Below are 109,199 nucleotides of genomic sequence, written 5' to 3'. Positions count from 1 at the left end.
GTCGCGAAACCGGCCTTGTAGACGCCGTTGTTGACCGTGTCGTAGACGAGCGCGTTCAGGTCATCGATCTCGCCGCGCAGTGCCTGCGGATAAAAATCCGTCGTCGAGCCGGTCAGGCCGTCGAAGGCGCTGTTGAACATGCGGATGATCTCGGAACTCTCGTTGGAGACGATGGTGTTCTCAAGCTTGTCCCAGAGGACGGGCACGGTGACGCGGCCGGAATAGCTGGGATCGGCCTTCAGGTAGACCTGGTAGAGATAGTCCGAGCCGAACAGGTCGTCGCCGGTGGCGCCGTCACGTTTCCGGAACTCCCAGCCGTTCTCCAGCATCAGGTAATCGACGACCGAGACCGAGACCAGGTCCTCGAGCTTCTTCAGCTTGCGGAAGATCAGGGTGCGGTGCGCCCAGGGACAGGCATAGGAAACATAGAGATGGTAGCGCCCGGCTTCGGCCTTGAAGCCTTGCCTGCCGGAGGGACCGGCGGAACCGTCCGCAGTCACCCAGTTGCGGAACTGCGATTCTGCCCGCTTGAAATGGCCCTTGTTTTCCTTGGTATCGTACCAGACGTCCTGCCATCTTCCTTCGACGAGCCTGCCCATGGTTATCTCCTTGGATTTTCCTTGTGGTGATAGATACGGCACCGGCTGCCGAATACGAGGCAGGATTTTATGAACGGTGTGTTTTTGCGTTGGACGCGGGAAATTTTTCCTGCTAATTCGCTTTCCGGATTTTAAGGATACTTTCCTCCATGACCGAAGTGCGGACATTGCGACGACGCTGATCATCGACCACGACGCTTGAACAGGCGTCATCGAGATCCCTTGTCCTGTCCGCTCTCAATCTACGGCTTCGGTCCTTCATGTCTCAGCACAACGCCCTCTATAAGCACGAACTCGTTTATCTCACGGAAGATGCATCCCATGATGAGGTCATCGAACTCATCAACATGGAAGCCTTCGGCCCCGGGCGCCATACCCGCGCCGCCGCCCGCATCCGCGAGCAGGGGCCGCATGACCGGACACTTTCCTTCGTCTGTGCCGATGACGGCGAAACGATCGCTTCGGTCAGGATGACGCCGGTCCATGCGGGTTCGGTCAAGGGCCATCTGCTCGGGCCGCTTGCGGTGCGGCCGTCGCACAAGAACCAGGGCATCGGCCGGGAATTGGTACGGATCGCCATCGACGCGGCGAGGCGCCAGGGTTCGGAAGCGGTGATCTTGGTCGGGGATCCACCTTATTACGGTCCGCTCGGGTTCGAGAAAGTTGCCTACGGCGCGCTGGAATTTCCGGGACCTGTCGATCCCGGCCGGGTTCTGGTCGTGCCGATCGCAGCCGACGTGCATGCGCGGCTCAAGGGCGTCATCGGCTGGCGCGGATAGGCCATTTCCTTTAAGCAGATGACGGATCGGTCGGCGAAAGCCGGCCGCACGATTCGTCGAAGCGAGGGACCGGGCGCATGACAGCAATCACCATGGACGAGGCGCTCGATCGCGCCGGAGCGGGGACCTATCAGCGACGGCTGATGGGGGTTTTCGGCCTCGTCTGGACGGCCGATGCGATGCAGGTGCTGGCGGTCGGTTTCACCGCCGCCTCTATCGCGGCAAGTTTCGGGCTGACCGTGCCGCAGGCGCTGCAGACCGGCACGGCCTTCTTCTTCGGCATGCTGCTTGGCGCGCTCGGTTTCGGCAGGCTTGCCGACCGGATCGGCCGCCGCCGGGTGCTGATCGTCACGGTTGGCTGCGATGCGCTGTTCGGCACGCTCTCCATCTTTGCCCCGGATTTTACCATTCTGCTTGTCCTGCGCTTCCTGACCGGCGCTGCCGTCGGCGGCACGCTGCCTGTCGATTATGCGATGATGGCGGAGTTCCTGCCTGCCAGAAACCGCGGCCGCTGGCTGGTCCTGCTCGAAGGCTTCTGGGCAGTCGGGACGCTGATCGTGGCGCTCGCCGCCTGGGCCGCAAGCCTTGCCGGCGTCGCTGATGCCTGGCGCTACATCTTTGCGGTTACCGCCATTCCGGCGATTGCCGGCATCGGCCTGCGTTTCCTGGTGCCGGAATCGCCGCTCTACCTGATGCGCTCGGGCCGCAATGACGAGGCGAGGGCGATCGTCGACCGGATGCTCGTCGTCAACGGTCGTCCGCAGCTCGGGGCTGACACCAGCCTAGTCCCGCCGCCGCCGGTCAAGGCAACCGGCATCTTCTCGGGCGAGTTGCGCCAGCGCAGCATCATGATCCTGGCGATCTGGTTCCTGGTCTCGGTCTCCTATTACGGCGTCTTTACCTGGATGCCGGCAAGGCTCGCCGGCGAGGGCTTCGGTTTCGTGCGCGGTTACGGCTTTCTGGTACTGGTCGCGCTTGCCCAGCTTCCAGGCTATGCGCTTGCCGCCTATGGCGTGGAAAAATGGGGCCGCAAGCCAACGCTGATCGGCTTCTGCCTGCTCTCGGCGCTCGGCTGCCTGATGTTTGTCGTCGCGCCGAGTGCCCTCCTGGTCGGGGCCGCGCTGCTGATCATGAGCTTTGCGCTGCTCGGCACCTGGGGTGCGCTCTATGCCTATACGCCGGAACTTTATCCGACCGCGTCGCGGGCGACCGGCATGGGGGCAGCCGGCGCCATGGCGCGTCTCGGCGGCCTGCTGGCGCCGTCGCTGGTCGGTTACGTCGTGGTTCAGGGGCTCGGCCTGACGATCGGCATCTTTGCCGGCCTGCTGGTGATCGCGGCGATTGCAGCTACGATGATCAATGCGGAAACGCGGCGGGTCTCTCTCGCCTGAGATCGGAAAGCTCAGAACCGTTTTTGCAGCCAGGTCACCGAATGGCCTCCTTCGAGGCCCTTCAGCGTGCCGATCTCTGTGTAACCTTGCTTCAGATAAAGCTTGAGTGCTGCCGGGTTCATCGTGTCGATATAGGCGCCGATCGCGCCGCGGGCGCGGGCTTCGGCTTCCGCCATGTCGAGCATGCGGGCGGCAAGGCCGCGGCCGCGTAGTTCGTCCGGGATGTAGAGCATCGAAACATAGAGCCAGCCGCGGCCGGTATAGCCGGTCAGCCCGCCGATGAGGTTGCCGTCGTCGTCATGCAGTGGCACCGCCAGCTCGCGGCGGTTGGTGGGGCCGAACGTCGCTGCATTGTGGGTCATCAGCCGTTCGAGGATGAAATCCTCCTCGTCGGCGGTCATGCCTTCGATGATTTTCAGGTCGATATCCATGCGACTATTCCCGTCTCCATTTTCGGAGCGCAGGGATAACCTACAGAGCTTTCCTGAGGAAGGTGCGGGTGCGGCCCTTCGGAAATTCCGGCAGTTCCCCGAAGATTTCGTAGCCCTGGCGCATATAGGCCTTGCGGGCGGCCGGGCTGAACGTGTCGATCCAGGCGCCGTGACAGCCGCGGGCGCGGGCTTCCTGTTCGGCTTGGCTCAGCAGCTTGCCGGCCATGCCTTCACCCCGCAATGTTTCCGGGATGAACAGCCATTGGGTGAAGAGCCAGCCCCAGGCCGTGTAGCCGGAAAGCCCGCCGATGGCGTTTCCATCGATATCGCGGATCAGGATGGCGAGGGCTTGACGTTCCGACGGGCCGACATCGGCTTCGTTGAAGGCGGTCAGTCCCTCGCTGATCGCAGCGAGTTCCTCCGGCCGGGGCGAGGCAGTCATATCAAACCGCGTCATACCTCAGCGACCCTCGCGCCACCACATCGCCGCGACCGCGAAGAGCAGGGCGGAGAGGCCGGCAAAGCCGGCAAACAGCGGCAGCGTGTTGATGCCGCGCAGCACCGTCTCGTCGGTCAGGCGGATGACCATGCGGTTGGGATCGTTGACGCGCACTTCGCCGCGCACCGGCAATATGTCCGGCAGCGAGATGCCGTCGCCCGAGGCGACGCGGGTAACGAGCCCGCGGGTCTTGTCGGCATAGGGTTTCAACGTGGCCTCGGTCGAGATCATCGCCTTGAATTCCGGCGCATCCACCGTGCCGACATGCACCAGCGTCGAGAACTGGCCGTTGGTGACTTCGAACAGGCCGGTTTCCTCCATGCGGCGCTCCAGCCGATACTCGCCGGGACCGGCTGAAGTCATCGGCATGGTCTCGGTGCGGCCGGACGGATATTTGATCGTCGCGGGGCCTGGATCGTCGCCGATCGTCTGGCGCGTGGCTTCGAGCGTACGGCCGACAGCGCGCGCGGTCAGCGCCTCTTCCTCGAGTTCCGGTTCCTTCATCAGCCAGTGGGCGATGCGGCGATAGAGCGAGACGTGCGGGCCGCCGCCTTCGAAACCGCGGGCCCAGAGCCAGCCCTGGTCGGAGAGCAGCATGGCGACGCGGCCTTCGCCCTGCCGGTTGAGGACGAGCAGCGGGCGGTCGCCATCGCCTTCCATGACGGTCTGACCCTGCGGTGTGTCGACGTCGATGGTGCGGAACCAGCGGCCCCAGGTCGGCGGATTGGCATTGGAGCCGTCGAGCCCGCGGGTCACGGGGTGCTTTTCGCCCTCCGGTGACAGATGCGGATAAAAGGCGGCGCTGTGGACTTCGCCGGTCGGCGCGGCCGGCAGGACCTGTTCGAGCGGCGTCGAGGCGATCGAATCCTCGCCGGCATGTTCGGGGCCGGCAGCGATCAGCAGCGCGCCGCCATTGTTCACGTACTGGGCGATGTAATCGTAATAGAGGATCGGCAGCACGCCGCGGTGCTTGTAGCGGTCGAAGATGATCAGGTCGAAATCCTTGATCTTCTCGACGAAAAGCTCGCGGGTCGGGAAGGCGATCAGCGACAGTTCGTTGATCGGCGTGCCGTCCTGTTTTTCCGGCGGGCGCAGGATGGTGAAGTGCACGAGGTCGACCGACGCATCGGACTTCAACAGGTTGCGCCAGGCGCGCTCGCCGGCATGCGGTTCGCCGGAGACGAGCAGGACGCGCAGGTTCTGGCGGATGCCGTCGATGACATGGACGGCGCGGTTGTTGGCGGTTGTCACCTCGCCCGGAAGTTCGGCAACCGAAAACTCCATGACGTTGTTGCCGCCGCGCGGGACGGTGAAGGAGAAGGGCGTCTCCTGGCCGGGCGTAGCGCGCAGCGTCGCGGTCTGCTGGCCGTTCATGCGCACGGTCACCTGCGCCGGTCCGCCGCCGGTGCGGCCGTCGTCGAAGACCCGCAGCGTCAGTTCCTGTTCCTCGCCGACGATGCCGAAACGCGGCGCGCGGACCACTTCGACGCGGCGGTCGAATTCGTCCGGCTTGCCGGTGATCAGGCCGTGGACGGGGGCGTTGAAGCCGAGGTCCTGGTTGATGCCGGGCAGGTCGTGGATCTGGCCGTCGGTCAGGAAAACCGCACCGCCGATCCGGGCGGGCGGTACGTCGGAAATGGCGGAACGAAGGGCAGTGAACAGCTTTGTCGACGGCGTGTCGGATTCGCCGTCGTCATCGACCTCGACAATGCGCGTCTCGATGCGCGGGTAGCGGGAGAACCGGTCCTTGAGGCTCGCGAGTGCCTCGTCGGTCTGCTGTTTGCGCTGGGCGGTATCCTGGCTCTGCGAGCGGTCGACGATGATCGGCACCACGGTCGAAAGCTGGTCGCGGTCCTCCTGCAGCAGCGTCGGGTTGGCGAGCGCCAGGAGCAGGGCGGCGAGCGCCAGCGTGCGCAGGGTGGCGCCGCGGATGCCGCGCCAGAAGGCAAGGCCAGCGAGGATCAGCGCGAAGACGCCGAGGGCGGCGAGGATCGGCCAGGGAAAGAACGGGGCGAATTCGATGGTCATGAGGATTTCCCTTCATCGGGGAGGGAAACTAGGTTTGGCCGGACAGGGCGGCGGACTCCCAATGATCTCCCCCCTTGAGGGGGAGATGTCACGAAAGTGACAGAGGGGGGTATGCGGGCGTCACGGCGAGGGAAGAGGGTAGAGGTTGAGTTCCTGGATACCCCCCTCTGCCCTGCCGGGCATCTCCCCCTCAAGGGGGGAGATCGGCCAGAGGCACCGCTTTGCCACATAACACGGACATGCGTGTCGACTGCCGGAAAACAGGAACGAAGAACGGTAGCGGATGAGGGACGGGTGGTCATCTGTTTCCCTCCCTCACTGCCCAAGCCGCTCAAGCAGAGCCGGGACGTGCACCTGGTCGGCTTTGTAGTTGCCGGTCAGCATGTACATCATGATGTTGACGCCGGAGCGATAGGCGTATTCGCGCTGCATCTCGTCCGGGGGGACGGTGGGAAGAACGGGCCCGCCCTGACTGTCGACTGCCCAGGCGCCGGCAAAATCGTTGCCGGTGATCAGCAGCGGCGTCACGCCGTCGCCGCTGGAGGAGAGCTGCGCGCCGGTGTTCTTGGCTTCCTGCCGCGCCTCGACCCAAAGCGGGCTGCCGGTGTAGCGGCCGGGGAAATTGGTGAGCAGGTAGAACGAACGGGTCAGCACGTGGTCGGCCGGCGTCGGCTCCAGCGGCGGGATGTCGATATTGGCAAGGATCGCCTGCAGCCGTTCGCCGTTCGGCGTGGTGCCGCCGCCGTCGAGCGATGAATACTGGTCGCGCGTGTCGAAGAGCACCGTGCCGCCGTTGCGCATATAGGCGTCGATCCGGGAGATCGCCGCTTGGCTGGGCATCGGTGCCGTGGCGGAGATCGGCCAGTAGATGATCGGGTAGAAGGCGAGTTCGTCCTTGGTGATATCGAGACCGACCGGGGCGCCGGGTTCCAGCGTCGTGCGGTAGGTGAGGAACTGGCTGAGACCTTCGAGACCCTGCTCGGAAATGCTGTCGACGTCCCTCTCGCCGGTCACGACATAGGCGAGGTGGGTCGTATCCAGCCGTTCGAGGATCTGCTCGTCACCGGGCTTGGCTCCGGCGCCGGGCGGCATCTCCTGCGCTTGCGACGGGCTCGGGACGAAGGCGAAGAGGCCGAAGGCGAGGGCGGCGATGACCGCCGCAGCATTGCCGGCGGCGCGGCGACGGGTAGGCACGCGGGAGAAGGCGCCGTTCATGAAGAGCACCACAAGGCTGTCCAGGATCAGCATCGCCAGGGCGGCTGCAAAAAGGGCGGGACGCAGCGATACGGCTTCGCCGCCGGCGAGGCCTTCGCGCACCAGCGGCCGGCCGGCCGTGGTCGGATCGAAGCGGGCAATGACGGTCTTCGGCGCCAGCAGGTTGACGGCGGTGAAGCCGTCCTCGGTGCCGTAAAGGCCGGGCGGGTGGTCGAAGCTTGCGACCGGCACCTGGTTGGCGGCAATCGCGATCGGTCGGGCCGTTCCGGTTTCCGTGGTGAGGACGCCGTCGGCGGTGAGCAACCGGTAGGGAGCCAGCGTCGCCGCGGTCCCCTCTGCTCCCGAGCCGGACGACGCGGCGCCGCCGGCGCGGGCGAGTTGCACCAGGCGGCGGAGCATTTCGACGAAATTGCCCGACAGGGGCAGATTGGACCAGGTCGCTTCGGCGCTCGTGTGGAAGAGTACGATGCGGCCGGCCTCGACTTCCTTTTCGGTGACGAGCGGCGTTCCGTCGGCAAGGCTCGCCCAGGTGCGTTCGGCAAGATCCGGCGTCGGTTCGGCGAGAACCTGGCGGGTGACCGTGATGTCGGCGGCGCGCGGCAAGCCGGCGAAGGGGCCGAAGCCCGGGAAGTCGGCAAGCGACTGCGGCTCCGACCAGGACATGGCACCGCCCAGCGCGCGTTCGCCCTGGCGCAGGATCACCGGCACCAGCGGATCATCGGCGGGGGCGGCGGCAAGGCGCGGCCCAGCAAAGCGGATCAACGTGCCCCCTTGAGCGATCCATCGCTGCAGCGGCGCATAGGATTCGGAGGGCAGGCGGCCGACATCGGCGAGGATGATGGCGGACGGATTGCCCTGCAGGATCTGCGGGATGGCGACCGAAAGATCGGCGGTGTTCGGCTGGATGACGTCCGCATAGGGCAGGAGCGCGCGGCTGATGTAATAGAGCGGCTGCAGGAGCGGCTGGAAATCACTGCCGCTTTCGCCGGCGAGAAGCGCGATGCGGCGGCGCTTGAAGCCATCGTCGAGCAGGTGTGCCGCGCCGGCCGTGGCAAGCCCGTCGATGTTGAGCCGGGCGAAATCGTTGCGCAGTTCGAACGGCGAGGCGATCTCGGCGGTGGCGGTCGCTGCACCCGCATCGAAGCGCAGCGTGCCGGAGGCGAGCGCGCGCCCTTGGGCGTCCAGCGCGTTGACGTTCATCTGCTGCGCCGATGCGGTCGAAAGGCGCGTCGCGGTCACGGACATGGCGGCGGCATTGTTGACCGCATCGGTCAGCGCCACGGCGCTGTGGCCGTCGCCTTCGATCAGGCGCATTTCGGCGGGCGAGAGGGCTGCGAGCGTCGACATGGCTTCGTTGTCGCCGGCCGCCGCCATGCCGTCCGAAAGGATGGCGAGCGTGCCGGGACGGGCGCCGTTCATGGCTTCTCTCACCGCCTGGGCGGCGCGGGCGCGATCCGGAACCAGCGGCTTGGGGCTTGCGGCCGTCAGCTTGTCGCGGGCAGCGGCTGCCGTGCCGGGCACGGCCTCATGGCCGGCATCGGCTGTGAAGGTGATCGACACCGGCACGTCGGCGCTTTCGGCGTCATCGATCAGGAGGTTGGCGGTTTGGACGCGGCGCTCCCAGTCGGCCGCGGTCGCCCAGCCATTGTCGACGACGACAACCAGCGGGCCGCCGGCATTCAGGGAGTTGGCGCGCGGGTTCATGACCGGATCGGCGATCGCCAGGATCACGGCGGCGGCCAGCAGCATCCGCAGCAGCGTCAGCCACCAGGGGCTCTTCGAGGGCGTTTCCTCACGCTTCAGGACCGTTGCCAGGATCCGGAGCGGCGGGAAGACTTCCGCCTTCGGGCGCGGCGGGGTGAGCCGCAGCAGCCACCAGATGACCGGCAGCGCAATCAGGCCGAAGAGAATGGCGGGATTTGCGAAAATGAGCGCGCTCATGACCTGCCTCCGCCCGGCTTTTGCGCCGGCAAGCCGGACAGATAACCATGGACGGCGACCAGCGCCTCGGAGGCGAGATGATCGGTCCGGTGGAAGACAAAACTCCAGCCGAGGCGGCGCAGCGATTCACCCAGCGCATCGCGGCGGGCGAAATAAGCGCGCTGGTAATCCTCGCGGATCATCTCGGCGCGGCCGGACACGAGCTTTTCGCCGGTTTCGGGATCGGTGAATTCGGTGCGGCCGGTATAGGGGAAAGTCTCCTCTGCCGGATCGGCGATCTCGACCACGTGGCCGCGCAGGCCGCGGCGTCCGAGCGGGGCGATGCGTTCCATCACCCGGTCGGCGTCATCGAGGAAATCGCCGATCAGCACGATGTCGCTGTGGCCGCGGATCATCGCGGTATCCGGCAGGCCGGTGGTCAACGGTGCGTGCATGATCGAGGCGGCGAGCCGTTCGGCGGCGTTGCGGGCCGAAACCGGCTCCATGATGCCGGGGCAGCCGATCCGCTCGCCGGACCGGGCAAGGATTTCGGCCAGCGCCAGCATCAGCACCAGCGCCCGGCTTTCCTTCGAGGCAATGGCGAGCGTCGACTTGTACATCATCGACGGCGACATGTCGGCCCAGAGCCAGACGGTGTGGGCGGCTTCCCATTCGCGTTCGCGGACATAGGTGTGGTCGTCGCGGGCCGAGCGCCGCCAGTCGATGCGAGACAGGCTTTCGCCTTCGGCATATGGCCGGAACTGCCAGAAATTCTCGCCGATACCGCGCTTGCGGCGGCCATGCCAGCCGGCGATCACCGTGTTGGCGATGCGCTTTGCTTCCACCATGCAGTCCGGCACAAGCGTCGCGCGGGCCTGGGCTCGGGAGAGGAGTTCGCTACTCGGTGTCTGCTCTACGATCTGGCCAATGGTGGATGCCACGCAGGTTCCTTTCTAGCCGGCGGACTTAGCCGCGGGCCTGCTTCACCAGACCGGCGATGACGTCGCGTACCGACATGCCTTCGGCGCGGGCTGCAAAGGTCAGCGCCATGCGGTGTTCGAGCACCGGTTCGGCAAGCGCATAGACGTCGTCGAGCGATGGAGCCAGACGGCCTTCGTAGAGGGCACGCGCACGGGCCGTCAGCATCAGCGACTGGCCGGCGCGCGGGCCGGGACCCCAGGCGACGTGCTTGTCCGTATGGGCATTGCCGTGGCCGGGGCGGGCGGAGCGCACCAGCGACAGGATCGCATCGACCACCTTGTCGCTGACCGGCATCTGGCGGATCAGCACCTGGATTTCCTGAAGGCGGGCGGAGTCGATGACGCCGCGCGCCTTGGATTCCGAAAGGCCGGTGGTTTCGAGCAGGATCTGCCGCTCGGCGGCGAGTTCCGGATAAAGCACGTCGACCTGCAGCAGGAAGCGGTCGAGCTGCGCTTCCGGCAGCGGATAGGTGCCTTCCTGCTCCAGCGGGTTCTGGGTCGCGAGCACATGGAAGGGGGCGGGCAGATCGTAACGCTGGCCGGCGACCGTGATATGGTATTCCTGCATGGACTGCAGCAGTGCCGACTGGGTGCGCGGCGAGGCGCGGTTGATTTCGTCGGCCATCAGCAGCTGGGCGAAGACCGGGCCCTTGATGAAGCGGAAGGAGCGGCGGCCGGCATCGTCCGTATCCATCACTTCCGAGCCGAGAATGTCGGAGGGCATCAGGTCGGGGGTGAACTGGATGCGGTTGGCACCGAGACCGAGCACGGTGCCGAGCGTGGTGACGAGCTTGGTCTTGGCAAGGCCGGGGACGCCGACGAGCAGCGCATGGCCACCGGACAGGACGGCCAGCAGCGTGTTCTCGACCACCTTTTCCTGACCGAAGATCACCTTGGCGACTTCGGTGCGGATGGCGGCGATGTCGGAAAGTGCCATTTCGGCCGCGGCGATGATGGCTTTCTCATCGAGGACGGTATCGGTGGAATTCATCAGGCCCATGTCGTTCTCCATCATCCAAAACTGGCTGGCATCCAGAACCGGCAGGTACTCAGAAACCGACTGGCTTTCCAAGGCCGGGCTCTTCATATCCCGGCATCGAATCGCTGCATCGCAGCATCCGGCTTATCCGATCAAACTTATTCCCCGAAATATGGCTGACAAGCACGTATTGAATGACTATCTCGTGAGGAACAATTGCTTTGGTGAATGCTTAAGGTCGAACCGGGACTGAAAGATGGCAGCGCAAACGATAAATTCGGCACCCGATGCCGCAGGGCTTGCGGCCCTGATTTCGCGCGCTTCCGAGCAAACCGGCGACGGAAAGCGCGGCCTGCCCCCTGTCGACAAGTGGAATCCACCCTTCTGCGGCGATATCGACATGGAAATCCGTGCCGACGGCACCTGGTTCTACATGGGCACCCCGATCGGCCGCGCACCGCTGGTGCGGCTGTTTTCAACGGTGCTGCGCAGGGACGAGGACGGCAGGACCTACCTCGTAACACCTGTGGAAAAAGTCGGCATCCGGGTCGTGGACGCACCCTTCCTCGCCGTCGAGATGCAGGTGACGCAGCGTGAAGGCCGGCAGGTGCTCACGTTCAGGACAAATGTCGGTGATGTGGTCGAGGCAAGCGCGGAACATCCCTTGCGCTTCGAAATCTCGGGCGAAAATCGGGAGCTGAAACCCTATCTCCTGGTGCGCGGCCGGCTGGAGGCGCTCGTTTCCCGCGCGGTCATGTACGATCTCGTGGAACTGGGCGAGGCGATCGTGATAGACGGGGTGCCGATGTTCTCCGTCCGCTCCGGAACGGAGGTCTTTCCCGTGATGCCCAAGGCCGAATTGGACGCCTTATCGCAATGAGTGACTTTCCCATCTTTTCGGCCGGCGATTTCCGTCGCCGGGCGCTGAACCAGAACGGCGGGCCGATCGATCACGCCTGGCGCGATCACGGCGACCATCTGCTCAATCCGACGCTGGTGGATTTCGCCGCGGGGCTGAAGCTGAAGGACGCGGCGGTGCTGGTTCCTGTGGTCGATGATTGCGATGGGGCCAAGGTGATCCTGACGCAGCGGACATCGACGATGCGCAAGCATTCCGGGCAGATCGCCTTTCCGGGCGGCGGGATCGATCCGCAGGATCGGTCCCCGGAACAGGCGGCGCTGCGCGAGGCGGAAGAAGAGATCGGCCTCGACCGTTCCTTCGTCGAAACGCTGTCGCGCCTGCCGACCTATTACGCGGCGACCGGTTTCCGCATCACGCCGGTGCTCTCCGTGGTCAGGCGCGGCTTCGAGATCACACCCAATCCGGCCGAGGTGGACGACGTTTTCGAGGTGCCGTTGTCCTTCCTGATGAACGAGGCGAACCACCAGCGCGGCAGCCGCGAATGGGACGGCAAGGAGCGGCATTTCTACGTGATGCCCTACGAGGAACGAAACATCTGGGGCATTACCGCGGGCATTCTGCGTACGCTCTATGAAAGGCTTTATGCATGACCAGTGTAGCCGACGAGGCCTGGTTCCAGGACCCGGCGCTGCAGCGCATCCTGACCCTGCTCAATGCCGACGGCGGCGAGGCGCGGGTGGCGGGCGGCGCGGTGCGCAATGCGCTGATGGGGCTTCCCGTCGCCGATGTTGACGTCGCCACCACACTTCGTCCGGAAAAGGTCGTCGAGCGGGCGGTCGCCGGCGGGATCAAGGCCGTGCCGACCGGATTCGAGCACGGTACGGTGACGCTGGTCATCGGAGGCCACGGCTTCGAAGTCACCACGTTGCGTCGTGATATCGAGACCGACGGGCGGCGGGCCAAGGTCGCTTTCGGCACCGACTGGCAGACGGATGCGGAACGACGGGACCTGACGATCAACGCACTTTATGCGGACGCTCAAGGCGTTGTGATCGACCTTGTGAACGGATTGCCGGATATCGACACGCGCACCATCCGCTTCATTGGCGATGCGGCCGAGCGGATCGCCGAGGACTACCTGCGCATCCTGCGCTTCTTCCGCTTTTTTGCGCATTACGGTTCCGGCCGGCCGGATGCGGATGGCCTGAGGGCCTGCGCCCGCGCCAAGGACAAGCTCTCGACGCTGTCGGCCGAGCGGGTCTGGGCGGAAACCAAGAAACTCCTGTCCGCCGCCGATCCTTCCCGTGCGCTGCTGTGGATGCGGCAGGCCGGCGTGCTCACCGAAATCCTGCCCGAGACGGAAAAGTGGGGTATCGACGGCATTCACGGCCTCGTGTCGGCCGAGAAGTCGCTCGGCTGGACGCCCGATCCGATATTGCGGCTGGCGGCGATCGTGCCGCCGGATGTCGAGCGGCTGGATGCACTGGCGAAGCGGCTGAAGATGTCGAATGCGGAGGCTGCCAAGCTTGCAGCCTGGGCGAATGCGCCGGTGCCGCCGGACGAAGTGACGGATGTCGGGTTCGCCCGGCTGCTCTACCGGCAAGGCGCGGAGGGGCTGGTCATGCGGCTAAAACTCGCACTTGCCTCTGCGCGAACCGCGGCCGAAGGCGATCCGGCGGCGATGCGCAAGTCCGCGCGGCTGTCGGTATTGCTGAAGAGGGCGGAGAACTACGAGAAGCCGGTCTTTCCGCTCAGTGGTGCCGATATCGTCGCAGCCGGCGTGCCGGCCGGAAAACGTGTCGGCGAAATCCTGAAGGAATTGGAAGATTTCTGGGTCGAGCGCAATTTCGCTCCCGACCGGGCGGCGCTGACCGCCCGGCTGGAGGATATGATCCGCAGATCACTCTGACATCAGGCGTATCGCCGCTCTGACATCGGGTGTTTCGAAATCAGATACAGCCACTCCGATGCGGATGACCGACTTCGGTCGCGCCGGGCGTCAGGCCGCCGCCGCTCCGTTTTCGTCGCGAATGCGTGCCTTGATGTTCTCGACCATGTTTTCGCGGATGATCTCTTCGCCATGGACAGTGCGAAGATGTTCCACGGCGCGGCGAACCACTTCGGCGTCTTCATCGGCCCGGGTATGCCATTGGCAACCGGGGACGAGCGTACCGCATTCGAACAGTCGCATGATACTTCCTCCTATTGTCGTCGGACTGGAGGCGGGCGGACAGCTCCTCATATCCGCCGGCCCCAATCCCGATAACTCGAAAGCGACGACGCTGTTCCCGATGCCTATTCGGAAAACGCCCAGGCGTGGAAAACGGAAGCCTCTTCCTTACCCTTTTCCCGCGCCGTCTCGGTGTTGGCGGCCGACATGGCAACCGACTTGCCGGCAAGCTGGCGCCTTACCTGGTCCACATAAAAGGAATGGGGGAGTTCTCCGCCAGTTCTCGCGCGCATCTCCGTCGCGAGGCGGTCGATCATTTCAGCGGTATCAAGGGAACGGAAGTCCTTGTCCTTAGACGCTTCCGGCATGGGCATGCTATTCGGTGCCATCATGGCGATCCTCCTCCGGTACAACCAAAGGGACGCTACCACCATCGCGCTGATTCCGATATCGCATTTGTTAAGGATGAGATATTAGGGCCGGTTTATACCCGATATCGTTAACTTTGTGGTTCTCGATCTAAGGCCACCTTACAACCGGAGGCAGTGACGAGAGGATGGACTCGACATTGCCGCCGGTCTTCAACCCGAAAATAGTGCCACGGTCGTAGAGCAGGTTGAACTCGACATAGCGGCCGCGACGGATCAGCTGTTCGTCGCGATCATGTTCCGTCCAGGGCTTGTTGAAGTTGGCCCGGACGATCCGCGGATAGACGAGGTTGAAGGCGCGCCCGACATCCTGCACAAACGCGAAATCCGCATCCCAGCCGCCTTTTTCCGCGACCGGATGCAGCCAGTCGAAGAAAATGCCGCCGACGCCGCGCGGTTCGTTGCGGTGCTTCAGGAAAAAATACTCGTCGCACCAGGCCTTGTAACGATCATAGTCGGCGACCGCCTCGTGGCGCTTGCAGGTGATCTCCATGACCCGGTGGAAGAGGGCGCTGTCGGGATCCGTCTGGGTGCGGCGCCGGTCGAGAACCGGGGTGAGATCGGCGCCGCCGCCGAACCACTGGCTCGACGTCACCACCATGCGGGTATTCATGTGGACGGTCGGCACATTGGGATTGATCGGATGTGCGATCAGCGAAATGCCCGACGCCCAGAAGCGTGGGTCTTCCTCGGCACCCGGCATCTGGCTGCGGAAATCGGCGGAAAACTCGCCGTGGACGGTCGATGTGTGGACGCCGACCTTCTCGAAGACGCGGCCTTCCATCATCGACATTCGTCCGCCGCCGCCCGCTCCGCCATCGCGCAGCCAGTCCTTGGGTTTGAAGCGGCCGGGCTCCTGATCCGAGAGGGGGCCGGTCAGCTCGGCCTCGAGGCCTTCCAGCGACGCGCAGATCGTGTCGCGCAGGCTCTCGAACCAGGCTTTCGCAGCCACCTTCTTGTCTTCGATGTCCTCGGGCAGCCCGTTGGGCAGTACCGGCCGTTCCATATCTCTATTCCTCTCGCCATCCCCTTGGCGCGACTCGCATTTTTCCGATCGGGAATTAGCATTTCTGGCTTTCGCGAACCATTCCATCGATTGTCGCGGGTGGAAAATGAGACTCGCAAAGCGTGTCGCCCGGCACTATCTTTACCGCATAAACAGGTGCTGATCAGAGGCTTTCATGGCAAAGTTCACACCCCCGCCGCTCGACGGGCTGAAGCGCAGGATCGACCGCCACCGGCAGGAAAAAGCCGGCGAGCGCCAGGGCATGTTCGTGCGGCAGACATTTCAGCTCTCACGTGAAGAAGCGCGCGAGAAGGCGCGCGAGTGGTTTCACGAATTTCCGAAGGCCGCCTATTGGACCGAAGTGGAAAGCTGGCGCCAGCTCGAAGGCGACCAGATCGAATTCACGATGCGACGGCTGCCGACTGCGGATTGATCCGATCCATTATTGCGGATCTTCGTAGGTGTAGAGCGCGCACATTTCGGCGCTGCTCTTCGGTGGATTTCGCCCCGTAAACACGGCGATCGCCGACATTCCCTTGCCGGACGCCCAGTTGGCGACATAGGTCACGTCGCCCGATCCGCAGAGCTGGTTGCCGTTTTCAAGTTCCGGATCGGCCGGTTTCGCGACGCGATAGACCGATGCTGGCACCCGCCTGCCATCCACCCGGAAATTATCGGCAACGAGGTCGGAGAATTCGAGGGATTCTTCGTTCTCGAAGGTGATGCTGAAATCGTCCAGCCAGACGTCGCCGGTGACGCTCATCGCCGTCTTGCTGACCGCAGTATAATGCTCGGCCTCCTGGGCGCGGACGGACAAAGCCATCAGGGCAAGAGCGGCAACAGTCATTGGGTAACAAAGCAGAGTGCGGAAATTGCGCATCGAGGTCCTTGAGGGCTTGGCGTTTGTGGCTTTCGGATGAACGAAGCGCCATTGCGGAAACATATGCGATCTCCGAGGTTCGGCCCATGGGCCTCGATCGGTTTGGCAGCTGTTTTTCAAAAGATGCTAAACGGAGACGGAGGCTGCTGGTACCGAAGACTCAAGCGGCATTCTCAGCCTTGGCGAGAACCGGCGTGAGTTCGAGGCCGAGGGCTTTCATCACCTTCAGGATCGTCGCGAATTCCGGATTTCCTTCGCCGCTTAGGGCCTTGTAAAGAGCGGCACGGCTCATGCCGACATCGCGGGCAAGCTTGCTCATGTTCTGGGCTCTTGCGACGATCCCTAGGCATTTGGCGATGAAGGCGGGGTCGCCGTCTTCGAATGCGGCGACCATGAATTCCTCGATATCCCCATCACTGTTCAAATGTTCGGCGATATCGAACCGGCGCACTTCCAAAGCCATTGGCTATTCCTTCCATTCCTTGGCAAGGCGTTTCGCTTCGGCAATGTCCTTGACCTGGCTGCTTTTGTCGCCACCGCAAAGTAGCAGGACAACGATGTCACCTCCTCGGCTGAAGTAGATGCGATATCCGGGACCATAATGGATCCGCATCTCGCTGATGCCTTCGCCGACGGATTTGATGTCACCAAGATTGCCTTCTTCAGCGCGGGCGATTCGACCGAAGATTCTGATTGCGGCACGCCTGTCTCGGAGGTCGTCTAGCCAGTCATCAAAGACTTTGGTCGAGTAAATCGTGAACATCCGAACTGTACTCTATGGAGTGCATTTTCGCAATCAATTTAGACTAAACCTATCCGTGCAATCAATCGAGATTCTCTTCTTCCGCTTCCAGCAAGATCGGTCCCGCACCCTTTTCGCCGAGCATGTCGAGCGGGTTCCTGAGCGGGCAATCCTCCATCGACAGGCAGCCGCAGCCGATGCAGCCGGTCAGGTGGTCGCGGAGCGCCGTGAGGCTGGCGATCCGCGCATCGAGCTGGCGTTTCCAGGTTTCCGAAAGGCGCTGCCAGTCCTTTGCCGTCAGGGGCCGGTCGTGGGGCAGGACAGAAAGCGCCTCGGCGATGTCGGCAAGCGGTATGCCGGTCTTTTGGGCCACCTTGATGACCGCGACCCGGCGCAGCACGACGCGCGGATAACGGCGCTGGTTGCCGCGGTTGCGGCGGCTCTGGATCAGGCCCTTGGTCTCGTAGAAATGCAGGGTGGACACCGCCACGCCGCTGCGGGTCGCGACTTCCCCGACCGTCAGTTCAAGCTCCAGCCGCCCGCCCGGATTTTTCTTCATCATCGCTGTTGACCTCAATATAACTTGAGGTTTTATAGCAGAGGCTTCGTGAAAGAAAACCGGAGCCCGGTTCAATGAAGACGAAAATCGTTCTGCCGCAGCGCCTCGCCGGCGATCATTGCTGCCGACATGGCGACGTTGATGGACCGCTGGCCTTCGACCATGGGGATGAGGATGCGGGCGTCGGCCGCCTCATGCACATGATCAGGCACGCCGGCGCTTTCGCGGCCGAAGAGCAGGATGTCGTCCGGCTGGAATTCGAAGCGGGTATAGGGCAGGGCGGCCTTGGTGGAGGCAAGCACGACGCGCCGGCCGTTCGCCTTGCGCCATTCGTCGAAGCGCTGCCAGTTGACGTGGCGGGCAAGCGTGACGCCCGCCAGATAGTCCATGCCGGAGCGCTTCAGGTTGCGGTCGGAAATGTCGAAGCCAGCCGGCTCGATGATATCGACCGACAGGCCGAGGCAGGCGGCGAGCCGGAGGATCGTGCCGGTATTGCCGGGAATATCCGGCTGGTAAAGGGCGATGCGGAGCCCGCGGGAGATGTCACTCATGCACCGTCCTTACGGGAAACCGAGGCTGCGGCTCAAGCCCTTTCGATGCGCGGCATGGCTGTGACGATCGGGCAACAGAAAAGCTCAGGGTGGCGAGATACGGCGATTTGCCCTTTTCAATTGATGCCCGAGAGGCTACAAGAAACGCGCAACTCAACGCCCACTCAAGGAGGCCCACATGGATATGACCGTGCTCTCGCGCCTCCGCTGCCGGATTTCTCTGTCTCTGGCCTAGGCGTTTCGCGGTTTCTCGCAAACTCTTTCTTTCCTCACTCGTTACGCGGCCGACATCCGGCCTCGCTATCCAGGTTTACGTCGTCCGGTTCCGGCCGCCTTGCGTGCTGAACCGGTGCGGCATCCGACTTACGGAGCTTTTTTCATGTTCTCGTGGTTCGAACGGCGCGTTGATCCCTATCCGGACGAAGCGCCCTCACTACCGCCCGCCGGCCTTGCGGCCTTCCTGTGGCACTATACCAAGCCGGTCTGGCCGTGGGTCGTCATCATGTCGACCTGTACGATGCTGATTGCTGTCGGCGAAGTGGCGCTGTTCCAGTTCCTCGGCGATATCGTCGACTGGCTGACCAATGCCGATCGGGCGACCTTCCTTGAAAGCGAAGGGCCGAAACTATTCTTCATGGCCTTCGTGGTGCTGATCGCATTGCCGGCGATCGCGACCCTCAATTCGCTGATCATGCATCAGATCCTGATGGGCAATTTCCCGATGATCGCCCGCTGGCAGATGCACCGGTTCCTGCTCAGGCACTCGATGACGTTCTTCGCCAACGAGTTTGCCGGCCGCGTCTCGACCAAGGTGATGCAGACCTCGCTCGCCATCCGCGAAACGGTGATGAAGGTGCTCGACGTGTTCGTCTACGTCTTCACCTATTTCGTCTCGATGATCGCCATCGTCGCGGCGGCCGACCTGCGCCTTGCGGTGCCGCTCGTCCTCTGGATCGTCTTCTACTCGATCACGGTCGCCTATTACGTGCCGCGTCTGAGGAAGATTTCGGCGGAACAGGCGGATGCGCGCTCGATGATGACCGGTCGCGTCGTGGACAGCTATACGAACATCGCGACCGTCAAGCTCTTCTCGCATGCGGGAAGGGAAGAGGCCTATGCGCAAGACGCGATGGACGTATTCCTGAAAACCGTACATGCGCAGATGCGCAAGGTGACGGGTTTCCAGGCGCTGGTCTATTTCTACAACTGTGCCGCCCTCTTTACCGTCGGCACGTTGTCGATCTGGTTCTGGCTGGACAGCGCCATCTCGATCGGGGCGATCGCGATCGCCATCGGCCTTGCGATGCGCATCAACGGCATGTCGCAATGGGTGATGTGGGAAGTGTCGGCGCTCTTCGAAAACATCGGCACCGTCTATGACGGCATGTCGATGATGACCAAGGCGCATGACGTGGTGGACCAGAAGGGCGCTTCGACGCTCACCGCGAAAAAGGGCCACATCCGCTACGACAACGTCCACTTCCACTACGGCAAGGGCAAGGGCGTCATCGAAGGCATGACGCTCGATATCCCGGCCGGACAGAAGGTCGGTCTGGTCGGCCGCTCCGGTGCCGGCAAGACGACGCTGATGAACCTGCTGTTGCGCTTCTACGATCTGGAGGACGGCGGCATCACCATCGATGGCCAGGACATATCGACGGTGACACAGGACAGCTTGCGTTCGCTGATCGGCGTGGTCACCCAGGATACCTCGCTGCTGCACCGCTCGATCCGCGACAACATCGCCTACGGCAAGCCGGACGCGACCGACGCGGACATTATCGAGGCGGCGAAGCGGGCAAACGCCTGGGAGTTCATCGACGGACTTGCCGACATGCAGGGACGCAAGGGTCTCGATGCGCATGTGGGCGAACGAGGCGTGAAGCTTTCCGGCGGGCAACGGCAGCGCATCGCGATCGCCCGCGTCTTCCTGAAGGACGCGCCGATCCTGGTGCTCGACGAGGCGACTTCGGCACTCGACTCGGAAGTCGAAGCGGCGATCCAGGAGAACCTGTTCGCGCTGATGGAGGGCAAGACGGTGATCGCGATTGCCCACCGGCTGTCGACGCTGACCGAAATGGACCGGCTGATCGTGCTCGATCGCGGCCGGATCATCGAGGCCGGCACGCACCGCGAGCTGGTCGCGACCGGCGGCATCTATGCCGACCTCTGGAACCGCCAGTCCGGCGGCTTCATCGGCCATGAGGACGTGATCGAGGAAGAGGCGGCGGAGTAAGCTCCGCCGCCATCCCTTTCTCTGGCTCTAAGGTCGGTATTCCAGGGCATGCTTCCGCAGAATTCAAATTCGGTTTTCGCGGGTGTGCCAGATACGGAGAAGAAAAATCATCTCGCCCTGTATCTCGTATCGAAACTCGTAGTCACCAATCAAAAGTCGTCGGATTTCACGCGGCGCGAACTCATCCAGCCTTTCACCAAGCCGCGGATGCTGGATGAGTTTCCTGGGTGCTGCAGCCAGGTTTTGAGCCGTGCGGGCCGCCGCGGGTGCGTTCACCACAACCAGAAAATCATGAAGGCGGTTGAGATCGGACACCGCTTTTGACGACCACTTCAGGTCCATTACAGGGGACGGGGCAGGGGCTTGTCAGTGCCTAAGCTGGCAGCCCACTTTTCGATCTCCTCCTGATCGACCACGTTTCCCTGATCGACGTCCGCCATTGCCTCCAGCGTCAGCCGCCGCCGCTCCTCTTCCAGCTCGATCCAGTCGGCGAGTGCCTGCTTGACGATCCAGCCCCTTGAACGTTCCAGGCGGGTCGCCAGTTCGTCCACTTTCTCAGCCAGCTGAACCGGCACATGTGCAGTCAGAACACGGGTTTCCATTGGGAACTCCTTTGGGGCAATCATAATGATTGATATTGATTATGTCCAATGGGCGCGAAGGTCCGCCCAGCAGGGCTTCCACATTAAGAAAATGTAAGCCGCGGCCCGGCCGCTTTTGCTTTGCCGGGCTTGAGAATCCGCCTATATCCGGTCCATGTTGAAAACGGTCTTCCGCACCTTCGAGAGCTTTATCAAGCCGTTTGCGAGGCGGGACGACCTGAAGCCACCCGTCGGCCTTGTCGGCTTCATCTGGTTCTATGTCCGCCAGGCAAAGCTTCCCTTCTTCGCCATGCTGGTGCTCGGCGGGCTTGCCGCCGGCGTCGAGGCGGCGATGTTCTGGTATGTCGGCCGGCTGGTTGATATCCTCGACACGACCCAACCTTTCGAGGGATGGTCGGGGTTGCTTGCCGACCACGGGACCGAACTGGTGGTCATGGCGCTGGTGGTCGGCATCGGCCGCTTCCTGATCGGGCTGATGACGGCGCTGGTCGACCAGCAGATCATCACGCCCGGTTTCTACAACCTGGTGCGCTGGCAGTCGTATATCCACGTATCGCGCCAGTCGCTCTCCTTCTTCCAGAACGACTTCTCCGGCCGCATCGTCACGAAAGTCTGGTCGGCCGGCCAGGCGACCGGCGACGTTCTGACCTCCTTCATGGAAAGCGTCTGGTTCGTCGGCATCTATTCCGTCTCGACCATCGCGCTGGTTGCCGGGCTCGACTGGCGGCTGGCCGTGGTCGTCGTCGCATGGCTTTCGATATTCGCGGTGCTCGCCAGATATTACGTGCCGCGCATTCGCGAACACTCCAAGGCCTCGGCCGAGGCCGGGTCGATGATCAGCGGCCGCATGGTCGACGCCTATTCGAACATCCAGACGCTTCGGCTGTTCGGCCGCGACGAGGCGAACGACCGCTACATGCTGTCGGGTTTCGAGAGCTTTCAAGACAAGATCATCGCGTTCACGCGGCTGTTGACCAGCGTGCGCGCCTCCATGGCCTTCCTCTCCGGCACGATGATCGTCACCATGGCGGCGATGAGCGTGCATCTGTGGCTCTCCGGCTTGATCTCATCGGGTGCGGTCGCCTTCACGATGGCGCTGATGCTGCGGCTGAACTTCCTGCTCGGCCGGCTGATGACGCAGCTCAACGGGATCATGCGCAATATCGGCACCATCCAGAATTCGGCCGAGCTGATCTCGCAGCCGATCGGACTGGTGGATGCGCCTGATGCAACGCAGCTGGTGGTAAAACGCCCGGAAATCCGCTTCGAGAACGTCAGTTTTCACTACGGCAAGGCGAAGGGCGTCATCGATAGTCTGTCGCTCACCATCCGGCCGGGCGAGAAGCTCGGCATCGTCGGGCGTTCCGGCGCCGGCAAGTCGACCCTCGTCAACCTGCTCCTGCGGTTCTACGATCTCGAAGGTGGCCGCATCCTGATCGACGGGCAGGATATCGCCAGGGCGACACAGGAATCGCTGCGCGCCCAGATCGGCATGGTGACGCAGGATACCTCGCTGCTGCACCGTTCGATCCGCGACAATATCCTGTTCGGCCGGCCGGATGCGACGGAGGCGCAGCTCGTTGAGGCGGCGCGCAAGGCTGAAGCCGACACGTTCATCGCGGCTCTCGAAGACCAGCGCGGCCGCAAGGGTTTCGACGCGCATGTGGGCGAGCGCGGCGTCAAGCTTTCCGGCGGCCAGCGCCAGCGCGTGGCGATCGCCCGCGTGATGATCAAGGATGCGCCGATCCTGGTGCTCGACGAGGCCACCTCGGCACTCGACTCGGAGGTGGAAGCGGCGATCCAGTCGAACCTGAAGCGGCTGATGCAGGGCAAGACCGTGCTTGCCATCGCCCACCGGCTCTCGACGATCGCAGCCCTCGATCGCCTCATCGTCATGGACAAGGGCCGGATCATCGAGGACGGCACGCACAACGAACTGATTGCGCGGGGAGGGCTCTATTCGGAGCTCTGGGCAAGGCAGTCCGGCGGTTTCCTTGCCGCGGACGCAGCCCAATAGCGCTGCGGCTCACTGTCCGGTAACGGCGATCTCGGCGATCAGCCCGAAGTGGTTGGAGCCGTGCGGTTGGGGAATGCGGGTCAGCGACTTTATCTTGAGCGGCGCCCGCGCATAGACATGGTCGATCGGCACGCCGAACGCACCCGCCCGGATCGGCCAGGTGGCGGGCTCGAAGCCGGCAGTCGCCAGGTCGGCATTGCGGAGGAACCGGCGCATGTTCGGCGCCAGGCTCGAGGCGTTGAAATCGCCCGAGAGCAGCAGAGGACCGCTCGTCTCGCTGATTGCGAGAGCAGCGCGGGTCAGTTCCACGGAGTGGAAATTGTCGAAATACGGCTTGGTCGTATGCATGCCGACGAAATGGATCGTTTGGCCGCGGACGGTCACCTTGGCGAGGATGAAGCGATCCGGAAAGATCTCGCTGAGCGATTGTACCGTCGGCGCTTCGATCGGCACCTTCGATAACATGAGCTGGTCGCAATCCTCGATCAGCAGGCCGCAGCCCACCCGGTAGGGATAGGTTTTCGCCAGCTCGCCCATATAGACCCTGAGCGGGGCGGCTTCCATGATGTTGACCAGGTCGGCGCCGGACGACCGGATCGTTTCGACGATGTCTTCGGCATTGGCGAAATTGTCGTTGAGGATGTTGAAGGACATCAGCTTGATGGTCGGTGCATTCCCCTCTGCCGGTGTCATCGGCGCGGCGAAGTCGCGGCTCATCAGTACCGCGTGGCCGACAAAGAGGAGCGTGGCGGCGAACAGCAGCCAGACCAGGAAGTGGCGCTTGACGAGAAGGGCTACGACCATGGCCGCGACGCAGCCGAGTGCCGCGTGCAGCTGCAGGCTGTAAAGCGTTCCCAAAAGCCAGTGGGGGTGTATGTAACGCGTCCCGATCGCCATCAGCACAAGCGACACGATGACGCAGATGGCAACCGATAGTGTTTGTCTCATTCGGGTCTATCCGGGACGGCCGCCTTCTGTCGTGGGCTTGGCCTAACATGAGGCCCGATTTGTTGCAATGCGGTGCCCGGCAGGGGAGTTAACGGGAAGTGCTCCATCCTCGCTGTTTCGCTAGAAAAACGCCTGATTTTTCCAGGCCCAACAGGCCAGTGCAGGCCTTGTTTCTCGGGCCTGTGCTCTGCCTGTCACGCTGGTCCGGAACCCTCCGGGTTTTCCGGCGACAAACTGGCCGGCACCCCTTGCCAAGGCTGGACATATTTTGCGATCAAGCATAGAACGCGCCGGATTGCTGGGGAATCTATGGTCGAATTGTGTTCAACTGAGATTCGCCCGGACGGGGGCAGAGCGGTTTCCGCGAATTGCGTGAGAAGGATGATTGAGCCGTGAGCGAGCACGACACCCATAGCGAAACACTGGGCGAGCCCACTCGCCGTGATTTCCTTTATCTGACCACCGGCATGGCCGGCGCTGTCGGCGCTGTATCGGTTGCGTGGCCTTTCATCGATCAGATGCGCCCGGACGCCTCGACGCTGGCGCTCGCGTCCATCGAAGTGAATGTCGGCGCTCTCCAGCCGGGCATGTCGCTGACCGTCAAGTGGCGCGGCAAGCCTGTCTTCATTCGCAACCGCACGCCGAAGGAAGTGGAAGAGGCGAATGCCGTGGCGCTTGCGGATCTCAAGGATCCCGTCGCCCGCAACGCCAATCTGCCGGCCGACGCGCAGGCAAGCGATATCGATCGTTCCGCCGGCCAGGGCAAGGAGAACTGGATCGTGATGATCGGTTCCTGCACCCATCTCGGCTGCGTTCCGCTCGGCCAGTCCGGCGATTTCGGCGGATGGTTCTGTCCGTGCCACGGCTCTCACTACGATACGGCCGGCCGTATCCGTAAGGGCCCGGCGCCGCAGAACCTCGCCATTCCGAATTTTGCATTTGCGTCCGACACAGTGATCAGGATCGGGTGAGGGGATAATATCTATGAGCGGTCATTCCACATACCAGCCATCGACCGGCATCGAAAAGTGGATCGATTCGCGGCTTCCGCTGCCGCGCATGATCCATGACAGCTTCATTTCCTACCCCGTTCCCCGCAATCTGAACTATGCCTACACGTTCGGCGCCATGCTGTCGGTCATGCTGATCGTGCAGATCATCACCGGCGTGGTGCTCGCCATGCATTACACCGCTTCGACCGGCATCGCCTTCGACTCGGTCGAAAAGATCATGCGCGACGTGAACCATGGCTGGCTGCTGCGCTACATGCATGCCAACGGCGCCTCGTTCTTCTTCGTCGCCGTCTACCTGCATATCGCTCGTGGCCTCTATTACGGCTCCTACAAGGCGCCCCGCGAAATCCTCTGGATCCTCGGCGTGGTGATCTACCTGCTGATGATGGCGACCGGCTTCATGGGCTACGTTCTGCCCTGGGGTCAGATGTCCTTCTGGGGCGCGACCGTCATCACCGGCTTCTTCTCGGCCTTCCCGCTGGTCGGCGAATGGATTCAGCAGTTCCTGCTCGGCGGCTTTGCCGTCGACCAGCCGACGCTGAACCGCTTCTTCTCGCTGCACTACCTGCTGCCCTTCATGATCGCCGGGGTCGTCGTCCTGCACATCTGGGCCCTGCACGTCACCGGCCAGACCAACCCGACCGGCGTCGAGGTGAAGACCAAGACTGACACCGTCGCCTTCACGCCCTATGCGACGATGAAGGATGCGCTCGGCGTCTCCGTCTTCCTGATCGTCTATGCCTGGTTCATCTTCTACATGCCGAACTACCTCGGCCACCCGGACAACTACATCCCGGCCGACGCCTTGAAGACCCCCGCTCACATCGTTCCGGAATGGTACTACCTGCCGTTCTACGCCATGCTGCGCGCGATCACCTTCAACGTCCTCTTCATCGACTCCAAGCTTGGCGGCGTTCTGGTGATGTTCGGTTCGATCCTCATCCTGTTCTTCCTGCCCTGGCTCGATACCTCAAAGGTTCGCTCTGCAGTCTACCGTCCCTGGTACAAGCTGTTCTTCTGGCTGTTCGTCGCCAATGCGATCATGCTCGGCTGGCTCGGTTCCCAGCCTGCGGAAGGCATCTTCACAGCACTGTCGCAGATCGGCACGCTGTACTACTTCGGCTTCTTCCTGGTGATCATGCCGCTTCTCGGCCTGTTCGAAACGCCGAGGCGCATTCCGAACTCCATCACGGAAGCGGTTCTTGAGAAAAAGAACGGCAAATCCGCCGAAGCCCGCGCCTGACGCCTGCGACCGAGAGGGATTAGAACTATGAACAAGCTTGTTACAAGCCTCGTCTCGCTGGCCTTCCTGGCGGGAATGGGCGTTGCCTCGGCCGTTGCGCAGGAAAATCACGCTGCGGCCCCGGCCGCGGAACATGCGGAAACGCCGCATTTTCCGATCCATCATCCCAAGGAAACCGACTGGAGCTTCGCGGGTCCGTTCGGCCATTACGACAAGGGCCAGCTCCAGCGTGGCCTGAAGGTCTATACGGAAGTCTGTTCCGCCTGCCACTCGATGCGTCTGGTCTCCTTCCGCACCTTGGAAGACCTCGGTTATTCGGAAGCCCAGGTGAAGGCTTTTGCCGCCAACTACAAGGTTCAGGACGGCCCGAACGACGAAGGCGAGATGTTCGAACGCACAGCCGTTCCGTCCGACCAGTTCCCATCGCCCTTCCCGAACACCCAGGCTGCCGCTGCCGCCAACAACGGCGCAGCACCACCGGACATGTCGCTGATCGCCAAGGCCCGCGGCGTGACCCGCGGTTTCCCGCAGTTCGTCATCGACATATTCACCCAGTACCAGGAAGGCGGACCGGATTACATCCATTCGCTGCTGACCGGCTACGAGCAGCCGCCGGCCGGCGTCGAGGTTGCTCCGGGTACCCATTACAATCCGTATTTCGCCGGCGCTGCCGCGCTTGCCATGGCTCCGCCGCTCAGCGCCGACCAGGTGACCTATGACGACGGCACGCCGCAGACGGTCGATCAATATGCCAAGGATATCTCGGCCTTCCTGATGTGGGCAGCCGAGCCTCATCTCGAGGATCGCAAGCGCACCGGTTTCATGGTGATGATCTTCCTGATGATCTTCACTGGCCTGATCTACCTCACCAAGAAGTCCGTCTATGCCAGCAAGGAACACTGAGGTTTTACCTCGTGATTGCGAAAAGGCGGCCTGCGGGTCGCCTTTTTTGTTGGGAGGGGAGCCATCAGTTGCTAGGCTCGGTCTCCCTTCCTGCCGCCAAATATGTGGATCACATGTCTTCCAAAAACGCTCTCTCCGCCGCCATCCGTTCCATCCCGGATTATCCGAAGCCGGGCATCATCTTCCGTGACATCACCACGCTGCTCGGCGACGCCGTTGCCTTCGGGCAGGCGGTGGATGAACTGGTGGCGCCCTATGCGGGCCTGGGCATCGACAAGATTGCCGGCATCGAGGCACGCGGCTTCATCCTCGGCGGCGCGCTGGCGCACCAGCTGAGGGCCGGTTTCGTGCCGATCCGCAAGAAGGGCAAGCTGCCGCACCAGACCGTGCGGATGGCCTACAGCCTCGAATACGGCACCGACGAGATGGAAATCCATGTGGATGCGGTGAAGGCCGGCGAGAAGGTGATCCTCACCGACGACCTGATTGCGACAGGCGGCACTGCGGAAGGTGCTGTAAAGCTGCTGCGTCAGCTTGGCGCCGAGATCGTCTCGGCCTGCTTCGTCATCGACCTGCCGGATCTCGGCGGCCGCCGGAAGCTCGAAGCGCTCGGCGTGGAAGTCAGAACGCTGGTCGAATTTTCAGGTCACTGAAGTCCCAGCCACGAAGGCGGGCCCGGGCGAGGGGCTTGCACGGGAAGCTTCAAGCGAATTCCAGCACGGTGCCTTCGTAGCGCATCACCACCTCGCCATGCTGGTTCACGCCGTCACAGACGGTCATGTTGATCCAGGTGCCGGGACGCGAGGCGAGCGAACGGCTCTCTGTCAGCGCGACGGAATAGGTGACGCTGTCGCCGGCATAGACCGGTTTCAGCCATTGCAGCTTCCTGAAGCCGGCCGAAGGCCCGAGCTTCGGGGCAGTGATGCCCTCGCTTTCGAGCCGCGCCACCTCGGTTTTCCAGTAGGCGATATAGGTCTTCATCCAGCCGGCGCAGGTGTGCCAGCCGGAGGCGCAGAGAGCGCCGAAAACGTAGTTCTTCGCCGCTTCGGCATCCACATGGAAGGGCTGTGGGTCGAATTTCTTCGCGTAGCGGACGATGTCCTCGGCGGTGAAGAGAAGCGTGCCGGTGATGACTTTCTGGCCGGGTGGAGAAAGCTCGATCAGCCTCATGCAGCGTCCTCCCGCGCGTCACGCAGCCGCATCATGATCGGGTTCTCGCCGCGCATGACGATCTCCCCGCGCTGGTTCTCCACTTCGTGAAGGAACTTGACGATGCCGATGCCGGGGCGTGAGCGAAGCGAGCGGGATTCGAGCACGGTCGAGCGGCCGGACAACGTGTCGCCGGCCAGAACCGGCCTTTTCCATTCCATGAACTCGATGCCCGGCGATCCCTCCGACGAGGAACTGGACAGCCAGCCGTCGAACATCATGCGCATGAACATGCTCGCCGTATGCCAGCCCGACGCCGACAGGCCGCCAAGGATGCTCGCCCTGCCTGCCGCCTCGTCGAGATGCATGGGCTGCGGATCGAACTCCGCGGCGAATTCGACCATCTCGTCCGCCGTCACCAGCTTGGATGCGAGCGGGAAAACCCGCCCCACCGAAAAGTCCTCGAAATAATACGCGGCTTCCGTCATGTGGCCCTCCCGCCCACGGTCTCAGGTGTTGAAGCGGAAGTGGATCACGTCGCCGTCCTGGACGACATATTCCTTGCCTTCGTCGCGGCCCTTGCCGGCTTCCTTGGCGCCGACTTCGCCCTTGAAGGCGATGTAGTCGTCAAAGGCGATGGTGAAGGCGCGGATGAAACCGCGCTCGAAGTCTGTATGGATGACGCCTGCGGCTGCCGGTGCCTTGGTGCCGCGCACGATCGTCCAGGCGCGGGTTTCCTTGGGGCCGACCGTGAAATAGGTGATCAGGTCGAGCAGGTGGTAACCGGCGCGGATCAGCCGGTCGAGGCCGGCTTCCTCAAGCCCGAGGGCCGACAGGAATTCCTTGGACTCTTCCTCCGGAAGCTGGGCAACTTCGGATTCGATCGCAGCCGAGATGATCACGCATTCGGCGCCCTGTTCCTTGGCCATCGCGGCCACGGCCTGCGTGTGCTCGTTGCCGGTCGAGGCATCGGCCTCCGCGACGTTGCAGACATAGAGGACCGGGTGTGAAGTCAGAAGGTTGAGGCTCTTCAGGATCTCGATCTCTTCGGGCGCCAGCGTCTTCAAAAGCAGGCGTGCCGGCTTGCCGTCGTTCAGGAGCTTGATAACCGCGTCCATGACCGGCAGCTGCGCCACGGAATCCTTGTCCTTACTGGCGGCGCGCTTGCGGGTCTGCTCGACGCGGCGCTCAAGGCTCTCGAGATCGGCGAGCATCAGCTCGGTCTCGATCGTGTCGGCATCGCCGACCGGATTGATGCGCCCCTCGACATGGGTGATGTCGTCGTCCTCGAAGCACCGCAGCACATGCACCACCGCATCCACTTCGCGGATATTGGCGAGGAACTTGTTGCCGAGGCCTTCACCCTTGGATGCGCCACGCACGAGGCCGGCGATATCGACGAAGGAAATGCGGGTCGGGATGATCTCCTTGGAGCCGGCGACCGCGGCCAGCTTCTGCATGCGCGGATCGGGAACCGCCACTTCGCCGGTGTTCGGCTCGATCGTGCAGAAAGGATAGTTGGCTGCCTGGGCGGCAGCCGTCTTGGTGAGCGCATTGAAGAGAGTAGACTTGCCGACATTCGGCAGGCCCACGATACCGCATTTAAAACCCATGGGTCCGGACCCTGTATTGGAAGAAATTTCGTTGCTGTGGCTATGGGGGAATGAAATCGCCGGGTCAAGGGCCGGTCGCTTTTCGAGCGGCTCTGCGGATGATATCAATGTGAAGCACACCCTTCGCTCCGGGAGATAGCCTTGCCTGTGACGCTGACCGTTTCGCCCGAAGGGCAGATAGATTTACCTCCAGAGATACTCTCAGAGCTTGAGGTAGCCGAAAGGGACGACCTGGAGGCCGTATTGATGCCGGATAGGGAGGTCTGGCTAGTATCGCTATCGGGCCGGATTGCGGTCGTGAAGGCTCATAGCCTCAAAGTCGGTCCTGAGCAGTAGCTCCTTTTACTCGCCGCCGATTGAACTTATTCCACTCCGATCAGCTGCTTGAAAAATTCCGGTTGCGGTGCGATATAAGCCGAAATGCCTAGTGTCGGACGCCGTCATCAGGAGGCGAGACGCCATGAGCGAAGATACCACCCTAAAACCGAAGACGAAAACCAAGACCAAGCTGGAGCGGCCGAAGCTCTACAAGGTTCTGCTCGTCAACGACGATTATACGCCGCGCGAATTCGTGACGATGGTGTTGAAAGCCGTGTTCCGGATGAGCGAGGAAACCGGCTACCGGGTAATGCTGACCGCGCACCGGATGGGGCTGGCGGTCGTCGTCGTCTGTACCAAAGACATTGCCGAGACCAAGGCGAAGGAAGCGGTCGACCTGGCCAAGGAGGCAGGTTTTCCGCTGATGTTCATCACCGAGCCCGAGGAATAGGTTACTTCCTCTTTTTCCCCGCCTTCACGCCGAGCGCTTCGGCGCTGATCCAGAACACTGCGTCCTGCGATTCCGCCGTTTCCAGCCACAGGAAGTCGAGGTCGGGGAATTCCTCCTCTAGGATTTCGCGGCCCGAGCCGATTTCGCAGATCATGCCGCCCTCGGGATTGAGATGCGCCGAGGCTTCCGCCAGCAGCCGGCGGACGAGGTCGAGGCCGTCGACGCCGCCGTCGAAGGCCATGGCCGGTTCGGAGCGGAACTCTTCCGGAAAACCGTCCATCGCCTCGTGGTCGACATAGGGCGGATTGGTGATGATCAGGTCGTATTTTTTGCTTCCGAGCGGCGTGAAGAGGTCGCCGTTCAAAAGCGTGACCTGATCTTCGACGCTATGCTCGGCAACGTTCAGCTTTGCCACTTCGAGTGCATCGGCCGACAGATCGACCGCATCGACTGCGGCATTCGGGAAGAATTTTGCGGCTAGGATGGCAAGGCAGCCGGAGCCGGTGCAGATGTCGACGGCGCTTTCGACGCCCAGCGGATCGGGCAGAAAGGACGAACCGTTTTCTCCGAGATATTCGCTGAACAGGATTTCGCCGATATGGGAGCGGGGGACGATGACCCGTTCGTCGACCAGGAAGCGGATACCTTGGATATAGGCGTGGCCGGTCAGGTAGGATGTGGGTTTGCGGGTCGTCACGCGGGCGTCGATCCGTTCGGCCAGCAGCCGCCGTTCGGCCGGCAGCAGGCGTGCGTCGAGAAACGGATCGAGCGCGTCGATCGGCAGGTCGAGGCTGTCGAGGACCAGGAAGGCGGCGTCGTCGCTGGCCGTCGTCGTGCCGTGGCCATAGCTGAGGTTTGCGGCGCTGAACCGGGAGATGGCATAACGCCAGTAATCGCGAAGGGTGACGAGTTCGCCGGTGATGTCATCCATGTTCGAAGTCTTGGTCATTTCGCGCTTCTGGTCCTGATCTTTCATTCCTAAGGGCATTGATGCTATTCGCCCTTGCCGCCGAACATCTTCTTGAGCATCTCGGCCATCGGGCCCGATGTTGGAAGGTTCGGCTTGCCGCCGCTGCTGCGGGCCTGATGGATATGCGATTGCCCGGCCGGCTTGGCGACGGGCTTCTTTTCGGGCTTAGGCTTTTCCTCATCCGGCTTGCCGCCGACCGCGAGCGCCAGCTTGTTCATCAGCTGAGAATCCTCGGCCTTCACCAGCATCTCGGCATTGTCGGCAAGCGCGTCGAGAAGAGGGGACAGCCAGGTCTGATCGACCTTGGCGAAATCGCCGAGCACATGATTGTGCACCAGTTCCTTGGCGCCTGGATGGCCGATGCCGAGGCGAAGCCTGCGATATTCCCGGCCGCAATGGGCGTCGAGCGACTTCACGCCATTGTGGCCGCCATTGCCGCCGCCTGTCTTGATGCGGGCCTTGGCCGCCGGCAGGTCCAGTTCGTCATAGATGGCGATGATGTTTTCCGGGCCGAGCTTGTAGAAACGCATCGCCTCGCCGACCGCTTCGCCGGAGAGGTTCATGAAGGTCTGCGGCTTGATCAGCAGCACCTTTTCGCCGGCGAGTTCGCCTTCCGAGATCAGCGCCTTGAACTTCTTCGACCAGGGCGAAAAGCCGGGACGGCGCTGGATCGCGTCCACGGCCATGAAGCCGATGTTGTGTCGGTTGCCCGCATATTGGGAACCGGGATTGCCGAGGCCGGCGATGATGAGCATGGAGACGTCCATCCTTGACTGCTGGCTTTTCACCACCGCGAAACGCCGCCAAAGTCAACCGGTTTCAACGCCTGAACCTCTATTGAGGCTCGCCGATGCCGTAGCGCTTCAGAATTACAGTCTGGATGCCGTCCTTGATGAGACGGTCGAGACCCGCCTGCATTCTGACGATCAGTTCGTCAGGCACATCCGGATTGCAGGCAATGCCGAGATGCTGTTCGGTGAACAGGATGACCTTTTCGATCGGCGTCCCATCCGCCTTCAGCTTCTGATAGACGCCTTCCGACATGGGCATCATGTCGATACGGTCCTGCAGCAGTTTTCGGAGCGTTGTGTCGACGTCGGCGCTGAGATCGACCTTCGGGAAGCCGGAGCTCTTCAGAAGCCCCTCGGTGTAGTCGGCGCGATGGGTGCCGACCGTGTACTGCCTAGCCTCCTCCAGGGTGGTTGCCGCGACCTTCGAACCCGCATGGCGCACGAGAATGCTGCGGTCGACGAAAAGAGGCACGACCCATTTGAAACGCGGTTCGCGTTCCGGTGTGCGGGCGGCGGCGAAGACGCAGTGCATGGATTGCGTCTCGGCCATGGCGATGGCCCGGGCCCAGGGCATGATCTCCAGCGTGTAAGGCGTGCCCGCGTCCTGCATGATGATGCTTACCTGGTCGATGCCGACGCCGCGGTAGTTGCCGCCGGGCTCCTGGTAGCTGAAGGGCGGGTAGGACTCGGTCGAAAAGACGATGGCCTGCTGGGCATGGGCGCCACACGCGAGGCTGAGGCTGGCAAGAAGCGGCGCTGCGATTTTCATCTGTCCCCCTTCCAAACGCATATGTTGTCATTTCTGACCCAGCATCTGGTCCGGAGGTGAGAACGTGTCAGCTCGCCATGGACTCGATTTCGGCCTGCCGGGTGGATAGGGCCGAGAGCAGTTCGGAAATCTCACGGGGCTTCGAGAAGAGATAGCCCTGCGCATAGTCAATGCCCATTTGCCGCAGCAACGAGCGCTGTTCTTCCGTCTCGACGCCTTCAGCGACGACCTTGCAGTTCATCTTGTGAGAAATAGCACTGATGCCTTCGACGAGCATCCTGTTCTTACTGCCTATGTCGCCCGTCTGTTCGGTGAGCGAATGGATGAAGGACTGGTCGATCTTGACGATATCGACCGGGAAACGGCTCATATAGCTCAGCGACGAATAGCCGGTGCCGAAGTCGTCGAGCGCGATGCGGCAGCCGAAGCGATGGAGTTCGTTGAGAATGGTGCGGATTTCCGGGTTGTCGTGCATCAGCACGGCTTCGGTGATTTCCACCACCAGGCGCGACGGATCGATGCCGTAGCGGCCGAGCAGGCCGGCAAGGCGTGCCGGCAGGCCGGGCTCGAATTGCAGCGGCGAGAAGTTGACCGCGACATAGGTCTCGCCCATGCCGGGCAGGCGTGAGACGCGGGCCAGGTTCGCCATCGCGTCTTCCAGGATGAGGTTGCCGATCTGGCTGATCGAGCCGGTCTCCTCGGCAACACTGATGATGCCGGCCGGCGACAGCAGGCCCTTGCGGGGATGGCGCATCCGCATCAGCGCTTCGAAGCCTGACGGGATACCGGTCTCGATGTCGACGATCGGCTGGAAATGCGCCTCGAACCAGCTTGCGGCGATGGCGACTTCGATATCGCTCTCGATTTCGGCCCGTTCCCGCGTCTGGTCGAGAATGGCGGGATCGTAGACCTGCGCGCCGTTCTTGCCGTCGCGTTTGCGGGCATACATGGCCATGTCCGACTTCTGCAGCAGTTCGGCGGCGCTGGCTGCATGGCTCGGATAGAAGGCAAGGCCGATACTGGCGCTCAACCGCACGCCGGTGCCCAGGATCCGGAAGGGAACCTCGAACATGTCGACGATCTTCTGGCTGAGTTCGGTCGCGCGGCGCTCGGCACCGTCCCCGGCGATCAGGATGGCGAATTCGTCGCCGCCGAGACGGGAGGCGGTATCGCCGTCGTTGAGCATCGGCTTCGTCCGCTCGACGAACTGGCAGAGCACGGCGTCGCCGGCTGCATGGCCGAGATTGTCGTTGATCGCCTTGAAGCGGTCGAGATCGACGAACAGGCAGGCGACCTCGGTGCGCGCCCTGTCGGCCTCGGCGATCTTCTGGTCGAGCGTCGCCTCGAAACCCTGGCGGTTCAGGAGCCCGGTCAGATGGTCGGAGATGGCCTGCTGACGATTGCGCAGTTCCGATTGCCTGAGTTCCGTGACATCCGTCATGACGCTCAGCGAGCCGGGAATGTTGCCGCCGGCAGTGCCAAGCTCGGTCTCGACGATCAGCACGTCCATCAGGCGGCTGTCGGCGCACAGGAACCGGACCGTGACTTCGATCGCCGGGCCGCTCGATTTTGCCTGCTGCTTGCGCCGTGCATAAATCTGACGGTCCGCAGGGGCCACGAGTTCGGAAAAGGGATGGCCGATCACGTCTTCGCGGCGATAGCCGGTCGCGAGAAGCCAATAGTCGCTGACCGCGGCGATCTGGTCGCCTCGGGTCAGCGAAAACAGCATGGCCGGCGTCAGGTTGTAGATTTCCGTGGTCTGCTGATGGGCGCGCTTCAGTTCGCGTTCCTCGCGCTCCAGCAGCGTCTGCATTTCGTTGAAGCTCTTCGCCAGCCGCCCCATTTCGTCGTTCGAACGCCAGTCGACATGGTGGCGCGAACCGAGCCTGCGGGTCGCCTCGATCGCAGCGGTCAACCGCATCAGCGGCTTGATGACCATGACGCGATTGCCGAGGATCGCCGCGCCGAAGACCGTCAGAATGGTGATGATGAAGATGGAGATGAAGGCCATTTCCATCTGGTGCAGGGCGGAGAACCAGCCAAGCTTCGGCACATAGACGGTAATGCTGCCGACACTGCGGGTGCCCTGCTGCGATTTGTAGAAGATGGGCTCGGAGATCGCCTCAAGGCCGCGGAAATCGGCCGGATTGACGTCGACTTCGGAAATATTCAGCTTGCCCGTATTGTCGCTGATCTGCACGCCGTTGATGGCGGGATCGGCGATCAGCATCGAGGCGACCTGGTGGATGCTGTCGGTGTCGAGATCCCAGAGTGGCTTGCCGAGAGCCTGGGAATTGGTCACCAGCACGACGTTGACATGTTCGCTGAGGTTCTTGGCGGCCTGCTGGGAGGAAAGCGCCAGGAAAAGCGTGAACAGCGGTGCGACGACGACCAGAAGGGCGCCTGAAATGATCGCAATAAAACGACTCTCAACGGAATGAGTCACCGTCTTCCCCGCATTCATCGTCTGGCTGCCGCCGGACTTTCCCCGTCATGCTGAAGTAGCGTGCATCGTTTCACCTATTCATTAAACTTCACTGAAACGACAATGCCAAGATTCGAACGAATTACGGAAGCAGCGTTACTAAACTGTATTCGATGGACAATAAAAAACCCGCTTTCTTGCGAAAGCGGGTCCCATTTCAAGAATTTCGGCCTGCTTATTCAGCAGAAGCCGGTTCTTCCTCGGTAACGCCTGCAGCCGGGGCGACGATCGTCGCGATGGTGAAGTCGCGGTCGGAGATGACCGGACGTACGCCAGCCGGCAACTTGACGGCGGAGATGTGGAGGCTGTCGCCGATCTTCGCGCCCGTCAGGTCGAGGGTCAGGAATTCCGGAATGTCGTTGGCCGGGCAAAGCAGCTCGACTTCGTGACGGACGATGTTGAGAACGCCGCCGATCTTGATGCCCGGGGACTTCTCTTCGTTGACGAAGTGAACCGGAACTTCAACGGAAACTTCCGTGTTGCCCGAGACGCGCAGAAAATCCACGTGCATGGTGAAGTCGCGGACCGGATCGAGCTGATAGTCCTTCGGGAGGACCTGGATCTTCTCGCCGTTGACGTCGATCGTGGCAACCGTGGTCATGAAACCGCCGGCATGGATGCGCTTCGTCACTTCGTTGGTCGACAGAGCGATCGCGAGGGGGGACTGCTTGTCACCATAGATGACAGCAGGAATGAAACCGTTGCGGCGAAGTTCACGGGAGGACCCCTTACCTACCCGTTCGCGCGCCTCGGCCTTGAGCTCGTATGATGCGTGGCTCATGGCATATCCTTTCGAGGTTGTTTGGAGAGTTTTTCGCAAGCATTGTCGGCTCACGTCAAACTGAAGGGCATCATCCGATGCGCTTCATCCGCGTTGCCTCCAAGGGTGTCTACGCGGACCGGCGCGCTATAATACAATGAGCAGGGATGTGCAAGCTTTTCGGCCTGAAAACAAAGGACTTGCGCTTGACTTCGGCGGCCCGACTTCCATTTTGTGCCCGTTGAACGAGGGAAGGGCTTGATTCATGAAACGGACTTTGATCGCGGCCAGCGTAATGGCTGCGTCCTGCGTATACCCAGTTGCGGCGGCTGAGATCAACGACAAGGGGGCCCGCACCCTCAAGGAAAGCCTCATCCACTTCCTGCCGGATACGGTCAAGTCGACGGGTTTCCTGACCGTCAAGCCGGCCGGCGAACGCTACGAGATCAGCTACGATTTCGCCAAGCTCCTCAAGTCCATCAACAAGAAAGACTTCACTGTTTCCGGCCTGAAGCCGTATTCGGTCTTCGCCGCCCCCCTCGACAATGGCCAGTGGAAGTTCAACAGCGACAGCGACATGAATCTCACCGTCAAGGGCAAGATGCCCGACGGCAAGCCGACGAACATCAACTACTCCGTCACCGACATGGTGTTTTCCGGCATTTTCGATCCGGCGATCAGTTACTTCCGATCGGGCGAGGCGACGTCCGGCCCGATCCGCATGGTCTCGAAGAGCGGCTCTGAAGAAGTCGAGGCGAGCTTTGCCGGCATGAACTATTCACTAGCGTCCACGGCGAGTGCGGCAGCCGGCGGCACGGATTTCACCGGCAAGGGCTCGTTCCTGCGCTTCTACGAACGGATTGCGACGCCGAAAACCCCGCCGATACAGATCCGCGCCGAAAGCCTCGATTTCGACGTCGGCGTCCAGGGCGTGATGGCCGAGAAAACCCGTACTCTTGTCGTGTTCATGCTGGAACTCGTCAAGAATGAAAAGCCGTCGCAGGCCGAGATCACCAAGCTCAAGGATCTCATTCGCGGCGCGATGCCGTTCTTCACGGCGCTTTCCGAAAAGATCAGCTTCAACCAGTTCACCGTGGCAAGTCCGCTCGGCGATTTCGGCGTCAACAAGCTCGACTACACGTTCACGATGAGCGAGCCCGCCGAGGCAACCCGGATCGGCTTCGGTGCCCGCATCGAGACCATCTTGACGCCAGACGGCATCATTCCCCCGCTCTACGCTCAGTTGGTGCCGGACATGGCGGAAATGGAATTCGGGATCGCGGATCTCAACTTCCAGCGCTTCATCGACACCTTCATGGACATCGACTTTTCAAAGCCCGACCCGTTGCCGGATTCGGAGGGCGAGCGTCTGGGCAAGGCCTTTCTCAATGAGGGGCAGCTGACCGTCGATTTCCCGCGGATTGCCGCGAGATCGGCTCTCTACGACGTTGAAGCCTCCGGCAAGGTCAAGGGTTACCCGGAGGAGAAGGAACGCTACACGCTCGAGACCTCGATCCTTGCCCGCGACATCGACAAGCTGATCCAGTATTTCCAGACCGCCGCCAAGAGCGACCCCGAATTCAATCAGGTTTCGTTTGCGATGATGATGGCGAAGGGCATGGCGAAGACCGAGCCGGACGGCCGCCTGCGCTGGGACATCAAGTTCGAGGACGGCAAGAACTTCAGCGTCAACGGGCAGCCGATCCAGTGATCTGAGACCCGTCCACACCTTCTTATGCCGGCTGTACGTTTGCCAGTCAGCCGGCATTTACCATTCCAAGGAACGTTTCGAACATGTTTCGGTGCTAGAACTTCTCAATCAAAACAGTTGAAAAGTATCAAGCATTCATGTTTCGCGTTTTTTCCTGCATCTTCGTCGAGCACGATCTTCGGTATATCGCTTCCGCGGTTTTGATCTGCGTGATCGGCTCCTTCCTGACCATCCGGCTTTTTTCCCGCGCCCGAAGAGGGAACGGGATCGAGAAGGCCATCTGGCTTTTTCTCGCGGGCTTCATGGGGGGATCGACCACCTGGACGACGCATTTTCTGGCCATGCTCGGTTATCTATCAGGTGGGCAGGCGGGATATGAGCCGGCTCAAACCCTTTTTTCTTTCATGATCGCGGTCGCCACGGCCACGATCGGGCTGAGTATTGCAAGTTATGGCGGCCGGTCCCTGCTTGCCGAGGCCGGCGGGATGGTGATGGGGCTTGGCATCGCTGCGATGCATTACACGGGCATGGCCGCTTATGAGGTGCAGGGCAGCATCGACTGGGATCGCGGCTACGTCATTGCATCGTTGATCTTTGCCGGTCTATTCGGCGTGTTGACGACCAACCGCGTCGTGCGTCCGGTGACGCGCTTCTGCAAATACAGCTCCGTGCTGGCGATGATCCTGGCGATCGCCACGACCCATTTCACCGCCATGGGCGCGATCGATGTCGTCCTTGACCCCCGCGCCTTGCTGCAGAACGAGGCCGTTCCGCCGGTCGTGCTCGGTTTCGGCGTGCTGTCGCTGATGCTGATCCTGCTGGCGCTGACGGCGGCGACCTACCTCATCGATGCCCGCACGACCCAGGCCGCCGTCGAACAGTATCGCCGCCTTTCCCTGCACGATGCGCTGACAGGGCTTGCCAATCGCGCCGCCTTCAACGAGCAGCTCGCCGATATCGCCATGCGTCCTGCCGACCTCGCCTCCCGCATCGCGGTGCTTTCCTTCGATCTCAATCGCTTCAAGGAAGTCAACGACGTCCACGGCCATGCGGCCGGCGACGAGGTCTTGCGCAGGATCGGCGGCAGGCTTGCCCAGGCGGTCGGCGAGGGCGAATTCATCGCCCGTGTCGGCGGCGACGAGTTCGTCGCGCTGAAGCATCTGTACTACAAGCGCTCCGACGCGATGACGCTTGCCAATCGCCTGCTTGCCGAAATCTGCAAGCCGATCGAGTGGAACGGGAATACGCTCACAGTCGGCTCGAGCGTCGGTATCGCGCTCTACCCCGAGGAAGCAAAGACGATCGACGATCTCGTGGCGCAGGCGGATGTCGCCATGTATCGCGCCAAGCAATCCGGCGACAGCGTGGTGTGCTTCTACGATTCCTCGATGGACCAGGCTGCCCGCGAACGCAACGCGCTTGCCATGGACATGCGCTCCGGTCTCGTGGCCGGGCAGTTCGAACTCTATTATCAGCGGCAAAACGATACGTTCTCCGAAGAGGTGGTCGGTTTCGAGGTTCTGCTGCGTTGGAACCATCCGACACGCGGCCTGGTCAATCCCGGCGAATTCATCCCGATCGCAGAACGCACCGGCTTCATCGTCGAGCTTGGCGAATGGGTGCTCCGGAGCGCCTGCCTGGAGGCTGCGACGTGGAAAAACCCGTTCGGCATTGCCGTCAACGTCGCCGCCCAGCAGCTTGCCGATCCGAGATTTCCGACCAAGGTTCGCGATATCCTCAAAGAGACGGGGCTCGGCGCTGACCGGCTGGAGCTCGAGATCACCGAATCCGGCATCATTGGTGACCATCAGCGGGCGCTTCAGATCGTTCGCCATCTGAAGAGCCTCGGCGTCAAGATCGCCATGGACGACTACGGCACCGGTTATTCGTCGCTTTCGACGCTGATGTCCTTCCCGTTCGACAAGATCAAGATCGACCGAACCTTCGTCGACGGACTTTCCAACAACGAACAGTCGGCGGCGATCGTGCGCTCGACGCTGATCCTTGCCTCGAGTCTCCACATCCCGGTGCTTGCGGAAGGGGTGGAGACCGATGCGCATATCGCCTTCCTGCGCAAGGAAGGCTGCATGCAGGTCCAGGGCTATCTGTTCGGCAAGCCCGGCCCGCGGGCCGGGATCGAGCATATCGTCAATGGTGAAGCCCGGGACGAGAGCGCCCGATTGGCCGCCAAGGTCGCCTGAGCTCGGCGTCAGCGCCGCGGTTCACCACCCGGGGCATAGACCGTCTTCTGTTCGAAACGGAACTTGTGGCCGCACTGGCTGCAGCGGATCATGTATTTGCGCGGATCGGTCGAGGCGAATTCCGTCAGAAAACCTTTCGGCAGCTCATCGATGCGGAAATCGCGATTGCCCTGCCGCCTGTCGTCGGTCTCGGAAACCTCGGCGAAACCGACATTGCCGCACTGGGAACATTCGAGCTTTCGGGAATAACGGTCGCGAGCGGCCATGCTTGTCTCCTTCTTCGGGGGGCCTTCTAGCCGAAGCTTTGGCACAAAGCAAAACGCCGGAACCAGGTTCCGGCGTTTTCCATCGACGATTTACAGTTACTTCAGACAGGCCCTCTAGCGGCGGCACTCGCCGGACGCGACGACGCTGTAGCCGGCGTTTGCCGCTTCGCAGGCGTTCGGGAAAGTCTGGGTGCGTCCACCCTGCTGGCCGCAGACGGGACGGTATTCTCGCGTGCAGAAGCGGGGCTCTCCGGGCCTGCCGGGACGGCCAGGCTGGTTCCAGTCCGGACGATCCGGGCGATCCGGGCGGTCGGGACGATCGGGCCTGCCGGGTTGGTTCCAGTCCGGGCGGTCCGGTCTCTGCGGGCGATCCCAGTCGGGACGGTCCGGCCTGCCGGGGCGATCCGGAGTTCCCGGGCGGTCCCAATCCGGGCGATCAGGTCTCTGGGGACGGTTCCAGTCCGGACGAGGCCGTTCCGGCGGATAATAGCCGCCAGGCCGGCTGCTGCTATCGACGCATGCCGACAGCAGCGGGATCAGAAGGAAAATGGCCAGTTTCTTCGACAGGCCGATCAAGGAAGACATCGCGACTCACCCTCAGTTTGCGTTCGGAGGCGAGTCTATCCAAATACTTGTGGCAGAAGAAGGTCAGTCGAACAGGCTGGAGACGGAGGATTCCATTGCCGTACGGTTGATCGCCTCGCCAAGCAGGTTGGCGGTGGTGATAACCCGGATGTTGTGCGCCGACTGGACGGCCGTGGTCGGCTGGATCGAGTCGGTGATCACCAATTCCTTGAGCTTGGAAGCAGCGATGCGGGCAACCGCGCCGCCGGAGAGCACGCCGTGGGTGATGTAGGCGGTGACGCTGGTGGCGCCGTTTTTCAGAAGCGCTTCGGCCGCGTTGCAGAGCGTGCCGCCGGAATCGACGATATCGTCGATCAGCAGGCAGTCCTTGCCGGAGATGTCGCCGATGACGTTCATCACTTCGGACTCGCCGGCGCGTTCGCGGCGCTTGTCGACGATCGCCAGCTGACAGTCGATGCGCTTGGCGAGCGCACGCGCTCGAACCACGCCGCCGACGTCGGGCGAGACAACCATGACGTTGTTGAGGTCGTAGTGTTCCTTGACGTCACGGGCGAGCACCGGCACCGCGAAGAGATTGTCGGTGGGGATATCGAAAAAGCCCTGGATCTGGCCTGCATGCAGGTCGAGCGTCAGGACGCGGTCGGCGCCGGCCTCGGTGATCAGGTTGGCGACGAGCTTCGCCGAGATCGGGGTACGCGGGCCGGCCTTGCGGTCCTGGCGGGCGTAGCCGAAATAGGGCAGGACCGCGGTGATGCGCCGGGCGGAGGACCGCCGGAACGCATCGATCATGATCAGCAGTTCCATCAGGTGGTCGTTGGTCGGGAAGGACGTGGACTGGATGATGAAGACATCTTCGCCACGCACGTTTTCCTGAATTTCAACGAAGATTTCCTGGTCTGCAAATCGCCTTACGCTGGCTTTTCCGACTGGAACATTAAGATAGCTGCAGATCGCGTCGGCGAGATGCCGGTTCGAATTGCCTGCGAAAACCTTCATTGCGGTCCGCCTGTTTTGAAGCTGGATGCGGGCCTTTTACCGCCGCGGCCTTCGAATGCAAGTGCGTTTCGCACCCGCTCACTCTTTTTTATGAAGAAACTGTGACCCGTGGCTTTTGAGGTTCAGTCCAGGATCGGCCGGCCGGACCGTTCAGCCCCGGGATTGGCGCCAGGCCACATAGTCGTGGATCGTCTTGGCGGCGATGGTCTCCATGGTCGAGGCGGGGACCGATGTCCAGGGGTCCTGGCCGCTGCCGGGCACGCTTTCCTGGCCCTGCATGCGGTGCAGCCGGGCGCCGGAACCGTCGAGAATATCCCAGACATAGACGATGGTGACCTTGCCGCTGTCGGAGAAGGCGGAGAAATAGCCTTTCAGGATGTGCTCGGTGCTGCTGTCGCTCGACGGCCGGATCGTCAGTCCGTTAGCGCGGGCCTGAGCGCCGAGCTGGCGGGACAGCGGCGTCACCGCCTGGACCGGAGCGCCGATGATCGGCAGGAAGCGGACGGTCGGGCCGGATGCGGGCGGCAGTGAGGCGCTCTGCTGTTGACCGGATTGTTGCTGCTGGGGCGCGGGCTGCTGCGCCTGAGGTTGCTGCGCCTGGGTCTGCTGTTGGCCCTGGCTCCCCTGGCCCTCCCATTGCGGCGGGGCGCCGGAGGAGGAGGGCGAGACGGCGCTGCCGGATTCCAGCGCCCGCGCCTGGGCTTCGAGCGTGTTCTGGGGGCCGGAGCGATAGCCGCCGCTATAGGTTTCCGGCTGCGCCGAGCTCGCCATCCGGTCGGCTTCGGCCTGGGTCACCGGCGAGGAGGCCCTCGCGCCGCCACCGACATTCGCCTGCGGCGTCAATGCTTCCGTCGTGTTGCAGGAGGCAAGCATGAGCGCCAGCAGGGCAGCGGACAGCAGTGTTCCGAAAAGCCGCATATCCGTCTCCCCTGCCGTAGATTCCTCGGCCGGAGCTTAGGGTTGGCGTTCCCAACCTGTCAATTGCCTGATTTTCGAAGCGTTCAGCGCTGAATGAGCTCCAGGGTGTGGCGGGAAAGTGGCTGCGGATCGCCTTCGGTCGTCAGGTAGGTGTGGCCGAGGGTCATGGCGGCGCCGCTGTCGGAATCCATGATGATCATGTGCACGAACAGCGTCATGTCCGGCAGAATTTCCTGCGGATTGCCGAAGTGGAACATCTGGTGCTCCATCCAGGAAGGCGAGAACCGCGCGCCGAGCGAATAACCGCAGGCGTTGAGGCGGTGACGCGACAGGCCGCGCTCGTCGAGAATGCGGGCATGGGTGTCGAAGACGTCGCCGAAAGTCTGACCGGGGTGCAGAACTTCCTCGATCGCCGTGATGGTTTCGAGGCAGGCCTTGTGGAGCTCGCGGTGGCGAGGCGACGGCTCGCCGACGATGACCGTGCGCATCATCGCCGCATGGTAATGCGCGGCCGCACCGGCCCATTCGAGCGTCAGCTGGTCGGTCGCGTCGAGCTTGCGGCGTCCGGCCTTGTAGCGGCAGAGCAGCGCGTCGGTGCCGGAGCCGATGATGAATTCGTTGGCGGGATAATCGCCGCCGCCGAGAAAGACCGCGCCCTGCATGGCGGCGAGGATCTCCGCCTCGTCGCCGCCGGCCTTGATCAGCGGCAGCGCCGCGTCGAGCGCGTCGTCGGCAAGCTCGGCGGCGCGCCTGGCATAGGCGATCTCGGCCGGGCTTTTGACGAGGCGCAGCGTGCTGACCAGATAGGAAGCGTCGCTGATCTGGCCGAAGGTGGCGAGCTGGTTGTCGAGCAGGCGGGCAACACGGCCGGTCATGCCGTGGGTATCGTATTCGACGCCGATCCTGGCGCCGAGCAGGTCCATGTCGCTCAACAGGTTCTTGAGGTCGAGGGTGGGATCGGCATTCACCCGGTCCACCCAGACGACGATGTTCTCGACGATCGAGGTGTGGCGGGCCTGGCGCAGGTCGGCCGAGCGGGTGAGCAGCGTCATCGCCCCGTCCGCCTTGACGATCAGGGTCTGGAAAAAGCAGTAGCCGAACGTGTCGTAGCCGGTCAGCCAGTACATGCTTTCCTGGGCGAAGATCAAAAGCGCATCCAGCTTGTCGGCGCGCATCTTCTCCGTCAGCCGCGTCAGCCGGTCGGCGTATTCGCTCCTCTCGAAATGCAGGGCCATATCAATTCTCCCGAAGTGCGATTGCTGAAATCTGGCGGCCGTAATCCGGCTCTTTGGCATGGGTGGTGCGGCGGTAGGAATAGAACCGTTCCGCATCCGGATAGGTATCGAGACCGAGGCTTTGGGCCCGCACGCCTGCTGCCGTCAATCGCTTGATGGTCAGCGACGGCAGGTCGAACATAGAATGCCCCGCACTCGATGACGGCGTGAAGAAAGCCTCGTAGGAGGGGTCGTAGCTCAGGAACCGTTCGACGAATTCCGGTCCGACCTCGTAACTTTTCGGACCGATCGAGGGGCCGAGGACGGCGGTGATGTTTTCGCGCGCCGCACCCAGCGAGATCATCGCCTCGACGGTATTTTCGAGCACGCCGGTCAACGCGCCCTTCCAGCCGGCATGGGCAGCCCCGATCACGCCGTTCTCGCCGTCGGCAAACAGGATCGGGCCGCAGTCGGCAGCAAGCACGCCGAGTGCCATGCCCGGCACACTCGTCACCATCGCGTCGACCTTCGGCCGTTCGCCGGCATAGGTCTCGTCGACGACGAAGACGTCGGGCGAATGGACCTGATGCACGGTCGCCAGCTTTTCGAGCGGCAGGCCGAACCACGCTGCAACGCGGGCCCGATTCTCGGTGACCCTCGCACGGTCGTCGTCGGAGCCGATACCGACGTTGAGGCCGGCATAGAGGCCTTGCGAAACGCCGCCCTTGCGGGTGAAGAAACCGTGGCGGATACGGGTGCCGGCCCTGTCGTTCAACAGGGGGCTCTCGATTGGCTCCGGCAAGGGTATGTCCTGCATCGGCGTTGTCTATCCCGTTGATTTGAAGAGGTTTTGGGCGCTCTCTCAAGGCCTGCCCACTGCTTCGATCTAGGGCGAGAGTGGCGCAAGAAAAGGGCGGATGTCAATCGGTTGATGAATTGACGGCCGCGGTTTACTCCACCGCGCGAAACGGCATCAGCTTCAATGCCGGGCTCGATACCGCAATGACTTTGAAGAGTTCGCCCATCTTGCCGGCGCCTTCGCCGGCCAGCCGGTCGACGGCGGCCGCGATCAGGCGCTGCTCGGTGGGCTCCTTGTCCCTGGCAAGCGCGTTTGCCCGCTCGGCAAGGCCGAGGCCGAAAAGAAAATCGCCCTGGTGCAGGCCGCCGTTCAGGTGAACGCCCGTGGAGACGGCAATGCGCGCGAGGTCCTCGAAATCGACGTGGCTGGTGAGATCCGCCTCGCCGGGATTTTCGAGCGGCGGATCGTAGTCGTGGTGGCGGATGGCCTGCAGCGTATCGCCGAAACCGGTGACCAGATGGCCGTAGTCGATGATCAGAGCCGTGCCGCCGAAGGTCCGCAAGCGTTCGCATAGCGTCAGCATCACCGCCTGGCGGGCCGGGGAAAGTTCGAAGATCGTGCCGTCGGGAACGCCGGCGACGGGCGAGGGCAGCAGCTGCGGGTCGAGCGTGGCGATGCCGACGGCAAAACCGAGTTCGTCCTCGGCGGTCAGGCCGACGAGACGTTCGCGAAAACCGGTCGGCGTCTTGACGAACTGGCGGATCGGGATCGCATCGAACAGCTCGTTGGCGGCGATCAGCGTAAAACCTTCGGGAATGTCCTCAAAGCTCTCGTGCCAGGAGATTTTGGTGGAGAAGGCTTCGAGCGTGATGCGCTGTACGCCGCGCAGGCGCTCGCTGGTCTCGACCAGATGCACGTGCAGGTCTTCGAAAAACCGGGGCGCGATGCGTTTGATCACCCGCAGCATGTCGGCCATCATCGTGCCGCGGCCGGGGCCGATCTCCACCAGCCGGACGCCCGTCGGCGTGCCGTGCTGCTGCCAGGCATGCACCATGAAGACGCCGACCATCTCGCCGAACAGCTGGCTGATCTCCGGCGCGGTGATGAAGTCACCATGGCGGCCGAAAGGTTCGCGGGTGCGATAATAACCGTATTCCGGATCGGCGAGGCACAGCGCGAAATAGTCGGTCACGCTGATCGGGCCGTTGGTGCGGATCAGGGTCTTGATCTTCTCTGTGAGGGGAGTGCTCACCGGATGTGCCCCCTCAAGCCTTCGCCGCGGACGTTACCGCCGCGCGGGCACGGAGAATGGCCCAGACACCCGCAGCGATCATCGGCAGCGACAGGATCATGCCCATGGTCAGCCAGCTGGTGCCGAGCAGATAACCGAGTTGCGCATCCGGTTCGCGAAAAAATTCCACGAAGATGCGGCAGAGCGCGTAACCGATAACGAAGGTTCCGGCGATGGTGCCAGGGACCTTCAGCGCCTTGAAACGGAAGATCAGCAGGGCAAGGACAAGGACGAGCACGATGCCTTCCAGGCCGGCTTCATAGAGCTGGCTCGGATGGCGCGAGAACGGGCCGCCGGTCGGGAAGACTACGGCCCAGGGCGCGCTGCTGAGGCGCCCCCAGAGTTCGCCGTTGATGAAATTGGCGAGGCGGCCGAAGAGCAGGCCGAAAGGCACGACGGCGGCGACCGTGTCGAACATGCTCCAGACGGGAATGGTATTGCGGCGGGCGAAGATGATCATCGCGATCGTCGCGCCGATGAAGCCGCCGTGGAAGGACATGCCGCCGTTCCAGATCTCGATCGCGCGGATGGGGTTCGCGGCCACGGCCCCCATGTCGTAGAAGAGGATATAGCCGATGCGGCCGCCAAGCACGATACCGGCTGCGACCCAGACGAGGAAGTCGTCGAGCTGGACGGCCGTGATCGGCGACTGGCCGTCTTTCCACAGCGAGCCGTTCGCCGCCAGCCGACGCGCATAAAACCAGCCGAGCAGGATGCCGGCGACATAGGCGAGCCCATACCAATGGACCGCCAGCGGTCCGATGGAGAAGGCCACCGGATCGATATTCGGGAACGGCATCAGAGCGAAAAGATGAAGCGCTTCGTACAAATTACAAGGTTCTCATACAAACCGAATTGTCGCGGAACATGGCGTTGCGCTCATCGCCGGTCAAGGCGAATCTCGGGGATTGCGCCTTTAACCCCAGTGAAGTTCGGCGATTGCCGGGAACCTCAGTTATCCTTCATCTGTATCAACTGAATAAGGTTTCCGCAGGTGTCGTCGAGCACCACCATACGGACAGGGCCGGCATCCATCGGTTTCTGGGTGAAGGAGACGCCGAGCGAGACGAGCCTCTCATATTCGGAATCGATGTCGTCGACCTGAAACGACGTTGCGGGGATACCGTCCTCGACGAGCGCCGCCTTGAAGGGCTTGGCGGCCGGGTGTTCGCTCGGCTCGAGAAGCAGTTCGGTCCCTTCGGGATTTTCGGGCGAGACGACGGTCAGCCAGCGGTGTTCCCCCATGGGGATATCGTGCTTCACCTTGAACCCCAGCACGCGTGTGTAGAAGTCCAGGGCTTTCGATTGGTCGTCCACAAGGACGCTCGTGACGTAGATTCTCATGGAAACATCCTTTCTAGAGATGGTGGCGGAGCCACAGGTCAACAGCCTCTCGCAACGGACCGGGATCGAGAGAATGGATCCTGGTCCGGCCTGACCATTCGACACGAACCAGTCCGGCTTTTTGCAGCATGTCGATGTGCTGGGTGATGGCCTGGCGCGAAAGCGCCATGCCATTCTCCGCGAAAAACAGAGCGCAGATTTCGAACAATGACTGGCCAGGGCGTTCGCGCAGGCGATCGATGATCTTGCGGCGAGTGGGGTCGCCAAGCGCTTTGAAAATGTGATCGAGATCGTCATCGTTCATGGCATCGAATATGCAATAAAATTATTGCATGTCAAGGAAGGGCCGACTGTGCGGCAGGCGACGATTTGTCCGAGATGGGGCGACCGGTACCTCGGATGATGCTTGCAAGCGGCCCGCACAGGCCCTACTTGATCCCTATGGACATTCGCCGGCCCGGATTGCCGGCCAGACGATATGGGAGTTCAAAACCATGGCAACCGGCACGAACCGCATTCTCGACGATTTCGCGCGGCTGATGACCGATGCGGCCGGCGCTGCCCAGGGCGTGCGCAAGGAGGTCGAAACGGCATTCCATGCCCAGGCCGAGCGGTTTCTCAACAATATGGATGTGGTCAAGCGCGAGGAATTCGAGGCCGTCCGCGAAATGGCCGCCCGCGCCCGCGACGAGAACGAGGCGCTGAAGGCGCGGATCGAAGCGCTGGAAGCGAAGCTTTCGGGACAGTGACCTGCGTCTTCCGGGGATGATCTGCCTCTCTCCCGTAAAATCCGGCACTCAGCTTGTCGGCTAAGACGCTGTTTTTTCTTCCTCTCCCCAAGGGGAGAGGAAAGCAGCGCATCTAATACCTTCCCCGCTCTCCCAACCCATGCCTACAATCCCAGTGCTTCCGTCGCCGGAGTGTTTCGCGAGACGTTCGCGGGCAGGCGGAGGCCGGCGCCCTCATTCGATCCGTAACGTGCGGGGAAAGTGAGGGAGGTGAAAGCCATGGAGTGCTCGTCGCAAGACGACCATTCCTATCAAGCCTCCCCCGGACAGCCATGTCCGGTTCGGTTGAGCCGTGCAAGTGGCAGGCCTATCCCGAAAGGATGGGCGCGAACGAAGCCACGCAGCGAGGCGAGATGATCACCTGTAGGGGCCGGAAGCCTCGACAAGACGCCGAAGGCCACGCGAATGCGGAGCCATATTATTATTTTACTATGAGGTTCCGCATTCGTGTGGGCTCTCCGATCGTACCGTGCCGAACAGATTTTCGGCGCGGGCGCAGGCGTTGAAACGAAAAAAATGACGCCCTGTGGACACATTCAAAAAAGCCAGTGTCCAGAGTCGCTTATGACTCCGTCCTGATCTCCGCTGCGAACCATGTTTGGAGTTTTGCCCATGTAAAAACCGAGGAAGGGGCTGGCAGCCGGACTCCGTCTAGGTACACTGATTTTAAAGGATGATTCGAAACGGCTTGGTAAGCTCCAGACAGGGTGACTGCGTTATTCTGGAAGCGTCGGACGATCATCGACAGTGTTGTTCCCGGTTAGTGTTCGCGTGTTTTTGGCGTTTTACCGCACGAATTCGCATTCATTCCGGTCAAGAAGGTGCCGCATGACGCTTATGGAAATGGAAATCGAACGCCAGTCGAATCCGGTCGATATGATCGAATTCGTTGCTGCCTCGAACGATTGGACGTTCGAACGGTCGGGTGAAGACGAGATCGCCATGACCGTGGAAGGCCGCTGGACGGACTACCATGTTTCCTTCTCCTGGATGGAGGAGTTCGAAGCGCTGCATCTCGCCTGCGCTTTCGACCTCAAAATTCCCGACGCCCGCGTCAACGAGGTCATCCGCCTGCTGAGCCACGTCAACGGCCAGGTGCTGATGGGCCATTTCGACGTATGGCGCCAGGAAGACGTGGTCATCTTCCGGCAGTCGCTGCTGCTGGCCGGCGGTGCCGAACCCAACAACCAGCAGGTCGAAGTGCTGCTTTCGAGCGCCCTCGACGCCTGCGAATCCTATTACCAGGCGTTCCAGTTTGTCGTATGGTCGGGCATGGAGGCGAAAGCCGCCATGGAAGCCGTTCTGTTCGAAACCGTGGGCGAATGCTGATGGCATTGGGTCATTTGGGATCCATCATTCTGATCGGCGCCGGCAATATGGGCGGCGCCATGCTGTCCGGCTGGCTGAAGAAGGGCGTGCCCGGCACGTCCGTGACGGTCATCGATCCGTCGCCTTCGGACGCCATGAAGACGATGATCTCGGAAGCCGGCGCGCGTCATTTTGCGTCGGTGCCCGATGGTGCTTCCGCCGACATCCTGTTTCTTGCCGTCAAGCCGCAGCTCATGGATGCGGTCCTGCCGCCTCTGAAGTCTGTCGTCGGGCCCGGCACGGCGGTAGTGTCGGTCGCCGCCGGCAAGACGCTCGCCTATCTCGAAAAGCATCTCGGCGAGGCGGCGATGGTGCGCGCCATGCCGAATACGCCTGCCATGATCGGCCGCGGCGTTACCGGCGCCTATGCCAATCCCAAGGTTACCGACGCCCAGCGCGAAACGGTGCAATCCCTGCTCAAGGTCAGCGGGCCGGTGGAATGGGTTTCCAGCGAAGCGGATATCGACGCCGTGACCGCCGTTTCGGGCAGCGGCCCGGCTTACGTGTTCTATCTCGTGGAGTGCATGGCGGAAGCAGGCCGGAAAGCAGGCCTGCCGGCGGACCTCGCCATGCGGCTTGCGCGGGAAACTGTCTCGGGGGCTGGTGAGCTCCTCTACCAGTCCCCGGACGACGCTTCCAGGCTTCGACAGAACGTCACCTCGCCGAACGGCACGACGGCCGCGGCACTTGCCGTGCTGATGGCCGACGACGGCATGCAGCCGCTGTTCGACAAGGCGATCGCGGCTGCCCGCGACAGAGCCGAAGAGCTCGGCGCCTGAGTGAATTCGAATGGCTGAGAACATCACCTATTCCGACTTCGAGAAGATCACTTTCAGTGACTTCGAAAAGGTGGATATCCGCGTCGGCACGATCATCGAGGTCGAGCCGTTTCCGGAAGCCCGCAAGCCAGCCTTCAAGCTGAGGATCGATTTCGGCCCGGAGATCGGCATCAAGAAATCCTCGGCACAGATCACCGTGCATTACACGCCGGAAACGCTTGTCGGACGGCAGGTGCTGGGAGTTGTCAATTTCCCGCCGCGGCAGATCGGGCCATTCCGCTCGGAAGTGCTGACCCTCGGTTTCGAGGACGAGAATGGCGCAATCGTGCTTGCGGCCGTCGAACAGCCGGTGCCGAACGGCCGGAAGCTGATTTAGCTCGAGCGCTGATGCGCCTCATCCCGCCTGATGGACTGCGCGGATCGTCAGTGGATATCGCGGCTGTCGACCTCAGTTAGCCTGAACGACCGGAACTCGACCTCGAAGCCTTCGCGTTGCGGCGAGCAGAAGGTCATGCCGACGGAGAGGTCGGTGAGCTCGGGCGGGAAGAAAGCGAGCCGCGCCATGCGCCAGTCCGGCTGGGTGTCGGTCCGGTACTGGATAAAGAGGGCGTCGCCCATGCGGGTGACGCGGACGGAGATTTCCTCGAAATCGTCGGTGAGGCGGAAGGCGGACCAGTCGGAGTGACCGTTGGTCACCACCACGCTGAAATGGCGGGCGCCGTCGGTGAATTCGACGCCGCATTTCATCCAGTGTTTTTCGTCATGGCGGATCATCAGGCCTGCCTGGTCGTAGAGCGCCTCGTAGCGGCCGACGAAGGAGGTTTCGGCGGTGAAGTCGCCGCTTCGGTTCCGATGGAGGAAGTGGCCGCTGTCGCGGTGAAAGCCGTAATAGGTGCCCTGCCAGAAGTCGGTCTCGGAGCCGGAGCGGGCAACCAGACTGCCGTTCTCCTCACGGCTTTCCGGCGGCGGGTTCAGCCAGGTCATGTGGGAAAGGTCGATCGGCATCGGTTCCTCGAAAGAATGATCAGGCTGGGACGCGGACGACGGCGCGCAAGCCGCCGCGGGGGCTGTCGGAGAGCGTGACATTGCCGCCATGGGCGCGGGCGATGTCGCGGGCGATCGCAAGGCCGAGGCCGGTACCGGACGCGTTGAGGTTGCGAGCCTCGTCCAGGCGGTAGAACGGCTTGAAGACGTCCTCACGAGATTGCGGCGGAATACCCGGACCGTCGTCATCGAGCGTCAGCGTCAGCCACTTGGCACTATGCCGTGCGTCCACATGGAGCGTCTTGGCGTAACGCTCGCTGTTGGACACGAGGTTGCCGACAAGCCGGGCAAAAGCATTCGGCCGCACCGCGATTTCGTCCTCGCCATCGATCTCGTAGGTCATGGTCTTGCCGTGCAGCGCGAATTCCGACCGGAGCTTTTCAAGCAGTTCGCTCAACCGCAGTTCGCCGAAATCTTCTTCCGCTTCGCCCTTGGCGAAGGCGAGATAACCTTCCAGCATCGATTGCATGTCGTCGGCATCCTGGCTCATGCCGGCCAGTTCCGGCTTGTCGCCGGCAAGCGCCAACTGCAGCTTGAAGCGGGTGAGGATGGTTCTCAAGTCGTGGCTGATGCCGGCGAGCATGGCGGTGCGCTGCTCCATCTGCCGCTCGATGCGCTCGCGCATCTGGATGAAGGCAAGGCCGGCGCGGCGGATTTCGTCAGCGCCGCGGGGAGCGAAACCATCGGTCTTCTGTCCCTTGCCGAAGCTTTCGGCGGCACGCGCGAGCGTCAGGATCGGCCGGATCTGGCCGCGCAGGAAAAGGATGGAGATTATCACCAGAACGACGGCCGCTCCGATCATCCAGACGAGGAAGATATGGGTGTTGGAGGCATAGGTGGAGCCGCGGCGGACGAAGACGCGCAGCACCCTGGTATCGAACTTGATACGGATTTCGACAAGCCGGCTGTCTCCGATCGTGTCGATCCAGAAGGGCATCTGGATCTGGCGGGTGATCTGTTCGGCAAGGATGTCGTCGAGGATCTCAAAGAAGGGGCGGGAGCGGGGCGGCGGCAGCTGGCCGTTTTCTTCGACCGCGATGGTGAGGTTCAGCGCGTCGCTTGCGATGCGGCTGATGGCGTCATAGTTGCTGTCCTGCGGATAGGCCTGGATCACCTCGATAATGCCGGCGATATCGCGCACCGTGCTTTCCGACAGGCGTTCGGTCACCATGCGCCAGTGCCGCTCCATGAAGACGGAGGCGACGACACCCTGCAGCAGCAGCATCGGCAGGATGACGATCAGAAGCGAACGGGTGTAGAGGCCGGTCGGCAGGCGGCGGCGCAGCCAGCGGGTCATCGGGCGCCAGCCCGGCAAGATGAGCCGGTCCATGTCGCGCTTCAGTGGGTCGAAAAGTGCCATCCTGCCTTCAGCCTGTGCCGGTCTCTTCCGGCTAATCGATACTCAGCCTGTATCCGATGCCACGCACCGTCTGGAGATAGACGGGGTTGGCCGGATCCTCCTCGATCTTACGCCGCAAACGATTGATCTGCACGTCGATCGTGCGCTCGCCGACCTCGGCATCATCGCCGATCAGCTCGTGGCGGGGAATGGTGTCGCCGGCCCGCAGCGCGAAAAGCAGCATGATCTCCTGTTCGCGATCGGTCAGCCGGATGGTTTCGGCGGCCCTGCGCAATTCCTTGCGCGGGATCGAGAAGGTGAAGGGCCCGAACATGATCTGCTCGATCTTGGGCGTATCGGGCGAGGTGCTGCGGCGCAGGATATTGTTGATGCGCAGCACCAGTTCGCGCGGATCGAACGGCTTCGACAGATAGTCGTCGGCGCCCGCTTCGAGACCGGCGATACGGGATTCCGATTCGGCGCGGGCCGTCAGCAGGATCACCGGAACCGTCTTCTTCTGGTAGAGCGACTGGGTGAGCGAAATGCCGGATTCCCCGGGCATCATCACGTCGAGAATGATGAGGTCGAAATGCAGGCCCTCGAGCTTGCGGCGGGCTTCGGCGGCGTCGCCTGCGACGGTGATGCGAAAACCTTGCTCCATCAGGTAGCGGTTCAGAAGATCGCGGATGCGCGTGTCGTCATCGACGACGAGAAGATGAGGCGCATCATCGGAAGGGGGCAGTGTCGTCATCTCAAAGGTCCCACTTAGTCCAAGTCGCTGTCGATAGGCTCTAGGCTTTCGTCGCGGCCGCGCATACGGCGCAGGAATTCCTTGACCGAGGCCCGCGTGTCGGGGGGCAGCTCGTCCATGGCGCGAGCGATACGGCGCGATTGCGGCTCGGAAAGGGCGAGAGCCAACTCACGGCCTGCAAGGGTCGGATAGAGCCTGCGCTCGCGGCGATCCTTGGCGCCGGCCATCTGGCGTATATAGCCGGATTCGATCAGCTGCTTGAGAACGCGCGCAAGGCTTTGTTTGGTGATCTGCAGCGTGTCGAGAAGGTCGGTGACCATCATGCCCGGCTGGCGGCAGACGAAATAGACGACGCGGTGGTGGGCGCGGCCCATGCCGATCTTGGCGAGGATCGCATCCGGGTCGGACACGAAATCGCGGTAGGCGAAGAAAAGCAGTTCGATGGTCTCGAAGTCGATCTGGGCTTCGTCGACTGCCGGCATTGTCGGCATGACCTTCTTGACGGCTTTTCCCGTCGATGCGCGCGACACTCGCGTTTCCTTTCCCTTTTTGGCTGCTTGCCCCGGGTCCGAAGATCTTGGGCCGAAGCTCTTATTGCCGATCTCGCATTGTAACCTGCCGCACGTCATAAAGCGCGATCAGGCTGAACAATCAACAGCATTTGTTGGGGAGGGCGGGACGCTGCGAGCTAGCGGGAAGGGCGCTGCCGAACAGCGCCCTTTTACGGTGGAGCTCAATCGTAGATGTGGACGATACGGCGGGTGCCGGGATCGACAAGAACCGGGCGGTCGTTGACGACGACGTAATCATAATCGTAGTCCGGCACCTGCTGGACGACGACCTCAGGCGGCAGCGTCGCGCCGATCGCCACTTCGTTGCGGACGTAGACCGGCCGGACCGGGTGCTCTTCGATGTAGCTGATGACGGTTTCTGGCGGTTCGACGGGTTCGACCGCACCGACCGGGCCAAGCAGGATATCGCCCGGACCCGGAACGGCAGCCGGCGGGGTGACGCTTGCGGTCGTCTCATAGGTGACGGACGGTACTTCATACCGAGTGCGGTATTCTTCCACCGCCACCGCCGAGCCGTTGTGGCGGATGGTGAGATATTCCGCATAGACCCAGCCGCGCATGCCGTTGACGTCGATGCGGCACCATTTGCTGCCCTGGAGGCAGCCGTCCATCATGGCCGGGCTGCCGCGGGTGGCCATCCCGATTTCCGGATAGTTCTGGCCGGGACCGGAGCGGACGATGATGTCCGAAGCGGTGGTGGTGGTCATCTGCGCCTGGGCGGGCAGGGCGAGCGCCGAAAGGACCGCGCCGAGGCCAAGCCACTTCAATTCCGGGCATTTCAACCAAGTCGTCATGGATTTTTCTCCTCATGTTGACTGGCAGGGTAACACCCGCATGCCCTGGTGGTTCCGCCGAATGCGGGTGGATTCTGCAAGCTGTGGCGGGGGTGCCACAGCTAGAATGGGGTACGGAACCTTTGTGCCGCCAACCCATTGATTCCGCCAGAAGCACCGGAGAGACCCATGACGAACCCGACCGCGACCGCCCGGACCTTCAGCGCCCAGACCTTCAGCGCACTGCCGCCGATCAGGATGGAAACACCCGGCGCGGCCAATCCGCTCAGAAGTGTGCTGGTGACCGTTTTCGTGCTGAAGATCGCGATTGCCGCCTTCCTGATCGCCACCGTATCGCTCGCGCCGCCGGTTTCCGCCAACGCGCATTACACGACCCTTGCCTCGAACTGATCTTTTCGGCTGAAATGCCCTGCGTTTATCGGTATATCCCGGCAAGCATCATCGTTCAGGCCGAGGCATCATGGGTAAGTTACAGGCCGGTATCATTCCGGTTACGCCATTCCAGCAGAACTGCACGATCCTCTTCGACGAGGAGACCAAGCAGGGCGTCGTCGTCGATCCGGGTGGCGACGTGCCGACGATCCTTCAGGTCATCAGGGAAAACGGCATCACGGCCACGGAAATCTGGCTGACGCACGGGCACATCGACCATGCGGGCGGCGCCGACGAATTGCGCGAGGCGCTGGGCATCCCGGTGATCGGTCCCCACGAGGCGGACCTGCCGCTGCTGCAGCGACTGGAGACGCAGGCGGAAAAATTCGGGGTCAAGATGGAGGTGCGCAACGTCTTGCCGGACCGCTGGCTCAACGAAGGAGACAAGGTTTCGTTCGGCGAGCATGTCTTCGAGATTTTCCATTGCCCCGGACATGCGCCCGGACACGTGATCTATTACAACCGTGCCCAGGGTTTCGCGCATCTCGGCGACGTGCTGTTCAACGGCTCGATCGGGCGCACGGATCTGCCGGGCGGAGATCACGATACGCTGCTCGCTTCGATCCGCGACAAGGTTCTGCCGCTCGGGGACGAGGTCGGGTTCATCTGTGGCCACGGGCCGGGCAGCCGGATCGGCGACGAACGACGCACAAATCCATTCCTGCGCGGCCTCGGCGGATCGAGGCCGCAACACACGTCGGTTTAAAAAAAACCCGGCATCTCTGCCGGGCTTCAACTCGAAATGGCAAGCCTCTGGAGGCTTAGCCGGCGATCTGCAGATTGACGGCCTTGGGGCCTTTGCCGCGACGATCCGGTTCCGTGTCGAAGCTTACTTTCTGGTTTTCAGACAATCCGGACAGGCCGGAAGCCTGTACGGCAGAGATATGGACAAAGATATCGGCGCCACCATTGTCAGGCTTGATAAAGCCGAAGCCTTTGTCGGTATTGAAGAATTTTACAGTGCCAGTCTCGGCCATGCAGCAGGTCCTTTTCTCTCTGTCCGTGTTCAGCGGCGGACAGCATCACAGTGTAGCCCCGAAGGGCGGCGGCAGGCAGCTTTAAGAAAGGGTCCCTGTCTTTACCGCGATGACCGGAAGGAATTGCTTTGAAATCTCCGCCCCCGGCCTACCGCCCGAAGTCTTAGCGCCTTCGGAGCGCGTCATTATAGGTCTTCCCATGCTCGTAAATTGCCCGAACTTGCACAGAGTGCTGTGTTTATTGAAAATTGGCAAGAAAAAGTTTTTTGAATTGTCGCCACAATGGCAAATTGCAAATCGCGGGAACCCCCGGAAAATGCGGGCTTTGCGCCTTCCCTGATGGTGCGGCAAGGCGATTCCATCGCTGGCAATGCTTTGCTAACCTTCTTCTGTGCCATTTTGGCGCAAATGGCGCGAAAAGAAAAATTTTTGCCGCTCATGTCTCTGAATGAGGTCGGAGCGCATTCCGGGCCGATATTGCGATATCCATCCCCAGCGTGAAATCTGCGGCCTGCTGGACCTAGTCGCCGTTGGATTGTCGGCGGCCAAAAGCGCGGGCAGGCCTTGCGAATACCGGTTTGGCCAGGGCCGGAGGAGGCAGGGTTGCTGCGGCCCGGCTGACGCCGGCCATGATTTCATTGCTGGTCGTCTGGAGCGGCGCGAAGTCGGCCAGGCTTTCCGGAAAACTCTCGTTGAATGTCGTCGGGGCGAGTTCGGGCCGCGCCAGGGCATAACCTTGCATCAGCGGCACGCCGAGCTCTTCGCAGAGATCCACCTGCCAAAGCTCTTCGAGCCCTTCGAAGATCGGTTCGATACCATCGTCGAGCATCTGCCGGACGATGACGCGCAGCAGCGCGTAACCGGCGGAATTATCCAGGAAGTCGCGCACCCAGGCGGCCTCGAATTTCACGTAGTCCGGCTTTATGCGCTTCAGACGGTCGAGATCGGAATCGCGGGCGCCATAATCATCGATCGCGATGCGGAAGCCGACCGCCTGCATGTGCTCGGTGAAGGCGACGACAATGTCGTCGGAAGCGCCGGATCTTTCGGAGATTTCGCAGACGATCCGATCGGGCGCCAGGCCGGCCTCGTGGCTGGCGACCTTGATGCGATCGACTTCCTGGCGCATTTCCTGGGACGTGCGGAAGAGGCCGGGATGGAACTTGACGAAGATCCCGGCGCGGGACCGGTTCAGCCGGCCGGTGTTCAAGATGTGAATGGTGCGCAGGATGCTGTCGACATCGGCCATGTCGACCGGGGACACGAGCGGAAAGAACTCGGCCGGCGACACCGGTTCGCCATCGCGGGAGGCGCGCAGCAGGCCCTCGAAAGCTTCGATTTCAAGGCCGGTTTCCGGGCCGGAGCGAAGGATCGGCTGCAGCGCGGATTGCAGCAGGAAAGGACCGTAGACGGTGGAGAACGACCCATTGTCGCTGCGAACCAGATTGGCGAAGATGCTTCTCGGCGTCATGCCCGTGCCCGTCGATTTCCGTTATCCCATCCCTCCTGGTTGTAGCAGCCAAGGGTTACGCGGCTGTAAACAAGGTTTCGAAGGTTTTAATCAGCTTCTTTCATGGCTCACATTCAAGCTTTGTGCTTGAAACGGCGTCATAGTTTAGACATAGAGCGTACGGGCGGCTTTCGGCGCGCGATGCCGCCGTGTTCAACAGCTCTTCAGGACGAAGATTATGGCCTTTCTTGCCGACGCACTTTCCCGCGTAAAGCCCTCTGCCACCATCGCTGTTTCCCAGAAAGCCCGCGACCTGAAAGCAAAGGGCCGCGACGTGATCGGGCTCGGCGCAGGCGAGCCGGACTTCGATACGCCGGAAAACATCAAGAAAGCCGCCATCGACGCGATCAATCGCGGCGAGACCAAATATCCGCCGGTATCCGGCATTCCGCAGCTTCGCGAGGCGATCGCCAAGAAGTTCAAGCGCGAGAACAATCTCGACTACACGCCGGCCCAGACGATCGTCGGCACCGGCGGAAAGCAGATTCTTTTCAACGCCTTCATGGCGACCTTGAATCCCGGCGATGAAGTGATCATCACCGCGCCCTACTGGGTTTCCTATCCGGAGATGGTCGCCATCTGCGGCGGCACTTCGGTGATCATCAAGGCGAGCCAGGAAAACAACTTCAAGGTGACCGCCGCCGATCTCGAAAAGGCGATCACGCCGAAGACCAAGTGGTTCCTGTTCAACTCGCCGTCCAACCCGTCGGGCGCTGCCTATAGCCATGACGAACTCAAGGCGCTGACCGACGTGCTCGTCAAGCATGAGCATGTCTGGGTACTGACCGACGACATGTACGAGCACCTGACCTATGGCGACTTCAAGTTCGTCTCGCCGGCGGAAGTGGAGCCGAAGCTCTACAACCGGACGCTGACGATGAACGGCGTTTCCAAGGCCTATGCGATGACCGGCTGGCGTATCGGTTATGCGGCCGGCCCGCTCGAACTGATCAAGGCGATGGACATGATCCAGGGCCAGCAGACGTCGGGTGCCTGCACGATCGCTCAGTGGGCTTCCGTCGAGGCGCTGAACGGTCCGCAGGATTTCATCCCGCAGAACAAGAAGATCTTCGAAGGCCGCCGCGACCTGGTGGTTTCGATGCTGAACCAGGCGAAGGGCATTGTCTGCCCGTCTCCGGAAGGTGCCTTTTACGTCTACCCGTCCTGCGCCGGGCTGATCGGGAAGACTTCGCCGTCGGGCAAGGTGATGGAGACCGACGAGGATTTCGTCACCGAGCTTCTGGAAACCGAAGGCGTGGCCGTCGTCCACGGTTCGGCCTTCGGCCTCGGCCCCAATTTCCGCATTTCCTATGCGGCTTCGGAAGAACAGCTCGAAGAAGCCTGCAAGCGGATCCAGCGCTTCTGCGCAAACTGCAAGTAAGCTGGCCTCACTCAATCAGCAGAAGCCCGCCAGCGACGGCGGGCTTTTCTGTTTTCAGGCATCCGTTGACCATGACAGCGGCCGGACATACATTTCGGTCAGGCAGCGGGCGCCGTAAAGCGCCGCTTGCCCGAAATCACCCATCAGCCCTTGGTCAGCTTCACGATTGTCGATTCCCTGCCGCCGCGCTGTTCGGTGACGGCATAGACAGCGCCGTCGGGGCCGATCTTGACGTCGCGGATGCGGGCCTGGAGCGGCACGCGCTCCTCATAGGCGACCTTGTCGCCGTCCATATGGACGACCACGATGCCCTGGGCGACGAGGCCGCCGATCAGGAAGGAATTTTTCCATTCGGGGATGGCGCCGCCGTCGTAATAGGCCATGCCGGACGGAGCGATGACCGGGTCCCAGAAATAGACCGGCTGTTCCGTCTCCCTCGTGGCGGTGATGCCCTTGCCGATCGGCCTGCCGCTATAGTCGATGCCATAGGTGACTTCCGGCCAGCCGTAATTCTTGCCGGCTTCCGGGCGGTTCAGCTCGTCGCCGCCGCGCGGTCCGTGCTCGACGGTCCAGAGACGGCCCTGTCCGTCGAGTGTGGCGGACTGCAGGTTGCGGTGGCCGAGCGACCAGATTTCCGGCCGGGCGCCTTGCCGATTGACGAACGGATTGTCGGGCAGCGCCTTGCCGTTCACGTCGATGCGAAAGATCTTGCCGAGGCCGCTCGCGATATCCTGCGCCTGCACACGCGGCTGCGGGTCGGAACGTTCGCCGACCGTCACGTAGAGTTCCCCTTTGGGGCCGAAGACGAGGCGCGAGCCGAAATGATTGTTGCCGTCATAGCTCGGCATCTGGCGGAAGATCACCTTGACGTTCTCGAGCTTTCCACCGCCGCGGTCGTCCGGGAGGAGTTTTGCGGAGGCGACCGATGTGCCGTTTCCGTCTTGGCGCTGTTCGGAGAAGGAAAAGTAGATCATGCCGGATGAGGCAAAATCCGGGGCAAGCGCGACGTCGAGCAGGCCGCCCTGGCCTCTGGCGAGCACTTTCGGAACGCCCTCGATTTTCGGACCAGCCTCGCCTTCTTCCGAGACGATGTGCATGGCACCCTGCTTGGCCGTCACCAGCATCCGGCCGTCGGGCAGAAACTCCATGGCCCAGAGATGCGGCAGGTCGTCGGCGACCACCTCCTGTGCGATCTTCGGCATCCGGGCCGGCTGCGGAGCGCGCGTCTGGTTGGCGAAGGCGGGTTTCTGGTCGCGGGCGTTTGGCGCTTTGGTTTCCGCGGGTTGGCCGGCGTTCTGAGCAAGAACGGGGCCGGCCAACAGGGCAAGCGAGAGGGCCGAACCGGTCACGAGAAGACTGAGGCGTTTCATCATGGACTCCCTTCAATAGGGCGGCATCGACCGCCAAGGCCTGCAACGACACTCCCGCACGCGGCGAAGGAGTCTTCGGCAATGCCTTCATCTAGGGCGTTCATCGGCAAGCGCCGTACACAGTTCGTTCAAGATTATTTTATTGACGGGTCGCAAACAAAAGCCCGCCGGTGAAGGCGGGCTTCGCGCGTTCGGACGAGGTTGCGGATCAGTCGGCGAGGTCGGCCGGAACCTTGCCACCGTTTTCGGCGAGCTTCTTCATCAGCGCCTTGTGGAGCCAGACGTTCATCGTCGCGGAGTCGTTGGTGTCGCCGGTATAGTGCAGCTCGGCGGCCAGTTCCTTGCGGGCCGTAAGGCTGGAATCGAGATCGAGCGCCTTCATCAGGTCGACGATCGACTTGCGCCAATCGAGCTTCTGGCCGCTCTTCTTGACCGCTGCGTCGAGTATGGGCGTGATGTCGACGGGACCCGACGACGACGTTGCCGAAGGGATGGGCGTCGGATTGGACGCCGGGGCGGCGGACGCGGAAACCGGAGCGGCCGGTTTCAGAGGTTCGGCGGCCAGTGCTGCTTCATCCGCGCCCCAAATCGCATTCTTGATCTTGTCGAATATACCCATTGTTGCAATCTCCCTCGGGTTAAATCCGAATAGGAACCTAAGCTAGAACAATGATTTCTCAAGTGGCAGCCGCGGGTTATTCGACCCGCGGCGCACGAATATCAGATCAGGCCGTGCCCCAGATGGCTTCGGCGGTCTTGACGACGAGTTCCAGCTTCCGCTTCTGGTCGTCCTCGGTGATCGAATTGCCTTCTTCGGTCGAGGCGAAACCGCATTGCGGCGCGATGCCGAGCTGGTCGATGTCGACGAACTTGGAGGCTTCGTCGAAGTGACGGCGCAGCGAATCGAGCGTCTCCAGTTCACCGGTCTTGGTGGTGATGAAGCCCGGATAGACGCGCTGCTTGGAACCCTTCTGGAGAAGGCTCAGCGGCTGCAGGCCGCCGGCACGCTCGGTGTCGTATTCCATGAAGAACATGTCGACGCCGGTCTTGTTGAAGATCGCGTCGGCCGCTGCATCGTAACCGCCTTCGGCAGCCCAGGTGGAGCGGAAGTTGCCGCGGCACATATGCATGCCGATCAGCATGTCCTTCGGCCGGTCCTTGATCGCTTCATGCATGGTCAATGCGTATTTCTCGATCAGCCAGTCCGGATCGTAGCCTTCCTCGCGCTTCATGGCGCGCTGCTTCTCGTCGCCAAGATAGGCGAAGTAGATGTCGTCCATCTGCAGGTAGCGGCAGCCGGCTTCGTAGAACTTCTGTACGGCCTTGGCATAGGTGCGGGCGAGAGCTGCGAAGAACGCTTCCTGGTCCTGGTATTCCGGATAGGTCACGTCGGCGCGGGCGGTGCGGTAATGGGCGACGCTCGGGCCGGGGATGGAGATCTTCGGCGTCACCTTGGTGTTGGCGGCAAGGAACTTGAAGTGCTCCAGATGCGGATGATCATCCGGGAAGTCGAGCTTGCCGTTGATGGTCGGGAAGGTCGGCGGCAGTTTGACGCCGTGGAAGGTGACGCCCTTGTGGGCCTCGCGGGTGACGAATTCCATGCCGTCGAGCAGGCCGAGGAAGTCGTAATGCCAGAAGTGGCGACGGGCTTCGCCGTCGGTCACGACCTTCAGGCCGACGCTTTCCTGCAGCTTGACGAGTTCCCGGATGCCTTCGTCTTCGACGGCCTTCAGCTCGTCTGCGGAAATGCTCTTGTCTTCATAGAACTTCTTGCGGGCGTCCTTGACGGACGCGGGACGCAGCAGCGAACCGACGTGGTCGGCTCTGTAGGGAGGTGTAGACATTTGAAATCTCCTTCATGCGCAACACGGTGATCGCGCCCATTGCTGGACAACCGGCTGTGAAGCCGGCCTTCGCCGCGGCGGACACGACCATATTTCAGACATTGATTCAACCTCTTCCCGATCCGATTCCGTTGTCGCGCGCAAGCCTTTGATGCGGAATCTCTTTTGCCTAGAGGCCCAGCGCCGTCAGCATCACGAAGGTGGCGAAAAGAACGAAATGGGTCATGCCTTCGATGGCGTTGGTCTGACCGTCGTTGAGGTTGATCGCGGCGGCGATCAGGGTGACGGCGACCATGACGGTCTGAACCGGCGTCATCGCCATGACAAAGGGCTGGCCGCTGTAGAGCGCGATGCTCTCCATCACCGGCACGGTGAGGATGACGGTCGAGAGCGAGGCTCCCATGGCGATGTTGACGACGGACTGCATGCGGTTGCGCAGTGCCGCGCGCAGGGCGGTCAGGATTTCGGGCGCTGCGGAAATCGCCGCAACCACGACAGCCATCAGTGTCAGCGGTGCGCCGCTGCCCTCCAGCCCGGCATTCATGAAGCTGGACATGAATTCGGCGAGGAAGCCGATCATCAGGACGCCGACAAGGATGGCGCCGATCGAGATCGCCGCGGATTCCTGTTCGGCTTCCTCTTTCGGCGTCTGGCCGCCGGTTGACGCCTTGGCGCGCGGATAGGTGTAGCTGAAGAAATAGCTGTGCGGACCGACCTGCATCTTCAGGAAGACCGCATAGAGCGCGATCATCGCGCAGATCGTGAAGGCGGAATAATAGTGCCAACGGTCGCCGGGAATGAACTCCGGGACGATCATGGAAATGCTCATGGCCGTCAGGATCATGACGCTGTAGGTGCGGCTGGAATCGTCGTTATAGGGCTGCTCGCCATGGCGCAGGCCGCCGAGCAGGGCGGCCAGGCCAAGGATGCCGTTGATATCCAACATCACCGCCGCATAGATCGTGTCGCGCACCAGGGTGGGCGAGCTGGTATTGCCCATCATGATGGCGAGGATCAGCACTTCGACCGCCACTGCCGACAGCGTCAGGATCATAGTGCCGTAGGGATCGCCGACTTTGCGGGCGAGCACTTCGGCATGGTGGGCGACGCGGGTCGAGGCGAGAATGATGATGCCGATCAGGACGACGGCGGCGATCAGCGAAGCCGTTTTGCCGGCCTCGAGCAGGGAATGTTCGACGGAATAGGCGACGAAGCCTGCGGCCAGCGCGACGATGAGAAATCTTCCCTGCTTCAGCAGGGACAACAAACCCACGTTCCACTCCTGACCTTGGCCGATGACAATCTAAGGCGGCAACCTGCGGCATCAAGCAAGGTTCCGCTTTCGTGTCGAGGATTTGCGGTCGGCGGCCTTTGATGTCATAATTTATGACGTGATTTGCGATGTGGCTTGGAACTTCGCGGTACCTTTTTCAATTTCTCACCCCGGTGCCGCGACAGGACAAGGATCCGAATGGATCGAGGCAGCCGTAAAAGACAGGAGGGAGTATGACCAAGGTTACCTATAAAGTCGTGCCGCATGACGGCGGCTGGGCCTATCGCCAGGGCGACGTCTATTCGGAAACTTTTCCCAGCCATTCAGACGCCTTGCAGGCGGCGCGCATCGTCGCGGCCGAACAGCAGGTCGGCGGAGACCCGGAAGAAATCAGCTGGCAGGATGAAAAGGGCATCTGGCACACCGAATACAGCGAGGGTGGCGACCGGCCCGAGGCCGAGGTCATGGATGGCGACGAGGCGCCGACCACCCACTGAAGAGATCAGCCGCGGACATAGTCCAATAGGCCTTTGACGAGCGCGTCGAAGGTGACGCGCCAGCGCGGGGACGATTTCAGGTTTTCATGCATGGCAACCCAGGTGTCGAGTGGTAGCTCGAAAACATCGGGCAGCACCCGGACCAAATCCGGATCACGACGGGCAATGCCGACCTGGCAGATGCCGATGCCGACAGCGCCGCGGATCGCCGCCAGTTGCGCGAGATTGTTGTCCGCCTTGTAGCTCCAGCGGATATTTTCGATATCGGGAAAGGTGGGGGAGGTCGCCCGGATACGGTCCGCAGCGGCGCGAACGAAGGCGGTGCGACGGTCGAAGCCGATCAGCCTATGGGCGGCGAGGTCGTCCGGGCTTTGCGGAACCCCATGCCGGTCCAGATAGCGTCGATGGGCAAAAAGCCCGAGAGGGATGTCGCCGATATGACGGGTGACGAGCGCATCCTGGACCGGACTGGTCATGCGTACCGCAATATCCGACTCGCGCCTTAAAAGATCCTCCAGCGAATCCGACAGTGACAGTTCCAGTTCCAGCCCCGGGTGCTGGTCCTGGAGGCTGGCGAGGATCGGCGGCAGGATTTCGACGCCGATCACCTCGCTGGCGCTGATCCTCACCGTTCCCTTGACCGCGCCGATCTCGCCTGAGGCCAGCCGTTGCATGGCGGCGGTGGTGATGGCGAGGTTCTCCGCATAGGGTTTCATCGCGAGTGCCGGCTCGGTCGGCAGCAAGCCCTGTTGCGAGCGGGTGAAGAGCTGGTGGCCCAAGGCCTGCTCGAGAGCGTCGATATGACGACCGACGGTCGGCTGCGTCAGGCCGAGATCGCGCGCCGCAGCCGACAACGAGCCAAGCCGCAGGACGGCAAGGAAGGTTCGGTAGAAGTCCCAGCTGATGTCATTCATTTTTGTATGGATACTAAAAATATTCTGCCAATTCCGTATAGAAGCGAATGGCGCGATAGTCCAGCCAACGAAACGCATTCAGCTGGAAGGATTATCGCCATGTCCGGACTATCAAACCCCAACCTCGGCCTAAAGCCCATCGCCCTCGTTCTCGGCGCCACCGGCGGGATCGGCGGCCATGTGGCGCGGGGCCTTGCCGCACGTGGCTGGACCGTCCGCGCCCTCAACCGCAAGGCCGGGGAAGCGGCAACGCGGGAACCTCGCTTTCACTGGCTCCAGGGCGACGCGATGAATGCAGCCGATGTCCGCCGCGCCGCCCAGGATGCCAGGCTGATCGTCCATGCGGTCAATCCGCCGGGCTACAAGGATTGGGAAAAGCTGGTCCTGCCGATGCTCGACAACACGATCGCGGCAGCAGGCGCCGTCGGCGCCCGTATCTTGCTGCCGGGCACGGTCTACAATTACGGGCCGGATGCCTTTCCTGAGATCACCGAGGAGAGCCCGCAGAACCCGGTGACGCGCAAGGGCGCGATCCGGGTCGAGCTGGAACGACGGTTGGAGGCCGCGTCGCGCGAGGGCGTGCCGGTGCTGATCGTGCGGGCCGGTGATTATTTCGGCCCCGGCGCGGCGAACAGCTGGTTTGCTCAAGGCCTGGTGAAACCCGGCAAGCCGGTGACATCGGTCAGCCGGCCGAATGCCCAAGGCATCGGGCATCAATGGGCCTATTTGCCGGATGTCGCCGAAACCATGCTGCGGCTGATCGACCGAGAGGGTGAGCTGCCGCGTTTCGCGCGTTTCCAGATGCACGGCTTCTGGGATCGGGATGGGCGTGAGATGATCGCGGCGATCGGCCGGGTCGTCGGGCATCCGGTCAAGGTGAGGGCATTTCCGTGGTGGTTGTTGAAGCTTTGCTCGCCCTTCGTGCCGATCTTCCGCGAGCTGGGCGAGATGCGCTACCTCTGGGAGGTGCCGGTGCGGATGAGCAATGACAAACTGCGGGCTTTCCTCGGCGAGGAGCCTTCGACGCCGATCGATGAAGCAGTTCGGACGACGCTTCTCGATCTCGGCTGTATCGAACCCAAGCCGACCAAGGCTGCAAGGCCGGTGGCGCTTCTAGCCTGAGCGGTATTCTCAAAAGGAAAGGCGCCGTTTTTGGGCGGCGCCTTCTCAGTCAGATCACGCGACGGCTTCGAGCACCGGATAGTCGGTATAGCCCTTGGCGCCGCCACCATAGAAGGTGGACTTGTCGGCCTCGTTGAGCGGCGCATTGTCCTTGAGGCGCTGGACGAGATCCGGGTTGGCGAGGAACAGCTTGCCGAAGGCGACCGCGTCGGCATAACCGCTTTCGACGGCCTTGGAGGCGCTTTCGCCGTCATAACCGTTGTTGACGAGCCAGCCGCCCTTGCCGCCGGCCTTGCGGTAGATATCCTTGAGTTCCTGGTAATCGAAGGGCTTGTCGCCCTGGAAGAAGGCGCGGTCGCCGCCGGTGGCACCTTCGATCAGGTGGATGAAGGAGAGGCCGCGCGGTCCGAGCTGTTCGACCACATGGTTGAAGACGGCCTGCGGATCGGGATCGCTGACGCCATTGGCCGGTGTCACCGGCGACAGGCGGATGCCGACGCGGCCGGCGCCAATTTCCTTGGTCACCGCATCGACGACTTCCACCAGGAACCGCGTCCGGTTCTCGATCGAGCCGCCGTATTCGTCCGTGCGCTGGTTGGCGCCCGACTTCAGGAACTGGTCGATCAGGTAGCCGTTGGCGCCGTGGATTTCGATGCCGTCGAAGCCGGCGTCGATCGCGGCGCGGGCGCCCTTGGCGAAATCAGCGACGATGCCGGCGATTTCCGAATGTTCCAGCGCGCGGGGAGCGGAGGTATCGACAAAAGCGCCGTTGCCATCCGGATTGATGATGTAGGTCTTGCCGCCGGCGGGAATGGCCGAGGGTGCAACGGGAGCGCCGCCGTTCGGCTGCAGGGAGGTGTGCGAGACACGGCCGACATGCCAGATCTGGGTGACGATCTTGCCGCCCCTGCGGTGGACGGCATCCGTCACCTTTTTCCAGCCTTCGATCGCCTGCGGCAGATAAAGGCCCGGCACGTCCGCATAACCCTGGCCCTGCTGGCTGACCGGCGTGCCTTCGGTGACGATCAGACCCGCGCTGGCGCGCTGTTCGTAATAGGTGACGTTGAGGTTGTTGGGGATCGCTTTCGGCGAACGGTTGCGCGTCAGGGGAGCCATGACGACGCGATTGGCGAGTTCGATATCGCCGAACGTGGTCGGATCAAAAATGCTGGCCATCGGAAAATTCCTTATGCTGTTGGGAGGAGAGGCGGGGATCAGAGGGTCGATCTGAGATCGTCGAGGAAGGCCGCGATGGTTTTTTCGTCGCGGTGGTAGAATGCCCATTGGCCAACCCGGTCGATTTTCACCAGGCGGGCTTTCTCGAGCGTCGAAAGATGCGCCGAGACCGTGGATTGGGAGAGGCCGCAGCGTTTTTCGAACTGGCTGGCGCAGATGCCCATTTCGAGCGGGTGCGCCTGATCGCAAAAATGACGTTCCGGCTCCTTCATCCATTCCAGGAATTCGACCCGGACCGGATGCGCCAGCGCTTTCAGAATTTCCGTTTTGTCCATGATCAGGATCCAACATCGGAGTTTCCCGATATATAGATCGTCGGAAAACGATTTAAAGGGAGGGATTTGCGGAGAAGCGGGAGATTGTAAAAAAAATGGGCCGCCGGATCGCTCCGAGGCCCAATAATTGTGAAGGTCAAAACCTCCAGAGGGGAACAGCCGGCACAGACGACAGGGACGTCGCCGAAGCGCGCCAGCTGAACTCAATATGGGGAGTCAGGTTTCGCTCGACAAGGGTATGGATGGGATATTGAACAGAAGTTTTCACGCGGATTGCGACGGCGGAAGCGCGTGAATGAGCCACGGCAGAATTCAGGGCAAAAAAAGAGGGCCACTGGATCGCTCCAGGGCCCTATAAGTGTGAAGGTCAAAAAAACCTCCAGAGGGGAACAGCTGCTGCGGCGGAACTGGGAGGAAAAGCCGCCATGTGCATCAGCTGTGAGCGATATGGTGGTTTTTTGTGCAGTGAACAATACTCTTTTGTGCAGGACAGCCATGCGTGAGGTGCAACGCTTTAATTTAATGCGCTCAGTGGTTACATATCAGGCGGCCGCAGAAGCCGCGAAATCCCGAGCATTCCAGGGTTTTTCGGGGGCATATCCGTCCGGGCCAGCGCCGGTCAGAAGCTCCAGTTGCGGGCCTTGCCGACCACGAAATCGCGGAAGACTTTCAGCTTCGCGGCGTTCTTCATTTCATCCGGATAGCAGAAATAGGTATCGAAGGACGGGATGTCGGCATTGATGGCCAGCTGAATCAGCCCCGGATCGCGGCCAACGATATAATCCGGCAGGCAGGCGATGCCGATTCCCAGCAGGCAGGCGCGCTTGATCGAGGTCTGGCTGTTGATCTGCAGATGCGGCGTGCGGGTATTGTCCGACGACCGGCCCGCGTATTCCAGCCAGTTGACGTCGAGCAGGTAGTTCGGCGCCGGCTCCCCGAAGGTGATGATGCGATGTTGGTCGAGATCCTCGACGGATTGCGGCTCGCCGTAACGGTTGATGTAGGAGGGGGCCGCATAGACGTGCATGTGGACGGTGAAGAGCTTGCGCTGGATGAGGTCGGACTGCACCGGCTGACGAAGCCGGATGGCGCAATCCGCATGGCGCATGTTGACGTCCACTTCCTCGTTGTCGAGGATCAACTGGATCGACATTTCCGGATAGAGCTGCAGGAATTCCTGCACCTTGTCGGTGAGCCAGCCCTGGCCGAGGCCGACGGTCGTCGTCACGCGCAGCTTGCCGGACGGTTTTTCCGTTGTCTCGGTGAGCTGCATCTTCACCGTTTCGAGCTTCAGGAGCACATCGTGGGCAGTGCGATAGAGAAGTTCGCCCTGTTCGGTGAGGATCAGGCCGCGTGCGTGGCGATGGAAGAGTTTTACCCCGACATCCTGTTCCAGTGCGCTGACCTGACGGCTGATCGCCGACTGGGAAAGATGCAGCTTGTCGGCCGCATGGGTGAAGGATCCCGCCTCCGCCGCCGCGTGGAAAATGCGCAGTTTATCCCAGTCGAGCGGCACACCCATCGTTCAACGTCACTCCGCGGCTATGGCAACCGGCTGGATGCCGGAGAGGTAACGTTCGGCCTCGAGCGCTGCCATGCAGCCCATGCCGGCGGCGGTGATCGCCTGGCGGAAAGTGTCGTCCGTCACGTCGCCGGCGGCAAACACGCCGGGCACGTCGGTTGCGGTCGAATCCGGCGCCGTCCAGAGATAGCCGTTCGGCTTCATCTTCAATTTGCCCTGGAACAGTTCCGTCGCCGGCGCATGGCCGATCGCCACGAAGACACCATGGATCGGGAAGTCGGTAACCGTACCCGTCTGGGTGTTGCGCAGCTTGACGCCCTCGACGGACGGCGGCATCGGCGCCTTGGCCGGCTTGCCGGTGATCTCGGCGATTTCGGTATTCCACAGCACGTTGACATTGGGGCGCTGGAAAAGGCGTTCCTGCAGGATCTTTTCGGAACGGAAACTATCGCGGCGATGCACCACGGTGACCGTCTTGGCGATATTCGACAGGTAGAGCGCTTCCTCGACCGCGGAATTGCCGCCGCCGACCACGATCACGTCCTTGTTGCGATAGAAGAAGCCGTCGCAGGTGGCGCAGGCGGAGACGCCAAAGCCCTGGAACTGCTGTTCGGTTTCGATGCCGAGCCATTTTGCCTTGGCGCCGGTCGAGATGATGATCGTCTCGGCGGTCCAGACGGCGCCAGAATCGGTGCGCACGGTGAAGGGGCGATGGTGGAGTTCGACCTCGGTGACGAGGTCGTTGACGATCTCGGCGCCCACATGGGTCGCCTGTTTCAGCATCTGCTCCATCAGCCAGGGACCCTGGATCGGATCGCCGAAGCCCGGATAGTTTTCGACATCCGTGGTGATCATCAGCTGGCCGCCCTGTTCCATGCCGGCGATCAAAACCGGTTTCAGCATGGCGCGCGCCGCATAGATGGCGGCCGTATAACCGGCCGGGCCGGAGCCGATGATCAGGACCTCGGTATGACGGGAGGACATGGAGTAATTTCCTTTCAAAGACCGGTCGACGTTTCGTTGCCCCTCATATAGGTGGTCGATGTCCGGTCTGCCGCTTTAGAAGCGCCATGTAAGATCGATCCATGCAGCAATGCAAGGGCAGCCTTGCACTAACAACAGATCAGTTGGCATGGAAACCGAAGCCAAGCGCCCCAAGACATATTCTTGCGTAAAATTCCTCTTGCGATAAAAGCACTGCAGAATTGAAGGGGACCTATGTGCTTCGCGCCGATCTTGATGCCATCGACCTAAAAATCCTGCGGGAATTGCAACGTGACGGGCGCATGACCAATGTCGAGCTCGCAGAACGCGTCGGCATTTCCGCCCCGCCCTGCCTGCGCCGCGTGCGCAAGCTCGAGGAGGCCGGTATCATCGAAGGCTATCACGCGCTTCTCAACGCACCGAAACTGGGCGTGGATCTCGTTGCCTTCTGCATGGTCGGGCTGAAACGGCAGTCGGACGCGGACTTGAAGGCCTTCGCCGCGAAGGTGCAGCAATGGCCGATGGTGCGCGAGGCCTGGATGGTCAACGGCGACAGCGACTTCCTGCTGCGCTGCGCGGCCCAGAACCTCACCGTCTTCCAGGACTTCGTCATCGAGGTACTGACCGCCGACCAGCATGTCGACACGGTGCGCACCATGCTGACCATTCGGCAGGTGAAGCATCTGGGCCTGGTCGAGATCTGAAGCGCACCGGCACGGCGAATCGCTTCGTCACTTGCTCCCGGCTGGCCGAAACCGCTTTTTGTGGATGAAGGCAATCAGCTTGTCTTCCATCAAGCGCCGCTGCTTGGCAAACGCGTAGAACCATTTCCGCTTGTTGGTTTTCCTGGCCCGGCCGGAGCTCGCCAGGATTTCGCTTGCGGCATCCGTCGTGGTGACGGGCGAGGGCCAGAAGGAGTAGCCGTGGCCGGTGCGGGTCAGCCAGTGGCGGAAATAATTGTCAACCGGGGCGAACATCTTGCCATGCTCCTTGATGAAGAGCCGGGCGCCTTCCCGCGACCAGACGATCGCGCTCGTCGTCATCGGGAAGTAATGGGCGGCCACCAGTTCGCAGTCGTGTCCGCCGATGCCGTAACGGGCGAGCGGTGTGGCGATCTTCAGCTTGTTGTTGCCGATATTGATCAGCCGCCAGTCGGGATCGACCCTTTCGAGATCCGGGAGCGCCGCTTCGAGCAGTTCGACCGGGTTGCACAGCGGCAGCGCATCGTCTTCCAGCACCAATGCATAACGGGCGTCGGATTTCAGGAAATGTTCGGCGACTTTCAGGTGGCTGCGGTAGCAGCCGATTTCGCCGCCGACGAGGGTGCGGCCCATATAGCTCTGGGCGCGCTCGGCGTCGTAGTCCGGGATCGTCGCGAGATCGAACTTGCGGCCGTCGACGGCGGAGATCCGTTCGAAGGCGATGCCGAAGGCTGAAAGACGGTCGCTGATGGTCTGCAGGCGGTCATTGCTGCCATCCAGATTGATGACATAGGTCTCAAGCGATTGCATTTTACCCTTTTTCGGCGATGAGGCGCAGCGGCTTTTCGTCCGCCACGGTTGCTTCCGTCGCCGGTAGACTTGTGATGGTGCGTCGACTTGGTCGAAGCTGTTTGAGCTTTGCTATATCGTGGCCCGGCCTTTTTGGGAACAAGCGGGGCTTTCTTCCCGATAACATCGGCCGAACCGGTGCTGAAGGGTCACTGCAGCCCCATCCTGCCCAGCCCCAAAGATTTCAGCGACAACCATTCCCATACCCCTTGCGCAGGTTTTTCAACCGTAACATATAGGCGGCGCTGCCTACAGATGCTGGTTTCCGGTATAAAGCGGCGGAAAACAGACAGGCGAGGCGACATCGATGCGGGTTCACCAGTATATTTTCGGCAAGGACGGCGGGGCGGAGAAGTTCTTCGTACATCTGGTCGGCGCGCTTGCGCGGCGTGGCGTAGAGCAGACGGCCGTAATGCGCTGGAACCGCCGCTGGAAGCCGGATGTCGAGGCCCATGCCAAGGTGATCGAGAGCAATTTCCGCAACCTGTCGATCGATCGCATCCTTCTGCCGATGAAGGTGCTTTCCATGGCCAAGCGGGACAAGGCGGACGCGATCATTTCCTGGTCCACCCGCGGTGCTCGCCTGATGCCGGACTATAAGGGCGGTATCAAGCTCTCCCGTCTCGGCGACTATCCCACCCACCTCGGTTATTTCAAGAATTCCGACATTCTCGTCTGCAATACGCCCGGCATTGCCGACCACGTGCGCAACAATCTCGGCTGGACCCGCGGCGTTGAGGTGATTTCGAACTTCACGGACACGTCGGTCGTGGCGCCGATCTCAAGGTCGGTTGCCGATACGCCGGACGGCGTGCCGCTGATCATGACGATGGGCCGTTTCGTCAAGCGCAAGCGTTTCCACCTGCTGATCGAGGCGATGGCGGCGGTGCCGGACGCCTATCTGTGGATCGCCGGCGACGGCGAGGAGCGGGAAGCGCTGGAAGCTGTCATGCGCGAGCACAAGATGGAGAACCGGGTGCGGTTCCTCGGCTGGCACAAGGATACGCGGCCATATCTTGCCGCCGCCGACATCTTCATTATGCCATCTAGCCACGAGCCGCTCGGCAACGTCATTTTCGAGGCATGGGCGCAGAGCAAGCCGGTGATCTCCTCGCGCTCGGAAGGGCCGTCCTGGTTCATGCGCGACGGCGAAAACGGCCTGCTCGTCGATATCGACGACGTTCCGGGCTATTCGCACGCCATCAACCAGTTGATCGCAGACCCTCAGCTGGCTGCGAGCCTTGGCGAAAAGGGCAGGGCGACGCTGGTCGGGCAGTTTTCGGAAGAGGCGGTGGCGAACGCCTATATCGAGCTTTTCAAGCGGAAGCCGTGATCCGGTAGATATTGCCGAGCAGTTTGGCCTCGCCCTCAATGCTGAAATTTTCCAGCGCGTGGGCGCGGGAGCGAGCCGAAGCGGCCTTGCGTCGGGCTTCGTTGTCCATGAAGGCCTCTGCGGCCCCGGCCATGGCATCGACGCTGTCGCGGGCGATGATCACGCCGGTCTCTTCGTCGCCCGTCACCAGAAGTTCAGGGAAGGCGCCGACATCGGTGGCGATCACCGGGACCGCGGTCGCCATGGCTTCCAGCGGCGTCAGCCCGAAACCTTCCCAGCGCTGTGGCGCGATGAAGAGGTCGAGGGCGCGATACCATTCGTTGATATCGGTATGCTCGCCGACGAACAGGATGCGGTCGGCAAGGCCGGCGGCGGCAACCTTGTTCTTCAACCCATCCTCGAAATCCACATGCGGGCCGGTGGCGCGGCCAGCGACGATCGCCGACCAGTCCTTGCGCTCGGAAAGCACCCGGATCATCGAATCCACGAAGAGATCGGTACCCTTCTGGCGCCGCACGCGGCCGAAGCAGCCGACGATTTTCTGTGCCGGATCGAGCCCGCGGGCGCGCTTGGCCTCACCCTTGTCCGATGGCGGCGAGAAGCGGACGGTATCGATGCCGTGCAGCACGACGGTGTTCTTGACCGCCAGGTAATCGGCCGTCTTGCCGCTGGTGGCGATCACGCCGTCCATCTTCGAAACCAGCCATTTCGTCCAGCCGGTATGGTGCCGCTGCGAGGCGGAGGTGAAGACGATCTTCAGCGGCATGCGCAGCACGTCGCGCATGAAAATTGCCGGCAGCATCTCGATATTCCGGCGCGCGTGCCAGATCCGGCACCGTTTGCCGCGCGGCGGCGACCAGAGGCGGAAGATGTCGCGGTAACGGATATGCGGCAGATCGGCGGGCAGGCCAGGGCCAAGCGCTGCGACCTTCTGGCCGAGCGATCTCTGGACTGGCACGAGCTGGATGATCGTCGACGTGACGCCGGAGAGCCGCCGCTTGAAATTCGGCGCAATCACTTCGACGTCACGGATATCGATGGTGGCGGGATCGCCGCTTTTACCCACGGGCGGTCAGCCCCAGGAAATGGCGAGGATTTCGTAGGCCTTGGAGCCGCCGGGGGCGACAACTTCGATGGAATCGCCCTTTTCCTTGCCGATCATCGCACGCGCGATCGGCGAAGAGATGGAGATACGGCCAGCCTTCACATCGGCTTCCTGGTCACCGACGATCTGGTAGACCTTTTCCTCTTCCGTGTCCTCGTCGATAAGCTTGACGGTCGCGCCGAACTTGATCTTCGAGCCGGACATCTTGGACAAATCGATGACTTCGGCGCGTGCCGTCAGATCCTCGAGTTCCGTAATACGGCCTTCGTTGTGGCTCTGGGCCTCCTTGGCAGCATGGTACTCGGCGTTTTCCGAAAGGTCGCCATGGGCGCGCGCTTCTGCAATTGCCTCGATGATACGGGGACGCTCCTCCTGCTGGCGCCAGCGCAGCTCTTCCTGCAGTTTGGAAAAACCGCTCTGCGTCATCGGTACCTTTTCAACCATTTCCTTGTCCTTCAGGCGCATGCCCGCGGATGCCGCGGACACAAAAAGAAACAGGTTCCGGAGCGAAACTTCGGAACCATCGTAAAATCAGAATGTGGGTCACTATAACAGAATTTCGACAGCGAGCGCTAGGAATTTCGAAACCCTGTCCGTGTGGCCTCCCGCAGCATGTGGATGCAAGCGGCACCATTTGTCAATGACTTGACGGCGCGAAAAAGAACATTTAGTGAACATACTAATGAAGAAGTCGCTGAAAGAACGTCTGGCGATCTTTTCGCATGCCGCCAAATACGATGCTTCCTGTGCCTCCAGCGGAACTGTGAAGCGAAGGCACCCGCGTCACGCGGAGGCGGGTATCAAGAAACGAAGTTCGGATCTTTCGGCAGGTTGGGCGGATCGTAACTGCCAGCGTCCAATCGAGTTTTGACCGAGTCGTGAAGCTTCGCCCCGTCCGGAACGAACCGCCTGTCTTCGAGCGGCAGGTAGATCCCGCTGCGACCGCCGCGTCTACGCCACGAGCTTTCGGGCACGCGTCGCGGAACGTATTCAAGGATTTTCCAGCCCTTCGACATGGAATTGTGAAGATCGGCTTTCGGATCCAGGGGCACATATTTATTGGCGTTCTTGCCGAGCACGATATTGTTGATGGTGCGCGTGACGTAGATGAGGCCGGTCGACCCAGTCTCGCGGATCATCCAGTCGAGCGGGAGCTTGATCTGGCCGCTCTCGGCTTCGGGGTAACCGCCGCCGATATCGCCGTGCACCCCGGAAAACCAGACTTCCTTGAAGTTCTGTTTGGCGACTTCGGTTTTCGGTTTGAACGGGCCGCCCCAATAATCCTGGTCCGGCATCCACAGTTCCGGCTGGAACATGGTGCGACGCTCGTCGATCGCCACCGCATGGCGGACGCATTCGACGCTCGGGTTCTTGCGGGTGAAGGGATGGGTCTTCAATTGCGGCCGCCATTTGCCCGATTCGATGACCGAGGCCACGGTATCGAAAAGGCCGAGTAGCGCGATCGGCGGACGGTCGTTGCGCAGCATTCGCTCGTAGAGGCGCATGCTGGCGAATGCCGACGATGCGTCCTTGTCCCCGACCGCATCTTCCTTGCGCTGCTCCTGCTCGGGAATGCCCTTGTAGGTCTTGTAGGCGTAATCCAGCAGGTTCAGGTGATATTTGGTGGTCAGCCCGAAGGCGTGGATGAAGCCGGCCAGCACCCGCGCCGAATAGGCGCCGCGACTGAAGCCGAAGATGTAGATGCGGTCCCGGTCGGCATGCCGGCCATCGACGTTCTTAGGGCCGCGCTCATAGTTCTCGACCAGGAAACGATAGGCTTCCTTGACGTTCTGGTCCAAACCCCAGCCCGTGGCCAGCCCCCAGACCTCAAAGGCCTTGCGATAGAACCGCGACCAGGAATTTGCAGCCCCGAAGGTGCCGACGCCGGGATCGTAGTAGACGATCTGTTCGTCCGAGCGCTTCAGGCAGCCGAACAGTCTCAGGATATTCGTGCGATCGGCGGATATTTCGTTCGACGTGCCGTCGAACAGAATGACGATATTCTTCGACATGGTTTCCCCCAGGATCATCCCTTTGCGAAGCCTATCATCACCATGTCATGTTTACAATTTTAAGTAGATGTATCAGTCTTGGCATTCGCCATTTTGCGGGAGGCAGGCATGGCCGATTTCAGATTCGCGACCTTCAATCTCTATCATTTCGCCGCGCCGGGCATTTTCTGGCATGAGCGAGATCCCAAATCGACCTATACGCCGGAACAATGGCAGGCCAAGCGGGACTGGATTTCCAGCATGCTGGCGCAGATGAATGCCGATGTGGTCGGCTTTCAGGAAGTGGTGTCGTTCGAAGCTCTGCGGGAGCTCGCTGCAGCCGCGGGCTATCCGCATTTCTACAATGCCGGCGCGCCGATCTTCGACGCTGATGACAGCGCGATCTACGTGAATGCCACGGTAGCGATCGCCTCGCGCCATCCGTTTACGGCAGTGGGCGACCTGATCGGGGTTGCCGATATCGACGTCGATACGGTCGTCGATCCCGGCTTCAGGTTTTCCCGCACGCCGGTCGCGGCGCGCATCGACCTGCCGGGGATCGGCGGGATGGATGTTTATGTGTGCCACCTGAAATCACAGGGGGCATTTGTCGACCCCCGCGACGTTGATCCGATCACGGACTGGGCTGAGAAGATCAAGACCTATTATGCGCTCCGCAACGCCGCCGGCGTCGATCAGGTCGCCAAGCGTGCGGCCGAAGCCGGCGTCGTCTACAGGCTGTTCCGCCGTGCCATCGATCGCGACAACGATGCGCCGGTCCTGCTGCTCGGCGACCTCAACGAGGGGCCGGATTCGCATACGATCGGTATCCTTACCCAAGGGGAGCGGGTATTTTCCTGGGGCAGTATCCCGGGCAACGGCGTTCCGCCGGAATTCGCCTTCCTCAAACATGTCTACAAGCTCCACGACACCTGGCCCCTCGTGCCGACCCAGCTTCAGGGCCGGCCGATCACCCATAGCAGTTCGGGCCACGGTTCGATCCTCGACTACGCGATCGTTTCCAACGGGCTCAACCCGAACAATCCGCGCCGGCGCGGCACGGTGACCAAGGTGGAAGTGTTCGATGATCATTTCCGCGATGGGCCGCCGAAGGGCATTGCCTCCGACCATGCGCCAGTCATCGTCACCATCAATGGACGCGATGCCTGACGGCATGGGAGCGTGTCTGACCGCGCTCCCTCGCTGAAGGTGGCGAGGGCGAGGCAGGTGTCTCTCCTCCGGATATGGGCCAAGCGGCGTCGGCCGCTACGCGCAGTATAGGCGCGGCGCATGTCCCGGACATGAAGGTGGGAGGCGAGGGCGGCGGCCGAAGGTGTCACTTCGGCCGTGCCTTTTGATATCAGGCGAAATAGCTCTGCAGTGGCCGGACTTCGAGATTGCCGGCTTTCAGCGCCTTGATCGCCATGGCGGCGGCTTCGGCGCCGGCCATGGTGGTGTAGTAGGGCACCTTCTGCATCAGCGTCGCGCGGCGCAACGACTTGCTATCCGAGATCGCCTTGTTGCCGTCCGTGGTGTTGATGACGAGCTGGACCTGGCGGTTGCGGATCGCGTCCTCGATATGCGGGCGGCCTTCCAGCACCTTGTTGATGCGGGTGGAGGCAATGCCCTGTTCGGCGAGGAAGCGGGCGGTGCCGCCGGTTGCAAGCACCTTGAAGCCGATATCGGTCAGGATGCGGATCGCCGGGAGCACGCGGGCCTTGTCTTCGTCGCGCACGGAGACGAACACCGTGCCGTCGCGCGGGAGTTCGACACTGGCGCCGAGCTGCGACTTGGCAAAGGCCAGCGCGAAATCCGTGTCGAGGCCGATGACTTCGCCGGTGGAGCGCATTTCCGGGCCGAGCAGGATGTCGACCCCCGGGAAGCGGGCGAACGGGAAGACCGCTTCCTTGACGGCGATGTGCTTCAGCGCGCGCGGATCCGGCTTGGTGCCGTAGGCCGCAAACGTCGCGTCGAGCTTTTCGCCGGCCATGACGCGGGCGGCGATCTTGGCGATCGGCGCGCCGATGGTCTTTGCGACGAATGGCACGGTGCGCGAGGCGCGCGGGTTGACTTCCAGCACATAGACCGTGCCGTCCTTGATGGCGAACTGCACGTTCATCAGGCCAACGACATGCAGGGCCTTGGCCATGGCCTTCGCCTGACGCTCCAGTTCGTCGATCATCTCGGGCGAAAGAGTGCGCGGCGGCAGCGAGCAGGCGCTGTCGCCCGAATGGATGCCGGCTTCCTCGATATGCTCCATGATGCCGGCGACATAAACGTCGGTGCCGTCGCAGACACAATCGACGTCGACTTCGATGGCGTTGCTCAGGTAGCTGTCGAACAGAAGCGGGTTCTTGCCGAGCAGGGTGTTGATCTGGCCGGTCTTGTCGTTCGGGTAACGCTGCTTGATGTCTTCCGGCACCAGGCCCGGCACGGTGTCGAGCAGGTAGGTCTGCAGCATGGATTCCGAATGGATGATCTGCATGGCGCGGCCGCCGAGAACGTAAGACGGACGCACGACCAGCGGGAAGCCGATTTCGGCGGCGACGAGGCGGGCCTGTTCGACGGAATAGGCGATGCCGTTGTTCGGCTGGTTCAAATCGAGCTTCATCAGAAGCTTCTGGAAACGGTCGCGGTCTTCGGCAAGGTCGATCATGTCGGGCGCGGTGCCGAGGATCGGGATGCCGTTCTTTTCGAGCGCCTCGGCAAGCTTCAGCGGCGTCTGGCCGCCGAACTGAACGATGACGCCGACCACTTCGCCCTTTTCCTGCTCGGCGCGCAGGATTTCGATGACGTCTTCAGCGGTCAGCGGCTCGAAATAGAGGCGGTCCGACGTGTCGTAGTCGGTCGACACGGTTTCCGGGTTGCAGTTGATCATGATCGCTTCGTAGCCTGCATCCTTCAGCGCGAAGGCGGCGTGGCAGCAGCAATAGTCGAACTCGATGCCCTGGCCGATGCGGTTCGGACCGCCGCCGAGGATGACGACCTTCTTGGCGGCCGAGACTTCCGCTTCTGAACGGAGGCTGCCGACGAAGGGCGTTTCGTAGGTCGAATACATGTAGGCGGTCGGCGAGGCGAATTCGGCGGCGCATGTGTCGATGCGCTTGAAGACGGGGCGGACGTTCAGGCTGTTGCGGAGCTCGGCGACTTCCTTCGGGCGCTTGGAGGTCAGGCTGGCGAGGCGGGCGTCGGAGAAGCCCATCGCCTTCAGCATGCGCAGGTTTTCGGCATCGCCCGGCAGGCCGTGTTCGCGGATGCGGGCCTCCATGTCGGTGATCGCCTTCAACTGGGCGATGAACCATGGGTCGATCTTGCAGGCCTCGTGGACTTCGCCCTCGGTGAGGCCAAGGCGCAGCGCCTGGGCGACCATGCGCAGCCGGTCCGGGGTCGGCGTGCCGATCGCGGCGCGGATGGCGTTCTTGGAATTCTCGCCTTCCTCGAAGCCGGGGATTTCGATCTCGTCGAGGCCGGTCAGGCCGGTTTCGAGGCCGCGCAGCGCCTTCTGCAGCGATTCCGCGAATGTGCGGCCGATCGCCATGACTTCGCCGACCGACTTCATCGCAGTGGTCAGGACCGGCGAAGCGCCCGGGAATTTTTCAAAGGCAAAACGCGGGATCTTGGTGACCACGTAGTCGATCGACGGTTCGAACGAGGCAGGCGTGGCGCCGCCGGTGATGTCGTTGTCGAGTTCGTCGAGCGTGTAACCGATCGCGAGCTTGGCGGCGACCTTGGCGATCGGGAAGCCGGTGGCCTTGGAGGCGAGCGCCGACGAGCGCGAAACGCGCGGGTTCATTTCGATGACGACGAGGCGGCCGTCCTTGGGGTTGACGGCGAACTGCACGTTCGAACCGCCGGTCTCGACGCCGATCTCGCGCAAGACCGCGATCGAGGCGTTGCGCATCATCTGGTATTCCTTGTCGGTCAGCGTCAGCGCCGGCGCGACGGTGATCGAATCGCCCGTGTGGACGCCCATCGGGTCGATGTTCTCGATCGAGCAGATGATGATGCAGTTGTCCGCCTTGTCGCGGATCACCTCCATCTCGTATTCCTTCCAGCCGAGCACCGACTCCTCGATCAGTACTTCGGTGGTCGGCGAAGCATCGAGGCCGCCGCCGACGATCTCGAAGAACTCCGAGCGGTTATAGGCGATGCCGCCGCCGGTGCCGCCCATGGTGAAGGAGGGACGGATGATGGCAGGCAGGCCGACCACGTCGATCGCCTGGGCGGCGATCGCCATGGCGTGGCTGATGTAACGCTGCTTGCGGTCGGTCTCGCCGAGGTTCCACTGGTTTTCGAGCGCGTCGAGCGCCTTGTCGAGATCGGCACCCGTCAGGCTTTCCTTTACCCGGTTGCGCTCGATCTCATGGGTCTTGCGGTCGGCATCCTTGATGTCGGTGGCGTTGGCCAGCATCGACTTCGGGGTTTCAAGCCCGATGCGGGACATCGCCTCGCGGAAGAGGGCACGGTCCTCGGCCATGTCGATGGCAGCCGGCTTGGCGCCGATCATCTCGACATTGTAGCGGTCGAGCACGCCCATCCGCTTCAGGGAGAGCGCGGTGTTCAGCGCGGTCTGGCCGCCCATGGTTGGCAGCAGCGCGTCCGGGCGTTCCTTGGCGATGATCTTGGCGACGACTTCGGGCGTGATCGGCTCGACATAGGTCGCGTCGGCAAGGCCCGGATCGGTCATGATCGTCGCCGGGTTGGAATTAACCAGGATGACCCGGTAACCTTCCTCCTTCAGCGCCTTGCAGGCCTGGGTGCCGGAATAATCGAACTCGCATGCCTGGCCGATGACGATCGGACCCGCGCCGATGATGAGGATCGATTTCAAATCTTGGCGCTTGGGCATGGGGTATCTTTCCGCTTTTTTCCTGCGCGGAAAACCGGCGCGGTGTGGAATACCACCGGTCGGGTCACGCGCGCATGTCTTTTCAGGCTAGACGCGGCTTATAGGCAAATGTTCTCCCGAACGGAACCCCGAATCTCGCCGAATCTGCATATTTGCTGTGGCTGACGTTGCTGTATGGGAAACCTGTTTAAGGCTCTGCTTCTGCGGAAGGGAATATTCAGGCCTTTGTCGTAAAGACGGGCAGGTATCGATCAAAGCCTTCGGATGGGCGGGACAATGAGTGCATTTACCGATTCGCGCCGCATGCTGGGCCTGCTGGCCACTTCCGCAATCCTCTGCTTCGCCGTCGTTCTGGTCGTCATCCTGGCTGGTTTGACGGATGACAGTAGCCTTGCCTGGACCAATCGCGACTTCTCTAACTATTGGATCGCTTCAAGGCTTGCCTTCGAAGGCCGCGAGCAGGATCTGTTCCAGGGACAGGAAATCTATTTCGCTCATATGACAGCTGCTTTCGGCACGGATTTCCCTTGGCATGCCTGGAGCTATCCACCGCATTTCCTGCTTCTTATCTGGCCGCTCGGATTGCTTCCCTACAGCGTCTCGATGGTGGTCTTTCTGCTGGTGACGCTGCTCATCTATCTACATGCGGCGTCGCTGGTGGCGCGGCAGAACCCTGATTTTCCGGCATTATTCCTGTTGCCGTTCATTCTTTGCAATGTGCTTGCTGCCCAGAATGGCTTCATGACGGCGGCGATGCTGCTCTATGGGCTTGCGCTACGCGACAGCCGCCCGTTGCTTGCCGGCATTGCGATCGGACTGCTGACGGTCAAACCGCAGCTCGGGATTCTTCTGCCCTTGCTGCTCCTCTTCGAGCAGCGCTGGCTGGTTTTCGTATCGGCCAGCGTGACGACTGTAGCGACCGTGCTGTTGTCGATCTGGATTTTCGGTTTCGAGAGCTGGACTGGTTATGTGCAGCAGACTTGGCCCTATCAGACGCGGGTGATGAACGAGGGGGAGGGCATTTTCGTGCATATGATGCTCTCGACATTCGGCGCCTTGCGCAGTCTCGGATATGATGCGGCCGTTGCCATCTACGGACATGCACCGGTGGCCATTGCAGCGTTGTTGGTGTTCGGGTGGACCCTTTTCAAGCTGATGGCGCATGAAACCCGCGCCGCCAGCTTGGTGTTCGCGACCTTCCTGATTTCGCCCTATTCGCTGGTCTACGATCTTGGCGCGCTCGTCGTTATGAGTGCTTCGATCTATCGGCTCGTGCCCGCGAACCTCTCCGGGCGGCTTACCTATATTGTCGTTGCGTCACTGCCCTTGAGCGGCCCGCTGCTGTCGCTGGGCGGACTGCCGGTCGTGCCCTTGGTATTTGCCGTCGGCTGGGGTGTGCTCGTCCTTCAGGACGTGAACCGCGTCCGCACCACCTCGGCATAGGTGCGGCTCACGGGAATCTCCGTGCCGTCCTTCATGACCAGCAAAAGCTTGCCGCCGTCGCGTTTCAGCGTTTCGACATGGGCATCGGCCACCCAGTGGGAACGATGCACCTGCAGGCCTGGCGTGAGCCCGAGTTCCTTCAGGGCGTCGGCGAAACGCAGGAGGATCAGTTCGTGGCCGCGGCTGGTGACCACCTCGGTATAATGGTCCTGGACCGAAAGCCGCAGGAGTGCGCCGCGGTTATGGGGTTTCAGGCGGGCGAGGATTTCGGGTTCGGATGAGGGGGAAGCCGCGGGCGCCGGGGCAGAAGAAGGTGATACGGGCGGGGCTGGGGCCGACACCTCGGCAATCTGTCGGTGCATGGCCATGTAGGTGAGCAGACAAAAGAGGGCACAGAGCGGCAGCGCGACCAGCGCCCGCCTGAAGCCGTCGCCGATCCCGATCCAGTGGCCGAAAAACGCGAAATCGATGACGCCGAGGGCAAAGCCGATCGGGAGGGCGGCGGTGAGCGAGCCGATCATCATGCGGGCAAGCGCATGCTTGAGATGTTGCCGCAACAGGATTTCGGCCATGACCGAAAGACAGATGGCGATCGACCAGGTGACGGCGTGCACGATCAGCCAGTATCCCAGCCGGATGCCGAGCGTCATCCGCTCGAAAGTGCCGTAGGGTCCGCTGACGGCGAAGATCAGGATGACAAGCGCAAAGGTCGTCCAGAAGCGCCGGGAACGGGTGAAGAGCTGCAATTCACGAAGCGTGGAACTCAAGAACGGGTGATTCACGAAATTTATCCGTCGTCTGCGCCATTCCGGTGGAGGATCGACGAGTCATGGCGGAAACAGGCGGCCAATTCAATCGCCTCCCAGCTTCACGATGATTTCGACAGGTATTTCCGATGAACCTTCAGCCGCTCCTCGATGCCCCGCTTGCCGTTCAGGTCCATGTCGCAGCCGTCCTGCCGGCCACCGTGCTCGGTGCCTATATCCTGATGAACGCTAAGGGCACGCCGATACACCGACTGCTCGGCAAGATCTGGATGGCGCTGATGGTTATCACCTCGCTCTCCAGCTTCTTCATCCACGAGATCAACCTCGTCTACGGCTTCAGCCCGATCCATCTCCTGTCGGTCTTCGTGCTCGTCGCGGTGTGGCGGGCAATCAGTGCTGCCCGCGCCCATAATATCCGGGCACACAAGGCCGCCGTCATCGGCATGTATCTCGGCGGCATCGGGATCGCCGGCCTGTTCACGCTGATCCCGGGGCGGATCATGAACGCGGTGGTTTTCTCCGGCGGCCCGAGCTGGATATTGCTTCTGACGCTCGCCGGTATCGCTGGAGCACTTGTCCTTCAGCAGAGGCTGGCTTCGCGGCGAACTTAAGAGCCGGCATCAAGAATTTCCTTGAAGCGTACCGTTCGGCGCTTTGCTGTCATGGACAGGCCCGGCTTGCGGGACTAGATGTGCGTCCAAGACACTTGCAGCAACGGCCATCCGCGATGACGACCGCTTGCGCGGAGGAAATTCCATGGCCGATGCAACATCCAAACCCGTTTCCGCAACTGCCGCCGAAGTGACGGTGCTGCCGATCATCCTCGCTGTCAGCTTCTGCCATATGCTGAACGACATCATGCAGTCGATGATCGCGGCGATCTATCCGATGCTGAAAACCGACTATGCCCTCGATTTCTGGCAGATCGGCATCCTGACGCTCGCATTCCAGTGCACGGCCTCGCTGCTGCAGCCGGTGATCGGCATCATCACCGACAAGAAACCTTTTCCCTATTCGCTGCCGGTCGGCATGGGCTCGACCTTCATTGGTCTCTTCATGCTGGCGGCCGCCCAGTCCTATGTCATGCTGGTCGTCGCGGCATCGCTGATCGGCATCGGATCGGCGGTCTTTCATCCGGAATCGTCGCGGGTCGCGCGGCTGGCGTCCGGTGGCCGCTACGGCTTTGCGCAGTCGGTCTTCCAGGTGGGCGGCAATTTCGGCCAGTCGATCGGGCCGCTGCTCGCCGCCTTCATCATCGTGCCGAACGGGCAGGGGAGCGTCGCCTGGTTCTCGGGCATCGCGCTGCTCGGCATCGTCATCCTGTCGTGGGTGGCGCGCTGGTACAAGGCGCATATGCTTGCCAACAAAGGCCGCAAGCGCGTGCTGAATGCCCACAACCTCTCCAGGCGCACGGTCACCGTCGCCCTCATCGTGCTGGCGCTCCTGACCTTTTCCAAGAATGCCTACATGGCGTCGATCGGCAGCTATTATACGTTCTTCGTCATCGAGCGTTTCCAGGTGACGGTGCAGCAGTCGCAGATCATGCTCTTCATCTTCCTCGGCGCCGTAGCGCTCGGCACTGTCATCGGCGGACCGATCGGCGACCGGTTCGGGTCGAAGGTGGTGATCTGGTTCTCGATCCTCGGCGTGCTGCCGTTCACGCTTGCCATGCCGTTCGCCAACCTGCCGGTAACGATCGCGCTTTCGGGCATTATCGGCTTCATCATGGCATCGTCCTTCCCGGCGATCGTCGTTATGGCGCAGGAACTGGTGCCGGGCCGGGTCGGCATGATCGCCGGCATCTTCTTCGGGATCGCCTTCGGCATCGGGGGCATTGCCGCGGCGGTACTCGGCGTCTTTGCCGACCGGTACGGCATCGGCTTCGTCTACAATGTCTGCGCCTTCCTGCCGGCGCTCGGGTTGCTGACGGTTTTCCTGCCGGGCAGGAAGGCTCTACGGGTCGCCTGAGAACGAATCTTCGGCTATGAGATGCTGGACGGATCGCTTTTGCGGCCGCCAGCGTTATATCGCCCGGCAGGCGTGATGTCGCCGAAGAGGAGTGAGCGAAAATGGAATGGAAAGGCCGTCGGCAATCGGACAACGTCGAGGACCAGCGTGGCGCTTCCATGGGTGGCAGTCCGCTCGGTCGCGGCGGCTTGCGCATTCCGATCGGTGGCGGTGGCCGCCGCGGGGGTGGGCTCGGCATCGGCGGGATCATCGTCATCCTGATCATCTGCTGGATCACCGGCATCAATCCGCTCTCGCTGCTGTCCGGCGAACTGGGCATGGACGGGTCGGGGTTTGAGCAGCAGCAAACGACCGGCGACCGCACGCCGGCCACCGACGAGACGACGGCGTTCGTGCGCACGGTGCTTGCCGAGACGGAAGATACCTGGAACGGCATATTCCAGGCGAACGGCCAGCAATATCAGGAGCCGGTGCTGGTGCTGTTTTCCGGCCAGGTGAACTCTGCCTGCGGATTTGCGTCTTCCGCGACCGGGCCATTCTATTGCCCGGGCGACCACAAGCTTTATCTCGACACCAATTTCTTCAAGGAACTCGAGCAGCGCTTCGACGCGGCCGGCGATTTTGCCGAGGCCTATGTGATCGCCCACGAGGTCGGCCACCACGTGCAGAACCTGCTCGGCATCCTGCCGAAGTTCAACCAGGCCCGCCAGCGGATGAGCGAAGCGGACGCCAACCGCATGTCGGTGCGCGTCGAGCTGCAGGCTGACTGCTTTGCCGGCGTGTGGGGCAAGTTCACCCAGCAGAAGGGTATTCTCGATACCGGTGATCTCGAAGAGGCCCTCAACGCCGCCCAGCAGATCGGCGACGATACGCTGCAGAAGCGCAGCCAGGGTTATGTCGTGCCGGAAAGCTTCAACCACGGCACTTCGGCGCAGCGCGCGCGCTGGTTCAAGCGCGGGTTCGATACGGGCGACATGAAGGCCTGCGATACGTTCTCGGGGAATGTCTGAGGTCAGTCAGATTGCTGCGGGGACCCGTGACAATCCCCTCGCTTGCGATTTCTAACACTTAGCTTTCAGCTAAGATGTTGAAATCGCTTTCTCTCCCGCAAGGGGAGAAATAAAGGTGCCGCGCCGCCGCGGGCTAACCTCTCCCTTGGCGGGAGAGGTTACAAAATCAGCATCTTGGCTTCAGCTAAGCGCTAGATTTTGTTGGTGAGGGGGGCTCGGCTCACAATCACTTATACATCCCCTCGCGCAGGTTGATCCCGTATTCCACATAGGCCTTCAGGGCACACAGCATCTGCGACCAGCCCTGGCAGTTGCCGTAGGAGGCAGAAAGTCCGGCGGGCGTTTCTCGCCAGCCTTCTTCAGCGATCGTCACCAGCGTGCGGTCATCCTCCAGTGACTCAAAGGTCATGGTGATGGTCGTTTTGTAGGTGTTTTTAGCCTCTGGTGGAACCGGATGGGTTGTGGGGTCGTCGTCATTGGCATCCCAGCGCAAGACGATCTTCTTGTTCTTCTCCACCTCGACGACTTCCACCGGGAAGGCGCCGGGAAAATCGGCGAAATCCCACGTGACGATGGTGCCGGTCTCAAGCCGGCCCTTGGCTCCGCCTGTCGTAAAATAACCCGACAGATGCTTCGGATCGGCGACGGCCTCGAACACTTCCTCGACCGGTTTTGAAATCCGGCCGGATACCTTGAATTTCAGTTCCATGATCTTTCTCCCTTGTTTCTCCCTCTATAATGTTATAAAAACATAACATGTCAAGCGGCGAAAAAAACGACCTTATTTTCAAGGCCCTGGCGGCTCCGGTTCGCAGGGAGATTCTCGACGAGCTGAAGGATCGGCCGCAGACGACGGGCGATCTCTGCGCCCGGTTTCCAAGGCTCGACCGTTGCACGGTGATGCAGCATCTGAAGGTTCTGGAAGCGGCCGACCTCGTGCTGGTGAAGCGCGAGGGCAGGGAGCGGTGGAACCACCTCAATCCGCTGCCGATCAAGGCGATCCACGATCGCTGGATCGGCGCCTATGCGGCGCGTGCGGTCGACATGCTCGACCGGATGAAGCGGGATCTGGAAGACTAGCGGATCAGCACCGCGGTGCCATAAAGCCCGAGTGCGAAAACGGTATGGGCGGCGAAGTTGAGGAGACGCACTTTGTTCGGCTTCGGCGTTTTCGAAGCGGCCCAGCCGAGGCCGAGGCCCGGCTGCATCAGGAACCATCCGGCGCCGATGGTGACGATGCCGAAGATCCAGGCGGGAATGAAGGTCGGGGCGGCGAACCAGGTTGGACCCATGATCAGGGCGAGGATCACTCCGTAGAGAAGACCGACGGCATAATGGCCGGCCCAGCCGAGCGCCAGTTCATGTTCGTAGGGTTCGGCTGCCGCGATGCTGTCGTGAAAGACTTTTGCCCGCCCCAGGTGCCAGAACCAGCGACCGGCCGGCGCCCAGTTGGCCTTGGGCTGGCCGAAAACCTTGTTGAGGACGATCGCCCAGAGATCCATCAGCATGGTTGCGCCAAGGCCGATGAGGATGCCGCGCCAGAAAAGTTCGATCATGAGAGAGGTCTGCCGGAGAGAGGAAGGTCACCTTCAATCTCTATGGGCTCCGGTTTGAGCTGTCGAGACCTTCAGGCTTTCCGGACGGGAAACATCCTGTCGGCGGGTGCGGCCCGACACCGAGATTGCCGAACCGGCTGAACGATGCGCGGTGGTTGTGCCTTTCATCAAAAACTTTGAAATGTTCACGTATTGTTTCGATTTTCTTTTGCCGTTATGTAAGCACCCGGCGAGTTGATCGTCTTTCCAGAAAACACCATTGCTTGAGAGACATTTTTAATGCTCGACCCCAAATTTGTGCGCCGCGGCCTTTTCCTCGTCTTCATGATCCTTTTCCTCGATGTCATCGGAATCGCGATCATCATGCCTGTGCTGCCGGCCTTCCTGCGCGAGCTGACCGGCGACGACCTCAGTGCGGCGGCGGTCGACGGTGGCTGGCTGCTGCTCATCTATTCCGCCATGCAGTTCCTGTTTGCGCCGTTGCTTGGCAACCTCAGCGACCGTTTCGGCCGGCGGCCGATCCTGCTCGCTTCGGTCCTCACCTTCGCGCTCGACAACCTGATCTGCGCGGCAGCCACCAGTTTCTGGATGCTGTTCGTCGGCCGTGTCCTCGCCGGCATTTCCGGCGGTAGTTTCGCCACCTGCTCGGCTTACATTGCCGACATCAGCAACGATGAGAACCGCGCTAAGAATTTTGGCCTGATCGGCATCGCCTTCGGCGTCGGTTTCACGGTCGGGCCGGTGATCGGCGGGCTGCTCGGCGAGCTCGGACCGCGCGTGCCGTTCCTCGGCGCCGGTCTGTTGTCGCTTGCCAACTTCGTGGCCTCCTGGTTCCTGCTGCCGGAAACGCTCGACAAGGCGAACCGCCGCAAGTTCGAGCTGAAACGCGCCAATCCGCTGGGCGCCCTGCGCCAGATGCGCCACTACCCGGGTATCGGCTGGGTCATGCTGGTGATGTTCCTCTATTGGCTGGCGCATGCGGTCTATCCGTCGGTCTGGTCCTTCGTGTCGGCCTATCGCTACGGCTGGAGCGAGGGGCAGATCGGCCTGTCGCTCGGGCTGTTCGGCATCTGCGCCGCCTTTGTCATGGGGTTCATTTTGCCGAAACTGGTGCCGGTGCTCGGCGAATGGAGGACCGCGGTGCTCGGGCTTTGTTTCTCCTGCCTCGGCCTCACCGGTTATGCTTTCGCGTGGCAGGGGTGGGTCGTTTACGCCGTCATCCTCGTCACGACGATCGAGAACGTCGCCGATCCGGCGCTCCGCAGCATCGCCTCGGCCAAGGTGCCGCCGTCGGCGCAAGGGGAGCTGCAGGGCGCGATGACAAGCCTCACCAGCCTGACGACGATCGTCGGCCCGGCGATCTTCACGCTGCTGTTCAGCGCGTTTACCGGAGAGAATGCAACGATGGAATTCGCAGGGGCGCCATACATGATGGCGGCGATTTTCATGGCTTGTGCCATTTTGGTGTTTTTGACCCGGATTTCACGAAAGACGGTCGCGGGTCCGCTCGAAGCCGAGCTTACGCATCAGATTTCTTGAAGAGACGTCCAAAAATTCTGCTTAATCGCCTGTAAGTGTTGCCGCACGGATGATGCTCCTCTATAGGCTGCATCATCCGCCGCTCGCCAGTTTCTGGAAGCGGCTTTTTTCGTCTGCGGAGGAGTGTCATGTCGAGCCTTTCCACCACCATGGCTGTGACGACGACGGACAATTCCTGGTCCGCGCATATGCGCGCGACCCTGGCGCTCGGCGTGCCGCTGGTCGGAGCGCAGCTGGCGCAGATGGCGATCAACACGACCGACGTCATCCTGGTCGGCTGGCTCGGGACAACCGAACTCGCCTCCGTGGTGCTCGCCACCCAGATGTTCTTCCTGGTCTTCATCTTCGGCACCGGTTTTACCAGCGCCGTGGTGCCGATGGTGGCGCAGGCGCTCGGGCATGGGGATACCCGCTTGGTGCGCCGTACGGTGCGCATGGGGTTGTGGATCGCGCTCGCCTTTGGCGTGCTGACGGCCCCGCTCCTGTGGTTTTCGGCACCCATCCTTCTCGCGCTCGGGCAGCAGCCGGACGTCGCGGCGAATGCGCAAAGCTATCTGCGCATCGCCCAATGGGGTATTTTCCCGGCACTCGGGCTGATGGCGCTTCGAAGCTTCGTCACCGGGCTCGAGAAGGGCGGCATCGTGCTCTACGTCACGATCGTGATGTTCTTCATCAATGCCGGTGTTGCCTACCTGCTGATCTTCGGCCATTTCGGCGCGCCGAACATGGGGCTGCACGGGGCTGCGATCGCTTCGGTCGCTGCCAACCTGTTCGGCTTCGTCGCCGCCCTGCTTTATGTGGAAAGCCAGCCGAAGATGCGCGCCTACGAGATCTTCGTGCGCTTCTGGCGGCCGGACTGGAGCATGGTGCGCGAGATCGTCGTGCTGGGCCTGCCGATCAGCTTCACCATTCTGGCGGAGACCAGCCTGTTTTCGGCCGCTTCCCTGCTGATGGGCATCCTCGGCAAGCTGGAGCTCGCAGCCCACGGCATCGCGCTGCAGCTGGCGGCGATCGCCTTCATGATCCCGCTCGGCCTGTCGCAGGTGGCGACGGTGCGCGTCGGGCTCGCCAACGGCCGCGGCGATCTTCTGGGTGTGAAGCGGGCCGCCATCGCCGTGCTGGTGGTCAGCGTGCTCTTCACGACGATAGGCAGCGTGCTGTATGCGACGATCCCGCGTTTCTTCGGCAATCTCTTCCTGGATATACGCAAGGAGGATGCCGCGACCGTGCTGGAATTGGCGGTGCCGCTGATCGTGATCGCCGGGGCTTTCCAACTGGTCGACGGGCTGCAGGTGGTCGGTGCCAGCCTGTTGCGCGGGCTCAAGGATACGCGGGTGCCGATGGTGCTGGCGCTGATCGCCTATTGGCCGATCGGTTTCTCCTGCGCCTGGGTATTCGCATTCCCGCTCGGTTTTCGTGGCGAGGGCGTCTGGTTCGGCTTCGTCACCGGGCTTGCGGCCGCCGCGGTTCTGCTTTGCGGCCGCTTCTGGCTGCTGGTGAGACGCCAGGCCAGAACGACCCGCTGAAGAGCCAGCGGGCCGTCGGTGTTGGTCAGGCCGGTTGGAACTCTTGTAAAACCGCCCTGTGGTAGAAGCCGACATTGGTCTCTACGCTGAGGCGTCGGCTCAACGCCTGCCTATCGATGCCTGCCTCCTCATCCGATTTTGCGACTGCGGCAATGACCGGCTGAAGGGCGTGCTCGCCTTCGAACTGGAGGATGGTGATGACGTTGAACAGTCCGGCAATGGAAGCCTGTTCCAGGATCAGATCGTCGACGAATCCCAGCTGGGCGCGGATAACCTCATGCGTCCTGTGAACCAGCGCCATAAATTCTTCGCGCCCTTCGATCGGGACCGCAAACCTGTTGACGCGAAAAATGCGTCGATGCTGTATTTCGCTCATATGAAAAACCCCTGCTCGAGATGAACAGGGGTTTTATGGGACCTCAACCAAAGTTGAGGTCAATAGGGGGCTCTGGATTTTTTAAGAGCGCCGAAATCAGCGTTCCGCGAGGGCAGGTTCGCCCTTCTTCTCGCGCACCATGTTGATGAAGCGACGGAAGAGGTAGTGGCTGTCCTGCGGGCCGGGCGAGGCTTCCGGGTGATGCTGGACCGAAAAGACCTGCTTGCCGGTGACGCGCAGGCCGCAATTGCTGCCGTCGAAGAGCGAAATATGAGTCTCCTCAACGCCTTGCGGCAGAGACTTCGAATCGACCGCGAAGCCGTGGTTCATCGAGACGATCTCCACCTTGCCGGTCGTGTGATCCTTGACCGGATGGTTGGCGCCGTGATGGCCCTGGTGCATCTTCTCGGTCTTGGCGCCGAGCGCCAGGCCGAGCATCTGGTGGCCGAGGCAGATGCCGAAGGTCGGAATATCCGTCTTGATGACGTCCCTGATGACCGGCACGGCATATTCGCCGGTCGCGGCCGGGTCGCCCGGGCCGTTCGACAGGAAGATGCCATCCGGCTTCAGCGCCATGATGTCTTCCGCCGAGGTCTGGGCGGGGACCACCGTCACCTTGCAGTCGAGGCCGGCAAAAAGGCGCAGGATGTTGCGCTTTACGCCGTAGTCGACACAGACGATATGGTATTTCGCGTCTTCCGGCTGCAGTTCGCCGTAACCTTCGTTCCAGACCCAGGGTTTCTGGCTCCACGGCGAGGACTGGCCGGATGTCGCCTCCTTGGCGAGGTCGAGGCCTTCGAGGCCGCTCCAGGCCCGAGCTTCGGCCTTCAGGGCCTCGATGTCGAAGACGCCGTTCGGATCATGGGCGATGACGGCGTTCGGAGCGCCATTTTGGCGGATCCAGGCGGTCAGCGCGCGGGTGTCGATGCCGGACAGGCCGATGATGCCGCGGGCCTTCAGCCAACCGTCGAGATCCTTGCCGGCGCGATAGTTGGAGGGCTCGGTGATGTCGGCCTTGAAGATCGTGCCGACCGCGCCGCGCCTTGCTGCCGGCGTCAGGTCCTCGACGTCTTCCTCGTTGGTGCCGATGTTGCCGATATGCGGGAAGGTGAAGGTGACGATCTGGCCGAGATAGGAGGGGTCGGTCAGGATTTCCTGGTAGCCGGTCAGCGCGGTGTTGAACACCACCTCGGCCGGTACCTTGCCGGTCGCGCCGATGCCGGTTCCTTCGATCACGGTGCCGTCGGCCAGAACGAGCAATGCGGTGGGTTTCTTGATTGTCCAGGGGGCGGTCGCGGTCATATCCATCCTTCTGCCTCACCGGTCCCGTCCCTTGAAGAGACAGGCTGCGAGGGCCATCTATGGTCGTGAGAGACGGGCGCGCGGAAATCCCGGCGCAAGCCCAAACCTCTAAATCTCGTGCAGGTGCCGGAAAATAGACAAAGCGGACGAGGTGGTCAATCTCGCCGCTCAAGAATTCCACGAGGATTATAGCCTATGGGATTCAACGGTTTGGGTGATTTGATTTGATCGGCCCGGACCTGTCGTCTATGACAACGGTGTGAATGCCAAGGAAAAGCCACAATTCACCATGCCTGCGGCCGGCTTTTTCCCAAGGAGAAAAAAAGATGATGCGCGACAAGCTTTCCGATGCGCTCAAGGAATCCATGAAGGCCAAGGACACCCGCCGGCTTTCGACCGTGCGGCTGATCCAGACCGCGATCAAGGATCGCGACATCGCCAATCGCGGTCTCGGCAAGGACCCCGTCAGCGACGACGACATCCTGCAGATCCTGCAGAAGATGGTGAAGCAGCGCGAGGAATCGGCAAAGATCTACCAGGATGCCGGACGCGCCGAACTTGCGACGCAGGAGCGCGAGGAAATCGACGTCATCAAGGGGTTCATGCCGGAGCAGCTTTCCGAAGAGAAAGTCCGCGAATTCTGCCAGGCCGCGATCAGCGAGACCAGCGCGCAGGGCTTGCGCGACATGGGCAAGGTCATGGGCGTGCTGAAGGAAAAGCACCCGGGCCAGATGGACTTCGCCAAGGCTTCAGGCCTGGTGAAGGATCTTCTGAAGTAAGCTGCCCTTTTCAAGACCGGTACACGAAAGGCGGGAATCCGATCATCGGATTCCCGCCTTTTTGTTTTTCCGGATCTCGCTTTGCTGTGTTGCGGACTTGCCGCAGGCGAGATGGTACGGTTCTATTTGTTACGGCGCTTCTGTTCGCGCATGTAGTGTCTGAGCACCGCGTTGATGCGTGTCTGGTAGCCTTTGCCTGTCGACTTGAAGAAATCGATGACGTCCTCATCGACACGAAGGGAGATGGACTTCTTGGGCTTCGGCACGACAAGCGTCGCCTTGGACCAGTCGATATCCTTGAACTCCGCCCAATCAGGATCATCCGCGATCGCCCGGTCGATATCCTCGTCGGTCATGGCGTCGACACGCGCCCAGTCGGTCTCGCTTTTCTCACCACGTGCGCGCTTCAGGCGAAGCTCATCGAGGGTAACGGTCGTAATAGAGTGTTTGCTCATTCTTCCTGGCCGCTCGTGCTGAGATGATCCGGCACTTTTCGCCTCTCATCGTGTAGACGATTGCGATGAGGCGTTTTGTGTCGGGACAAATCGCAAGGGTGCGGACTTCTCCATTTCGATCCGAGCGAAATTCCAGACGGGGCTCTTGGAGGGCGAATACCGCATCTTCGAAATCGATCTGGTGCTTTTCAAGATTGGTTCTCCGCTTCTCCTCATTCCAATCGAAGATGGAGAGCGGCTCTTGCTCATGAATCATCGCGGTGCCTAAAAGACTTCAGTTGCCTTCAGGCACGTCGTGCGCCATGTGTATGGGCAATATGTATATACAGACGTGCGAAATTGGTCAAGCCTGTGAATAGCGGGCAGCGTTTGTCTTGATGGTAGCGTTCCTTCCCACCCGTGCTTATATGGGAGAGCCAAGACAGAGGTAGAAATGCGCTTTTCCAACAGTTTTCTCGACGAGATCCGCGACCGCGTGCCGATATCGGCCGTCGTTGGCCGTCGGGTGACGTGGGATCGCAAGAAGACCAATGTGTCGCGCGGCGACTATTGGGCCTGCTGCCCCTTCCATGGCGAAAAGAGCCCGAGCTTCCATTGCGAGGACCGCAAGGGCCGATACCACTGCTTCGGCTGTGGTGTGACGGGCGACCATTTCCGGTTCCTGACCGAACTCGAAGGGCAGAGTTTTCCGGAAGCCGTCCAGACGGTGGCCGACATGGCCGGCATCGCCATGCCGCAGCCGGACCCGCAGGCTGAGAAGCGCGAGAAGGAACGCACGACGCTGCTCGACGTCATGGAGCTGGCGACGCAGTTTTTCCAGGACCAGCTCCAGAGCGCCGTCGGGGCCAAGGCGCGCGCTTACCTGCGCGACCGCGGGCTGACGGGCCGCACGATCGAGACCTTCCGTCTCGGCTATGCGCCGGAAAGCCGCAATGCGCTGAAGGAACATCTCGCGGGCAAAGGCGTGCCCAAGGACCAGATCGAGGCCTGCGGGCTGGTGGTGCACGGGGAGGGGATCGCGGTCTCCTACGACCGCTTTCGCGACCGCATCATGTTTCCGATCCTGTCGTCGCGGGAAAAGGTGATCGCGTTCGGCGGCCGTGCAATGGCGCCGGACGCACCGGCGAAATACCTGAACTCCAACGAGACCGAGCTCTTCCACAAGGGGCAGGTGCTCTACAATTTTTCGCGCGCCAGGCGGGCTCAAGGTGTCGGCAAGCCGGGGCAGGGCGAGGGCACGATCATCGCCGTCGAAGGCTACATGGATGTCATCGCGCTGCATCAGGCGGGCGTCGAGAATGCCGTGGCGCCGCTCGGCACCGCGCTCACCGAAAACCAGCTCGAGCTTCTTTGGCGGATGACCTCGCAGCCGGTGCTCTGCTTCGACGGCGACGGCGCGGGCCTCAGGGCCGCAAGCCGTGCCGCCGATCTGGCGCTTCCGTTCCTGAAGCCCGGAAGGTCGGTGCGTTTCGCGCTGCTTCCCGACGGCAAGGATCCGGACGATCTCGTCCGCCATGAGGGCCGCGCGCCGTTCGACAAGGTGCTCAACGAAGCAAGGCCGCTGGTGGAGATGATCTGGCAGCGCGAGGCGTCGTCGGCAAGTTTCGATACGCCGGAAAAACGCGCCGAGCTGGAGGCGCGGCTGAAGCAGATCGTTTCCGTCATCGCCGACGAAAACGTGCGCCGCCATTATCAGCAGGCCATCCGCGACCGGCTGAACAGCTTTTTCGCGCCGGCGCCACGGGGCGGGGGCGACCGGCGCCAGAATTTTCAGCGCGGTTCGGGCAGTGGCAGGCCAGGCCAGGGCGGCCCACCGCAGGGACCGCGTGCCGCTGGACGGGCTGCCGGCGTTTCGGACCGGCTCGCGCGCTCCGGCCTTGTGCGCGGTTACCGCGACCTGCCAGCACTGCGGGAAAGCGTGCTGGCGCTCACCATCGTCAACCATCCCCAGCTTCTGCTGGAGGAATATGACGAGATCGCCGCGATCGATTTCGAGAACCGCGACCTGCAGCGCTTCTGGTCGGCGATGTTGCCGGCAGCCGCGACAGCGGGCGCCAGCCTCTCGCGTGAATACCTGATGCAGAGGCTTGCGGGCGAGGGGTTCGACGTAATGTTGAAATCCCTGGACCAGCAGGTGCGCAACGCGCGGCTCTGGACTGCGACCGAGATCGCCGCGCTGGAAGATGCGCGTGAAGGCTATCGGCAGGCGTTGTCGCTGCATAAGCGCACCAAGGCGCTCAGGCTCCAGAAAATCGAACTGGAGCGGGAAATCGCCGAAACGACCGAAGCGGGCGATGCGGGTGAGATCGAGCCGCTGCTGCGGGCGCTCTCCGAAGTCCAGCTCGAAATTCTCCGGATGGAAAACCAGGAAGCGATCATCGACGGGTTCGGGGTGCTTTCCGGTCGGGTGAAGGGGGCCGCCGTCAGCCACGGCTGAGGAACATGCTGCTTGGAAATCCGGCCCTTGCCCAATGATGGCGCGGCCCTATTGTATCGGCGTTGAGTCGGCTGAGTGGGGAGCTTGATGCAGATTTCGGGAAGTTGTCATTGCGGCAAGATAGCCTTCGAGGCGGAGGGCGAGTTCGGCACCGCGATGGAATGCAACTGTTCCTTCTGCCGGCGAAAGGGCGTGTTGCTGGCTTTCGTCCCACGCAGCCAGTTCCGGCTCGCGACCCCGCGGGAGAACCTTTCCTCCTATCAGTTCAACAAGCATGTGATCACGCACTACTTCTGCGCCAGTTGCGGTGTCGCGCCGTTCAGCGAGGCGACGATGCCGAATGGCGCGGAGATGGCGGCGATCAATCTGAGATGCGTGCCGGAAATCGACATTGCTACATTGACGGTAACCCAGTATGACGGCGCTTCCCGCTAGGGAATATGCCGGACCAAAAGCATAAGCCTTTATGTCTAGGCAAACCCTTGTCTTTCAGGGCCTACCGCCTACATATCGGTTAAATCTGGTGAGCGTACCCCTATTAGACCCCCTCAAAGGGCATATTTTCGACTTTTCCTGGGTATGACCTATGGAAAAGCTTGACGGAACGTTAATTTGTGGGAATCACCATTTCAGGCAAAATAGGCGGAGTGGGTCAATAGCACCGAACATGACCGGTGATCCTCTAGTAGGACGGTCCTGAGTCAAAAACGGCCGCCGAATGGTAATCGGGAATTAAAGGTCATTCCGTTACGTGTTGGACAGTGATTCGCGGCAGAGGCGGTCAAACCCGTCTTCAGCCGGTGGCCACGAAGCGCGGCGAAAGTAGCGTTCAGGGAAAGCGACGAAATACATGGCAACAAAAGTCAAAGAAAACGAAGAAGCAGAGAACGAACGCGAAGGCTCGCACGACGGTCCGCTTCTCGACCTTTCTGACGACGCCGTCAAGAAGATGATCAAAGCCGCAAAGAAGCGCGGCTATGTCACCATGGACGAGTTGAACTCGGTGCTGCCGTCGGAGGAAGTCACCTCCGAGCAGATCGAAGACACGATGGCGATGCTGTCGGACATGGGCATCAACGTCGTCGAAGACGAAGAGGCGGAAGAAACCACCGCCAGCGACGATGACGCTGACGGCGACAGCGACGACAATGAGAGTGAAGGCGGCGAAATCGCCACCACCTCCAGCACTGCGCTCGCGACCGCGAAGAAGAAAGAGCCGACCGACCGTACCGACGACCCGGTGCGCATGTATCTGCGCGAAATGGGCTCCGTCGAGCTTCTTTCGCGCGAAGGCGAAATCGCGATCGCCAAGCGCATCGAAGCCGGCCGCGAAACGATGATCGCCGGGCTCTGTGAGAGCCCGCTGACCTTCCAGGCGCTGATCATCTGGCGTGACGAACTGAACGAAGGCACCACCCTGCTTCGCGAGATCATCGATCTCGAAACGACCTATTCGGGTCCCGAAGCCAAGGCAGCGCCGCAGTTCCAGAGCCCGGAAAAGATCGAGGCCGACCGCAAGGCCGCCGAGGAGAAGGAAAAGACCCGGAAGGCTCGCTTCTCCGCTGCCAATGACGACGACATTACCGCTGTCGGCGGCGATGGCATGAACCTCGAGGAGGAGGAAGAGGACGACGACGAGTCGAGCCTGTCTCTCGCCGCGATGGAAGCCGAGCTGCGTCCGCAGGTCATGGAAACGCTCGACACGATCGCCGACACCTACAAGAAGCTGCGCAAGCTGCAGGACCAGCAGGTCGAGCAGCGTCTGGCGGCAACCGGTACGCTGTCGTCCGCCCAGGAGCGCCGCTACAAGGAACTCAAGGACGAGCTGATCACCGCGGTGAAGTCGCTGTCGCTCAACCAGAACCGTGTCGATTCTCTGGTCGAGCAGCTCTACGACATCTCCAAGCGCCTGATGCAGAACGAGGGCCGCCTGTTGCGCCTCGCCGAATCCTACGGCGTCAAGCGTGATAGTTTCCTCGAACAGTACCAGGGTGCCGAGCTCGATCCGAACTGGATGAAGTCGATCGCCAATCTGGCCGCCCGCGGCTGGAAGGAGTTCGCGCGTGCCGAGAACACGACGATCCGCGACATCCGTCAGGAGATTCAGAATCTCGCGACGGAAACCGGCATCTCGATCGCCGAATTCCGCCGGATCGTCTCGATGGTCCAGAAGGGCGAGCGCGAAGCCCGCATCGCCAAGAAGGAAATGGTCGAAGCGAACCTTCGTCTCGTCATCTCGATCGCCAAGAAGTACACGAACCGCGGACTGCAGTTCCTCGACCTCATTCAGGAAGGCAATATCGGCCTGATGAAGGCGGTCGACAAGTTCGAATACCGCCGCGGTTACAAGTTCTCGACCTATGCCACATGGTGGATTCGGCAGGCGATCACCCGTTCGATCGCCGACCAGGCCCGCACGATCCGCATTCCGGTGCACATGATCGAGACGATCAACAAGATCGTCCGCACATCGCGCCAGATGCTGCACGAGATCGGCCGCGAGCCGACCCCGGAAGAACTGGCCGAAAAGCTCGCCATGCCGCTCGAAAAGGTCCGCAAGGTCCTGAAGATCGCCAAGGAGCCGATCAGCCTCGAAACCCCCGTGGGTGACGAAGAGGATTCGCATCTCGGTGATTTCATCGAGGACAAGAACGCGCTTCTGCCGATCGATGCGGCCATTCAGGCGAACCTGCGCGAAACGACGACCCGCGTCCTCGCCTCGCTCACGCCGCGTGAAGAACGCGTGCTGCGCATGCGCTTCGGCATCGGCATGAACACCGACCACACGCTCGAAGAAGTCGGGCAGCAGTTCTCGGTTACCCGCGAACGTATCCGCCAGATCGAAGCGAAGGCGCTGCGCAAGCTGAAGCATCCGAGCCGCAGCCGCAAGCTGCGGAGCTTCCTGGACAGCTGACGGTTTCAGCGGTTGGAAAATCAGAGACCCGGTTTGCGAGAGTAGGCCGGGTTTTTCCGTTACAGGAGGATGCTGCGCCCGCCGAGGGCGTTTGCCGCGGAAGCGAACCGCTTGTCCAGCGTAACGATTTCCGCGCCGGCTTCCATTGCGACGGCGAGATGCAGTGCGTCGCCCGAGCGGAGGCCAACGTCGATATCGTCGGCGAGCCGCGCGGCCGCGACGAAATGGCGAGAGAATATCGGGAGTATTTCGAGGGATTGAGAGGCCATGCGATTGAACCCCGCCAGTGCCAGTTGCCGCAGTTCCTGGGGCATTCGTTCGTGTCTCGCTTTCACCGAGAGTGCGGACGAAAACTCGGTGATTGTCCACTCGCTGACGAGAGTTCGCCGGTCTCCGTTCTTCACAAACCAGTCGAGCACTCTTTCGACGGATGTCTCTCCCACCAGCAAAGCAATCAGGGCTGATGTATCGATGTAGAACATCAGTAGCGCTCGTCGTCCCTGAAACGTCGCATGAATGTTCCGGCGTCTTCACTTTGCGGAGGCATTTTCTCCCGTATCGCCTTGAGCATCTCGAAGTCGATTGGCTGCTTTTTCGACCGCGGTGGCGCCAGCTGCGCGACAGGCTGACCATCGCGTGTAATCTCAACCGTTTCGCCTTGGGCGACGCGGTCAATCAATTCGCCGAGTTTTTCTTTTGCTTCCGCCAGAGTGATCGCAGTCATGGTGATCTCCTGATCAATCCCTGCAAATATACGTCCGAAGCGTCGTTTCCGCAATCAATGCCCGACCGAGCTCGAAAACACGTTGACCACCACGACGCCGGAGATGATCAGGCCGAGGCCGATGATGGCGGCGGTGTCGAGGGTCTGGCGGAACAGGATCAGGCCGACGGCCGAGATCAGCACGATGCCGAGGCCGCTCCAGATCGCGTAGGCGATGCCGACCGGCAGGGTGCGCAAGGCGATCGACAGGAGATAGAAGGCGGTCGCATAACACAGCCCCATCAGAATGGTCGGCAATACGCGGGTGAACTGTTGGCTCTGCTGCAGGAAGGTCGTGCCGATGACTTCCAGCACGATTGCGCCGGCGAGCGAGCCGTAGGTGAGGATTGCCGGGTTCATTTTCGTTACTCTTGTTTCGTGAGGTTATGCAGCCGGTCGCGGAGTTCGGCGAGTTCTTTTGCCGGTAAACCGTCCGCCTCCATGAGATTGGCAAGCCAGATGCCGTCGGCCGCGTAACGCGCGAGCTTGAAGGCCGGATGACTGTCGGTCTGCGCATGTTGCGCGAGCCGATCGCGCATCCATTCCGACCAGATTTGCCTGAGCCGCGGATCGGTCATGCAGGAGATCGACAGCGCCGCCCAGGGGCTTTCAGGTCCGTCGCTGGTCACCTGGAAAAAGGCGTCGACATAGGCGCGCGTGAACCGGCCCCGGTCGATTTCATCCTCGCTCATCAGCCGGTCGATCTCCATATCGAGCTTGCCGAGCAGGTCTTCGAAGACGGCTTCGATCAGCGCCTGTTTGCTCGGGAAATGGTGCAGCAACCCACCCTTGGTGACGGAGGCAGCGTCGGCGACCGCCTGCAGGGTCAGGCTGCCGAGACCTTCGTCCACGGCGCATCGGGCGGCATGATCCAGAAGAGATCGCCGCACTTGTTCGGGCTGTTTTTCGCGTCTGTGAGCTTTCGACATGAATTAAACATACCGTATGGTCGGTTTGTTTGCAACGGCAAATTCCTTCCAAATCCCATGGGGAGAGGGGCGGCAGCGCAACTCGCTCCCGGAAAGCTGGATTTTGCGTTGTTTTGATCACTCGGGGGACTCGATCCGGCCGGCTTTCCATCTTACATCCGCTGCCATGACGGATTTATCTGGAAAGCCGCGCGGCGACATAAGATGGGGCATTCCTGCCTCCATCCTGGTGCATGTCGTTTTCGTGGCGGCCCTGTTCTTGCATCTGCCGGCCGATTCTTCCGAGCCGCAGAAGGAGGAGACCGTCCAGGTCGAAATCGTGCCTCCGCCGGAAGAGCCCGAGAAGAAACCGGAAGAGAAGAAGAAGCCCGAGGAAAAGAAGGCCGAGGAGGCGAAACCGGAGGAGAAGAAACCTCCGGAACCTGCAAAACAGGAAGAGGCTAAGAAGGCGGAGCCTCCACCCCCGCCGCCCCCGCCGCCAAAGCAGGAGGAGGCGAAAAAGCAGGAGCCACCGCCGCCTCCGCCGACGCCTGAGGAAAAGCCCGCCGAGGAGGCCAAGAAGCAGCCTTTGCCGGTTCTGCGCCCCGTCGTTGAATTCGGTGAGAAGGATGCCGGGCCGAAGAAATCTCTGACCGGTAATGCATCGAAGGAAACGACCAATCCGCCGGCCGAGAGCAAGGCGGATGCGAAATCCGACGAACCGGTAAAGCAGGCAAAGGAAGCACCTAACGTCGTGGAGGCACCACCGGCCAATCCGGTGCCGGACGATATCCATCTGCCTGAGGTCGGCATTGCGGCAGCCAACGGATTGCAGAACGGTCCCATTGCCGGCACCTCGCCGGATGCGACCAAGACCGAGATCGTGACGGCGCCGCCAACCGCGTCGCCCAAGAGCGACCCGTCCAAGACGCCGACCCCCGGCAAGCCGGTCGAACTGACCGAGGCGAAGACGCTGTTTTCGCAGAGCGAAACGGGCGATGCTATTGCCACGACGGCGATGGGCGATGTGCCGCGAGGGGTGCGCGCCGGCCAGCTCTGCGCGACGGAACTTCGCGAGCAGCTGCGACATTCCGCTCAATCCTACAGACCGGAAATGCTGCCGGCCTATCGTCTGCCGAGCGGCACTGTCCTCGAAGTCAGGCGGGGTGCGTTCCGGGCCAATGCGCAGTGGTACGACCTGAGTTTCCGCTGCGAGGTCGACGACAACGCAACCAAGATCGTGTCCTTTGCATTCGATATCGGTGCGCCAGTGCCGCAAAGTGAGTGGCGCAAGCGTGGCTTTCCAGAATTGTAAGAAGTCTCCTCCGCACGCCTAGTCGTGACGTAGTCGACGCAGGTATCGCAAAAGGCGCCGCTTGGGTTGATTGACCCGCAAGCCGCGTCGACTATGCTGCGGCCACATTCAAGATGAGGCCTGCCATGAAAGCCATGTTCTACGATGCCTTTGAAAAGGCGCCGGAAATCCGCAATGTTCCCGATCCGGAGCCGACATTTGACGGCGTCGTGGTCAAGGTCGGCGCGAGTGGGCTCTGCCGCAGCGACTGGCATGGCTGGATGGGGCATGACCCGGATATCCGCCTGCCGCATGTGCCGGGCCATGAACTGGCCGGCAAGGTGGTGGCGACCGGCAAGGGCGTCATGCGTTTCAAGATCGGCGATCGGGTGACGGTGCCGTTCGTGTCCGGCTGCGGCCATTGTTCGGAATGCCATTCCGGCAACCAGCAGGTCTGCCCCAACCAGTTCCAGCCGGGCTTTACCCATTGGGGTTCGTTCGCCGAATATGTGGCGATCGACTATGCCGATACAAACCTCGTGCACCTGCCCGAAGAGATCGACGACGCGACGGCGGCGAGCCTCGGCTGCCGGTTCGCGACCTCTTTTCGAGCGGTTGCCGACCAGGCCCGCACCGGGCCTGGCGACTGGGTCGCGGTGCATGGCTGCGGCGGCGTCGGCCTGTCGGCGATCATGATCGCCACGGCGCTTGGAGCGAACGCGATCGGCATCGATCTCTCCGATGACAAGCTGGCGTTCGCCCGCCAATGCGGCGCGGTCGCAACCATCAATGCGAGCACGGTTGCCGATGTCGTCGAGGCGGTTCGCGAGATCACCGGGGGTGGCGCGCATGTGTCGATCGACGCGCTCGGCCATCCGGTCACCTGCTTCAATTCGATCAAGAATCTCCGCCGCCGCGGCCGGCATGTGCAGGTCGGGCTGATGCTCGGCGAGCACGCCACGCCCTCGATCCCGATGGCGCAGGTGATCGGCCACGAGTTGGAAATCTATGGCAGCCACGGCATGCAGGCCTGGCGCTACGACGCCATGCTCGCCATGCTGAGGGCCGGCAAGATGAAGCCGCAGCAGCTGATCGCCAAGCGGATCAGCCTCGAAGAAGCGGTGCCGGGGCTGATGACGCTCGACAGATCCGAAACACCCGGCATCAGCGTGATCACCACGTTCTGACGGGTGACGCGGCGATTGTTCGCCGTCAATGGCCGGAGCATTCCACTTCGGCCGCTTGGTGGCGTTTCGGGGCGCCCTATATCGGGGGCATGCGTCGAACCCGAAAGGACGAACCATGAATGTCAGGGCACAGAAAATTCCAGGGCCGGATCACCCGATTACCGTTGCGCACAATCCGGCGCGGGTGGTGGTGAAGCTTGGCGACAAGGTGATCGCCGACAGCGTTAATTCGCTCACGCTGCGCGAGTCCTCCTATCCGCCGGTCCACTATATCCCGCGCAAGGATGTGGATATGTCGCTCCTCGAGCGGACCGACCACCAGAGCTATTGCCCGTATAAGGGAGAGGCCTCCTATTTCAGCATTCCGGTTGGCGGCGAGCGTTCGAAGAATGCCGTCTGGTCCTACGAAAACCCTTACGAAGCCGTCTCCGGGATCAAGGAACATGTCGCCTTCTATCCCGACCGGGTCGATTCCATCGAGGAGTTTGGCGCGCCTGAAGCGGGTCAGTTCTGACAGGAGGACGGGCGGCCAAGCGTGCGCGTGCCGCCCTTCGGAGCTTTGCGGGTGAAAGCCCTGGAGGGTAAAGAAAAAGCCGGTGCCCTTGTCGGCTTTGCTTTCCCTCCCACGTCCTTGGGGTGCGACCCAACCAAGGAGGAAAATCATGCCCTATGTCGACGGGTTTATTCTTGCCGTGCCCAAAGCCAATCTCGAACGCTACAAGGACATGGCGCGCCTTGCCGGCTCCGTGTGGATGGAAAACGGCGCGTTGTCCTATGTGGAATGCTTGGGCGACGACGTGCCCTACGGAGAGCTCACCTCATTTCCGCGGGCGGTGCAGGCCAAGGAGGACGAGATCGTCATCTTCTCCTGGATCACCTATGAAAGCCGGGCCCGCCGGGACGAAATCAATGCGAGGGTGATGAAGGACGAGCGGTTTTCCGGAAACGAGTGGACGCAGGTCTTCGACGGCAAACGAATGATCTTCGGCGGGTTCGAGCCCTTCCTGACATTGTAGCCGGCCGGTGATAGGAGTGCCGTCTCCCTGCCGGTACTTCTATTTCTGCTGCCGGCGCCTTCGCTGATAAAGGAGCCCTCCATGCCCCAGACCGTGATTTCGATCTCCACAAGCGGCCAGGGGCTCTATGAATTCACCGATGCGGCGCAGGACTTTTTGCGCCGCACGCAGGTGGGCGAGGGGCTGCTCACCGTGTTCGTCCGTCATACGTCCTGCTCCCTGATCATCCAGGAAAACGCCGATCCGGATGTCCGCCGCGATCTGAAGACCTTCTTCTCCCGTCTGGTGCCGCCGACCACCGATCCTGAGATGCGCTGGGTCACCCACACCACCGAGGGCCACGACGACATGCCGGCGCATATCAAGGCGGCGCTGACGGCCGTTTCGCTCGGCATTCCCGTCCGGGACGGACGGTTGGCGCTCGGCACCTGGCAGGGCATCTACCTCTTCGAACATCGCGACCAGTCGCACGTCCGCCAGGTCGTGCTGCATCTTTCGCGATGATCTTTTGGTGATGAGCGGCAGATGAATACCGGCTGAATGACCGGTTAGGATGTTGTTCAGACCCCTTGGGCTAGGGTCGCGCCAATCGCTCGGAAAGGCGAGAGCAACAACCTTGGGCCGCAGAACCTGGCCCGGATTTCGGAGAACATTCTATGACCAGCATGATCGTCAAAGCCGGCGTCGCCGCCCTCATCGCGCTCACCGGCCTTTCCGCAACGGCCCCGACGGCTGCTGCCGCCGGCCCGGACTTCGCTATCCAGGTGCAGTATCGCGACCGTGATCGCGATTGGCGTCCGGATCGCGGCGGTGATCGTGACTGGCGTCCGGATCGTGGCCCCCGCGGTTGCTCTCCCTGGCTGGCGGAAGAAAAGGCAAGCCGGATGGGCCTGCGCCGCGCCCGCGTCGTGGATGCCGGCCGCCGTGTCGTGATCGTCGCCGGTTTCGGCCGCCGCGGCCCCGACCGCATCGTGTTCGCCAACGAGCGCGGCTGCCCGGTCATCCGCCGCTAGGTTTACCCCGAAGAACCCTTCCGTCTCCATCGCCCGTTGACGGAGGACAAGCGCCCCCACCAGGTCTGACGATCTGGTGGGGGCGTTTTATTTTTTGCCTTGTTTGCGGGCGAGGGAGGGCCGGGCGCCATTGGGGGGGCGTCCGGCTTTGCTCAACAACCCGTAGTTACTGCTCGAGGGCAAAGGTGACGTTGACGGTCACCGTATAGGTGTTTTCGCCGCCGGCGACCGGAACCGCTTCGGCCGCCATGTCCTTGGCCATCGCCATGCGCATCATCGGCTGGGGTGCGGGGCGCATGGAATTCTCGCTGATTTCCAGGATACGGCCGAGCTTGACGCCGGCCGCATCCGTCAGCGTCCTTGCCTTGGCGAGCGCCTCGGCAACCGCCTTCTTGCGCGCCTCGGTCATCACGTCGTCAGGCTTGTCGTTGGTGAAGGTAATCTGACCGCCCTGGTTGACGCCGAGTTTCACTGAGCGGTCGATGAGACCGCCGAGCTTTTGGAGATCGCGGACCTTGAGGGTGAGCGTGTTGGAGACCTCATAACCGATCACCTGCGGCGGCTCGATGACGCCACCCTTCGGGTCGGGATGGCGGTATTGCGGATAGATCGAGAAATTGCTGGTCTGAATATCGCGATCGGCGATGCCGTCGCTCTTCAGGGCCGAAAGCACGTCCTTCATGGCGGCGCTGCTGGCCGAAAGTGCGGCTTCCGCGGTCTTGCCGTTGCGAACCACCGAGAGCGTCAGGACGGCCATGTCGGGCGCCACCGAGGCCTGGCCCTCGCCGAGCACATTGATGACCGGTTCGCGGGGGCGGATATCCTGGGCCAGGACCTGGCCCGCGGAAGAGACGGCGACCGCACCGGCGAATGCGGCTGCAAGGACGAGACGTGACGACGAAAGCGCAACGCGCATGGATGTTCTCCCCGATCTGTCAGGGCGGAGGGAATGCTGTTCCCGGACCCGCCCGTCATGTTCCGTCTGCCGCGCGAACCCGCCGAAACGGGAATCGGCTCGGCCTGTTCGCGCCAGACGAGCCTACCTGCCGGTTGATTGTGAAGCTATTGCGGCAACGGCTTGTAGCATCTCGTGAATTGCGTTAGAGCGGACCTCGAAGTGACGGCGGACCATTGCGCCCCACTTCTGCCGGATCGGCGGGCCTGTAGCTCAATGGTTAGAGCCGGCGGCTCATAACCGCTTGGTTGGGGGTTCGAGTCCCTCCGGGCCCACCATTCTATTGAATTTCCAAGGGCTTATGGGGTGGTTAGCCAATGCAGCCGGGCGGCTACTTCCGGATTTTTTCACCTGGATCCGGAATTTCAAAAATTTCCCCGGAAGCCTCAAAGGCTATTCGAAGGCGGGCTCGAATCATCGAGTTCCAGATCGATCTTTCGATCACCGCAGCTGATATTCAAAGCGCGGTCGGATCAATCTCCTGTCGCCAACGATGATGGGGTAGGATCTAGCGAATCTCGTGGGTTAGGCGGCTGCCATCGCGCGCTTGCGCGTTAGGGCTTTACCTAGCGCCTGACCGGGAATCTCAATCCATCTGTATCCAATCGCAGCAATCAGATATGTGACCGGCACGGTGATCGCCAGCGCGGTAGCCCATCGGGCCGGGTTTGACATCGGATGGTTCGCGATAAGATACGCGATAACTGGTTGCATCACGAGAAGGTGGGCGAGGTAGGCGCCAAACGAGAGCTCGCCGAGCAGATGGAAGAACCTGTTCCCAAGCAAGCTACTGATCTTCGACAGCAGCGGCCTGAGTGGTTGCCACACCACACGGTGATGAAGGAGAAGGAAGAACACTCCGACAATCGCCAGCCGCGCACCGTGATGGATTGTGCCCATTGCGCCGCCGATCGGGATCAACATAAGCGCCGCCGACAGAGCGGCGGCTAGCCAGACACGCTTCGCGTCCGCGCCGAGAACACTTGCCATCAAAATTCCGACCGCGAAGACATGCATCTTCAAAGGCAAGAATGCAGGCATTGGGAAACGATATCCAAGCGCATAGGAAATCACCGCAGCAGCCAGGCCGGCGAGCACAACAGCACCTATGCCCACAAAGAGGTTCAAACGTTTGATGACGAGCATCACAAACGGAAGCACGAGGTAGAACTGCATTTCGAGGCCGATACTCCAATCAGGGAGCGCAGTTCGATATGCATATCCCGGCATGGTGCCGAACGCGAATGTCAGATGCGCCACCCAATTCCAGAAGCTTTGATCGAGGTAACGCCCTGCCGGCTGCACCGGAACGGAGTTGTAAGCGTCGATCACTACCCGCGCCTCGTAGATCGCGGGGCCGAGGGCAATCGCAAAAATCAACATGATGTAATAGAGCGGCGCGATCCTAAAAAAGCGGCGCAACCAAAATGTTCGCCACGTGGATGGTAGCTCCCATGGTTCCTTCGCTTCCCGCAGCCGATAATGAAACACCATCAAGAAGCCAGAAAGGACAATGAAGAGATCTACGCCAAGGTCCGGATCACCGATTAAGGGCACCCGGAACCGGGTCAAGAGGTGCGCATGACCTATCAAAACCCATAGCGCCGCGATACCTCGCAATCCATCCAGGCACTCAATGCGGTTTGGCGCAGTTTCGGTCATTAGGTTGCCTCCGATCGAAATGCAGTATTCGTGCACCATCTAGACGATTACAGCAACCGGATGATCCAACGAGTGTGAGAGTTAAGATCACAGGGTACTTGCGGATTTTGGTTATGCCAGGACGCCACCACCGGTGGTCCTCTTGCAAACACCGCCTCACTGGAGTATCCATGATTCAATACTTCAAGGATTGTATGAATGTTGAATCAGCAGCAGGCTCTGGGCGCCTTCGGTGCTCTCTCGCAAGAAACGCGACTGCACATTGTCCGGATGCTGGTTGTCGCCGGGCCCGAGGGCATGGCCGCAGGTTTGATTGCCGAGCGGGCAGGGGTGTCGGCGTCCAATATTTCTTTTCATCTCAAGGAGCTCGAACACTCGGGCCTGATCCTGCAGCAGCGTGAATCGCGCTCGATCATCTACAGGGCGAATATCGAGGTCCTCGGCGATCTGGTGCGCTTTCTGATGGAGGACTGCTGCGCCGGCCATCCGGAAATTTGCGCTCCCGCCGTGGAGGTTGCCGCCTGCTGCGCTCCCGCTGCGGTGAAGGCATGACTGCTCGAAGCGGCCGGTGCGATCGTGCTTGGCGGTCGGTCCGGAGCATCTGAAGCGGAAAACAGAAACAAGCCAGTCGGAACAACGTCACCAGGGACAATCGTCATGTCTGATCGCACCTACAACGTCCTCTTCCTCTGCACCGGGAACTCCGCCCGCTCCATCATCGCGGAGGCCATCCTCAACAGGGTCGGCCAGGGCAGGTTCAAGGCCTATTCGGCCGGCTCCCAGCCGAAAGGCGAGGTCCACCCTTACACGCTCCAGCTCCTGAAGACCCTGAACCACGATACCAGCTTCGCCCGCTCGAAGAACTGGGAGGAGTTCGCGGCTCCGGGCGCTCCGCAGATGGACTTCGTGTTTACCGTCTGCGACAACGCCGCCAACGAGGCGTGCCCGGTTTGGCCGGGACAGCCGATGACCGCCCATTGGGGCGTTCCCGATCCCGCCGCCGCCGAGGGGACCGAAGCCGAAAAGCACTTCGCTTTCGACGACACGTACCGGATGCTCAACAATCGTCTCTCCATCTTCACCAGTCTGCCGATGACAAGCCTCGACAAGCTGGCAC

General features: G+C 61.8%; 117 protein-coding genes and 1 tRNA gene (2 of these 118 running past the window's edge). 47 read left to right on the top strand and 71 right to left on the bottom strand.

Annotation, left to right across the window (positions count from 1 at the left end):
• Positions 1–599: the 5' portion of a glutathione S-transferase family protein gene (locus tag ACSQ3G_RS12440; protein WP_436110251.1), read on the bottom strand. 391 nt of this gene lie to the left of the window's left edge; 599 of the gene's 990 nt are visible here — the first part of the coding sequence; its start codon is at positions 597–599; its stop codon lies off the left edge, out of view.
• 260 nt (positions 600–859) lie between these two features.
• On the opposite strand from ACSQ3G_RS12440, the gene ACSQ3G_RS12435 reads away from it, so the two are divergent.
• On the top strand, positions 860–1,378 hold the full coding sequence (locus tag ACSQ3G_RS12435; RefSeq protein WP_436110250.1) for a GNAT family N-acetyltransferase: 519 nt from the start codon (positions 860–862) through the stop codon (positions 1,376–1,378).
• Between the two features lie 77 nt (positions 1,379–1,455).
• Positions 1,456–2,769 carry an MFS transporter gene (locus tag ACSQ3G_RS12430; protein ID WP_436110249.1) on the top strand — a complete coding sequence of 438 codons (1,314 nt, stop codon included), beginning with the start codon at positions 1,456–1,458 and terminating at the stop codon, positions 2,767–2,769.
• An 11-nt stretch (positions 2,770–2,780) separates the two neighbouring features.
• Here ACSQ3G_RS12430 and ACSQ3G_RS12425 read toward each other — a convergent pair whose 3' ends face one another.
• The 6 genes from ACSQ3G_RS12425 to ACSQ3G_RS12400 all read right to left on the bottom strand — a co-directional run bounded on the left by ACSQ3G_RS12425 (position 2,781) and on the right by ACSQ3G_RS12400 (position 10,842).
• Entirely contained in the window at positions 2,781–3,200 is a 420-nt protein-coding gene (locus ACSQ3G_RS12425) for a GNAT family N-acetyltransferase (protein WP_052751692.1), read from the bottom strand.
• A 40-nt stretch (positions 3,201–3,240) separates the two neighbouring features.
• Entirely contained in the window at positions 3,241–3,657 is a 417-nt protein-coding gene (locus ACSQ3G_RS12420; protein WP_436110248.1) for a GNAT family N-acetyltransferase, read from the bottom strand.
• A 3-nt stretch (positions 3,658–3,660) separates the two neighbouring features.
• Entirely contained in the window at positions 3,661–5,727 is a 2,067-nt protein-coding gene (locus tag ACSQ3G_RS12415; protein ID WP_436110247.1) for a hypothetical protein, read from the bottom strand.
• A 315-nt stretch (positions 5,728–6,042) separates the two neighbouring features.
• Positions 6,043–8,883: a DUF4159 domain-containing protein gene (locus ACSQ3G_RS12410; RefSeq protein ID WP_436110246.1), complete on the bottom strand. Its 2,841-nt coding sequence runs from the start codon at positions 8,881–8,883 to the stop codon at positions 6,043–6,045.
• On the bottom strand, positions 8,880–9,803 hold the full coding sequence (locus ACSQ3G_RS12405) for a DUF58 domain-containing protein (RefSeq protein WP_037076391.1): 924 nt from the start codon (positions 9,801–9,803) through the stop codon (positions 8,880–8,882). The genes ACSQ3G_RS12410 and ACSQ3G_RS12405 overlap by 4 nt, the downstream gene beginning before the upstream one ends.
• A 25-nt stretch (positions 9,804–9,828) precedes the next feature.
• Positions 9,829–10,842, bottom strand: coding sequence for an AAA family ATPase (locus ACSQ3G_RS12400; protein WP_105426982.1), 1,014 nt, complete (start codon positions 10,840–10,842; stop codon positions 9,829–9,831).
• A 235-nt stretch (positions 10,843–11,077) separates the two neighbouring features.
• Here ACSQ3G_RS12400 and ACSQ3G_RS12395 point away from each other — a divergent pair, with 235 nt between their 5' ends.
• From ACSQ3G_RS12395 to ACSQ3G_RS12385, 3 genes are read left to right on the top strand one after another with little or no spacing between them, the layout of a single operon-like run.
• Positions 11,078–11,701, top strand: coding sequence for a DUF1285 domain-containing protein (locus tag ACSQ3G_RS12395; RefSeq protein ID WP_105415095.1), 624 nt, complete (start codon positions 11,078–11,080; stop codon positions 11,699–11,701).
• Entirely contained in the window at positions 11,698–12,333 is a 636-nt protein-coding gene (locus ACSQ3G_RS12390) for a CoA pyrophosphatase (RefSeq protein WP_436110245.1), read from the top strand. The genes ACSQ3G_RS12395 and ACSQ3G_RS12390 overlap by 4 nt, the downstream gene beginning before the upstream one ends.
• Positions 12,330–13,592 (top strand): CCA tRNA nucleotidyltransferase, encoded by a 1,263-nt coding sequence (locus ACSQ3G_RS12385; protein WP_436110244.1) that lies wholly within the window; start codon positions 12,330–12,332, stop codon positions 13,590–13,592. The genes ACSQ3G_RS12390 and ACSQ3G_RS12385 overlap by 4 nt, the downstream gene beginning before the upstream one ends.
• A 90-nt stretch (positions 13,593–13,682) precedes the next feature.
• On the opposite strand, the gene ACSQ3G_RS12380 is transcribed toward ACSQ3G_RS12385, so the two are convergent.
• The 3 genes from ACSQ3G_RS12380 to hemF all read right to left on the bottom strand — a co-directional run bounded on the left by ACSQ3G_RS12380 (position 13,683) and on the right by hemF (position 15,287).
• Positions 13,683–13,874 carry a DUF1059 domain-containing protein gene (locus ACSQ3G_RS12380; RefSeq protein WP_037076377.1) on the bottom strand — a complete coding sequence of 64 codons (192 nt, stop codon included), beginning with the start codon at positions 13,872–13,874 and terminating at the stop codon, positions 13,683–13,685.
• A gap of 104 nt (positions 13,875–13,978) precedes the next feature.
• The gene (locus tag ACSQ3G_RS12375; protein WP_038544260.1) at positions 13,979–14,245 is read right to left on the bottom strand and encodes a hypothetical protein; all 267 of its coding nucleotides are present in this window, start codon (positions 14,243–14,245) and stop codon (positions 13,979–13,981) included.
• 127 nt (positions 14,246–14,372) lie between these two features.
• A complete protein-coding gene (hemF, locus tag ACSQ3G_RS12370) occupies positions 14,373–15,287 on the bottom strand; it encodes an oxygen-dependent coproporphyrinogen oxidase (protein WP_436110243.1) in 915 nt (304 codons plus the stop codon).
• Between the two features lie 175 nt (positions 15,288–15,462).
• On the opposite strand from hemF, the gene ACSQ3G_RS12365 reads away from it, so the two are divergent.
• Positions 15,463–15,720, top strand: coding sequence for a hypothetical protein (locus tag ACSQ3G_RS12365; RefSeq protein WP_037076370.1), 258 nt, complete (start codon positions 15,463–15,465; stop codon positions 15,718–15,720).
• Between the two features lie 9 nt (positions 15,721–15,729).
• Here the strand turns inward: ACSQ3G_RS12365 and ACSQ3G_RS12360 are convergent, their stop codons facing one another.
• The 5 genes from ACSQ3G_RS12360 to ACSQ3G_RS12340 all read right to left on the bottom strand — a co-directional run bounded on the left by ACSQ3G_RS12360 (position 15,730) and on the right by ACSQ3G_RS12340 (position 18,019).
• Complete coding sequence (locus tag ACSQ3G_RS12360; RefSeq protein WP_436110242.1) at positions 15,730–16,230, bottom strand: hypothetical protein; 501 nt, start codon at positions 16,228–16,230, stop codon at positions 15,730–15,732.
• Positions 16,231–16,327: 97 nt separating this feature from the next.
• Positions 16,328–16,630 carry an addiction module antidote protein gene (locus tag ACSQ3G_RS12355; RefSeq protein WP_436110241.1) on the bottom strand — a complete coding sequence of 101 codons (303 nt, stop codon included), beginning with the start codon at positions 16,628–16,630 and terminating at the stop codon, positions 16,328–16,330.
• A gap of 3 nt (positions 16,631–16,633) precedes the next feature.
• On the bottom strand, positions 16,634–16,930 hold the full coding sequence (locus tag ACSQ3G_RS12350) for a type II toxin-antitoxin system RelE/ParE family toxin (protein ID WP_436110240.1): 297 nt from the start codon (positions 16,928–16,930) through the stop codon (positions 16,634–16,636).
• Between the two features lie 61 nt (positions 16,931–16,991).
• Positions 16,992–17,468 carry a redox-sensitive transcriptional activator SoxR gene (gene soxR, locus ACSQ3G_RS12345; RefSeq protein WP_436111710.1) on the bottom strand — a complete coding sequence of 159 codons (477 nt, stop codon included), beginning with the start codon at positions 17,466–17,468 and terminating at the stop codon, positions 16,992–16,994.
• 71 nt (positions 17,469–17,539) lie between these two features.
• Positions 17,540–18,019, bottom strand: a complete 480-nt coding sequence (locus ACSQ3G_RS12340) for a tRNA (cytidine(34)-2'-O)-methyltransferase (protein ID WP_046668685.1) — start codon at positions 18,017–18,019, stop codon at positions 17,540–17,542.
• Between the two features lie 379 nt (positions 18,020–18,398).
• Here ACSQ3G_RS12340 and ACSQ3G_RS12335 point away from each other — a divergent pair, with 379 nt between their 5' ends.
• On the top strand, positions 18,399–20,255 hold the full coding sequence (locus ACSQ3G_RS12335; RefSeq protein WP_436110239.1) for an ABC transporter ATP-binding protein: 1,857 nt from the start codon (positions 18,399–18,401) through the stop codon (positions 20,253–20,255).
• A gap of 63 nt (positions 20,256–20,318) precedes the next feature.
• On the opposite strand, the gene ACSQ3G_RS12330 is transcribed toward ACSQ3G_RS12335, so the two are convergent.
• Positions 20,319–20,597, bottom strand: coding sequence for a type II toxin-antitoxin system RelE/ParE family toxin (locus ACSQ3G_RS12330; RefSeq protein ID WP_436110238.1), 279 nt, complete (start codon positions 20,595–20,597; stop codon positions 20,319–20,321).
• The gene (locus ACSQ3G_RS12325) at positions 20,597–20,857 is read right to left on the bottom strand and encodes a CopG family ribbon-helix-helix protein (protein WP_436110237.1); all 261 of its coding nucleotides are present in this window, start codon (positions 20,855–20,857) and stop codon (positions 20,597–20,599) included. The genes ACSQ3G_RS12330 and ACSQ3G_RS12325 overlap by 1 nt, the downstream gene beginning before the upstream one ends.
• Before the next feature lie 154 nt (positions 20,858–21,011).
• On the opposite strand from ACSQ3G_RS12325, the gene ACSQ3G_RS12320 reads away from it, so the two are divergent.
• Positions 21,012–22,874, top strand: coding sequence for an ABC transporter ATP-binding protein (locus tag ACSQ3G_RS12320; protein WP_436110236.1), 1,863 nt, complete (start codon positions 21,012–21,014; stop codon positions 22,872–22,874).
• 9 nt (positions 22,875–22,883) lie between these two features.
• On the opposite strand, the gene ACSQ3G_RS12315 is transcribed toward ACSQ3G_RS12320, so the two are convergent.
• A complete protein-coding gene (locus ACSQ3G_RS12315; protein ID WP_436110235.1) occupies positions 22,884–23,822 on the bottom strand; it encodes an endonuclease/exonuclease/phosphatase family protein in 939 nt (312 codons plus the stop codon).
• 392 nt (positions 23,823–24,214) lie between these two features.
• On the opposite strand from ACSQ3G_RS12315, the gene petA reads away from it, so the two are divergent.
• The 4 genes from petA to ACSQ3G_RS12295 all read left to right on the top strand — a co-directional run bounded on the left by petA (position 24,215) and on the right by ACSQ3G_RS12295 (position 27,634).
• Positions 24,215–24,793: a ubiquinol-cytochrome c reductase iron-sulfur subunit gene (petA, locus tag ACSQ3G_RS12310; RefSeq protein ID WP_046603845.1), complete on the top strand. Its 579-nt coding sequence runs from the start codon at positions 24,215–24,217 to the stop codon at positions 24,791–24,793.
• 13 nt (positions 24,794–24,806) lie between these two features.
• Positions 24,807–26,078, top strand: coding sequence for a cytochrome b (locus ACSQ3G_RS12305; protein ID WP_105426947.1), 1,272 nt, complete (start codon positions 24,807–24,809; stop codon positions 26,076–26,078).
• A 27-nt stretch (positions 26,079–26,105) separates the two neighbouring features.
• Positions 26,106–26,981: a cytochrome c1 gene (locus ACSQ3G_RS12300; RefSeq protein WP_436110234.1), complete on the top strand. Its 876-nt coding sequence runs from the start codon at positions 26,106–26,108 to the stop codon at positions 26,979–26,981.
• 113 nt (positions 26,982–27,094) lie between these two features.
• Positions 27,095–27,634 carry an adenine phosphoribosyltransferase gene (locus tag ACSQ3G_RS12295; protein WP_105428993.1) on the top strand — a complete coding sequence of 180 codons (540 nt, stop codon included), beginning with the start codon at positions 27,095–27,097 and terminating at the stop codon, positions 27,632–27,634.
• Between the two features lie 49 nt (positions 27,635–27,683).
• Here the strand turns inward: ACSQ3G_RS12295 and ACSQ3G_RS12290 are convergent, their stop codons facing one another.
• The 3 genes from ACSQ3G_RS12290 to ychF are packed head-to-tail and all read right to left on the bottom strand — an operon-like array spanning position 27,684 to position 29,743.
• On the bottom strand, positions 27,684–28,151 hold the full coding sequence (locus tag ACSQ3G_RS12290) for a MaoC family dehydratase (RefSeq protein ID WP_436110233.1): 468 nt from the start codon (positions 28,149–28,151) through the stop codon (positions 27,684–27,686).
• Positions 28,148–28,618, bottom strand: coding sequence for a MaoC family dehydratase (locus ACSQ3G_RS12285; RefSeq protein ID WP_046603850.1), 471 nt, complete (start codon positions 28,616–28,618; stop codon positions 28,148–28,150). The genes ACSQ3G_RS12290 and ACSQ3G_RS12285 overlap by 4 nt, the downstream gene beginning before the upstream one ends.
• A 21-nt stretch (positions 28,619–28,639) precedes the next feature.
• On the bottom strand, positions 28,640–29,743 hold the full coding sequence (gene ychF, locus ACSQ3G_RS12280; protein ID WP_436110232.1) for a redox-regulated ATPase YchF: 1,104 nt from the start codon (positions 29,741–29,743) through the stop codon (positions 28,640–28,642).
• 460 nt (positions 29,744–30,203) lie between these two features.
• Between ychF and clpS the strand changes: the two genes are divergently transcribed.
• Positions 30,204–30,512, top strand: coding sequence for an ATP-dependent Clp protease adapter ClpS (clpS, locus tag ACSQ3G_RS12275; protein WP_038588323.1), 309 nt, complete (start codon positions 30,204–30,206; stop codon positions 30,510–30,512).
• Position 30,513: 1 nt separating this feature from the next.
• On the opposite strand, the gene prmB is transcribed toward clpS, so the two are convergent.
• From prmB to ACSQ3G_RS12250, 5 genes are all read right to left on the bottom strand, one after another.
• On the bottom strand, positions 30,514–31,461 hold the full coding sequence (gene prmB / locus ACSQ3G_RS12270) for a 50S ribosomal protein L3 N(5)-glutamine methyltransferase (RefSeq protein ID WP_436110231.1): 948 nt from the start codon (positions 31,459–31,461) through the stop codon (positions 30,514–30,516).
• Positions 31,462–31,505: 44 nt separating this feature from the next.
• Positions 31,506–32,237 (bottom strand): aminoacyl-tRNA hydrolase, encoded by a 732-nt coding sequence (gene pth / locus ACSQ3G_RS12265; protein WP_436110230.1) that lies wholly within the window; start codon positions 32,235–32,237, stop codon positions 31,506–31,508.
• Positions 32,238–32,316: 79 nt separating this feature from the next.
• Positions 32,317–33,042: a substrate-binding periplasmic protein gene (locus ACSQ3G_RS12260; RefSeq protein ID WP_436110229.1), complete on the bottom strand. Its 726-nt coding sequence runs from the start codon at positions 33,040–33,042 to the stop codon at positions 32,317–32,319.
• 67 nt (positions 33,043–33,109) lie between these two features.
• Positions 33,110–35,488, bottom strand: coding sequence for an EAL domain-containing protein (locus ACSQ3G_RS12255; RefSeq protein ID WP_436110228.1), 2,379 nt, complete (start codon positions 35,486–35,488; stop codon positions 33,110–33,112).
• A 214-nt stretch (positions 35,489–35,702) separates the two neighbouring features.
• Positions 35,703–36,308, bottom strand: coding sequence for a 50S ribosomal protein L25/general stress protein Ctc (locus tag ACSQ3G_RS12250; protein ID WP_436110227.1), 606 nt, complete (start codon positions 36,306–36,308; stop codon positions 35,703–35,705).
• 244 nt (positions 36,309–36,552) lie between these two features.
• Between ACSQ3G_RS12250 and ACSQ3G_RS12245 the strand changes: the two genes are divergently transcribed.
• On the top strand, positions 36,553–37,998 hold the full coding sequence (locus ACSQ3G_RS12245) for a hypothetical protein (protein WP_436110226.1): 1,446 nt from the start codon (positions 36,553–36,555) through the stop codon (positions 37,996–37,998).
• A gap of 137 nt (positions 37,999–38,135) precedes the next feature.
• Positions 38,136–40,199 carry a putative bifunctional diguanylate cyclase/phosphodiesterase gene (locus ACSQ3G_RS12240; RefSeq protein WP_436110225.1) on the top strand — a complete coding sequence of 688 codons (2,064 nt, stop codon included), beginning with the start codon at positions 38,136–38,138 and terminating at the stop codon, positions 40,197–40,199.
• Between the two features lie 8 nt (positions 40,200–40,207).
• Here ACSQ3G_RS12240 and ACSQ3G_RS12235 read toward each other — a convergent pair whose 3' ends face one another.
• From ACSQ3G_RS12235 to ACSQ3G_RS12190, 10 genes are all read right to left on the bottom strand, one after another.
• A complete protein-coding gene (locus tag ACSQ3G_RS12235) occupies positions 40,208–40,465 on the bottom strand; it encodes a hypothetical protein (protein ID WP_037076303.1) in 258 nt (85 codons plus the stop codon).
• A 114-nt stretch (positions 40,466–40,579) separates the two neighbouring features.
• Positions 40,580–41,050 carry a Kazal-type serine protease inhibitor family protein gene (locus tag ACSQ3G_RS12230; protein WP_436110224.1) on the bottom strand — a complete coding sequence of 157 codons (471 nt, stop codon included), beginning with the start codon at positions 41,048–41,050 and terminating at the stop codon, positions 40,580–40,582.
• A gap of 63 nt (positions 41,051–41,113) precedes the next feature.
• Positions 41,114–42,046: a ribose-phosphate pyrophosphokinase gene (locus tag ACSQ3G_RS12225; protein WP_105437731.1), complete on the bottom strand. Its 933-nt coding sequence runs from the start codon at positions 42,044–42,046 to the stop codon at positions 41,114–41,116.
• A gap of 150 nt (positions 42,047–42,196) precedes the next feature.
• Positions 42,197–42,964 carry a hypothetical protein gene (locus ACSQ3G_RS12220; protein WP_436110223.1) on the bottom strand — a complete coding sequence of 256 codons (768 nt, stop codon included), beginning with the start codon at positions 42,962–42,964 and terminating at the stop codon, positions 42,197–42,199.
• Positions 42,965–43,047: 83 nt separating this feature from the next.
• Positions 43,048–44,199 (bottom strand): M24 family metallopeptidase, encoded by a 1,152-nt coding sequence (locus ACSQ3G_RS12215; RefSeq protein ID WP_436110222.1) that lies wholly within the window; start codon positions 44,197–44,199, stop codon positions 43,048–43,050.
• Position 44,200: 1 nt separating this feature from the next.
• Positions 44,201–44,995 carry a peptidoglycan editing factor PgeF gene (gene pgeF / locus ACSQ3G_RS12210; protein WP_436110221.1) on the bottom strand — a complete coding sequence of 265 codons (795 nt, stop codon included), beginning with the start codon at positions 44,993–44,995 and terminating at the stop codon, positions 44,201–44,203.
• Positions 44,996–45,128: 133 nt separating this feature from the next.
• The gene (locus ACSQ3G_RS12205) at positions 45,129–46,229 is read right to left on the bottom strand and encodes a class I SAM-dependent methyltransferase (protein ID WP_436110220.1); all 1,101 of its coding nucleotides are present in this window, start codon (positions 46,227–46,229) and stop codon (positions 45,129–45,131) included.
• A gap of 13 nt (positions 46,230–46,242) precedes the next feature.
• Positions 46,243–47,067: a prolipoprotein diacylglyceryl transferase gene (gene lgt / locus ACSQ3G_RS12200; protein WP_436111709.1), complete on the bottom strand. Its 825-nt coding sequence runs from the start codon at positions 47,065–47,067 to the stop codon at positions 46,243–46,245.
• Between the two features lie 152 nt (positions 47,068–47,219).
• Positions 47,220–47,612: a VOC family protein gene (locus ACSQ3G_RS12195; RefSeq protein WP_046632996.1), complete on the bottom strand. Its 393-nt coding sequence runs from the start codon at positions 47,610–47,612 to the stop codon at positions 47,220–47,222.
• Between the two features lie 13 nt (positions 47,613–47,625).
• Entirely contained in the window at positions 47,626–47,916 is a 291-nt protein-coding gene (locus ACSQ3G_RS12190; protein WP_046632997.1) for an ArsR/SmtB family transcription factor, read from the bottom strand.
• A 190-nt stretch (positions 47,917–48,106) separates the two neighbouring features.
• Here ACSQ3G_RS12190 and ACSQ3G_RS12185 point away from each other — a divergent pair, with 190 nt between their 5' ends.
• The 4 genes from ACSQ3G_RS12185 (at position 48,107) to ACSQ3G_RS12170 (ending at position 50,923) form a co-directional block, all read left to right on the top strand.
• Complete coding sequence (locus ACSQ3G_RS12185) at positions 48,107–48,361, top strand: accessory factor UbiK family protein (RefSeq protein ID WP_037076291.1); 255 nt, start codon at positions 48,107–48,109, stop codon at positions 48,359–48,361.
• 867 nt (positions 48,362–49,228) lie between these two features.
• Entirely contained in the window at positions 49,229–49,729 is a 501-nt protein-coding gene (locus tag ACSQ3G_RS12180) for a type III secretion system chaperone family protein (RefSeq protein ID WP_046632999.1), read from the top strand.
• Positions 49,729–50,547, top strand: coding sequence for a pyrroline-5-carboxylate reductase (proC, locus tag ACSQ3G_RS12175; RefSeq protein ID WP_436110219.1), 819 nt, complete (start codon positions 49,729–49,731; stop codon positions 50,545–50,547). The genes ACSQ3G_RS12180 and proC overlap by 1 nt, the downstream gene beginning before the upstream one ends.
• A 10-nt stretch (positions 50,548–50,557) precedes the next feature.
• Positions 50,558–50,923, top strand: coding sequence for a tRNA-binding protein (locus tag ACSQ3G_RS12170; RefSeq protein ID WP_436110218.1), 366 nt, complete (start codon positions 50,558–50,560; stop codon positions 50,921–50,923).
• Positions 50,924–50,970: 47 nt separating this feature from the next.
• Here the strand turns inward: ACSQ3G_RS12170 and ACSQ3G_RS12165 are convergent, their stop codons facing one another.
• From ACSQ3G_RS12165 to ACSQ3G_RS12145, 5 genes are all read right to left on the bottom strand, one after another.
• Positions 50,971–51,552, bottom strand: coding sequence for a DUF1349 domain-containing protein (locus tag ACSQ3G_RS12165; protein WP_436110217.1), 582 nt, complete (start codon positions 51,550–51,552; stop codon positions 50,971–50,973).
• Between the two features lie 19 nt (positions 51,553–51,571).
• Positions 51,572–52,951 (bottom strand): ATP-binding protein, encoded by a 1,380-nt coding sequence (locus ACSQ3G_RS12160; RefSeq protein WP_436110216.1) that lies wholly within the window; start codon positions 52,949–52,951, stop codon positions 51,572–51,574.
• A 31-nt stretch (positions 52,952–52,982) separates the two neighbouring features.
• Positions 52,983–53,681: a response regulator gene (locus ACSQ3G_RS12155; protein ID WP_046633005.1), complete on the bottom strand. Its 699-nt coding sequence runs from the start codon at positions 53,679–53,681 to the stop codon at positions 52,983–52,985.
• Between the two features lie 14 nt (positions 53,682–53,695).
• Positions 53,696–54,172, bottom strand: a complete 477-nt coding sequence (locus ACSQ3G_RS12150) for a MarR family winged helix-turn-helix transcriptional regulator (protein ID WP_105400934.1) — start codon at positions 54,170–54,172, stop codon at positions 53,696–53,698.
• Positions 54,173–54,414: 242 nt separating this feature from the next.
• Positions 54,415–55,047, bottom strand: coding sequence for a DUF1236 domain-containing protein (locus tag ACSQ3G_RS12145; protein WP_436110215.1), 633 nt, complete (start codon positions 55,045–55,047; stop codon positions 54,415–54,417).
• A gap of 168 nt (positions 55,048–55,215) precedes the next feature.
• On the opposite strand from ACSQ3G_RS12145, the gene ACSQ3G_RS12140 reads away from it, so the two are divergent.
• Both ACSQ3G_RS12140 and ACSQ3G_RS12135 read left to right on the top strand, forming a co-directional pair.
• Positions 55,216–55,437 (top strand): hypothetical protein, encoded by a 222-nt coding sequence (locus ACSQ3G_RS12140; RefSeq protein ID WP_436110214.1) that lies wholly within the window; start codon positions 55,216–55,218, stop codon positions 55,435–55,437.
• 70 nt (positions 55,438–55,507) lie between these two features.
• Positions 55,508–56,185, top strand: coding sequence for an MBL fold metallo-hydrolase (locus ACSQ3G_RS12135; protein WP_436110213.1), 678 nt, complete (start codon positions 55,508–55,510; stop codon positions 56,183–56,185).
• Between the two features lie 55 nt (positions 56,186–56,240).
• Here ACSQ3G_RS12135 and ACSQ3G_RS12130 read toward each other — a convergent pair whose 3' ends face one another.
• The 3 genes from ACSQ3G_RS12130 to ACSQ3G_RS12120 all read right to left on the bottom strand — a co-directional run bounded on the left by ACSQ3G_RS12130 (position 56,241) and on the right by ACSQ3G_RS12120 (position 57,927).
• Complete coding sequence (locus ACSQ3G_RS12130) at positions 56,241–56,456, bottom strand: cold-shock protein (RefSeq protein ID WP_003494703.1); 216 nt, start codon at positions 56,454–56,456, stop codon at positions 56,241–56,243.
• Between the two features lie 185 nt (positions 56,457–56,641).
• Positions 56,642–56,896 (bottom strand): hypothetical protein, encoded by a 255-nt coding sequence (locus ACSQ3G_RS12125; RefSeq protein WP_436110212.1) that lies wholly within the window; start codon positions 56,894–56,896, stop codon positions 56,642–56,644.
• A gap of 80 nt (positions 56,897–56,976) precedes the next feature.
• Positions 56,977–57,927: an EAL domain-containing protein gene (locus ACSQ3G_RS12120; RefSeq protein WP_436110211.1), complete on the bottom strand. Its 951-nt coding sequence runs from the start codon at positions 57,925–57,927 to the stop codon at positions 56,977–56,979.
• 217 nt (positions 57,928–58,144) lie between these two features.
• Between ACSQ3G_RS12120 and ACSQ3G_RS12115 the strand changes: the two genes are divergently transcribed.
• Complete coding sequence (locus ACSQ3G_RS12115; RefSeq protein WP_436110210.1) at positions 58,145–59,347, top strand: pyridoxal phosphate-dependent aminotransferase; 1,203 nt, start codon at positions 58,145–58,147, stop codon at positions 59,345–59,347.
• A gap of 143 nt (positions 59,348–59,490) precedes the next feature.
• Here the strand turns inward: ACSQ3G_RS12115 and ACSQ3G_RS12110 are convergent, their stop codons facing one another.
• The 4 genes from ACSQ3G_RS12110 to ACSQ3G_RS12095 form a co-directional block, all read right to left on the bottom strand.
• On the bottom strand, positions 59,491–60,717 hold the full coding sequence (locus tag ACSQ3G_RS12110; RefSeq protein ID WP_436110209.1) for a PQQ-dependent sugar dehydrogenase: 1,227 nt from the start codon (positions 60,715–60,717) through the stop codon (positions 59,491–59,493).
• Positions 60,718–60,925: 208 nt separating this feature from the next.
• Positions 60,926–61,336: a DUF3597 domain-containing protein gene (locus tag ACSQ3G_RS12105; protein ID WP_436110208.1), complete on the bottom strand. Its 411-nt coding sequence runs from the start codon at positions 61,334–61,336 to the stop codon at positions 60,926–60,928.
• A gap of 106 nt (positions 61,337–61,442) precedes the next feature.
• The gene (locus tag ACSQ3G_RS12100; protein ID WP_436110207.1) at positions 61,443–62,561 is read right to left on the bottom strand and encodes a 5-methyltetrahydropteroyltriglutamate--homocysteine S-methyltransferase; all 1,119 of its coding nucleotides are present in this window, start codon (positions 62,559–62,561) and stop codon (positions 61,443–61,445) included.
• Between the two features lie 169 nt (positions 62,562–62,730).
• Complete coding sequence (locus tag ACSQ3G_RS12095) at positions 62,731–63,834, bottom strand: calcium:cation antiporter (RefSeq protein WP_436110206.1); 1,104 nt, start codon at positions 63,832–63,834, stop codon at positions 62,731–62,733.
• A gap of 233 nt (positions 63,835–64,067) precedes the next feature.
• Between ACSQ3G_RS12095 and ACSQ3G_RS12090 the strand changes: the two genes are divergently transcribed.
• Positions 64,068–64,331: a DUF2188 domain-containing protein gene (locus ACSQ3G_RS12090; RefSeq protein ID WP_105400533.1), complete on the top strand. Its 264-nt coding sequence runs from the start codon at positions 64,068–64,070 to the stop codon at positions 64,329–64,331.
• 5 nt (positions 64,332–64,336) lie between these two features.
• Here the strand turns inward: ACSQ3G_RS12090 and ACSQ3G_RS12085 are convergent, their stop codons facing one another.
• On the bottom strand, positions 64,337–65,245 hold the full coding sequence (locus ACSQ3G_RS12085) for a LysR family transcriptional regulator (RefSeq protein WP_436110205.1): 909 nt from the start codon (positions 65,243–65,245) through the stop codon (positions 64,337–64,339).
• Between the two features lie 99 nt (positions 65,246–65,344).
• Between ACSQ3G_RS12085 and ACSQ3G_RS12080 the strand changes: the two genes are divergently transcribed.
• Positions 65,345–66,367 carry an NAD-dependent epimerase/dehydratase family protein gene (locus ACSQ3G_RS12080; protein WP_436110204.1) on the top strand — a complete coding sequence of 341 codons (1,023 nt, stop codon included), beginning with the start codon at positions 65,345–65,347 and terminating at the stop codon, positions 66,365–66,367.
• 54 nt (positions 66,368–66,421) lie between these two features.
• Here the strand turns inward: ACSQ3G_RS12080 and ACSQ3G_RS12075 are convergent, their stop codons facing one another.
• The 4 genes from ACSQ3G_RS12075 to trxB all read right to left on the bottom strand — a co-directional run bounded on the left by ACSQ3G_RS12075 (position 66,422) and on the right by trxB (position 70,384).
• The gene (locus tag ACSQ3G_RS12075; protein ID WP_436110203.1) at positions 66,422–67,543 is read right to left on the bottom strand and encodes an alkene reductase; all 1,122 of its coding nucleotides are present in this window, start codon (positions 67,541–67,543) and stop codon (positions 66,422–66,424) included.
• A gap of 38 nt (positions 67,544–67,581) precedes the next feature.
• Entirely contained in the window at positions 67,582–67,878 is a 297-nt protein-coding gene (locus ACSQ3G_RS12070) for an ArsR/SmtB family transcription factor (protein WP_046603889.1), read from the bottom strand.
• 619 nt (positions 67,879–68,497) lie between these two features.
• Entirely contained in the window at positions 68,498–69,394 is an 897-nt protein-coding gene (locus ACSQ3G_RS12065) for a LysR family transcriptional regulator VtlR (RefSeq protein WP_046633779.1), read from the bottom strand.
• A 15-nt stretch (positions 69,395–69,409) separates the two neighbouring features.
• Positions 69,410–70,384, bottom strand: a complete 975-nt coding sequence (gene trxB, locus ACSQ3G_RS12060) for a thioredoxin-disulfide reductase (RefSeq protein ID WP_105400539.1) — start codon at positions 70,382–70,384, stop codon at positions 69,410–69,412.
• 236 nt (positions 70,385–70,620) lie between these two features.
• Between trxB and ACSQ3G_RS12055 the strand changes: the two genes are divergently transcribed.
• Positions 70,621–71,088: an Lrp/AsnC family transcriptional regulator gene (locus ACSQ3G_RS12055; RefSeq protein ID WP_436110202.1), complete on the top strand. Its 468-nt coding sequence runs from the start codon at positions 70,621–70,623 to the stop codon at positions 71,086–71,088.
• 27 nt (positions 71,089–71,115) lie between these two features.
• Here ACSQ3G_RS12055 and ACSQ3G_RS12050 read toward each other — a convergent pair whose 3' ends face one another.
• The gene (locus ACSQ3G_RS12050) at positions 71,116–71,895 is read right to left on the bottom strand and encodes a glycosyltransferase family 25 protein (RefSeq protein WP_436110201.1); all 780 of its coding nucleotides are present in this window, start codon (positions 71,893–71,895) and stop codon (positions 71,116–71,118) included.
• Positions 71,896–72,241: 346 nt separating this feature from the next.
• Between ACSQ3G_RS12050 and ACSQ3G_RS12045 the strand changes: the two genes are divergently transcribed.
• A complete protein-coding gene (locus ACSQ3G_RS12045) occupies positions 72,242–73,267 on the top strand; it encodes a glycosyltransferase (RefSeq protein ID WP_436110200.1) in 1,026 nt (341 codons plus the stop codon).
• On the opposite strand, the gene ACSQ3G_RS12040 is transcribed toward ACSQ3G_RS12045, so the two are convergent.
• From ACSQ3G_RS12040 to ACSQ3G_RS12030, 3 genes are all read right to left on the bottom strand, one after another.
• Positions 73,251–74,333, bottom strand: coding sequence for a glycosyltransferase family 4 protein (locus tag ACSQ3G_RS12040; protein ID WP_436110199.1), 1,083 nt, complete (start codon positions 74,331–74,333; stop codon positions 73,251–73,253). The two genes, ACSQ3G_RS12045 and ACSQ3G_RS12040, sit on opposite strands and share 17 nt — an antisense overlap.
• Positions 74,334–74,339: 6 nt before the next feature.
• Positions 74,340–74,816 carry a transcription elongation factor GreA gene (gene greA / locus ACSQ3G_RS12035; protein ID WP_105400937.1) on the bottom strand — a complete coding sequence of 159 codons (477 nt, stop codon included), beginning with the start codon at positions 74,814–74,816 and terminating at the stop codon, positions 74,340–74,342.
• Between the two features lie 356 nt (positions 74,817–75,172).
• Positions 75,173–76,384 carry a T6SS phospholipase effector Tle1-like catalytic domain-containing protein gene (locus ACSQ3G_RS12030; protein ID WP_436110198.1) on the bottom strand — a complete coding sequence of 404 codons (1,212 nt, stop codon included), beginning with the start codon at positions 76,382–76,384 and terminating at the stop codon, positions 75,173–75,175.
• Positions 76,385–76,492: 108 nt separating this feature from the next.
• Here ACSQ3G_RS12030 and ACSQ3G_RS12025 point away from each other — a divergent pair, with 108 nt between their 5' ends.
• Positions 76,493–77,533 carry an endonuclease/exonuclease/phosphatase family protein gene (locus ACSQ3G_RS12025; RefSeq protein WP_436110197.1) on the top strand — a complete coding sequence of 347 codons (1,041 nt, stop codon included), beginning with the start codon at positions 76,493–76,495 and terminating at the stop codon, positions 77,531–77,533.
• A gap of 190 nt (positions 77,534–77,723) precedes the next feature.
• On the opposite strand, the gene carB is transcribed toward ACSQ3G_RS12025, so the two are convergent.
• Complete coding sequence (gene carB, locus ACSQ3G_RS12020) at positions 77,724–81,212, bottom strand: carbamoyl-phosphate synthase large subunit (protein ID WP_436110196.1); 3,489 nt, start codon at positions 81,210–81,212, stop codon at positions 77,724–77,726.
• 276 nt (positions 81,213–81,488) lie between these two features.
• On the opposite strand from carB, the gene ACSQ3G_RS12015 reads away from it, so the two are divergent.
• A complete protein-coding gene (locus ACSQ3G_RS12015) occupies positions 81,489–82,655 on the top strand; it encodes a glycosyltransferase family 87 protein (protein WP_436110195.1) in 1,167 nt (388 codons plus the stop codon).
• Here the strand turns inward: ACSQ3G_RS12015 and ACSQ3G_RS12010 are convergent.
• A complete protein-coding gene (locus ACSQ3G_RS12010; RefSeq protein WP_436110194.1) occupies positions 82,619–83,437 on the bottom strand; it encodes a LytTR family DNA-binding domain-containing protein in 819 nt (272 codons plus the stop codon). The two genes, ACSQ3G_RS12015 and ACSQ3G_RS12010, sit on opposite strands and share 37 nt — an antisense overlap.
• A gap of 113 nt (positions 83,438–83,550) precedes the next feature.
• Between ACSQ3G_RS12010 and ACSQ3G_RS12005 the strand changes: the two genes are divergently transcribed.
• From ACSQ3G_RS12005 to ypfJ, 3 genes are all read left to right on the top strand, one after another.
• The gene (locus ACSQ3G_RS12005; RefSeq protein ID WP_436110193.1) at positions 83,551–84,033 is read left to right on the top strand and encodes a DUF2306 domain-containing protein; all 483 of its coding nucleotides are present in this window, start codon (positions 83,551–83,553) and stop codon (positions 84,031–84,033) included.
• Between the two features lie 145 nt (positions 84,034–84,178).
• Positions 84,179–85,390: an MFS transporter gene (locus ACSQ3G_RS12000; protein WP_436110192.1), complete on the top strand. Its 1,212-nt coding sequence runs from the start codon at positions 84,179–84,181 to the stop codon at positions 85,388–85,390.
• A gap of 101 nt (positions 85,391–85,491) precedes the next feature.
• Positions 85,492–86,400, top strand: coding sequence for a KPN_02809 family neutral zinc metallopeptidase (gene ypfJ, locus ACSQ3G_RS11995; protein ID WP_105437703.1), 909 nt, complete (start codon positions 85,492–85,494; stop codon positions 86,398–86,400).
• A gap of 226 nt (positions 86,401–86,626) precedes the next feature.
• Here the strand turns inward: ypfJ and ACSQ3G_RS11990 are convergent, their stop codons facing one another.
• A complete protein-coding gene (locus tag ACSQ3G_RS11990; protein ID WP_105427804.1) occupies positions 86,627–87,109 on the bottom strand; it encodes an SRPBCC family protein in 483 nt (160 codons plus the stop codon).
• 47 nt (positions 87,110–87,156) lie between these two features.
• Here ACSQ3G_RS11990 and ACSQ3G_RS11985 point away from each other — a divergent pair, with 47 nt between their 5' ends.
• Positions 87,157–87,480: an ArsR/SmtB family transcription factor gene (locus tag ACSQ3G_RS11985; protein WP_105427803.1), complete on the top strand. Its 324-nt coding sequence runs from the start codon at positions 87,157–87,159 to the stop codon at positions 87,478–87,480.
• Here the strand turns inward: ACSQ3G_RS11985 and ACSQ3G_RS11980 are convergent.
• Positions 87,477–87,956, bottom strand: a complete 480-nt coding sequence (locus ACSQ3G_RS11980; protein ID WP_436110191.1) for a DUF2938 domain-containing protein — start codon at positions 87,954–87,956, stop codon at positions 87,477–87,479. The two genes, ACSQ3G_RS11985 and ACSQ3G_RS11980, sit on opposite strands and share 4 nt — an antisense overlap.
• A 279-nt stretch (positions 87,957–88,235) precedes the next feature.
• On the opposite strand from ACSQ3G_RS11980, the gene ACSQ3G_RS11975 reads away from it, so the two are divergent.
• Both ACSQ3G_RS11975 and ACSQ3G_RS11970 read left to right on the top strand, forming a co-directional pair.
• On the top strand, positions 88,236–89,495 hold the full coding sequence (locus ACSQ3G_RS11975) for a TCR/Tet family MFS transporter (RefSeq protein ID WP_436110190.1): 1,260 nt from the start codon (positions 88,236–88,238) through the stop codon (positions 89,493–89,495).
• Positions 89,496–89,623: 128 nt separating this feature from the next.
• Positions 89,624–91,021: an MATE family efflux transporter gene (locus ACSQ3G_RS11970; RefSeq protein ID WP_436110189.1), complete on the top strand. Its 1,398-nt coding sequence runs from the start codon at positions 89,624–89,626 to the stop codon at positions 91,019–91,021.
• Between the two features lie 25 nt (positions 91,022–91,046).
• Here ACSQ3G_RS11970 and ACSQ3G_RS11965 read toward each other — a convergent pair whose 3' ends face one another.
• Positions 91,047–91,397, bottom strand: a complete 351-nt coding sequence (locus ACSQ3G_RS11965; RefSeq protein WP_436110188.1) for an antibiotic biosynthesis monooxygenase — start codon at positions 91,395–91,397, stop codon at positions 91,047–91,049.
• 96 nt (positions 91,398–91,493) lie between these two features.
• Positions 91,494–92,699, bottom strand: coding sequence for a glutamine-hydrolyzing carbamoyl-phosphate synthase small subunit (gene carA / locus ACSQ3G_RS11960; RefSeq protein ID WP_105438097.1), 1,206 nt, complete (start codon positions 92,697–92,699; stop codon positions 91,494–91,496).
• A 326-nt stretch (positions 92,700–93,025) separates the two neighbouring features.
• Here carA and ACSQ3G_RS11955 point away from each other — a divergent pair, with 326 nt between their 5' ends.
• Positions 93,026–93,478 carry a GatB/YqeY domain-containing protein gene (locus tag ACSQ3G_RS11955; protein ID WP_105400554.1) on the top strand — a complete coding sequence of 151 codons (453 nt, stop codon included), beginning with the start codon at positions 93,026–93,028 and terminating at the stop codon, positions 93,476–93,478.
• A gap of 122 nt (positions 93,479–93,600) precedes the next feature.
• Here the strand turns inward: ACSQ3G_RS11955 and ACSQ3G_RS11950 are convergent, their stop codons facing one another.
• Positions 93,601–93,933 carry a BrnA antitoxin family protein gene (locus ACSQ3G_RS11950; RefSeq protein WP_436110187.1) on the bottom strand — a complete coding sequence of 111 codons (333 nt, stop codon included), beginning with the start codon at positions 93,931–93,933 and terminating at the stop codon, positions 93,601–93,603.
• The gene (locus tag ACSQ3G_RS11945; RefSeq protein ID WP_436110186.1) at positions 93,896–94,189 is read right to left on the bottom strand and encodes a BrnT family toxin; all 294 of its coding nucleotides are present in this window, start codon (positions 94,187–94,189) and stop codon (positions 93,896–93,898) included. The genes ACSQ3G_RS11950 and ACSQ3G_RS11945 overlap by 38 nt, the downstream gene beginning before the upstream one ends.
• A gap of 177 nt (positions 94,190–94,366) precedes the next feature.
• Here ACSQ3G_RS11945 and dnaG point away from each other — a divergent pair, with 177 nt between their 5' ends.
• The 3 genes from dnaG (at position 94,367) to rpoD (ending at position 99,284) form a co-directional block, all read left to right on the top strand.
• Positions 94,367–96,370: a DNA primase gene (gene dnaG, locus ACSQ3G_RS11940; RefSeq protein WP_436110185.1), complete on the top strand. Its 2,004-nt coding sequence runs from the start codon at positions 94,367–94,369 to the stop codon at positions 96,368–96,370.
• Positions 96,371–96,457: 87 nt separating this feature from the next.
• On the top strand, positions 96,458–96,805 hold the full coding sequence (locus ACSQ3G_RS11935) for a GFA family protein (protein WP_105400556.1): 348 nt from the start codon (positions 96,458–96,460) through the stop codon (positions 96,803–96,805).
• Positions 96,806–97,220: 415 nt separating this feature from the next.
• Positions 97,221–99,284, top strand: a complete 2,064-nt coding sequence (rpoD, locus tag ACSQ3G_RS11930; protein ID WP_046668753.1) for an RNA polymerase sigma factor RpoD — start codon at positions 97,221–97,223, stop codon at positions 99,282–99,284.
• A gap of 59 nt (positions 99,285–99,343) precedes the next feature.
• Here the strand turns inward: rpoD and ACSQ3G_RS11925 are convergent, their stop codons facing one another.
• The 4 genes from ACSQ3G_RS11925 to ACSQ3G_RS11910 are packed head-to-tail and all read right to left on the bottom strand — an operon-like array spanning position 99,344 to position 100,898.
• Positions 99,344–99,766: a type II toxin-antitoxin system VapC family toxin gene (locus ACSQ3G_RS11925; RefSeq protein ID WP_247039581.1), complete on the bottom strand. Its 423-nt coding sequence runs from the start codon at positions 99,764–99,766 to the stop codon at positions 99,344–99,346.
• The gene (locus tag ACSQ3G_RS11920) at positions 99,766–100,008 is read right to left on the bottom strand and encodes a type II toxin-antitoxin system Phd/YefM family antitoxin (protein ID WP_247138586.1); all 243 of its coding nucleotides are present in this window, start codon (positions 100,006–100,008) and stop codon (positions 99,766–99,768) included. The genes ACSQ3G_RS11925 and ACSQ3G_RS11920 overlap by 1 nt, the downstream gene beginning before the upstream one ends.
• Positions 100,009–100,062: 54 nt before the next feature.
• Complete coding sequence (locus ACSQ3G_RS11915; protein WP_436110184.1) at positions 100,063–100,407, bottom strand: DMT family transporter; 345 nt, start codon at positions 100,405–100,407, stop codon at positions 100,063–100,065.
• 5 nt (positions 100,408–100,412) lie between these two features.
• The gene (locus tag ACSQ3G_RS11910; RefSeq protein WP_436110183.1) at positions 100,413–100,898 is read right to left on the bottom strand and encodes a TetR/AcrR family transcriptional regulator; all 486 of its coding nucleotides are present in this window, start codon (positions 100,896–100,898) and stop codon (positions 100,413–100,415) included.
• Positions 100,899–101,142: 244 nt separating this feature from the next.
• Between ACSQ3G_RS11910 and ACSQ3G_RS11905 the strand changes: the two genes are divergently transcribed.
• The 6 genes from ACSQ3G_RS11905 to ACSQ3G_RS11880 all read left to right on the top strand — a co-directional run bounded on the left by ACSQ3G_RS11905 (position 101,143) and on the right by ACSQ3G_RS11880 (position 105,465).
• Positions 101,143–102,270, top strand: a complete 1,128-nt coding sequence (locus ACSQ3G_RS11905) for a DUF930 domain-containing protein (protein WP_436110182.1) — start codon at positions 101,143–101,145, stop codon at positions 102,268–102,270.
• A 125-nt stretch (positions 102,271–102,395) separates the two neighbouring features.
• Positions 102,396–103,436, top strand: a complete 1,041-nt coding sequence (locus ACSQ3G_RS11900; protein WP_436110181.1) for a zinc-dependent alcohol dehydrogenase family protein — start codon at positions 102,396–102,398, stop codon at positions 103,434–103,436.
• Between the two features lie 115 nt (positions 103,437–103,551).
• On the top strand, positions 103,552–103,950 hold the full coding sequence (locus tag ACSQ3G_RS11895) for a DUF427 domain-containing protein (protein ID WP_436110180.1): 399 nt from the start codon (positions 103,552–103,554) through the stop codon (positions 103,948–103,950).
• 148 nt (positions 103,951–104,098) lie between these two features.
• Complete coding sequence (locus ACSQ3G_RS11890) at positions 104,099–104,452, top strand: DUF1428 domain-containing protein (protein ID WP_436110179.1); 354 nt, start codon at positions 104,099–104,101, stop codon at positions 104,450–104,452.
• 81 nt (positions 104,453–104,533) lie between these two features.
• Positions 104,534–104,956 carry a secondary thiamine-phosphate synthase enzyme YjbQ gene (locus ACSQ3G_RS11885; RefSeq protein ID WP_436110178.1) on the top strand — a complete coding sequence of 141 codons (423 nt, stop codon included), beginning with the start codon at positions 104,534–104,536 and terminating at the stop codon, positions 104,954–104,956.
• Between the two features lie 152 nt (positions 104,957–105,108).
• The gene (locus ACSQ3G_RS11880) at positions 105,109–105,465 is read left to right on the top strand and encodes a hypothetical protein (protein ID WP_436110177.1); all 357 of its coding nucleotides are present in this window, start codon (positions 105,109–105,111) and stop codon (positions 105,463–105,465) included.
• A gap of 166 nt (positions 105,466–105,631) precedes the next feature.
• Here the strand turns inward: ACSQ3G_RS11880 and ACSQ3G_RS11875 are convergent, their stop codons facing one another.
• Positions 105,632–106,381, bottom strand: coding sequence for an SIMPL domain-containing protein (locus ACSQ3G_RS11875; protein ID WP_436110176.1), 750 nt, complete (start codon positions 106,379–106,381; stop codon positions 105,632–105,634).
• Positions 106,382–106,622: 241 nt separating this feature from the next.
• Between ACSQ3G_RS11875 and ACSQ3G_RS11870 the strand changes: the two genes are divergently transcribed.
• A tRNA-Ile gene (locus ACSQ3G_RS11870) sits at positions 106,623–106,698 on the top strand.
• Between the two features lie 247 nt (positions 106,699–106,945).
• Here ACSQ3G_RS11870 and ACSQ3G_RS11865 read toward each other — a convergent pair.
• Complete coding sequence (locus ACSQ3G_RS11865; RefSeq protein WP_436110175.1) at positions 106,946–108,082, bottom strand: acyltransferase family protein; 1,137 nt, start codon at positions 108,080–108,082, stop codon at positions 106,946–106,948.
• Between the two features lie 201 nt (positions 108,083–108,283).
• Here ACSQ3G_RS11865 and ACSQ3G_RS11860 point away from each other — a divergent pair, with 201 nt between their 5' ends.
• On the top strand, positions 108,284–108,634 hold the full coding sequence (locus tag ACSQ3G_RS11860) for an ArsR/SmtB family transcription factor (RefSeq protein ID WP_046633800.1): 351 nt from the start codon (positions 108,284–108,286) through the stop codon (positions 108,632–108,634).
• A gap of 105 nt (positions 108,635–108,739) precedes the next feature.
• On the top strand, positions 108,740–109,199 hold the 5' portion of the coding sequence (locus ACSQ3G_RS11855) for an arsenate reductase ArsC (protein WP_105400569.1). It continues 50 nt past the right edge of the window; only the first 460 of its 510 coding nucleotides appear in the window; the start codon lies at positions 108,740–108,742; its stop codon lies off the right edge, out of view.

It is taken from the genome of Neorhizobium tomejilense, assembly GCF_964254135.1.
GTDB lineage: Bacteria > Pseudomonadota > Alphaproteobacteria > Rhizobiales > Rhizobiaceae > Neorhizobium > Neorhizobium tomejilense.
The sequence above is the reverse complement of the archived record's forward strand: the minus strand, read 5'-3'. Positions and strand labels throughout refer to the sequence as shown.

Coding starts and splice junctions, on each gene's coding strand:
- ACSQ3G_RS12185 (WP_037076291.1), top strand. CDS start 48,107: ATGGCAACCGGCACGAACCGCATTCTCGACGATTTCGCGCGGCTGATG.
- ACSQ3G_RS12320 (WP_436110236.1), top strand. CDS start 21,012: ATGTTGAAAACGGTCTTCCGCACCTTCGAGAGCTTTATCAAGCCGTTT.
- ACSQ3G_RS12390 (WP_436110245.1), top strand. CDS start 11,698: ATGAGTGACTTTCCCATCTTTTCGGCCGGCGATTTCCGTCGCCGGGCG.
- ACSQ3G_RS12030 (WP_436110198.1), bottom strand. CDS start 76,384: ATGTCGAAGAATATCGTCATTCTGTTCGACGGCACGTCGAACGAAATA.
- soxR (WP_436111710.1), bottom strand. CDS start 17,468: ATGAAGAAAAATCCGGGCGGGCGGCTGGAGCTTGAACTGACGGTCGGG.
- ACSQ3G_RS12130 (WP_003494703.1), bottom strand. CDS start 56,456: ATGGCCGAGACTGGCACTGTAAAATTCTTCAATACCGACAAAGGCTTC.
- ACSQ3G_RS12100 (WP_436110207.1), bottom strand. CDS start 62,561: ATGTCTACACCTCCCTACAGAGCCGACCACGTCGGTTCGCTGCTGCGT.
- pth (WP_436110230.1), bottom strand. CDS start 32,237: ATGCTCATCATCGCCGGCCTCGGCAATCCCGGTTCCCAATATGCGGGC.
- ACSQ3G_RS12385 (WP_436110244.1), top strand. CDS start 12,330: ATGACCAGTGTAGCCGACGAGGCCTGGTTCCAGGACCCGGCGCTGCAG.
- ACSQ3G_RS12230 (WP_436110224.1), bottom strand. CDS start 41,050: ATGTCTTCCTTGATCGGCCTGTCGAAGAAACTGGCCATTTTCCTTCTG.
- ACSQ3G_RS12110 (WP_436110209.1), bottom strand. CDS start 60,717: ATGAAACGCCTCAGTCTTCTCGTGACCGGTTCGGCCCTCTCGCTTGCC.
- ACSQ3G_RS12050 (WP_436110201.1), bottom strand. CDS start 71,895: ATGCAATCGCTTGAGACCTATGTCATCAATCTGGATGGCAGCAATGAC.
- ACSQ3G_RS12350 (WP_436110240.1), bottom strand. CDS start 16,930: ATGTTCACGATTTACTCGACCAAAGTCTTTGATGACTGGCTAGACGAC.
- trxB (WP_105400539.1), bottom strand. CDS start 70,384: ATGTCCTCCCGTCATACCGAGGTCCTGATCATCGGCTCCGGCCCGGCC.
- ACSQ3G_RS12240 (WP_436110225.1), top strand. CDS start 38,136: ATGTTTCGCGTTTTTTCCTGCATCTTCGTCGAGCACGATCTTCGGTAT.
- ACSQ3G_RS11880 (WP_436110177.1), top strand. CDS start 105,109: ATGACCAGCATGATCGTCAAAGCCGGCGTCGCCGCCCTCATCGCGCTC.
- ACSQ3G_RS11935 (WP_105400556.1), top strand. CDS start 96,458: ATGCAGATTTCGGGAAGTTGTCATTGCGGCAAGATAGCCTTCGAGGCG.
- ACSQ3G_RS12125 (WP_436110212.1), bottom strand. CDS start 56,896: ATGAGCGGCAAAAATTTTTCTTTTCGCGCCATTTGCGCCAAAATGGCA.
- ACSQ3G_RS11950 (WP_436110187.1), bottom strand. CDS start 93,933: ATGAGCAAACACTCTATTACGACCGTTACCCTCGATGAGCTTCGCCTG.
- ACSQ3G_RS11920 (WP_247138586.1), bottom strand. CDS start 100,008: ATGACTGCGATCACTCTGGCGGAAGCAAAAGAAAAACTCGGCGAATTG.
- ACSQ3G_RS12415 (WP_436110247.1), bottom strand. CDS start 5,727: ATGACCATCGAATTCGCCCCGTTCTTTCCCTGGCCGATCCTCGCCGCC.
- ACSQ3G_RS12155 (WP_046633005.1), bottom strand. CDS start 53,681: ATGACGACACTGCCCCCTTCCGATGATGCGCCTCATCTTCTCGTCGTC.
- ACSQ3G_RS12395 (WP_105415095.1), top strand. CDS start 11,078: ATGGCAGCGCAAACGATAAATTCGGCACCCGATGCCGCAGGGCTTGCG.
- ACSQ3G_RS12195 (WP_046632996.1), bottom strand. CDS start 47,612: ATGAGAATCTACGTCACGAGCGTCCTTGTGGACGACCAATCGAAAGCC.
- ACSQ3G_RS12190 (WP_046632997.1), bottom strand. CDS start 47,916: ATGAACGATGACGATCTCGATCACATTTTCAAAGCGCTTGGCGACCCC.
- ACSQ3G_RS12070 (WP_046603889.1), bottom strand. CDS start 67,878: ATGGACAAAACGGAAATTCTGAAAGCGCTGGCGCATCCGGTCCGGGTC.
- ACSQ3G_RS11970 (WP_436110189.1), top strand. CDS start 89,624: ATGTCGAGCCTTTCCACCACCATGGCTGTGACGACGACGGACAATTCC.
- ACSQ3G_RS12420 (WP_436110248.1), bottom strand. CDS start 3,657: ATGACGCGGTTTGATATGACTGCCTCGCCCCGGCCGGAGGAACTCGCT.
- ACSQ3G_RS12410 (WP_436110246.1), bottom strand. CDS start 8,883: ATGAGCGCGCTCATTTTCGCAAATCCCGCCATTCTCTTCGGCCTGATT.
- ACSQ3G_RS12160 (WP_436110216.1), bottom strand. CDS start 52,951: ATGGCACTTTTCGACCCACTGAAGCGCGACATGGACCGGCTCATCTTG.
- ACSQ3G_RS12355 (WP_436110241.1), bottom strand. CDS start 16,630: ATGGCTTTGGAAGTGCGCCGGTTCGATATCGCCGAACATTTGAACAGT.
- dnaG (WP_436110185.1), top strand. CDS start 94,367: ATGCGCTTTTCCAACAGTTTTCTCGACGAGATCCGCGACCGCGTGCCG.
- ACSQ3G_RS12005 (WP_436110193.1), top strand. CDS start 83,551: ATGAACCTTCAGCCGCTCCTCGATGCCCCGCTTGCCGTTCAGGTCCAT.
- ypfJ (WP_105437703.1), top strand. CDS start 85,492: ATGGAATGGAAAGGCCGTCGGCAATCGGACAACGTCGAGGACCAGCGT.
- ACSQ3G_RS12120 (WP_436110211.1), bottom strand. CDS start 57,927: ATGACGCCGAGAAGCATCTTCGCCAATCTGGTTCGCAGCGACAATGGG.
- pgeF (WP_436110221.1), bottom strand. CDS start 44,995: ATGCAGGACATACCCTTGCCGGAGCCAATCGAGAGCCCCCTGTTGAAC.
- ACSQ3G_RS12215 (WP_436110222.1), bottom strand. CDS start 44,199: ATGGCCCTGCATTTCGAGAGGAGCGAATACGCCGACCGGCTGACGCGG.
- ACSQ3G_RS11895 (WP_436110180.1), top strand. CDS start 103,552: ATGAATGTCAGGGCACAGAAAATTCCAGGGCCGGATCACCCGATTACC.
- ACSQ3G_RS11955 (WP_105400554.1), top strand. CDS start 93,026: ATGATGCGCGACAAGCTTTCCGATGCGCTCAAGGAATCCATGAAGGCC.
- ACSQ3G_RS11975 (WP_436110190.1), top strand. CDS start 88,236: ATGCTCGACCCCAAATTTGTGCGCCGCGGCCTTTTCCTCGTCTTCATG.
- ACSQ3G_RS12080 (WP_436110204.1), top strand. CDS start 65,345: ATGTCCGGACTATCAAACCCCAACCTCGGCCTAAAGCCCATCGCCCTC.
- ACSQ3G_RS12145 (WP_436110215.1), bottom strand. CDS start 55,047: ATGACGACTTGGTTGAAATGCCCGGAATTGAAGTGGCTTGGCCTCGGC.
- ACSQ3G_RS12245 (WP_436110226.1), top strand. CDS start 36,553: ATGAAACGGACTTTGATCGCGGCCAGCGTAATGGCTGCGTCCTGCGTA.
- ACSQ3G_RS11980 (WP_436110191.1), bottom strand. CDS start 87,956: ATGATCGAACTTTTCTGGCGCGGCATCCTCATCGGCCTTGGCGCAACC.
- proC (WP_436110219.1), top strand. CDS start 49,729: ATGGCATTGGGTCATTTGGGATCCATCATTCTGATCGGCGCCGGCAAT.
- ACSQ3G_RS11965 (WP_436110188.1), bottom strand. CDS start 91,397: ATGAGCGAAATACAGCATCGACGCATTTTTCGCGTCAACAGGTTTGCG.
- ACSQ3G_RS11900 (WP_436110181.1), top strand. CDS start 102,396: ATGAAAGCCATGTTCTACGATGCCTTTGAAAAGGCGCCGGAAATCCGC.
- ACSQ3G_RS11885 (WP_436110178.1), top strand. CDS start 104,534: ATGCCCCAGACCGTGATTTCGATCTCCACAAGCGGCCAGGGGCTCTAT.
- ACSQ3G_RS12330 (WP_436110238.1), bottom strand. CDS start 20,597: ATGGACCTGAAGTGGTCGTCAAAAGCGGTGTCCGATCTCAACCGCCTT.
- ACSQ3G_RS12305 (WP_105426947.1), top strand. CDS start 24,807: ATGAGCGGTCATTCCACATACCAGCCATCGACCGGCATCGAAAAGTGG.
- ACSQ3G_RS12325 (WP_436110237.1), bottom strand. CDS start 20,857: ATGGAAACCCGTGTTCTGACTGCACATGTGCCGGTTCAGCTGGCTGAG.
- ACSQ3G_RS12025 (WP_436110197.1), top strand. CDS start 76,493: ATGGCCGATTTCAGATTCGCGACCTTCAATCTCTATCATTTCGCCGCG.
- ACSQ3G_RS12425 (WP_052751692.1), bottom strand. CDS start 3,200: ATGGATATCGACCTGAAAATCATCGAAGGCATGACCGCCGACGAGGAG.
- ACSQ3G_RS11945 (WP_436110186.1), bottom strand. CDS start 94,189: ATGATTCATGAGCAAGAGCCGCTCTCCATCTTCGATTGGAATGAGGAG.
- ACSQ3G_RS11890 (WP_436110179.1), top strand. CDS start 104,099: ATGCCCTATGTCGACGGGTTTATTCTTGCCGTGCCCAAAGCCAATCTC.
- ACSQ3G_RS12335 (WP_436110239.1), top strand. CDS start 18,399: ATGTTCTCGTGGTTCGAACGGCGCGTTGATCCCTATCCGGACGAAGCG.
- ACSQ3G_RS12400 (WP_105426982.1), bottom strand. CDS start 10,842: ATGGGCCTGATGAATTCCACCGATACCGTCCTCGATGAGAAAGCCATC.
- ACSQ3G_RS12165 (WP_436110217.1), bottom strand. CDS start 51,552: ATGCCGATCGACCTTTCCCACATGACCTGGCTGAACCCGCCGCCGGAA.
- carB (WP_436110196.1), bottom strand. CDS start 81,212: ATGCCCAAGCGCCAAGATTTGAAATCGATCCTCATCATCGGCGCGGGT.
- ACSQ3G_RS12135 (WP_436110213.1), top strand. CDS start 55,508: ATGGGTAAGTTACAGGCCGGTATCATTCCGGTTACGCCATTCCAGCAG.
- ACSQ3G_RS12150 (WP_105400934.1), bottom strand. CDS start 54,172: ATGCCGACAATGCCGGCAGTCGACGAAGCCCAGATCGACTTCGAGACC.
- ACSQ3G_RS12340 (WP_046668685.1), bottom strand. CDS start 18,019: ATGAGTGACATCTCCCGCGGGCTCCGCATCGCCCTTTACCAGCCGGAT.
- ACSQ3G_RS11990 (WP_105427804.1), bottom strand. CDS start 87,109: ATGGAACTGAAATTCAAGGTATCCGGCCGGATTTCAAAACCGGTCGAG.
- ACSQ3G_RS12180 (WP_046632999.1), top strand. CDS start 49,229: ATGACGCTTATGGAAATGGAAATCGAACGCCAGTCGAATCCGGTCGAT.
- ACSQ3G_RS12360 (WP_436110242.1), bottom strand. CDS start 16,230: ATGTTTCCGCAATGGCGCTTCGTTCATCCGAAAGCCACAAACGCCAAG.
- lgt (WP_436111709.1), bottom strand. CDS start 47,067: ATGCCGTTCCCGAATATCGATCCGGTGGCCTTCTCCATCGGACCGCTG.
- ACSQ3G_RS12225 (WP_105437731.1), bottom strand. CDS start 42,046: ATGAAGGTTTTCGCAGGCAATTCGAACCGGCATCTCGCCGACGCGATC.
- ychF (WP_436110232.1), bottom strand. CDS start 29,743: ATGGGTTTTAAATGCGGTATCGTGGGCCTGCCGAATGTCGGCAAGTCT.
- clpS (WP_038588323.1), top strand. CDS start 30,204: ATGAGCGAAGATACCACCCTAAAACCGAAGACGAAAACCAAGACCAAG.
- ACSQ3G_RS12075 (WP_436110203.1), bottom strand. CDS start 67,543: ATGGCCAGCATTTTTGATCCGACCACGTTCGGCGATATCGAACTCGCC.
- ACSQ3G_RS11985 (WP_105427803.1), top strand. CDS start 87,157: ATGTCAAGCGGCGAAAAAAACGACCTTATTTTCAAGGCCCTGGCGGCT.
- ACSQ3G_RS12300 (WP_436110234.1), top strand. CDS start 26,106: ATGAACAAGCTTGTTACAAGCCTCGTCTCGCTGGCCTTCCTGGCGGGA.
- ACSQ3G_RS12045 (WP_436110200.1), top strand. CDS start 72,242: ATGCGGGTTCACCAGTATATTTTCGGCAAGGACGGCGGGGCGGAGAAG.
- ACSQ3G_RS12260 (WP_436110229.1), bottom strand. CDS start 33,042: ATGAAAATCGCAGCGCCGCTTCTTGCCAGCCTCAGCCTCGCGTGTGGC.
- ACSQ3G_RS12235 (WP_037076303.1), bottom strand. CDS start 40,465: ATGGCCGCTCGCGACCGTTATTCCCGAAAGCTCGAATGTTCCCAGTGC.
- ACSQ3G_RS12375 (WP_038544260.1), bottom strand. CDS start 14,245: ATGATGGCACCGAATAGCATGCCCATGCCGGAAGCGTCTAAGGACAAG.
- ACSQ3G_RS12220 (WP_436110223.1), bottom strand. CDS start 42,964: ATGCGGCTTTTCGGAACACTGCTGTCCGCTGCCCTGCTGGCGCTCATG.
- rpoD (WP_046668753.1), top strand. CDS start 97,221: ATGGCAACAAAAGTCAAAGAAAACGAAGAAGCAGAGAACGAACGCGAA.
- ACSQ3G_RS11925 (WP_247039581.1), bottom strand. CDS start 99,766: ATGTTCTACATCGATACATCAGCCCTGATTGCTTTGCTGGTGGGAGAG.
- ACSQ3G_RS12170 (WP_436110218.1), top strand. CDS start 50,558: ATGGCTGAGAACATCACCTATTCCGACTTCGAGAAGATCACTTTCAGT.
- ACSQ3G_RS12430 (WP_436110249.1), top strand. CDS start 1,456: ATGACAGCAATCACCATGGACGAGGCGCTCGATCGCGCCGGAGCGGGG.
- ACSQ3G_RS12315 (WP_436110235.1), bottom strand. CDS start 23,822: ATGAGACAAACACTATCGGTTGCCATCTGCGTCATCGTGTCGCTTGTG.
- ACSQ3G_RS12295 (WP_105428993.1), top strand. CDS start 27,095: ATGTCTTCCAAAAACGCTCTCTCCGCCGCCATCCGTTCCATCCCGGAT.
- prmB (WP_436110231.1), bottom strand. CDS start 31,461: ATGACCAAGACTTCGAACATGGATGACATCACCGGCGAACTCGTCACC.
- ACSQ3G_RS12105 (WP_436110208.1), bottom strand. CDS start 61,336: ATGGGTATATTCGACAAGATCAAGAATGCGATTTGGGGCGCGGATGAA.
- ACSQ3G_RS11865 (WP_436110175.1), bottom strand. CDS start 108,082: ATGACCGAAACTGCGCCAAACCGCATTGAGTGCCTGGATGGATTGCGA.
- greA (WP_105400937.1), bottom strand. CDS start 74,816: ATGGTTGAAAAGGTACCGATGACGCAGAGCGGTTTTTCCAAACTGCAG.
- ACSQ3G_RS12000 (WP_436110192.1), top strand. CDS start 84,179: ATGGCCGATGCAACATCCAAACCCGTTTCCGCAACTGCCGCCGAAGTG.
- carA (WP_105438097.1), bottom strand. CDS start 92,699: ATGACCGCGACCGCCCCCTGGACAATCAAGAAACCCACCGCATTGCTC.
- ACSQ3G_RS11875 (WP_436110176.1), bottom strand. CDS start 106,381: ATGCGCGTTGCGCTTTCGTCGTCACGTCTCGTCCTTGCAGCCGCATTC.
- ACSQ3G_RS12290 (WP_436110233.1), bottom strand. CDS start 28,151: ATGAGGCTGATCGAGCTTTCTCCACCCGGCCAGAAAGTCATCACCGGC.
- ACSQ3G_RS12085 (WP_436110205.1), bottom strand. CDS start 65,245: ATGAATGACATCAGCTGGGACTTCTACCGAACCTTCCTTGCCGTCCTG.
- ACSQ3G_RS12140 (WP_436110214.1), top strand. CDS start 55,216: ATGACGAACCCGACCGCGACCGCCCGGACCTTCAGCGCCCAGACCTTC.
- ACSQ3G_RS12250 (WP_436110227.1), bottom strand. CDS start 36,308: ATGAGCCACGCATCATACGAGCTCAAGGCCGAGGCGCGCGAACGGGTA.
- ACSQ3G_RS12115 (WP_436110210.1), top strand. CDS start 58,145: ATGGCCTTTCTTGCCGACGCACTTTCCCGCGTAAAGCCCTCTGCCACC.
- ACSQ3G_RS12285 (WP_046603850.1), bottom strand. CDS start 28,618: ATGACGGAAGCCGCGTATTATTTCGAGGACTTTTCGGTGGGGCGGGTT.
- ACSQ3G_RS12090 (WP_105400533.1), top strand. CDS start 64,068: ATGACCAAGGTTACCTATAAAGTCGTGCCGCATGACGGCGGCTGGGCC.
- ACSQ3G_RS12015 (WP_436110195.1), top strand. CDS start 81,489: ATGAGTGCATTTACCGATTCGCGCCGCATGCTGGGCCTGCTGGCCACT.
- ACSQ3G_RS12435 (WP_436110250.1), top strand. CDS start 860: ATGTCTCAGCACAACGCCCTCTATAAGCACGAACTCGTTTATCTCACG.
- ACSQ3G_RS11915 (WP_436110184.1), bottom strand. CDS start 100,407: ATGAACCCGGCAATCCTCACCTACGGCTCGCTCGCCGGCGCAATCGTG.
- ACSQ3G_RS11905 (WP_436110182.1), top strand. CDS start 101,143: ATGACGGATTTATCTGGAAAGCCGCGCGGCGACATAAGATGGGGCATT.
- hemF (WP_436110243.1), bottom strand. CDS start 15,287: ATGGAACGGCCGGTACTGCCCAACGGGCTGCCCGAGGACATCGAAGAC.
- ACSQ3G_RS12380 (WP_037076377.1), bottom strand. CDS start 13,874: ATGCGACTGTTCGAATGCGGTACGCTCGTCCCCGGTTGCCAATGGCAT.
- ACSQ3G_RS12365 (WP_037076370.1), top strand. CDS start 15,463: ATGGCAAAGTTCACACCCCCGCCGCTCGACGGGCTGAAGCGCAGGATC.